Genomic DNA, 114668 nt, shown 5'->3' on the forward strand with positions numbered 1-114668 from the left:
CGGAAATGCCGCCCCCCGACGAACCGGCGCATGACCCAGTGCACGACCCCGAACCCCAAACGTCCCCAATCGAACTGCCCCCCGGCGAGCTACCGCCGGAAATCCCGCCCCAGCATTAGCGCGGCGCAACATCCCATCTGTTAGAATCGCGGCCTCCCAGGCAACCGGAGGCCGCGCGTTTTTGGTATGCCTGGGCAGCCTGCACCTCTGCATTTCTGCCCATAGCTCAGTTGGATAGAGCATCGGCCTTCTAAGCCGACGGTCGGGGGTTCGAATCCCTCTGGGCAGGCCAGCAAAAACAAAGGGTTGCGAACATTTTTCCAGCAACCCTTTTTCGCGTAGGCCATGCGTGTAGGCATCTTGTAGGCATTTTGCATGGATACAATGCCATGCCTATCCATCTGTGCGCAGACATACCAAACCTCGTTGCCCCCCCGGCGCCGTGACATTAAACGACGCACCTGAGAACACGAGGAAGACACCCATTCACGACCGAGGCCGTTTCCCCTCCCTCAGATTGGAGCTCGTATCCAAAGCCCGGTCCTCGTGCACTTCTCGGGACATGAAAGACTCAGACAAGTAAAGCCTCATGCTCAAGGCCCGCGACGTAATGCTGCATGAGGCCGACGACGCGTCGCACGTACCTTCAGGCTCGGGCTTTTTGTAGAAGGCGGTGACCCGGGCAGCCAGTGCGTGCGTTTTCTCCTTCACGACGTCGAGGTAGTGGGTGTTGTGCCCAAAGCTCAGATAGAAACCAGCCACCAGCCACAAGAAGATCATCAACACCAGCGCGTGGGCCAGCAGACGCAGCAGGCGAAAGCGGAACTCCCAACGCAGGTTCGGGCGCACCAGGTGTGCCTCGGGGAAGACGCCTCGCTTGAAGAGGTCCTGCAAGAAGTAGCTGTCGGAGGTTGCCGTGGCGTTGGCATCTTGTTCCTCGTCGAGCGCCTTGGCGTCCAGCACCTGCAACGTCACTGTGTCGTCGGCGGCATTGACCGATGCACCGGTCTGCGCCGCACTGGTGAAATGCACGCCTCGCAGCATCGCGTTGTGTTGCGTGTTGTCGTAGCGGGAGTTTTCAAAGATCTGGTCAACCAGATCGGCCAGCGGGTTGGTCAGGGCATCGAACTCTTCGGCCAGGCCCAGCAGTGCTTTCTTGCGGCCAGCGTCGAACTCTTCGTTGAAGCGATCGGTCTCGCCGGCGATGAGACGTGCTTCCAACGCGGCCATCTCGGTGCGGCATAGTGCGCCGATGGCGTGGGCGGTCTCGCCACGCTTGGGGCGATGCGCCGCCGGTAGGCCAAAGCCCCACGACTGCGCCCGCCCCTCGCTTCCCAGGTATTGGAAGTACTGGGCAAAGCCAGGCAACAGGTCGAGCTTGGTTACCACGACATAGATCGGGAACTGGATGCCCAGCTCTTGGCGCAACTCGATCAGACGGTGGCGGATCTTGAGCGCTTCGTCGGCACGTTCCTGTGCGGTCTGGCGGACCAGATCCGCCACGCTGACGGTGACCACCGCGCCGTTGATGGGCGCGCGGCCTCGATACTTGCGCAGCAGATCGAGGAAGCGGCCCCACTCGGCTTTGACAGCCGCGGGCTTGCGGTCTTGGCTGGTGTAGTTGCCGACTGGGTCGATCAGCACGGCTTCATTGCTGAAACGCCAGACGGGTGCCTTGCGGTCTTCCTCCGCGCGACCGGGCGAACCGGCGCCGCTTGCCAGCGGGAAGCGCAGGCCGGCATTGCTCAGTACGCTGGTCTTGCCGGTGCCGGCAATACCCAGGGTCAGGAACCACGGCAGTTCGTACAGATAGCGTCGCCCCTCGAACAGCCGACCCAGGCCGCTGCGGGTGCGCAGTGCCTTCAACTGGCGAATGGCGGCATCCACGCTACTGGTGACGGCTTTGACATCAGACTCGGGGGCCACCTCTTCTTCGTCGTCGGTCTTGGCATCCAGCCATTTCCGGACCACGCCACCTGAACGAATACTGCGCCAGAGCAACGCAAACAGGTAGACAACCGACACGAGAACGATGACGGCAATGAGCAGGAGACGGGGTGTTGTATCTTGCAGCGGACGGTGTGCGTTCAAGGCCAGCAACGGGCCAGCGTGCCAGATCAGCAGGCACAGGGCCGTCGCTGCCAGAAAGAACACGGGCCACCCGCAGACCACAAAGACATAGAGCGCCAGCAGCAAGGCAATCACCGCCACGCGTACGCCGACACCCGCCAGGGGCACGATGCCATCAAAGCTCAGCAGCGGGCCAATCCACCAGACGGCCGCCGCGACCAGCAGGATCGCCAGCAGGAGCAGCATCTGCCAGCTAAAGAGCGCGTTGCGCAGTCGTTTCAAGAATTCCATACCTAGATCCAATTACTGCGTGACGTCGATCTGCACGCGGCGGTTCGCTGCCCGGCCATTCCAAGTCGAGTTATCGGCCACGGGTTCGGTGTCGCCCTTGCCCACGGCTTCGAGCCGGCCCTGTGCCACGCCACGCGAGGCGAGGTATTCAGAGACGTGCACGGCACGCTCTTCCGAGAGCACCTGGTTGGAAGGGAACTTAGCCGTCTTGATGGGCTGGTTGTCACTGTGGCCGGTGACGGTTACCTTGCCGGGTACCTTGGTGATTTCCGAGGCGATCTTGTCCAGCAGGGGCTGGACCTTGGCGTTCACGTCCGCGCGACCGCCGGCAAACATGTCGTCGCCACGGAAGGTGACGGCGCTGTGGGTGGCATCTTCCTCCACCTTGACCTGGCCACGAGCGATTTCGTCCTTGAGCAGTTCGGCCAGACGCAGGACCACCTTTGGCGGTGGCGGCGGCGTGATCTGCCCGATGGCCTGGATCTGTTGTTCCAGATCGTGCGTGCGCAGCGAGAGCTGGTACTTGTACCAGCCAAACAAGCCGAAGGCGGCCATGCCCAGCACGGTGGCGCTGAACCAGATCGGGACGGTGCGAATCATGGAGAAGCGCCCTGCCGGTGTCACGGGCAGATTCGGGGACAGTTCCCTGGGCACGGCGCCGCGATGCTTGCGGATCAGGGTATGCAGGCTCTGCCGAATCGCCAGGTGTTGCCGCTCGCCCTCAGCGGGGCCACGATAGCGGCCCTGGAAATCGAGCGAGAGCAGGTAGTAGATCAGCTCGATGACGTCGATGTGCTCTTCAGGGCTGTTGACCAGCCGGCCGAGCACTTGGAAGACCTTGGTGCCGCCGTCAGTGCCGCCATGGTGTTTGACGAGCAGGCTGTCCTTCGCCCAGGAACCATTGCTGCCCCATGGTGTGCCTAAAGCCGCTTCATCCAAGGCGGTGCACAGGCTGTAGTGTGCGGCAAGGGTATGCTCGGACCGAATGCCCACCCGTTCGCAGACGGTCTGGAAGTCGTGCAGCTCTTGTTCAAGCACGTCTTTCAGAAGCGCGGCCTGATCGACGCGCAGTGTGCTCGGCATATCCGCCAGGGCGCGCAGCAAGGGCCGCGCGGCGGACAGTACCGGGTTGACTGCCTGCTTGGCTTTCTCGACACGTTGCTCGATCGGCTTGCGCTTGATCTGTCGTGGTTCGTTGGCAGCTCGGGTGGAGGCAGAGCGTACCGGCTCGGGGCTAGGCTGCGCTGCTGGCTCTTGCATCAGATTGCTAGTCGCTGCGCCTGCTGATGATGGTCCCATTAACGCACCCCCCACAGTTCAAGCCGCAGCTCGGGGAAGTTCCCTGCCACATGCAAGGCCAAGCCGCCGTAGCGCTGGACTTGCGCCCACAGAGGATGGTCTTGCGGCAGTTCGAAATAGACCTGGCCCGCATTGAACGGAATCTGGCGCGGCGGTACGGGCATCGCCTGCAGCGGGATGCCGGGCAGGTGCGAACGGATGAGTTCGGCCAGCCGCTCGGCCGGGCCGACCTTGGCTTGCGCGGGGAACTGCTGCTGCAGCACGTCACTGGGCAGTTGTGCGCCCACGGCCAGCACGAAGGTGTTGAACCGCTCGAACTCGGCCGGGTCCAGCACCGCCAGACGGATGCCGTGTTGCTGGTCGCGCAATTCGATGCGCTGGGCGCCGCGCTCCAGTACCACGTTGAGCAGGAAGCGCAGGTCATCCACCACCGGCTTGATGCAGGTGTGGGGCTCGTCGTGCCGGTACCGGCCTGAAGGACATGCTCAAGGAGCAGGCCGCTATGGGCCTGCCCGCGCCCAGCTACCTGGCCTACGACGCCGCCCATGCCAAGGAGCGCATGCAGGACTACTGGGTCAAGCTGCACAAGAAGCCCGACACCGGCAAGACCGTGCGCGGCCTGCGTGTTGATGAGGGCATGATCGTCGGCGAAACCACCTTCTCGCTGGATGCGGCCTGGCGGCTGGTCTTCGATAAGGTGGCCCGTGCCGCCGAAGCCAAAAGCATGGAAGACAATCCCACCGGCAAGCTCCCCCAAGTGGTGCTCAAGGCTGGTGATGAAACCGTGGGCTTCTACGATCTGCAAGAAGCGCTGGCGTTCCTGGCCGAGCACCCCAACAAGCTGGTGTGGGTGTGGAACCTGGATGCCCCCAACTACCCCATGGGCCAGCAGACCAACGAAAACACCGCCATCCTGATCCTGGGCCACCCCAGCGCCAACTGGGGTTACACGCCCTTGGCCTCCATCTACACACCGCAGCACCATGAAGGTGGCATCGACGCCCGTGCACCCAACCCCGGCGGCGCCTGGAGCCCGATGATGCAGGCGCTCCAGGCGCAAGCCCCAGACAACCATCCAGTCGAGCGTCTGTACCACGACGTACACAAGCACAGCGCCAACATCAACACCCTCATGCGGCCCGTGCACGCTGCCGTGCACCAGCAATGGCCGGACCTGGATCAAGTTGGCAACTTCTATAGCGTGTCCCAAGTGATGGAAGGCCCGGCGCGCGCGGCCAGCTTTGCGGTCAACGCCGCGTTTGCCGCGGCCTATGCCAACCAGAGCGGCAAGAGCGCCGTCGTCACCAGCGTGGTCGATGCCAAAGATAGCTGGGCCGTGCTGATTGGCCCGCCGCCGGGCTGGCAGCCCTCGCCACCGGTCAGGCGGTGGGATCGCGCACGGGGCGAGGGGCGGGCCTATTGGCCGTGGTTTGGGGAGCCTGTTGAGAAAAAATAACTCATATGTCTGAACATCGCCCTCCCATCCGCCCCAACGCACAACTGCTGCCGACACTCTTTGACCGGTTGCGCGACGCTGCACCACAGCGGCAAACGGAAGCCGCCAACGAATACACGGTCACGCGCACGCAGATGCGCGAGATCCTCCAGCGCGATCTGACGTACCTGCTCAACACCACGAATCGCGAAGACGAGATCGATCGGACACGCTACCCAGAGGCGGCAAGTTCCACCATCAACTATGGGGTACCGCCGGTGGCCGGCAGCTATCTGTCGGAACACAAGTGGACCGACATCGTCAAGATCGTGCGCCGCGCGATTCTGGATTTCGAGCCACGGCTGATTCCTGGCTCGCTGGAAGTCAAGCCGTTGCTCAAGGAAGACGCGCCAACTCGCTACAACGTGCTGCTGTTCGAGATCAGCGGGCTGATCCACATGGACCCGTACCCGATGGCCTTTACCGCGCAGAGCTCGCTCGATCTGGAAACTGGCCACATGAACGTTCGCTCACTTCACGCCCACTGAGACCATGGACCCGCAACTGCTGGATTACTACAACCGGGAACTGGTCTACATGCGAGAGCTGGCCGGTGAATTCGCCCGGCAGCACCCGAAGGTGGCCAAGCGCCTTGGCATGCACGGCATCGAGGTGGCGGACCCATATGTGGAACGCCTGATCGAGGCGTTCTGCCTGTTGTCGGCACGCACCCAGATCAAGCTGGATGCGGAGTTCCCGCGCTTCACGCAACGGTTGCTGGAGGTGGTCTACCCGAACTACGTAGCGCCGACGCCGGCCATTGCGGTGGCGCAGTTCCACCCTAGCCGCACCGAAGGCGATCTGGTGCGCGGGGTTCCGATACCGCGGGACACGGCTTTGCTCGCAAAGGCACCACCTGGCGAATCCACCGAGTGTGAATTCCGCACCACCCAACCGCTGACATTGTGGCCAATCGAGATTGCGGAAGCGCGACTCACCGGCATTCCACCGGACATTCAGGGCTTGGAGCGCTACGTGCCGGCTCAGGTGAGCGTCCAAGGCGCACTGCGCCTGCGGTTACGGCTCACACACGATGTCAAGTTCAGCCAGTTGGCCGGTCTGGATCGCCTGCCCATCTACCTGAGTGGCAATGATCAGATTGCCTCGCACTTGTTCGAGCTGCTACACAGCGCAGGCTGCGCGACACTCATTGGCAAGCCTGGCGCTATGGGTGAACGTCCATCCGCCGTCATGGACAACGCCGTCAGCCATGTCGGCATGGCGCCAGATGAGAGCGCGCTTCCATTGGCCTGGAACAAGTTCCACGGACACAACCTCGTGCATGAGTACTTTGCGTGCCCGCAGCGCTTTTACTTCTTTGGGCTCAATGGGCTTGCGCGCGGGCTCTCCAAGAATGATGGCCGCGAAGCGGAGATTGTGGTGCTGCTCTCCAAAGCGCCGAGTGTTCTGGCCAGCCAGGTCGATGCCAGCCAGTTCGCGCTGTTCTGCACACCGGTCATCAACCTCTTCCCGATGCGAACCGATCGGATGGAGGTGAGCCCGGGCCGTACGGAATTTCACCTGGTGGCCGACCGGAGGCGCCCGCTTGATTTCGAGGTGTTCTCGGTACAGAAGCTCTCGGGCCAAGTGAACGAGCACAGTACGCCGATCGACTTCCGGCCGCTGTTTGCCACGCTCAACAGCGATGAGGGCAACCATGGCCGGTACTTCTCTGCGCGACGGGAGCCGCGGCTGTTCTCGGATCAGGCACGCAAGTACGGCACCCGCACGGCCTATACGGGCACGGAGGTGTTTCTCTCGCTGGTGGACCAGAACGAAGCGCCCTACCCGAACGACCTGCGTTATCTGTCGGTCGAGGCAATGGTGACCAATCGGGATTTGCCGAATCTGGTGCCGCGCAATGGATTCAGTGATCTGAGCTCACCCGCTTCGATTCCGGTGGAAGGGGTTGGGTTGATCCGTCCGCCATCGGCACCACATGCACCGTTTGCTGAAGGGGAGATGGCCTGGCGGCTGATACGCCAGTTGGGCTTCAACTACCTGTCGCTGATGGATCTCGACCATCGACAGGGTGGCCAGGGGCTGCGCGACATGCTTCGGCTGTTTGTGTCGGCCAGCGATACCGCCCAGCAGCGGCAGATCGAGAGCCTGATCGGTTCCAAGCTCAAGCCCGTCACACGGCGCATGCCGGGGGCGGGTCCGATTCTGTACGGCCGTGGCGTGCAGTGTCACTTGACGGTGGATGAGGCCGGCTTCTCTGGCGTCAGTCCGTACCTGTTTGGCGTGGTGCTGGAACACTTCTTGGCTCGCCATGTGTCGGTCAACGCTTTCACGGAAACCGAGCTGCACGCGATGGAACGCGGTCTGATTCACCGATGGTCGCCCCGTATGGGTGGCCGCAATGTCATTTAGCTATGTTCCACGGTCGAGATGATCTTGGGCCTCCGCCCGCGCCCACGCGGCACACCCACCGTCACTATGCTGATCTGCAGCCCTGGAAGCTGAGCTTTCTTGGGCTGTTGCGGGGGTTGTCTGCGCGCCATGCCACGCTGCCCCGGGTTGGCCGCGCACCCCGCCCGCAGGCGGAGCCCTTCCGCATCGGGCAAGTGGCTTCACTCACCTTTGCGCCACGCGAGATTGCGAAGCTGGAGCAGCGCGCCGATCGTCTGCGTATCCAATTGTTCGGCTTGGGCATGTTGGGCCCCAATGGCGCGCTACCGATCCACCTGACGGAAATCGTTCGGGAACGCACCGAAGCGCACCATGACAACACCACAGCCGCGTTTCTGGATATCTTCCACCATCGGTCGCTAACGCAGTTCTATCAGGCTTGGGCGGGTTCACAGGCTGCCGCTGGACTCGACCGGCGTGACGAGGAGGTCTTTTCGCGCTACATCGGCTGGCTGGCGGGGGCCGAGGCCGATGAAATTTCCGGCAGCGCGCTGCCGCCACATGCACGGCTGGCTGCTAGTGCCCATCACGTGCGCGAATCGCGTAGCCCAGACGGCATCGTGGCGGCCCTATCGCACTTCTTTGGGGTGCCGGTGCAGTTACAGGAGTTTGTGCTGCATTGGATCGCCGTGGATGCTGCCGAGTGCAGCCACCTGGCCCGCCCAGGCGCGGCCAGCGTGATGGGGCAAGGCGCCTTGCTCGGCGAGGCGGTGCCCGATCGCCAGCACAAGTTCCGGCTCATCATCGGGCCGCTCGATCTGCAGCAGTACCTGAACTTCACCCCGAAGGGGCGTGATCTGCCGGTGCTGGTGGAGTGGGTGCGCAGCTTTGTCAGCTTTGAGTTTGAGTGGGAAGTCGAGTTGCAGGTGCAACCGCATTCCGCGCCGCCGGCGGTGCTGGGCGCCGAGGAGCGGCTGGGCTGGTCGACCTGGCTTGGTCAACCGGACAGTAGCCGTGCCATTACAGGCATGGTTTTCCAACCTGAACACTATGTTGCTCAATAAGCTTATGAAGGCCGTCGCTCCACAATATGCCTCCTCGCCCGACATCCGTTTTGCGGATCTGGCGTTACCGGTCAGTGCGGATCAGCCATGTGGTCCTGATCTTGAATACGACACGGACTTTGTGGTGCTGCAAGCCCGTGCGACCCAGTGTGAGGCGGCCCAGTATGGCGACTTTGTTGCGCCGACCGAGGTGCTGAATTGGCCTGAACTGGAGCGCGATTGTCAGCGGCTGTTGTTGCGCACCAAGGACATCCGGCTACTGACGCTTTTTCTGCGATGCCGCACTCGGCTGGACCAAGCCGAGGGCCTGCGCGATGGCCTCGCGCTAATGCATACGGTGCTGACGGCCTTCCCCGAGCAAGTCCATCCTCGGCTTGAGATCGACGGGGACGTTGACCCTGGCGTTCGGGCCAATGCGCTCGCAACGCTGGTCGATCCGCAAGGGCTGTTAGCCGACGTGCGTGAAATTGCCCTGGGCAACAATGCCATGCGTCTTCAGATACGCGATATCGAGCGTGCGCTGGGCAAGTCACGCCCAGCCGATGCGCTTGCACCGGCATCAGTGCATCGGCAACTAGAAGCCCTACATAGCCAAGGAGCCCCTGAGATTGAGGCCATGCAGGAAGCCTGCGCGCTGGCGCAGTCCATTCAGCTGTGGTCCGAAACTTCACTGCCCAATCACGCGCCAGATCTAAAGCCGTTGATACGGCTGCTGCAATTGGCCGGGCGTCCTGAGCCGGCACAGCCTGTGGCCATTGAGTACGCGCCGGCAAGTGAAATACCCCCTGCTGCTGCACAGGCCCCTGCCCCCTCACGCGCCAACAATGCCCCGTTGCCGCCAGCAGACGCGCAACATGCCCCCTCCCAGAATGCCAACACTATGCCAACCAGCCGTCACGACGCTCTGACGCAAATCCGCTTCGCACGCACTTGGTTTGAAGCGCACGAGCCAAGCAGTCCGGTGGCGCTGTTGCTTCGGCAGGCAGAGTCGCTGGTGGGAAAACCGTTTGCGGAGGTATTTCAGGCGATTCCCGCGGATATGGTTGAAAGGTGGGCGCAGAACGAATAGTGGTGCCGTGCCCAGCACGTACAACACCGAACAGCAACTACCGTCTTCCCCGGCGTTCCTGCGCACGTTACGCCACCGGTGACACTTATTGCAAAGAAGCGCCTGAAGAGACGCTCAAACCTGCCGATATGCAGAGGTTGTGGTGAATGCTCAGCACCCGAGCCTGGCCGCTTCCGAAGGCTTACACAAGTCGCGGGCCTAGGGCCTGCCTATCAGGTTGGGCTCGGTTGCCGAATGCGCGCTTGTCTTGTTCCAATTCTTGTCACCTGTCCTATCTGATGCTCAGCCCGCACGCTCTGATAGGTATCGTGATGGTGTCCTGCTTGATGAGCGTCGCCATCCTTGGCTCACTGCTGCGGACCGCCGTGCCGGGGATAGGCAGCTGGTGCGTAGCCCATGCGCTGTTGGCCACGGCTTCGGCGTGTGTGCTGATCGCGGGGAGTCTGCAAGCACGGTTCGTCACCCTGGCGGCTGCGCTCATCACGCTGACGGCCGTCCTGCTGCTCATACAGGGGATGCGCCAGTTTTTTGGCGAGGCTTGGGCGGTGCCTCAAGAGACTGGGGCGTTCGCTGTCGCGTTCGCCGCGTTGGTGTACTTCACGCTTGTATCGCCCAACGTCAGCGCAAAGATTGGGATCGTGTCGGTGTTCTTTGCCTATGCCCGCATTGCAGTCGGGACATTGGCGCTGCGTCACGCGCCGCATGATGGCACCCGCTATCCCTATCGATTTGTTGCCGCGGCCGCATACCTGGGCGCGTTGTTCCATGTCACCCGGGCCATCGCCGTTGCGTTCGGTATGCCGCAAACGGCTTTTCTGGAACCGTCGGCGTGGAACGTACTGTTTCTTGGGCTGGCGATCGTCACGTTCCCGTGCATGTCGACCGGCATGGTGATGCTCGCGCACGATCAACTCGCCAGGAGGATGGACCAGCTCGCGAATATTGACGAACTCACGGGCGTACTGATGCGACGGGCATTCATGGCGAGGGCAAGCGTTCTGCTTCACGACGCGGTGGCGAGCGGCAAACCGCTGTCGATTGCCGTTCTGGCCATCGATCAGTTCAAAGCCGTCAACGACGGTTTCGGCCACGCGGTGGGCGATCGCATCCTCAAGCACGTCACGTCGGTGGTCTCCACGCGGCTGAAGCCGGGCGACCTGATCGGCCGCCTCGGTGGCGAGGAGTTTGCGATTGTGGTGGTCGATGCGGACAAGGCCGCCGCTGCGGCCGTGATGGATGAACTCCGGCTTGCGGTCGAGCATTCGCCAAGACAAGGCGTGCGCTGCACCTTCAGCGCGGGAGTCGAGTGCGTCATGCCCGGAGACACATTGGCAGCCACGCTCGCTCGCGCGGATGCAGCGCTCTATCTGGCGAAAGAGAAAGGGCGCAACCGGGTCATCATCGCCTCAAAGGCTCACGAAGGCGACGTCGAAACGCATGGCGCGACTGCCACGTCAAAACTGGCCTGCTGATGCTGGAATGGCCGCCACAAAGCCCCCATACAGTTCAGCCGCAAAAACTCCCTCAATCCCCCTGCCCAACGTCCCGCACCGGCAGCGCGGTCGAATACTTGATCTGCTCCATCGAGAACGATGAACTCACATCCGACAGCGGCACGGACTTGATGAGGTGTTTGTACACGCGGTCGTAGTCTTCGATGCCCGCCACCGCAACGCGCAGCAGATAATCCATCTCGCCGCTCATCCGGTAGACCTCCACCACCTCGGGCATATCGCGCACCACTTGCGTAAAACGCTGCGCCCACTTTTCGGTGTGCTGGTCGGTGCGTACGGCCACGAACACCGTGGTGCCGACCCCCAGCTTACGTGCGTCGCACAGCGCTACCTGGGCACGGATGACACCCGTGTCCTTGAGCCGCTGCACCCGCTTCCAGCACGGCGTTTGGGAGAGGTTCACGCGCTGCGCAAGTTCAGCGATGGGCAGCGTCGCATCGGTCTGCAGGAGCCTCAGTAGTTCGCGGTCAATGGCGTCCATTTCGGTGTAAAAATTATCTTCTATAGATTCTTAATTTTAGGGAATATTTTCTGCCACATCGAGCAACTCACAGGAAACTTTGAATTATTTTTCTGGGCTGTCCGCCGTATCATTTTCCCTGCCTCCACCGCAGCACAGAAACGAAATGAGCGACAGCAACACCCTCCACTACCTCGACTACGCAGCCACCACGCCGGCCGACCCACGTGTGATTGCAGCCATGACCGCCTGCCTCGGCATGGAAGGCGCGTTCGGGAACCCTGCGTCCAATTCCCATGCGACGGGCCGCGCGGCGCGGAACAAGGTCGAGCAAGCGCGCGAGCAAGTCGCCGCGCTCATTGGCGCCGATGCCGACGAGATCATCTGGACGTCGGGCGCAACCGAGTCCAACAACCTCGCGCTGAAGGGCTACGCAGAGGCCGCCACCGGCAAGCGCCACCTCGTCACCAGCCGCATCGAACACAAGGCCATTCTCGACACGATGGCGAACCTGGCGGCGCGCGGATGTTCGGTGACGTACCTGTCGCCAACACGCGACGGCGAAATTACGCCGGAGGCTGTCGCCGCTGCGATGACGCCCGACACCGGACTCGTCTCGCTCATGCTGGTGAACAACGAGCTGGGCACGCTGACCGACGTTGGGGCGATCGCACAGATCGTGCATGCCGCTGGCGCGCTGTTCCACGTCGACGCCGCACAGGCACTCGGCAAGACGCCGATCGATGTGCGTGCGCTCGGCATCGACATGCTGTCGATGTCCGCCCACAAGGTGTATGGCCCCAAGGGTATTGGGGCGCTGTATGTGCGCCGCGACATTGCCTCGCGCCTCGCGCCGCAAATTCACGGTGGCGGACACGAGCGCGGTCTGCGTTCGGGCACGTTGGCGACGCATCAGATTGTCGGCATGGGCGTCGCGTGCGAATTGGCGGCGGAAGAACTGGAACACGAGACCGCCCGCATTGCCGCGCTGAGCCAGCGGCTGAAGGCAGCGGTGCTTGCCCTCGGCGACGTGGTGCAGAACGCCGACGTGGCCCAACGCATTCCCCACACCCTCAGCCTGACGGTCAACGCCCCCGGCTTCATGCCGATGATGCTGGGCGACGACCTCGCCGTGTCGTCCACATCGGCGTGCAACTCCGCCGCAGGCACGCCGTCGCACGTGCTGAAGGCGATCGGCCTGGATGCCGATGCTGCAGGCCGCACTGTGCGGATCAGCCTGGGCCGCTTTGCGACCGAGCACGACGTCGATTTTGCCGCCGCATGTTTCCAGCGCGCGATCGAGCAATGCCGCGCCACGGCATCCAGCGGGTTGACGGCGACGCGACAGATCATGCCTGCGGAACTGAAGGCCATCCGCAATGCAGGTTTCCGCTCGGTCATCTGCAACCGCCCGGATGGCGAGAGCAGCGACCAGCCCGCCTTTGAAGACATTGCCGCTGCCGCCCGCGCACTGGGCCTGGAAGCACGCTATCTGCCGGTCGAGCCGAATCGCATTGGCGATGCAGAGGTTGCCGCCTTCGGCCAACTCGTCGACACATTGCCCAAGCCGATCCTCGCGTATTGCAGAAGCGGCAACCGGGCCAGCATGCTGTGGAACCGCCTGAAGGATCAACGCAAGGGCTGAGCAGCCCCCTCCCTCGGTCAAGCCACCGGCAGTTCCGTCGTCGACAGCACCTGCTTGAGCACCATGAACGTCCGGATCTGCCGTACGCCTGGCAGATACAGCAACTGCTCGGCGTGGAGCCGGTTGTAGATTTCGTTGTCTTTCGTGCGCACGAGCATGAAGTAATCGAACTCGCCGGTTACGACGTGGCATTCAAGGCAACCGGGCACCTTCTGCACCGCTTTCTCAAATGCCGTGAACGATTCCGGCGTCGAGCGATCCAGCACGACGCCAATCATCACCAACGACCCCAGATCCAGCGCACGCGGATCGAGCAGCGCAACAATCCCCTTGATCAGCCCCAGCTCCTTGAGCCGTTCCACGCGGCGCAGGCAGGCCGGCGGGCTGAGGTTTACCTTGGCCGCGAGGGCCACGTTGGAGATAGACGCATCGCGCTGGAGCGCCCTGAGAATCGCGCGATCAGTGCGATCCAAGGCGTGGCGCGCAGAAGCCGCCGACGCGTCAGGGCGCTCCTGCAATTTTGTTTCGCTCTTTTTCATTTTCAAGAAATAAAGAGATTATTAATCCGATCTACGATCAGCTAAATTCTGGATAGTAGACGCTCTTTGCAACCTCATTTCGCAGCGCTCTGCGTACCATAGGCTTCCGGTCATCCCGCCGCGTGCGGCACTGAAGGAGCCAGCTCATGAACCTGCAAAGATTCCCCCGCTATCCGCTGACGTTCGGGCCGACGCCCATCCAGCCGCTGAAACGGCTGAGCGCGCATCTAGGCGGCAAGGTAGAGCTGTTTGCCAAGCGCGAGGACTGCAACAGCGGCCTGGCCTTCGGCGGCAACAAGACGCGCAAGCTGGAATACCTGATCCCGGAAGCGCTGGAAGGCGGGTATGACACGCTGGTGTCCATTGGCGGGATTCAGTCGAACCAGACGCGCCAGGTGGCCGCCGTGGCGGCGCACCTCGGCCTCAAGTGCGTGCTGGTGCAGGAAAACTGGGTGAACTACTCCGACGCCGTATACGACCGCGTCGGCAATATCGAGATGTCGCGCATCATGGGCGCCGATGTGCGCCTCGATGCTGCGGGCTTCGACATCGGCATCCGGCCCAGTTGGGAACAGGCCATGGAAGACGTGCGCAAGCGCGGTGGCAAGCCGTTCCCGATTCCGGCCGGCTGCTCCGAACACCCGCTCGGCGGCTTAGGCTTTGTGGGCTTTGCTGAAGAAGTGCGCCAGCAGGAAGCGGAGCTGGGCTTCAAGTTCGACTACATCGTCGTGTGCTCGGTCACGGGCAGCACGCAGGCCGGGATGGTCGTCGGCTTTGCGGCGGATGGCCGGGCCGACAAGGTGATCGGCATCGACGCCTCGGCCAAGCCGGAACAGACGCGCGCGCAGATCCTCCGCATCGCGCAGCACACCGCCGAACTGGTCGATCTTGGCAGAAACATCACGGAAAAAGACGTGGTGCTCGACACGCGCTACGGCGGCCCGGAATACGGCCTGCCCAATGAAGGCACGCTGGAAGCCATTCGCCTGTGCGCACGCCAGGAAGCCATGCTGACCGACCCCGTGTACGAAGGGAAATCCATGCACGGCATGATCGACATGGTGCGCAACGGTGAATTTCCTGCGGGCTCGCGCGTGCTCTACGCACATTTAGGCGGTGTGCCGGCACTCAACGCGTACAGCTTCATCTTCCGCAACGGTTGAAATTTGGCTCAACTCAACGAGATGGAAGCTCGACGTTCGAGGCCTTTTGCTCGACTGCCGAACCTTTTTCCTCGGACGTCGCGCTTTGCGGCCGGCGCGTGCCGCACTGAAGATCGGCCGCCAGTGCCGTCGATGTGTGGGCACAGCGAAATGGGCCGGGGGGGGGGGCGGTCTTCTGAAATCGCGCTTGCGGCCGGGTAAGCCAAGCGCGTTGCGTCAGCGCCCTTTTTCGTTTCGAAATGTTACGGCGTGCATCGAGGTCGACTTGGCCTAGCGCAAGCAGCGAGGCCGTGCAGTACAGTCCATGCCATGAAAAACGCCCTCACCTGCCCGTCTCTCGTCCTGCTGGCCTTGCTCGGTGCATGCGCATCGCACCCGCAGCAGCAGCCCGTTGATTCCACCACCGCCGCGGCGGCGGCCACAGATGCCAGCGCCGACAACGGCTGGCAGACGCTGCGTGCCAACTACATGGCGTGCGTCCAGCGCCAGGCCGACAGCGGCGTGTCGGGCGCCACGCAGACGAAGGACGTGGTCGCCTCCGCGCTCGACGCCTGCGAAGGTGCCCTGCGCACCATGCACGACGGTTTCCGCGATCACCTCAGCGCGTCGATGTCGTCGTCCGGCGCGCGCAAGGCAGCCGACCGCGTCACCAAAGACACCCGCGAGAAAGCCCGCGTCTACCTGATGGGCTACGTCGACCACGCGCGCTACCTGGCAAAGTCGCGCTGAGCGCTTCGCGCGCTTAGAACGCTTAGAGCATCTCCAGCGCGCGCGGCCCCTTGGGCGGCGGGAAGATGCTATCCAGCGTCGCAAGCTGCTCAGCCGTGAGCGTGTGCGACAGCGCCCCGATGTTCTCGCGCAAGCGGTCGCGGTGGCCGGTCTTGGGAATCGCGATGATGTCGTCATTCGCCAGCAGCCACGCGAGCGCCACCTGCGCAGGCGTCATGCCGCACGCCTGCGCGAAGCGCACCAGCTTCGGATGCCGAACGAGCCGCGCCTGCTCGATGGGTGAATAGGCCATCACCGGCACGCGGCGCTCACGCAGCCAGGGCAGCACATCCCATTCGATGCCGCGCCGGCTAAGGTTGTAGAGCAGTTGGTTGACGGCGGTCTGATCGCCGCCGGGCGCGTCCCACCATTCCTCCATGTCTGACAGGTCGAGGTTGCTCACGCCGTACTGGCGGATCTTGCCCTCGCGCTGCAGGGCCTGCAGGCCTTCCAGCGTCTCTTCGAACGGCACATCGCCGCGCCAGTGCAGCAGGTACAGATCGAGCCGGTCGGTGCCGAGGCGGCGCAGGCTGCGCTCGCACGCCGCGGCGATACCGCGCCGGCTGGCGTTGTGCGGATAGACCTTGCTGACGAGGAAGACGTCATCGCGCCGCCCGGCAATGGCCTCGCCTATCAGCGATTCAGAGAGGCCTTCGCCGTACATCTCGGCCGTGTCGATCAGCCGCAAACCCAGGTCGAGGCCCAGGCGCAGCGTGGCGATTTCTTCGGCGCGGGTGGCACGGTCGTCGCCCATGTTCCAGGTGCCCATGCCGAGTGCAGGGACGCGTTCGCCGTTGGGCAGAGTGACGTGTTTCATGTCGTACTTTCCGATCGGAGGCAAAACATGAATCTACAAGAGACGCGGCGCATCGGTAAGGCTGCGCCGGTCCGGTCAGAAAATATGCGCTAGCGCGCCTGACGTTGCGCCGTCCATCGACGATAGCGCCGCGACTGGCACGCTGCGGCCAGTTGCTGCTGAATCAGCGCCCGCAGCGGCGACACGCGCGGGTCCGTCGTGCGCCCCTCGCTCAGCCGGTTGAGCTGAAACTTGACGACCGCCATGTTGGCCAGTGCCCCCAGCGCCTTGTTCTTCCACGTAACGGGCTGCAGCGCGGGCGCGTTGTTCTTGCCGCCAGCCCAGTCGCGCGGCAGGTTTGGATCGATGGACAGCGCAGTCGCAATGCCCACCATATCGACACCGCTGTCGACCACCTGCTCCGCCACGGCCCGGCGCCGGATGCCGCCCGTGACCATCAGCGGCATGCGGGCAACGGTGGCGATGTCCCGTGCGAATTCCAGGAAATACGCTTCGCGGGCGAGCGTGCGGCCGTCGCGCGCGTGCCCTTGCATGGCAGGCACTTCGTAGCTGCCGCCGGACAGTTCCACCAGATCGACGCCCAGCGGGTTGAGCAGCTCGACCACCTGCTTCGCATCGTCAGGGCTGAAGCCGCCGCGCTGGAAATCGGCCGAGTTCAGCTTGACCGCCACCACGAACTGCGGCGACACGGCGGCACGCACGCTGCGCACGATATCGAGCAGCAGGCGCGCGCGGTTTTCGATCGGACCGCCCCACTGGTCCTGCCGCCGGTTGGAAATGGGCGACAGAAACTGGCTCAGCAGATAGCCATGGGCGGCGTGGATCTGCACGCCGGTGAAGCCGCTCTGCTCGGCCAGTTGCGCGCTGCGCGTGAAGCGCTGCTGGACTTCGCCGATATCCGCCTCGGTCATCTCGCGCGGCACCGGAAACTGCTTGGACAGCGCGCCCAGCGCCAGCGGAACGGCCGACGGCGCCAGCGTCGGCTGCCCGAGCGAGGCCGGCATCTGGCGCCCCGGATGGTTGATCTGCACCCACGCATGCGCGCCGTGCGCACGCGCCACCTGGGCCCAGCGGCGGAAGCGCTCGAGATGCGCGCCGTCTTCGAGGACGACGCCGTTCGGGCCGGTCATGGCGCGGTGGTCGATCATCACGTTGCCGGTCAGGATCAAGCCCGCGCCACCTGCCGCCCACGCCTCATACAGGCGCAGCAACGCGTCGGACGGCGCGTGATCGGCATCGGCCATGTTTTCTTCCATGGCGGCTTTGGCAAGGCGATTTGGGATCACCGCGCCGTTGGGCAGAACGAGGGGCGTGAAGAGCTTCATGGTGGCATCCGCGTGGGATTTGACATTTGACGAGACCTCAACCCTAAGCTTAAAGTCAACTTGAATGTCAAGTCTGCGGAGCACGCACATGAAGATTGGTGAACTGGCGCGCCTGAGCGGCGTGGCCGCCTCGCGCATCCGGTTCTATGAAGCCAGCGGCCTGTTGCAGCCGGCGGAGCGGCAGTCCAATGGCTATCGGGAGTACGCGCCGGAATCCGTCACGCGGCTGCAGATCATCCTGCGCGCGCAAAGCGCGGGGTTCTCGCTGGAAGAGATTCGCGCCCTCTTGCCCGGACACCAGGGCGCGTGGCCACGCGAAGAACTTCTGCAGGCGCTGCACAGCAAGGTCGCGGAAATCGGCGTGCTTGAGCAGCGCCTGGCGCAAAACAAGCGCGACTTGCTTGCGCTCATTCGCGAAGTCGACCACGAGCCCGACGGCGAAGACTGCGCCGACCGCGCCCGCCGCGTGTTCGACAAGATGAACCTCCGGCCGCTCGAGCAACCTGCCGTCGAACCGCAGATGCGCCATGCACGAAAGCGCGGCTGAGGCACCTGCCTGGTCCGAGACACGCGCGAACGTGTCGGCGTGGGCCATCACCGGGTGACTTCGCCGCTTGTGGCCCGGTCCGACAGAACGTGCCAGACGGCTTCCGACCTGCCCGCACGCAGCACGCCGGTGAATGCGCACACCATGTCGCCCTTGGGCGTGGCACCGGCGAAGGCGAAGGCGATGCACTGGTTCTGCTGTGCGGCGACTCGCAACCACGTGACCTGGATACGCTGGATATGGAAACGCTGCTGGCGCTCCAGCTCATTACGCTGGAACGCCTGAGCCCCGGCGTGAGCGCGCCGCGCGTCACGCTGCAGGGGTATGCGCTGTTGAAGTCGGTGGGGGTCCTCCGCGCGCGCAAGGGCGTGCTGGCGGCGGTGGCGTAACGGCTAGCGGAATCGAATCAAAACCCGCGCAGGACGTGACGCAGCAGCAAGGCAGACAGCACCAGCATCGTCACGCCAATCAACCCATCCAATACCTGCCACGCCTTGGGCCGGGCAAACCACGGTGCGAGCCAGCGCGCGCCGAACCCCAGCGACACAAACCAGAACAGGCTGGCCGACCCTGCACCCGCCACAAACCAGCCGCGCAATGCCGAGGCTTGCTGAGCACCAATGCTGCCCACGAGCAGAACCGTATCCAGATAGACGTGCGGATTGAGCAGCGTAAATGCCGCCGCCTGCGCCAGCGCCGCGCGCCGGCTGAGGCCGTCCCCGCCCGCGGCGGCCCGTAACTGGTTGGAATACCGCGCCCGCCGGAGCGCCTGCACGCCATACAGCAACAGGAATGCCGCGCCCGCCAACGCGAGGAATCGCGCGAGGCTGGGTCGTTCACCCAACGCCTGCGCCATACCGAGCACGCCCGCCAGAATCAGCAGCGCATCGGTCATCGCACAGAACAGCACCACGCTGCCCACGTGTTCGCGGCGCAGCCCCTGACGCAGCACAAAAGCGTTCTGCGCGCCAATGGCCACGATCTGACCAAGGCTCAGCGCCACGCCCTGCAGGAAGACGGATGAGGAAGTTGCAAGCGATGTGGCCATGCGCGCAGCTTGCCAGCCCGATTGAATGAAGACAAACTATCTTTCCTTCATTCAATTCAGTTTTCCTAACTTACGTGCTGGATTATTCTGCACTGGCAGCTTTGGCTGCCGTCATTCGAGAAGGCAGTTTCGAGCGCGCGGCGCGCGCACTGCATGTCACGCCGTCGGCCATTTCGCAACGCATCCGGTTGCTGGAAGAACGCGTCGGCTGCGCGCTGGTCGTGCGCGATCAGCCGTGCCGCCCCACCGAGACCGGCCTGCGGCTTTGCCAGCACGTCGACCGCGTGCGCCTGCTCGAACAGGAACTGCAAGGCGCGCTTCCGACGCTGGGGCCAGACGGCGCGGCGCGCGTTGCGCTGCCCATTGCCGTGAACGCCGACAGCCTGGCGACGTGGCTCGCACCTGCAATCGCCACGTTCGCAGCAGCCCACCCGGTGTTGATGGAAGTGGCTGTGGATGACCAGGATCACACCGGTGAATGGCTGCGCAGCGGTGCCGTGCTGGCGGCCGTTACGGCCACCGCGCGGCCGGCTGCGGGTTGCAACAGCCGCCCCCTCGGGTCCATGCGTTATCTGGCAGCAGCCAGCCCTGCATTCGTCCAGCGACATTTCGCAGACGGCGTCGGCGCAGGAGAACTGTCGAAAGCGCCCTGCCTCGTGTTCAACACCAAGGATGCATTGCAGGCCACCTGGGCACGGCGCCTGTGCCATCGCCATGTGGAATTGCCGCGCCATCTGCTGCCGTCGTCGCAGGCGTTTGTGACTGCGGCCGTGGCCGGCATGGGTTGGGGGCTGCATCCGCATGCGCTGATTGCGCAGCATCTTGAAGACGGCTCACTGGTCGAGCTGGTGCCTAACACGCCGTTGGATGTTCCGCTGCATTGGCAGCATGCGCGGGCAGCATCCTCGCTGCTCGATGAACTCAGCCGTCAAGTGCTGACTGCCGCGCGTGCCGCGCTGCTCGCTCCCTGAGCCGTTACAGCGCGTTCAGCGGAATCTTGAGGTACTGCACGCCGTTCGGCTCGGCCGGAGGCAACATGCCCGCACGAATGTTCACCTGAATGGCCGGCAGCATCAGCGTCGGCATGCCGAGCGTGGCATCGCGCTTCGTGCGCATCTGCACGAACTCGGCCTCGGTCACGCCATCGCGCACATGGATGTTGGCGCGGCGCTGCTCGGCCACCGTTGTGTGGCACACGGCTTCGCGCCCACCGGGCGGATAGTCGTGGCACATGTAGAGGCGCGTGTCCGGCGGCAGATCCAGCAAGCGGCGGATCGACTGGTACAGCGTGCCCGCATTTCCTCCCGGAAAATCGCAGCGCGCGGTGCCCACGTCCGGCATGAACAGCGTGTCGCCCACAAACACCGCATCGCCCACCTGATACGCCATGTCTGCCGGCGTGTGGCCCGGCACGGCCAGCGCCTTTGCTTCGAGATTACCGATATGGAACACCTCGTCCGGCGCAAACAGGTGGTCAAACTGTGAGCCATCAAGCAGGAACGCGCGCTCGAGATTGAAGATCGGCTTGAACACGCCCTGCACGACCCGAATGCGCTCACCGATGGCGATACGCCCGCCGAAACGCCCACGCAGATACGGCGCAGCCGACAGGTGATCGGCATGCGCGTGGGTCTCCAGTAGCCATTCGATGCGCAAGCCCTGCGCTTCGATGAACGCCGCAACGCGGTCGGCCGAGCGGGTCGTCGTGCGGCCCGATTTGGGGTCGTAGTCGAGTACCGAATCGATCACGGCACAGGGCGAGCCGGGCCCCGCGTGCACGACGTAGGTCATGGTGCAGGTATCGGGGTCGAAGAAGGATTCGATCTGGGCGTGCATGGTGGACTTTCCCGAACAATCTATATTTTTATAGAATATCGTCTGACATTCTGTCTGCCAATAGCGCAAAAGGCGCGAATAGCCCCTGCATCACACCGCGATGAGCCATTCCACTACCAGTCCCAACGTCGTGCCGCTGCCCGATGCGGCCATCTCCATGCTGCGCGCGTCTGCATCGCAAGCGTGCGCCGTGCTCAAGGCCATGGCGCACGAAGACCGTCTGCTGCTGCTCTGCCAGCTCACGCAGGGCGAGCGCAATGTCGGCGAGCTGGAGGCGCTGGTCGGCCTGCATCAACCCAGCCTGTCGCAGCAATTGGGCGTGTTGCGCGACGAGGGCCTTGTCGCCACGCGGCGCGAAGGCAAATACATCTACTACCGGCTCGCCAGCTTCGAGGTCATCCAGATCATGCAGACGCTGTCCGAGCTTTACTGCGGCAAGGTCATGAAGAAGATGGCGGGACGCTGACCATGTCGCCGATGGAAGCGGGTTGGATCATCAGTGCGGGACTGGGCTCCGTGGTTGGCCTGATCCTGGCGCTGACGGGCGCAGGCGGCGCCATTGTCGCGGTGCCGCTGCTGATTTTTGGGTTGCATCTGTCGGTGCCGGAAGCTGCGCCCATTGCACTACTGGCGGTGGGACTGTCCGCCGGGCTGGGTGCGACGCTCGGCTTGCGCGAAGGCAAGGTCCGCTACAAGGCCGCTGGGCTGATGGCGCTGTGCGGCGTGGTGATCTCGCCGTTTGGCATCTGGGTTGCGCACCGCGTACCGAACACGCCGCTCACGCTGCTGTTTGCGGTGGTGCTCGCCTACGTGGCGGTGCGCATGTTCCGGCAAGCGCGCGCAGCACCGTCCACCGAGCCGCGCCCGAGGCGCACGGCACCGCCGTGCCACCTTGACAGCACCACGGCCAAGCTCGTCTGGACGCTGCCGTGCGCGCGCGCATTGGCTGCGTCGGGCGTGGGCGCAGGCTTCCTGTCCGGGTTGCTGGGCGTGGGCGGCGGCTTTGTCATCGTGCCCGCATTGCGCCGCGCGACCGATCTGCCGATGCAAACCATCGTCGCCACCTCGTTGGCAGTGATTGCGCTGGTGTCCGCTGGCGGTGTGGCCGCCTCGGCCATCGGCGGGCATGTCGATTGGCATATCGCGCTGCCGTTTGCCGCCGGCGCCTTGACCGGCATGCTGGTGGGACGGCGCTTTGCGCAGCATTTGGCAGGGCCGGCCCTCCAGCAAGGATTTGCCGCGTTTGCGGGCGTCGTGGCGCTCGGGATGATCGTCCGAACACTGATTTGACCAGCTTGTTGCGAAAGCGGTACAATCGCGGTCTTCGGGGCGTAGCGTAGTCTGGTAACGCGTCCGGTTTGGGACCGGAAGACCGCGGGTTCAAATCCTGCCGCCCCGACCAGCATTGAGCAGCAAACAAAACGGCTTACGTTCACCACGTAAGCCGTTTTGCTTTGGCGCGTTGCGTTGCGGCGCATGGTGTCATCTGACGATGCTATAAAGACAGCATCCGCATCATGCAATGCCGCCCCCCTTCTCCATGAACCTCATCCTGTGGCGCCACGCTGAAGCCGAAGACGTGGCCGCATCCTTGCGCATCCAGCGCAACACCGATCTCCAGCGAGAACTCACCAAGCGCGGTCACAAGCAGGCCGAGAAGATGGCCAATTGGCTGCGCCCTCGCCTGCCGGCAGACACGCTCGTGCTCGCGAGCCCCGCGGTCCGCACACAGCAGACCGCACGCGCCCTCACCGAACATTTCCAGACGCTGCCCGCGCTCGCGCCTGGCGCAGATGTGAGCGCGATCCTCGATGCATTGGACTGGCCGTCGAATACGAACCTGCTGCTGGTCGGCCATCAGCCGTGGCTCGGGCGCCTTGCCAGCCTGCTCATCGCGGGCACGGAAATGGACTGGAGCGTGAAGAAAGCCGGCGTGTGGTGGCTCTGCCGCCGCATGCGTGAAGACGAAGCACAGACCGTGCTGCGCGCGGTGGTGAACCCCGATCTCGCGTGACACATCACGTTGGTCACAGCATCGCCACGCAAAATTCACGTAACGGTCACGGTTGACACGCTTTTGTCGCGGATCTGTCACGTAGCGCCTCTAGAATCGCTTCGAAATCCACCCTTGGGGATGCACGAATGCGAGACCTGCCGACGCCCACCCAGCCATTGATCGACGCACTGCCGAGCCTGAACCTGGGCAACGCACGGAGGGGCCTTCCTCGCTCACCCGACGCTCTTCCGGCGCGTGACAAGCCTGTTCTGGCCGTTTCGTGGGCGCGCCATCAGGATGAAGTGACCGAAGCGCAGCGCCTGCGCTACAAGGTGTTTGCCGAAGAGATGGGCGCCCGCCTGCCCTCGGCCCACACGGAACTGGACGTCGACATGTTCGACGCCGTGTGCGACCACCTGATCGTGCGCGACCAGAAAACGCTCCGCGTGGTCGGCACCTACCGTGTGCTGCGCCCGGACGCTGCCAAGCAGATTGGTTGCCTGTACTCCGAATCCGAATTCGACCTCGTGCGCCTGGCGCACTTGCGTCCGAAGATGGTCGAGCTTGGCCGCTCGTGCGTGCACCGCGACTACCGCTCGGGCAGCGTCATCATGGCGCTGTGGGCCGGCCTGGGCGAATACATGCAGCGCTACGGTTTCGAATCGATGCTGGGCTGCGCAAGCGTGTCGATGGGCGATGGCGGTCACTTTGCAGCCAGCCTGTATCGCAGCTTCGTTGAAGATGGCTCGCTCGCACCGATCGAGTACCACGCCTTCCCACGCGTGGCACTGCCGGTGGACGAACTGAACCAGGATCTCGAAGTCGAGCCGCCTGCGCTCGTGAAGGGTTATCTGCGCTTGGGCGCACGCATCTGCGGCGCACCGGCCTGGGACCCTGACTTCAACGTCGCCGACTTCCTCACGCTGCTGCGCCTGTCGGACATCAACCCGCGCTACGCACGCCACTTCCTGCGCGGCTGATATCGCTCAGAACAGCGCCACACCAAATAAAACGGCCCGGGTCACTCCGGGCCGTTTTGCTTGGGAGGCTGCGCTACGCTTTACACGTACACCACCTTGTAGCGGCGGCCGATGCGCTGCCATTCATCGGCTTCCTTCGTCAGGCTGTATTCCACCAGCGGATTCTGCTCGATCCAGTTCTTGGGCAGCTCGACTTCGAAACCACCTTCGTTCAGTTCGCCTTCGCTATGGCGCACGCGCAAGCCCGGCAACTGGATCGCTCCGCGCCTGCGGCACAGCACAAACGCCAGACGCAGGCTGAACAGCATCCGCCAATCCAGGAACTTGCCGCCGCCCGAAAGCTTGCCCAGCTTGCCGGCGTGGCCCAGCAGCAGCGTCGCCAGGCGCGCCTGGTCTGTCCTGGAAAAACCCGGCATATCGGCATGGCTGGCGATGTACGCCGAGTGCTTGTGGTACCCGCTGTGCGAGATGCTCATGCCGATCTCGTGCAGGTTTGCCGCCCAACCCAGCAGCGCGAGGTTGTCTTCGCGGCGCTCATCGGGCGGATCGGGAAACTGCGACAGCAGCGCGGTCGCCGCATCGCGAACGCGGCTCGCCTGCGCTCGATCGACGTTGTAGCGGCGCATGAACTGCTCAATCGTCACCGTGCGCATGTCTTCGTGGTGCGTACGGCCGAGCAGGTCGTACAGCACGCCCAGGCGCAAGGCGCCATCGGTCACGTCCATGCGGTCGACGTCGAGTTCCGCAAACACGCCGAGCATGATCGACAGCCCGCCCGGCAGCACCGGAATCCGGTCCGCCTTCAGGCCGTTGAGCTTCAGGCGGTTGGTGTTCTCCGACTTGACGAGCGCGCGCTTCAGGCGCTCCAGCCCTTCACGCGTAATACCGTGTTCGTTGCTCTTGTCATTGAAGCCGTTCAGCTCGATCAGCTCGGCCAGCGCACGCGCCGTCCCCGATGACCCGACGGCCTGCGTCCAGCCAGCCGTGCGGTACTGCTGCACGAGCACCTGGATCTCGCGACGCGCGGCCAGCTCGGCCTGCTTCATCGCGTATTCATCAACGTTGCCGTTGGGGAAGAAATGCCGGCTGTGCGAAACGCAACCGATATACAGCGACTCCATCAGCTTGGGCTTGTAGCCGTTGCCGATAATGAACTCGGTGGAGCCGCCGCCGATGTCGACAACGAGCCGGTTGCCCTGGCACGCCGGTGCGTCATGCGATGCACCGAGATAGATCAGCCGTGCCTCTTCGCGGCCCGCAATCACCTCGATGGGAAACCCCAGCGCGGCTTCCGCCTCGATCAGGAATTCCTGCGCGTTCTTGGCTACACGCAAGGTGTTGGTGGCCACGGCGCGCACATGCTCAGGGGCAAAATCACGCAAGCGATCGCCAAAGCGGCGCAAGGCGTCGACGCCGCGCCGGCGCGCGGGCTGATCCAGGTACTTATCTTGCGTAAGCCCGGCAGCCAAACGCACCGGTTCGCGCAGCGCATCGACCTGGAAGATCTGGGTACTGCTGGCACCGTTGGCACCAAGGGTTTCGTCGACGCGGCCGATCATCAGCCGGAAGCTGTTGGAGCCCATGTCGACAGCAGCCAGCAGACGGGGGGTGGGACTCATGAATGAAAACGGGTGAGGAGCAGAATCAGGGGCGCGGGGTATTGTCGTTCGAAACAATGCGCAACAAAATATGTCTTTATTGTGTCCCGAACGTGACAAATTCAATGTGTCACAAATTTGACACTGAACTATGAAAAAGTGGCCGGATCGTCATCCGTCAGAACACAACATGTCGACATTGCCCGCGGGCGATCTGCTCAATCGCGAACTGGGCATCCTGGAATTCAACGCCCGTGTGCTCGCCCAGGCCGCTGACCCGGGTGTGCCGCTGATGGAGCGGCTGAAATTCATCTGCATCGTGTCGAGCAATCTCGATGAGTTCTTTGAAATCCGCATTGCCGGATTGAAGGAGCAGATGCGCGACAACCCTTCGTCGGTCACGCCCGACGGGCTGTCGGTGCAGCAGGCATTTGGCGTGGTCTCGGAGCGGGTGCGGCAGCTGGTCGCGCAACAGTATGCCATGTTGCAGGAGGAGATCCTGCCCTTGCTGGAGAAGGAAGGCGTCTTCTTCCACATGACCACCAATTGGAATGAAGCCCAGCGCGCCTGGTGTCGCAGTTTCTTCCAGCGCGAGCTGGTACCCATTTTGACGCCAATGGCTCTTGACCCTGCGCACCCGTTCCCACGCGTGCTCAACAAGAGCCTGAACTTCATCATCGAGCTGTCGGGCAAGGACGCATTCGGCCGTGAGGCAGAGCTGGCCATCGTGCAGGCCCCGCGCGCCCTGCCCCGGCTGGTGCAGATGCCGCCGGAACTGTCGGGCTACCCGTATGGGTTCGTGCTGCTGTCGTCGTTCATGCAGGGCTTTGTGCATGAGCTGTTCCCGCAGATCGACGTACATGGCTGCTACCAATTCCGAGTGACACGCAACTCCGACCTGTTTGTATCGGAAGATGAAATCACGGACTTGCGCGAAGCGCTGCAGGGTGAATTGTCTACGCGCCACTTTGGCGACGCAGTACGCCTGGAAATCGCACACGACACGTCGCCCGCGCTGGTGGTGCGACTGCTGCAGGAGTTCGGCCTGACCGACGCGGACTGCTACCGCGTCAAAGGGCCTGTGAACCTGGTGCGCCTGCTGCAGGTGCCCGACATGGTCGACAAACCGGTGCTGAAATACCCGCCGCACGTGCCGGCAACGGTCAGGCAGGTGGCCAACAGTTCCAACGTGTTTGACGCCATCCGCCAGGGCGACATCCTGCTGCACCATCCATACGAAAGCTTCACGCCAGTGCTAGAGCTGCTGCAGCAGGCAGCGCGCGACCCCGACGTGGTCGCAATCAAGCAGACCGTCTACCGCACCGGCAACGAATCCACGGTGATGGAAGCGCTCATCAAAGCTGCGCACAACGGTAAGGAGGTGACCGTCGTCGTCGAACTGCTCGCGCGCTTTGACGAAGAGACGAACATCAACTGGGCGGACCAGCTTGAATCGGCCGGCGCTCATGTCGTGTATGGCGTGGTCGGTCACAAGTGCCACGCGAAGATGCTGCTGGTGGTGCGCCGCGAAGTATCCGGCAAGGGCAAGGCCGTCAGGCTGCGCCGCTACGCGCATCTGGGCACGGGCAACTACCACCCCAAGACCGCCCGCCTCTACACCGACTTCGGCCTGATGACGGCGAACGAGCAGATCTGCGAAGACGTGCATCACGTGTTCCAGTTGCTCACGGGCACGGGCGCACAGGTCAAGCTGCATCATCTGTGGCACTCGCCATTCACGATGCACGACAACCTGATCGAGCACATTCGAGCTGAAGCACGCGCCGCTCGAGCAGGCAAACGTGCGCGCATCATCGGCAAGATGAATGCGCTGCTGGAGCCGGCCATCATCGACGAGCTGTACAAGGCGTCGCGGGCGGGCGTGAAGGTCGACTTGATTGTGCGCGGTGTCTGCGCCCTCAAGCCGGGCGTGCCGGGGCTGTCGGAGAACATCAGCGTTCGCTCCATCGTCGGGCGTTTCCTGGAGCATCACCGCGTCTACTACTTCCATGCCGGTGGCGAGGAGGTCGTCTACCTCTCCAGCGCCGACTGGATGGACCGCAACCTGTTCCGTCGCGTGGAAGTGGCCTTCCCCGTGCTTGATCGCAAGCTCAAGGCGCGCGTCATCAAGGAAAGCCTCCAGGTGCATCTGCGCGACAATGCGTCGGCGTGGGTCATGCAGCAGGATGGCCGTTACGTGCAGCGCCAGACGCGGGGCAAGCATGTGCGCGTCAGCCAGTTGGAACTGCTGAACCACTTCTCGCCGCAGGCTGCTGCTGCGGCGGAAACGGCGGCCGCAGTGGCAGCGGCAACGGCCGCGGAACCGACGGTTCGCGCGCCGGTGGAGATCTCCGCGGGCTGATCGCCAGCTTGCTTGCAAACAGAAACGCACGCTCAACAGCGTGCGTTTTTCATTGGCGCATTGGCGAAGGCTGCGATCAGGCGACGCGCTCGTCGGTCATGGTGGCGCTGCGCACGATCGTGCGCTCTGGCGGGAAGACGGCGCGGAAAGTGCTGCCCTTGCCGTGCTCGCTAGTCACCTGCAGCTCCCCACCGTGGCGCGACAGCACGTGCTTCACGATGGCCAAGCCCAGCCCGGTGCCGCCGGTATCGCGTGAACGGCTGCGGTCAACACGATAGAAGCGCTCGGTCAGACGCGGAATATGCTCTGGCGCAATCCCAATCCCCGTGTCAGTGACGGAGTACACCGCGTGCCCGTCGCGTACACCCCAATCGAGTCGGATACTGCCGCCATCCGGCGTGTAGCGCACGGCGTTGGACGCCAGGTTGCTGAACGCGGACAGCAACTCAAGCTCGGCGCCGCACACACTCACGGCCGGGTCGCATGTCATGCTGACGGTGTGCCGGCCCGCAGACAGCGCTTCGATATCGTGCTGGAGCTGGAGCATCATGCGCTGCATCGGCACCGGCGCCAGAGACGGCGGCTCGGGATTGCCTTCGAGCGTGGCGAGCGCCAGCAAGTCTTCTACCAGATGCTGCATGCGCATGGCCTGCGTGTGCATCATGTCCAGGTAGCGCCGCTTGTCTTCTTCCGGCAGCGGGATATCGCGCACCGTCTCGAGAAAGCCAGAGAGCACGGTCAGCGGTGTCTTCAGCTCGTGCGAAACGTTGGCCACGAAATCGCGGCGCATCGCTTCGGTGTTCTCCAGCTTGGTGATGTCCTGCGACACCAGCAGCTTGCGGTCTTCGCCATACGGCAAGATCTGGGCGGAGATGATGCTTTGCTTGTGCGGGCCCACGTCATGCATGGTGAGCGGCTCCTCGAACTCGCCGCGCGCCAGGTAGCGCACGAACTCCGGTCGGCGGATCAGATGGGTAATGCGTTGGCGCAGGTCACGCTTGGCAGAGAGGCCGAAATGCTCTTCAGCTACCGCGTTGCACCATTCGATCTGGTCTTCACCATCAAGCATCAGCACGCCGTTGGGCGATGCCTGAATGGCCTGAATGAAGCGGCTGTGCTGTTGCTCGACCTGCAACACCTGCGTGCGCCATCCCTTCATCAACCGGTGCAGGCGATAGTAGACCTCGCCCCACAGGCCAAGCGCGCTCGGAATCTCGCCATAGGCCGGCGAGTCCAGCACACGCCACAGGCGCTGGATCTGGTAGATGTAATACAGGAGCATCGCCAACAGCATGGCGCTGAGCACCGCCAGCGCAGCGACGTGGTCGACGAAGATATACAGGCATGCCGTGACGATGCCCATGAGGGTGGCAAAGACGGCAAAGCGGGTCCAGAAGACGTTCATGAAGGCATTCTAAGCGCTGGACCGCGACGGGCGTGTGAACGCGCGATGGAAAAAAAACCGGCTCGCGCGTTCGCCTGACGGATGCGTTATTGCGTTACTGCCCCGGATTGCGCGCGAGGCGATAGCCGCTGCCGCGCACGGTTTCGATCATGTTGCTGTAGCCGCCCGGAGCGAGCGCTGCACGCAGGCGTTTGATGTGCACGTCCACCGTACGCTCTTCCACGAACACGTGGTCGCCCCACACCTGATCCAGCAACTGCGAGCGGCTGTGCACGCGCTCCGGATGCGTCATCAGGAAATGCAGCAGGCGGAACTCCGTCGGTCCGAGGTCCAGCTTGATCGGGTTTTCGGCCTCGACGTTCGTGGCCGTCACGCGGTGCGTGGCCGGGTCCAGCTTCAGGCCGTTGATCGCCACCACGTCGTCGGTCAGCTGCGGTGCGCGGCGGCGCAGCACTGCCTTGATGCGGGCCAGCAATTCCTTGGGCGAGAACGGCTTGGTAACGTAATCGTCCGCGCCGCTGTCCAGACCCATGATCTTGTCCTGCTCTTCGCTGCGAGCCGTCAGCATGATGATCGGGATCTGGCGCGTGCGCTCGTTAGCACGTAGCTCCTTGGCGAACATCACCCCCGATTTGCCCGGCAGCATCCAATCGAGCAGGACGAGGTCGGGCAACACGTCGCTCATCAGCGACAGCGCCTGCTCGGCGTTGTACGCGCGGATCGGGTAGTGCCCTGCGTGCTGCAGGTTCACGGCGATCAGCTCGGCGATCGCCGGTTCGTCTTCTACGACGAGAATACTGCTCGGCATGCTCACGTCTCCAGTCCTGCCTTCTTATTCGCCTTCGCCCAGGATCTCGCGCTCCAGCGCCTCGCGCCCGGCATGCCGGACGTCGGTTCCCTTGACGATATAGATAATAAACTCGGCGATGTTCTTGGCATGATCGCCGATACGTTCAATGGCCTTCGCAATGAACAGCAGATCCAGCGCCACCGAAATCGTGCGCGGGTTCTCCATCATGTACGTGATGAGTTCGCGCATGAAGCCGCGGAATTCCTCATCGATGGCCTTGTCTTCCTGCAGGATCGACACGGCGGCAGTGGTGTCCAGGCGCGCGAAGGCGTCGAGCGCGTGGCGCAGGATGGTTGCGGCCATCTCGCCCGAGCGATCCACGCCTGCGTAGTTCAGCGCGTGTGCGGACGGGTCCTGCATGAGACGTTTGGTGCGCTTCGCAATCTTTGCGGCCTCGTCACCGGCGCGCTCCAGATTGGTAATGGTCTTCGAGATAGCCATGACCAGACGCAAGTCGCGGGCGGTCGGCTGGCGGCGCGCAATGATGTTGTTGCAGTCGCCGTCGATCTCGATCTCGAGCGCATTGATCTCCTGCTCCACCGCGAGCACCTGATCGCACATCGCGGTGTCGAAGTTGGCCAGCGCGCGCATCGCGCGGGCAATCTGCGCTTCCACCAGACCGCCCATCTGCAGCACCTTGGTGCTGATGGTGGTCAGGTCGGTGTCAAACTGCGATGACAGATGCTTTTCAGACATCGGTTTCTCCTTGTCGCTTCAGCTTCAGCGTTGTTGCAGGTCAGCCGAAGCGGCCGGTAATGTAGTCTTCCGTTTCTTTGCGTTGAGGCTTGATGAAGATCTTTTCGGTATCACCGAACTCGATCAGCTCGCCCAGGTACATGTACGCCGTGTAGTCGGAGCAACGCGCCGCCTGCTGCATGTTATGCGTGACGATGACGACGGTGTAGTCGTCCTTCAGCTCGGCGATCAGCTCTTCGATCTTGCCCGTGGAGATCGGGTCCAGCGCCGAGCACGGCTCGTCCAGCAGCAGCACTTCGGGGCGGATGGCAATGCCGCGCGCGATGCACAGACGCTGCTGCTGACCGCCCGACAGGCCGTAGCCGGACTGGTTGAGCTTGTCCTTCACTTCGTTCCACAGTGCGGCCTTGGTCAGCGCCCATTCCACGCGGTCGTCCATCTCGGAGCGAGACAGACGCTCGAACAGCTTCACGCCGAAAGCAATGTTGTCGTAGATCGACATCGGAAACGGCGTTGGCTTCTGGAACACCATGCCAACCTTGGCGCGCAGCAGGGCGATATCCATGCGCGAGGTCAGCAGGTTTTCGCCGTCCATGTTGATCTGGCCTTCGGCACGTTGCTCCGGATACAGCGCGTACATCCTGTTGAACGTACGCAGCAGTGTCGACTTGCCGCAGCCCGACGGGCCGATGAAGGCTGTCACCTGCTTCTCCGGAATCTGCAGCGAGATATTCTTCAGTGCGTGGAACTTGCCGTAGTAGAAGTTCAGGTCGCGAACATCGATCTTCGGGCTTTGCGTGCGCACTTCGAGGGACGTAGCGGTCATGGTCATTTCTTGGTGAACAAGGCACGCGCGAGGACGTTCAGCCCCAGCACACCCAGCGTAATCAGGAACACCCCGGCCCAGGCCAATTGCTGCCACTCGGGGAACGGGCTCATCGCAAACTTGAAGATCACGGTCGGCAGCGTGGCCACCGGCTGATTCAGATCCAGGCTCCAGAACTGGTTATTCAACGCGGTGAAGAGCAGCGGCGCGGTTTCGCCGGCAATGCGGGCCACAGCCAGCAGCACACCGGTAATCACGCCGGCGTACGACGCCTTGAGCGTAATCGACAGGACCATCTTCCACTTGGGCGTGCCGAGCGCCATGGCGGCTTCACGCATCGCGTTGGGCACCAGGTTGAGCATGTTCTCGGTCGTGCGCACCACGATCGGAATCTGCAGCAGCGCCAGCGCGATCACACCGGCAATGCCCGAGAAGTGATGTACACGCGCCACCACGACGGCATACACGAACAGGCCGATCACGATGGACGGCGCCGACAGCAGAATGTCGTTGATGAAACGCGTGGCGCTCGCCAGCATCGACGTCTTGCCGTACTCGGCCAGATAGATGCCGGCCAGGATGCCCAGCGGCGTGCCGATCAGGGTGGCCATACCTACCAGCAGCAACGAACCTGCGATGGCGTTGGCGAGGCCGCCCCCCGCCGTGTTGGGCGCCGGCGTCATCTCCGTGAAGAGCGACATCGACAGGCCGCCCACACCCAGCGAGAGCGTGGTCCAGAGAATCCAAGCCAGCCACACCAGGCCGAAAGCCATAGCGGCAAGCGACAGTGCCAGCGCAATCCCGTTGACATTGCGGCGGCGGGCCTGCAGGCGGGCCTTGATCTTTTCAGAGTCGGCGCGAACGGCAGGGATGGAAGGCATACGCATGGTATTGGGTCTCATAGCGTCAGGCAGATCGTGTTGGTTCACTTCTGACCCTCGCTCTTCTGCAGGCGCAGAAGGAGCAGCTTGGAGGCCGCCAGCACGATGAACGTGATGACGAACAGGATCAAGCCCAGCTCCATGAGCGCCGCGGTATGCAGGCCCTGGCCCGCTTCCGCAAATTCATTGGCCAGCGCCGAGGTAATGCTGTTACCCGGCGAGAACAACGAGGCGTCGGACAGCAGGTTGGTGTTGCCGATCACGAACGTCACGGCCATGGTCTCGCCAAGGGCGCGGCCCAGGCCCAGCATCACACCGCCGATCACGCCCGCCTTGGTGTACGGCAGCACCACGTTCCACATGACTTCCCACGTCGTGCAGCCCACCCCGTAGGCGGATTCCTTGAGCAGCGTCGGCGTGACCTCGAACACGTCGCGCATCACCGCAGAGATGTACGGAATGATCATGATCGCCAGGATCACCCCGGCACATAGCAGGCCGATGCCGATCGGCGCGCCCTGAAACAGCGCCCCGACGACAGGGATCTTGCCGACGGTCGCGGCCAGCGGCTTTTGAAAGTATTCGCCAAAAATCGGCGCAAACACGAGCAGCCCCCACATGCCGTACACGATGGATGGCACTGCGGCGAGCAGCTCAATGGCGGTACCCAGCGGTCGGCGCAGCCAGGCCGGCGACAACTCGGTCAAGAACAGGGCAATGCCGAAGCTCACAGGCACGGCAATGATGAGCGCGATCAGCGATGTGACCAGGGTGCCGTAGATGGGCACCAGCGCGCCATAGATGTCAGAGGGCGGATCCCACTCCGAATTCCACAGGAACGACAGGCCGAAATTCTGAATCGTGGGCCAGGAGCTGATGATGAGCGAGATGATGATGCCGCCCAGGAGCAACAGCGTAACGATTGCGGCAAGGCGGGTCAGACCGCCGAACATCAGGTCGCCAAGGCGGCTGGGTGCCCGCAGACGGGAAGCGCCGGAGGAATCAGAGAACGTGGCCATGAGGGAAACCGGTCAGCCGTGAAAGAAGCTTTTGAAATGGTGCGGGCGGCCGATTCGTACCGACCTCCCGCACCTTGTGCTGCATCTAGTTACGAACCGTTATGCAGCTAGCAGCGGTCATTAGTTGTAGACAACCTTGCCCGATGCATCCTTCACGCTCGACTTCCACGTTGCGCGGATCTGGTTCTTCACAGCGTCCGGCAGCGGCACGTAGTCCAGGCTCTTGGCGGCGTCGTCACCACCCTTGTAGGCCCAGTCGAAGAACTTCATGACTTCAGCGCCCTGCTCCGGCTTGGCTTGCGTCTTGTGCAGCAGGATGAACGTGGCACCAGCGATCGGCCATGCGTCCTTACCCGGTTCGTCCGTGAGGATCTGGTAGTACGACTTGCTCCACTCGGCGCCGGCGGCTGCGGCCTTGAAGGCTTCTGCGGTCGGTTTCACCACGGCACCCGACTTATTCTGCAGGTTCACATACGTCATCTTGTTCTGCTTGGCGTAGGCGTACTCGACGTAGCCCACTGCGCCACCCAGACGCTGCACGAAAGCGGCCACGCCTTCGTTGCCCTTGCCACCCGTACCCGTCGGCCAGTTCACGGTCGTGCCTTCGCCGACCTTGCTCTTCCACTCGGCATTCACCTTCGACAGGTAGTTCGTGAAGATGAATGAAGTGCCCGAACCGTCAGCACGACGCACCACCAGGATGTCCTGGTCCGGCAGCTTGGCCTTCGGATTCAGCTTGGCGATGGCCGGATCGTTCCACTTCTTGATCTTGCCCAGGTAGATATCACCCAGCAATTGGCCATTCAGCGTCAGCTCGCCCGGCTTCACGCCCGGCAGGTTGATCACGGGCACCACGCCGCCGATCACCGTCGGGAACTGGATCAGGCCATCCTTGGCCAGCTCTTCGTCCTTCAACGGCATGTCCGATGCGCCGAAGTCGACGGTCTTGGCGGTGATCTGCTTGATGCCGCCCGACGAACCGATACCTTGGTAGTTCACCTTGGTGTTGGTCGCCTTGTTGTAGTCGGCCGCCCACTTGTTGTAGACGGGTGCCGGGAACGTTGCGCCTGCGCCAGTGATGTCAACAGCAAATGCGGCACCGGCGAAAGCCAGTGCAGCCACGCCAGCGATTGCGGTTTTGACCAGTTTCATGAGTTCTCCAGAGGAGCGGTTGAGCGATGACAGATTTTTGACATCCGAACTTTAGGCCGCTCAAATGACAGTTCTGTGACAACACGAAAACTTCTCATAACCGCTCTGCAGGGCAGGAAAGTCGACCCACGCGCATAAAAAAAGCGGCCCGGAGGCCGCTTTTCCATATGTTTGCTTGATTGGGCAACCACTTACTGCAACGTCGCGGCAAGACGCTCCGCATATTGGTTGGCCAGCTCAGCGTCCTGCGCTTCCACCATGACGCGCACGACCGGCTCCGTACCCGACGGGCGAATCAGCACACGCCCCTTGCCATTCAACTCGGCCTCGCTCGTCTTGAGAGCCGCCTGCAAGGCCGCGTGCGATTTCCAATCGAAACCCTTTTCGACCCGCACGTTGATAAGCTTTTGAGGGAACAGGCGCACGCCGTCGAGCATCTCGTCCAGCGTCTGGCCGCTGCGACGCAATGCCGCAAGCACCTGCAGCGCCGAAATGATGCCGTCGCCCGTGCTGTGCTTGTCCAGACAGAGCAAGTGGCCCGAACCTTCGCCGCCGAGCAGCCAACCATTCTTCTTCAGCTCCTCCAGCACATAGCGATCGCCCACCTTGGCGCGCACGAACTCCACGCCCTGCGCCTTGAGTGCGAGTTCCACGGCAAGATTGGTCATGAGCGTACCAACCGCACCCGGCACCGTCTGGCCCGCCGCACGGCGCGCCTGCACCATCACATAGAGCAGCTCATCGCCGTTGTAAAGGCGCCCATTGCGGTCCACCACCTGCAGGCGGTCGGCATCGCCATCAAAGGCCAGGCCGATGTCAGCCTGATGCTCGCGCGTAGCCTCAACCAACTTACCCGGCGCCGTCGCGCCATAGCCGTCGTTGATGTTGCGGCCATTCGGCTGGTTGCCGATCGATACTACGTCCGCACCCAGCTCGTGGAAGACGTGCGGTGCAATGTGATAGGCCGCGCCATGCGCGCTGTCCAGCACGACCTTCATTCCGAACAGGTTCAGGTCGCTCGGGAACGTGCTCTTGCAGAATTCGATGTAGCGTCCAGCGGCATCCTCGATACGACGGGCACGGCCCAGCGCATCAGAGGCAGCGTACGCCATCGGCTTTTCCAGTTCGGCTTCGATCTGCAGCTCGATTTCATCCGGCAGCTTGTCGCCGGTGGCCGAGAAGAACTTGATGCCGTTATCGTAATACGGGTTATGTGAGGCAGAAATCACCACGCCCGCCGACAACCGCAGCGCACGCGTGAGATACGCCACGCCAGGTGTGGGCAGCGGGCCACTCATCAGCACGTCCACGCCGGCTGCTGTAAAGCCCGCTTCCAACGCGGCTTCCAGCATGTAGCCCGACAGGCGCGTGTCCTTACCGATCAGCACGGTGGGACGGCCGTGGCCATGCGCTTCCCCACCGTGGGCCAACACACGGCCGGCTGCATAACCAAGGCGCAACACAAAATCCGGCGTGATCGGGCTTTCACCGACACGCCCACGGATGCCGTCGGTGCCGAAATACTTCCTGGACATTGGGAGTCTCTCCTGGAGAAATGTTTCTCTCTTTGTTTGTAAGACGCCGGCCATCGCTGGGCAATCCTCTGTTCGCTTGACCCCCAGCCGCGTGAGGCTGGGGCGGCTATCAAGCCATTGGCGGATTTACGCGTTCATGACGCATGGCCCACCAGAGTTGAATTGCCTCCACGGTCGGCTGCACGTCGTGCACACGCACGATGAACGCGCCCCGCTCCGCCGCCAGTAGCGCTGCCGCCACACTGACGGTCACACGTTCGGCTGGCGGTTTGCCGCCCAACACCGCGCCAAGCGTCGACTTGCGCGACAAACCGGCGAGCAACGGCAAACCGATGCGCTGAAACTCCGCCAAGCGATTGAGCATGGTGAGGTTGTGATCCGGCGTCTTGCCAAAACCAAACCCCGGATCAAGGGAGACACGCTCGGCCGCCACGCCGGCAGCCATCAGCGCCTCCGTCTGCGTGCACAGGAAGGCCTCCACCTCGCCCATCAGGTCTACATAGCTGGGCGCTTCCTGCATCGTTTCGGGATCGCGCTGCATATGCATGACACACAGGCCCGCGTTGCCCTTTGCCACCACCTCGATCGCGCCGGGCCGGCGAAAGCCCCAGATATCGTTGATCAGATCGGCGCCCGCATCCAGCGTGGCCCGCATCACCTCGGGCTTGTAGGTATCGATCGACAGCGGCTTGCCGCATTCGCGTAGCGCCTCGACGATAGGCATCACGCGGTCCAATTCGGCTTGCAGGCTCAACGGCTCGGCGCCCGGCCGGCTCGACTCTCCACCGATGTCGATCATATCGACGCCTTCGGCGATCAGCTGCTCGGCGTGGCGCAACGCTGCATCACGCGTGGCGTGCTGCCCGCCATCGGAGAACGAATCGGGCGTGACGTTGAGAATGCCCATGATGAGGGGACGGCGATCACGTGGGTAACGGAAGCGTCCGCACTGGAAGTGCGTTGTGGTGGGAATGGAAGCGGACAAGATAGATCGATGGAAATGCTGTGCAGGACCGGAATCCTACGCCAGGCACGCCAGAATGCGCCAACAAAAAAAAGCCGGTGCACTTGCACCGGCTCTTTTGCGTCGCCGCCCGGGCGACAAACTAACGGCCCATCAACACATCAGGCCGTGGCAGGCACGTTGCCCGGGTTCACCCCAGCCGGCGTGCCTCCACCCGGCGGGGTGCTGCCACCGCCGGTCGAGCCGTAGCGCGGCGGGCGCGGCGGCTTGCCGTCCATGATGTCATTGACCTGATCGGCGTCGATGGTTTCCCACTCGAGCAGCGCCGCAGTCATGGCTTCCACCTTATCGCGATTCGCTTCCAGCAGCCCCTTGGCCAGGGCGTACTGCTCGTCCACGATGCGGCGGATTTCCGAATCCACCTTCTGCTGCGTCGCCTCGGACACCGTCTTCGATGCCATGCGACCGAAGAAGCCATCCTGTTCCGTATCGACGTAAACCATGGTGCCAAGCGCGTCGCTCATGCCATAGCGCGTCACCATATCGCGGGCCATCTTGGTGGCGCGCTCGAAGTCGTTAGAGGCACCGGTACTCATCGCACCCAGGAACACCTCTTCTGCGGCACGGCCACCAAACAGGATCGCGACCTCTTCGAGCATCGTGTCCTTGTAGGCGTAGTGCTTGTCGTGCTCCGGCAGCTGCCAGGTCAGACCGCCAGCCCAGCCGCGCGGCATGATCGTGACCTTGTGCACCGGATCAGCCTTCGGTAGCAGCTTCGCCACCACCGCATGGCCCGACTCGTGGTACGCCGTAGCGCGGCGCTCCTCTTCGCGGATCACGGCCGACTTGCGCTCCGGACCCATGTAGATCTTGTCCTTCGCGTCTTCGAAGTCTTGCATATCCACCACGCGCTTGTTGCGGCGTGCAGCAAACAGCGCAGCTTCGTTGACCAGGTTGGCGAGATCGGCACCCGAGAAGCCCGGCGTGCCACGCGCAAGCACCGATGCATCGACGTCGTTGCCGATCGGCACCTTGCGCATGTGCACCTTGAGAATCTGCTCGCGACCACGGATATCCGGCAGACCCACGTAGACCTGACGGTCGAAGCGGCCAGGACGCAGCAGCGCTTTGTCGAGCACGTCTGCACGGTTGGTTGCCGCGATCACGATGACGCCCGAGTTGGCCTCGAAGCCGTCCATCTCGACCAGCATCTGGTTCAGGGTCTGCTCGCGCTCGTCGTTGCCGCCGCCCATGCCGGCGCCACGATGGCGGCCAACCGCATCGATCTCATCGATGAACACGATACAGGGCGCCTGCTTCTTGGCGTTTTCAAACATGTCGCGCACGCGGGCTGCGCCCACGCCAACGAACATTTCAACGAAGTCCGAACCGGAAATACTAAAGAACGGCACCTTGGCCTCGCCGGCAATGGCGCGCGCCAGCAGCGTCTTGCCGGTACCCGGAGGCCCCACGAGCAGCACGCCGCGCGGGATACGCCCGCCCAGCTTCTGGAATTTCTGCGGATCTTTCAGGAAGTCAACCAGTTCGACGACTTCTTCCTTCGATTCATCGCAGCCCGCCACGTCAGCAAACGTGACGCTGTTGTTGTTCTCGTCGATCAACCGTGCCCTGGACTTGCCGAACGAGAAGGCACCGCCTTTCCCGCCGCCCTGCATCTGCCGCATCATGTAGAACCAGAACACGATGATCAGCAGCGTCGGGCCGAGGTAGTAAAGCGCGGTAAGGAGCACACCTTGCTCCTCTTCCGCCTTGCCGGTCACCTGCACGCCGTACTTCATCAGGTCGCCGACCATCCAGATGTCGCCCGGCGAGATGATCGAATACTTGTTGCCCTCGTTCGGTGTGACCAACAACGTACGGCCCTGGACCTCGACGCGCTTGACCTTGCCGGCCTTTGCATCGTCCATGAATTGCGAGTACGTCACACCTTCTTGGGCGCGGGGCTTGTCGAACTGCTTGAAGACGGTGAACAGCACCAAGGCAATCACCAGCCAGATGGCCGCCTTCTGAAACCAGTTGTTATTCAAGGCGAGACTCCTTTAGAAATGCCTTGACGGGATGCTTGGCATTGTAATGCACGGACACCGCCGCGGGTTGATTGCCCGCAAGACCGACGGACCGCCGTGCCAGCCGGGGGCCCCTTCCTGAGTATCGTCTGTCAGCCGGAATGCTTGAGCTGGCGGCCCAACAGGAATGTTTCGGACGATTTGTCGCGGGAGGCTTTAGGCTTGCGCGGCGCCACGATCTTGAAATGACGCTTGAACATCTCGACGATCTGACTATAGCCGCTGCCATGGAAACATTTGATCAGCAGCGCGCCCTCAGGTTTCAGGTGCGCCATGGCAAATTCCACAGCCAGCTCGGCGATGTGCTCCATGCGCGCGGCGTCTGCCGACGCCACACCAGAGAGATTGGGGGCCATATCGGACAAAACAAGGTCCACTTTGCCCCCGCCGGTGGCTTCCAGCACGATTTCTTCCAGTTGCCGGAAAACGTCGTCCTCCCGGAAGTCTCCCTGAATGAAGGTGACGTCAGCGATGGCTTCCATCGGCAGGATGTCGATGGCGACGATGGCCCCGTCGATCCGGCCGTCTTTGGCGCGCGGCGAGGCGGCCAGCTTGTTGCGCACGTACTGGCTCCAGCTTCCCGGCGCGGCGCCAAGGTCGACGATAACCTGACCCGGCTTGATGAGCTTGTCCTGCTCGTCGATCTCTTTCAGCTTATAGGCCGCACGCGCGCGATAGCCTTCGCGCTGCGCCAGCTTTACGTACGGATCATTGATGTGGTCGTGCAGCCACGACTGGTTGAACTTGTTCTTTGCCATCGAATTGGTTGCAATTTCGCCCGGATGTAGCGCCAAACATGGCGGCCAGGACCGGTTTTGGCGGATAATACGCGCCGTTTGTCTTTTTGCGCGATCTCGCCCCTATTTATGCCCGCCCTTATCCTCACCCCTGCCCAACGATCGGAACTGCGCTCAGAAGCGCACGCGTTGAACCCGGTCGTCATCATCGGTGCGGAGGGTCTGACGAAGGCCGTTCTGGCCGAAATCGACCGCTCGCTGGCGGCCCACGGGCTGATCAAGATTCGCGTCTTCGGTGATGATCGCGAAGCCCGCATCGAACTCTATGACACCATCTGCGCCCGCCTACAGGCTGCCCCGGTACAGCACATCGGCAAGCTGCTGGTGATTTGGCGCGAGGGTCCGGCGTACCTGAAGGAAAACCAGCCGCGGGACCTCAAGCCGCCTCGCAAGACGACCGTTGGTGCCGGTCCGCGCTCGGTCACCGTGCGCAAGCCGAACCCGAACAGCGCACGCCGCCCGAAACCGGTCCGCCTCAGCGTGTTGGGTAACGAACGGGTCACGGCCGGCGGTAACGTCAAGCGTGCCAAACCGCGTCAAACCAGCCAGAAGAAGAAAGCGCTGTCCTGAACCTGCTTGGGAGCCCGCACAGAAAACGACCGGCTTTCCAGCCGGTCTTTTTTTGGAGGCCTCAGGCGGCTTGCCGAACGCCGGCCGCCTTCCAGATCAGGGCCAACCCGAGAAGGCTCTGCACCAGATAAAACACGCTCGATATGCCGTGCAACATGCCGAACTGTGCGCGGTAAGGCGAATCCCCCACCGCCACGCCAAGCGCATCGGCCTGTTCGCGCAGCGAAGCCATGAACGGCTGCAAGCCGAAATAGCCCACCAGCACACACAGCAGCATCGCCAGCACGAGCCAGCGCAGCCGCCGGTATCCGGCCTCACCGCGGCGCACTAGCGCCGTGGCAGCCAGCAGCAGCAAACACCCAGTCGCCAGGCCGATCCACGCTTCCGCATGAAACAACCGACCGGCAATGGAGCCGGCCAGCTGACGATCGTCCAGCATCGCGAACAGCGTCGGCGCGACGATGTAACCGATGGTCCAGAGCGAACCACACCATACCGTGGCAAGCAACTGGAAGAAGCGCTGCGGCATGGTGGTTGTCCCGAATCAGGTTAGAGGTACTTGACGGCCAGCACTTCGTACTCGCGCTCGCCGCCCGGGGCGACCACGGTAGCGACATCGCCTTCGAACTTGCCGATCAACGCACGAGCGATCGGCGAGCTGATCGAAATCTTGCCAGTTTCCAGGTCAGCCTCATCATCGCCGACGATCTGATACGTAACGGGCTTGCCCGAATCGAGATCTTCCAGATCGATGGTGGCGCCAAAAACCACGCGGCCGTCGGCATCCAGCGAGGCCGGATCGATGATCTGCGCAGCGGACAGCTTGCTCTCGATTTCCTGGATGCGGCCTTCGATGAAGCCTTGGCGCTCCTTGGCAGCATCGTAGTCGGCGTTTTCGGAAAGATCGCCCTGGGCACGTGCCTCGGCGATGGCATTGACGACGGCCGGACGCTCCTTGGTCTTCAGACGGTGAAGCTCTTCTTTCAGCATCTCGGCACCGCGCTTGGTAATCGGAATGGTGCTCATCGTAAGTAATTCGGAATCGCAAAAAAATCAGCCGCTGCGAAGCGGGAGGGCGCGTAGCGCACACCCGCCTGACGGCGGCTGTCGTTGTTTTGACACGGACGCTCTAGTTTAGGCGAACCGTCCGGAGGCGGCAACTGCTCCTCTCCGGCCGGCTCACCGCGACGCTATGCCGCGCCGCGGGCCCTGGCGATGGGCTTACAGGGTGGCGTGCAGGCCCTGCAGGTCATACACATCCAGGTGCTGCATGTGCTTCAGACCTTCCACCGCGGCGCGAGCACCGGCGATGGTCGTGTAGTACGTGACGCGCTGCGCCAATGCTGCCTGCCGGATCGAGCGCGAGTCAGCGATTGCTGCACGCGTCTCATCGACAGTCGTGAAGACGAGCGCGATCTCGCTGTTCTTGATCATGTCGACAATGTGCGGACGGCCGTCCTTCACCTTGTTGACTACGCGCACCGGAATGCCGGCAGCTTCAATGGCAGAAGCCGTGCCACGCGTCGCCACGATCGGGTAGCCCAACGTATGCAGCGCGCGGGCGACTTCCACGGCTTGCGGCTTGTCGCTGTCCTTGACGGTCATCAGCACGGTGCCCTTCTCGGGCAGGCGCGAACCGGCGGCGAGCTGGCTCTTGAAGAGCGCTTCGCCAAACGTCTTGCCGACGCCCATGACTTCGCCAGTCGAGCGCATTTCCGGTCCGAGCACCGGATCGACGCCCGGGAACTTGTTGAACGGGAACACTGCTTCCTTGACGCTGTAGTACGCCGGCACGACTTCTGTCTCGACGCCTTGCGACTCCAGCGACTGACCCGCCATGCAGCGAGCGGCAACCTTGGCCAGCGGCACACCGGTCGCCTTCGACACGTACGGCACCGTACGCGAAGCACGCGGGTTCACTTCCAGGACGTAGACGATGTCTTCGCCGCCCTTCTGCTGAATGGCGAACTGCACGTTCATCAGACCGACCACGTTCAGCGCCTTGGCCATCGCGGCGGTCTGGCGCTTCAGTTCGTCGACGGTCGCCTGCGACAGCGAATACGGCGGCAGCGAGCAAGCCGAGTCGCCCGAGTGCACGCCAGCCTGCTCGATGTGCTCCATCACGCCGCCGATGAACACGCGCTTGCCGTCGGACAGGCAATCCACGTCGCATTCGATCGCGTCGTTCAGGAAGCGGTCGAGCAGCACGGGGCTGTCGTTCGACACCTTCACGGCCTCGCGCATATAGCGCTCGAGATCGCGCGGCTCATGCACGATTTCCATCGCGCGGCCGCCCAGCACATACGACGGACGCACCACCAGCGGGTAACCGATTTCTTCGGCCAGCTTGAGCGCTTCGTCTTCAGCACGCGCGGTGCGGTTGGGCGGCTGGCGCAGGCCCAGCGAGTGCAGCAGCTTCTGGAAGCGTTCACGGTCTTCGGCGGCGTCGATCATGTCCGGCGACGTGCCGATGATGGGCACGCCGTTGGCTTCCAGGTCCAGCGCGAGCTTCAGCGGTGTCTGGCCGCCGTATTGCACGATCACGCCAACCGGTTTTTCCTTGTCGACGATTTCCAGCACGTCTTCCAGCGTCACCGGCTCGAAGTACAGGCGATCGGACGTGTCGTAGTCGGTCGAGACGGTCTCCGGGTTGCAGTTGACCATGATGGTCTCGTACCCGTCCTCGCGCAGTGCCAGCGCGGCGTGCACGCAGCAGTAGTCGAACTCGATACCTTGGCCGATCCGGTTCGGGCCACCGCCCAGGACCATGATCTTCTTGTTGCCCGTCGGCTCGGCTTCGCACTCGCCATGCTCGGCTTCGTACGTCGAGTACAGGTAGGCCGTGTTGGTCGCGAATTCGGCGGCGCAGGTGTCGACGCGCTTGTAGACCGGCCGCACCTTCTCGGCGATACGCTTTTCGCGCACGGCCTTGGCTGTCGTCTTGGTCAGCTTGGCAAGGCGGCGGTCGGAGAAACCCTTCTGCTTGAGCAGACGCAGCTCGGCAGCCGAGAGGCTTTCCAGGGTGCGGGACTTCACCAATGCTTCCGTCTTGACGATGTCTTCGATCTGCGCCAGGAACCACGGATCCACGGACGTCTCGGCATAAACCTCGTCGATCGACAGGCCGAGGCGGAATGCGTCGCCCAGATACCAGATCCGATCCGGACCGGCTTCGCCGATCTCTTCGATGATCTCGTCGCGGTCGGTGGACTTTTCGTCCAGGCCGTCCACGCCGACTTCCAGGCCCCGCAGCGCCTTCTGGAACGACTCCTGGAACGTCCGGCCCATGGCCATCACCTCGCCGACCGACTTCATCTGCGTGGTCAGGTGGCTGTCGGCCTGCGGGAATTTCTCGAACGCAAAGCGCGGCACCTTGGTGACCACGTAGTCGATCGACGGCTCGAACGACGCCGGCGTCGCGCCACCGGTGATCTCGTTCTTCAGCTCGTCCAGCGTGTAACCGACGGCCAGCTTGGCAGCGACCTTGGCGATCGGGAAACCGGTGGCCTTCGAGGCCAGTGCCGACGATCGCGACACACGCGGGTTCATCTCGATCACGATCATCCGGCCATCCTTCGGATTGATCGAGAACTGCACGTTTGAGCCGCCGGTATCCACGCCGATCTCGCGCAGCACGGCCAGCGAGGCGTTACGCAGGATCTGGTATTCCTTGTCGGTCAGCGTCTGTGCCGGCGCCACGGTGATGGAGTCACCGGTGTGGATGCCCATCGGATCCAGGTTTTCGATCGAGCAGACGATGATGCAGTTGTCGGCCCTGTCGCGCACGACTTCCATCTCGTATTCCTTCCAGCCGAGCAGCGACTCTTCGATCAGCAGCTCGTTGGTCGGCGAGAGGTCGAGACCGCGCTTGCAGATCTCTTCGAATTCTTCGCGGTTGTAGGCGATGCCGCCGCCCGTGCCGCCCAGCGTGAACGACGGACGGATCACGATCGGGTAGCCGCTCGTGCCGGTTTCCTTGGCGATCTGCGACTGCACGGCCACGGCTTCGTCCATCGAATGTGCGATGCCCGACTTGGCCGACCCGAGACCGATCTTGGTCATCGCGTCCTTGAACTTCTGGCGGTCTTCGGCCTTGTCGATGGCCTCGGGCGATGCGCCGATCAGCTCGACGTTGTACTTCTTCAGCACGCCGTGGCGATGCAGGTCCAGCGCGCAGTTCAGCGCGGTCTGGCCGCCCATCGTCGGCAGGATCGCGTCGGGGCGCTCCTTGGCGATGATGCGCTCGACGACTTCCCAGGTGATCGGCTCGATGTAGGTCACGTCGGCCGTGTTGGGGTCGGTCATGATCGTGGCCGGGTTGCTGTTGACCAGGACCACCTTGAAGCCTTCTTCACGGAGCGCCTTGCAAGCCTGCGCGCCGGAGTAATCGAATTCACACGCCTGGCCGATGATGATCGGACCCGCGCCGATGATCAGGATGGTTTTGATATCTGTACGTTTTGGCATAACCCGCTCGATTCGATTAATTCAGTGTGGCCGTCGCCAGCTTGGCGGAAAAGCCGATAAACATGGCGCCGACGCCGCTGCTCATACCGGCAGACAAACGTCGTCGCGCGCGGAACGCCGCGGCCAGCCGCGCGCCCACGAAGATGATGGTGGTCAGGTACAGGAAGCTGCAGATCTGGCAGACCAGCCCAAGCACGACGAACGACACGACCGGCAACGCGTAGTGCGGATCGACGAACTGGATGAAGAACGAGATGAAGAACAGGATCGCCTTCGGGTTCAGCAGACTGATGATCAGCGCCTTCTTGAACGGGTGCGATTCATCGGCCGGAGCCGCGTCTTGTGCGACGGACTCGCCGGCCTTGCGCACACGCCAGTTGCGAACCGCGCCACGCAGCATCTGCAGGCCGATCCACGCCAGATACGCCGCGCCGATGTACTTCACGACGTAGAACAGCGCCGGACTCGCCTTCAACAGCGAAGCCACGCCCGCTGCCGACAACACCATCAGGATGGCATCACCCAGAAACACGCCGCACGCGCCCTGGTAGCCCGCGCGCACACCGCGGCGGGCCGCCACCGACAGCACGTACATCGAATTCGGCCCCGGCAGCAGCACGATGAAAATCGTGCCGAGCAGAAAGGTCCAGAACTCGGTGATGCCGAAGTGGGCGAGCATGAAGGCGTTCATGGGGGATGCGCTCTCGTTGCTTTACTGTTTGGCTGCGTCCATCGCCGCGGTGAAGCGGTCAAACAGATACGCGATGTCGTGCGGACCGGGCGACGCTTCCGGGTGGCCCTGGAAGCAGAACGCCGGACGGTCGGTCAGCTCGAAGCCCTGCAGCGTGCCGTCGAACAGCGAGACGTGCGTCACGCGCGCGTTGGCCGGCAGCGATTCCGGGTCCACTGCAAAACCGTGGTTCTGCGAGGTGATGACCACGCGGCCGTCCTGCAAATCCTTGACCGGGTGATTCGCGCCGTGGTGGCCGGTCTTCATCTTGAGCGTCTTGGCACCGACAGCCAGGCCCATGATCTGGTGGCCCAGACAGATGCCGAACGTCGGCAGGCGACGCTCCAGGAACTCCTTGGTGGCAGCGATAGCGTAGTCGCACGGCTCCGGATCGCCGGGGCCGTTGGAAAGGAAGACGCCATCCGGGTTATGCGCCAGCACGTCGGCTGCGCTGGTTTGTGCCGGCACCACCGTCACGCGGCAGCCACGCTCGGCGAGCATGCGCAGGATGTTGAACTTGACGCCGAAGTCATACGCGACCACGTGGTACTTCGGGGCTTCCTGCTTGCCGTAGCCGCGGCCCAGCGCCCATTCGGTTTGAGTCCACTCGTACGGCTCGGTTACGGACACGACTTTCGCCAGATCCATGCCCGACAGGCCCGGGAACGAGCGCGAGAGGTCGATAGCCTTCTGCACGTTGTCTTCGCCGGCGAGAATGCAACCGTTCTGGGCGCCCTTCTCGCGCAGGATTCGGGTCAGCTTGCGCGTATCGATCCCGGCAATGGCGACAACTTTCTCGCCCTTGAGGTAATGCGAAAGCGTGTGCTCCTTGCGGAAGTTCGACGCCAGGATCGGGAGATCCTTGATGATGAGACCGGCGGCATGGACTTTCGTAGCTTCGACATCCTCACGGTTCACGCCAACGTTACCGATATGCGGATACGTGAGCGTGACGATCTGGCGCGAGTAGCTCGGATCGGTAAGGATTTCCTGATAGCCGGTGATTGCGGTGTTGAACACCACTTCGCCGATCGTATGACCGGCCGCACCGATGGAATAGCCACGAAAGACCGTGCCGTCTGCAAGCGCGAGAATGGCGGGCGGGAAAGACGGCAACACGGGTAGCTCCTGCTGGATTCACCCTGTGCCGACCTGATCACCTTGGCGCCGAAGCGGAATTCCGGCTATGCGGAATCCGGGCCGTTTGCGCGCCGAGAGTCGGGGCTGGGACAGAACTCACCAGAAATCACCGAGAAACGAGGCAGACGGGGCGGTAGGCGGGAGGTAGGAAGCGGTTGGCGCTAGGGTGATGGGTTTCTGAACTCAAACCCAACAAGTATACCCGGACACCGCAAAAAACTCAATGAAAGGAAGGACTTAACGGCGCGTGCCGCCCGATTTGTGACGTCCCGCCGTGCCCACGAGCCCGTGATCGAGCTGGCGAGAACGTCACTTTCTCATCGTCTAGTCACCTCGCACGGCAGCCTGCACCTGAGCCAGCGCCGTGGGGTCTTCAATGGTCGTCAGATCTCCCGGGTCACGCCCTTCCGCCACGGCCTGCATCGCCCGGCGCAGCAGCTTTCCGGAGCGCGTCTTGGGCAGCGCCCCGACAAAGAACACGCGCGAGGGCCGTGCCACTGCCCCGAGCTGCATCTCGACTGTGCGCATCAACTCACCTTCGAGGGCCAGGCGCCCCGTCGGCTCGGCAATGCGCGAAGCGTCACGCACGATGGCAAACCCCATCGCCACCTGCCCTTTGAGCTGATCGGCCACGCCCACCACCGCCACCTCGGCGATGGCGGGATGCGACGACAGGCTTTCTTCGATCTCGCGCGTACCAAGGCGGTGGCCCGCCACGTTGATGACGTCGTCGGTGCGGCCGAGGATGGTCAGGTAGCCCTCCTCGTCACGCACGCCCCAGTCGAAGCTCGAATAGATGTGCCGGCCCGGGAACGCAGACCAGTATGTCTGCAGAAAGCGGGCATCGTCACCCCAGACGGTCGTCATGCAGCCCGGCGGCAGCGGCGCGGCAACGGCGAGGAGCCCCTTCTCGCCGGGGGCGCAGGGTTCGCCGGTGGCCTCGTCCAGGATGTCGAGCTTGTAGCCATAGACCGGGAAACCCGGCGAGCCGAGCTTTTGCATGGAAGGCTCAACCCCTTGCGGAATGGCCAGCATCGGCCAGCCGGTCTCGGTCTGCCAGTAGTTGTCGACGATGGGCTTGTGCAGTGCCTCGCCGATCCAGCTTGCGGTGGGCTCGTCCAGCGGCTCGCCGGCAAGGAAGAGGCGGCGCAGGCTCGACAGATCATGTCGCTGCAGCAGCGCCGGATCCTGCTTTTTGAGTACGCGAATGGCGGTCGGTGCGGTGAACATCACGTTCACCCGATATTGCTCGACGATGCGCCACCAGACCGCACCGTCGGGACGGATTGGCGTGCCTTCGTACATGACCGTCGTCAGGCCCGCGAGCAGCGGCGCGTAGACGATGTAGCTGTGTCCCACCACCCAGCCCACGTCCGAAGCGGTGAACATCGTGTCGCCGGGCTGCGTACCGAAAATGAGCGGCATCGACGCCGCGAGCGCCACCGCATAGCCGCCGGTATCACGCTGCACGCCTTTTGGTTTGCCGGTGGTACCGGAGGTGTAGAGGATGTACGAGGGCTCGCTCGATTCCATCCATTCGCACGGCACCTCGGCGTTCGCGTGCTGGGCGGCGAGCGTTGCGTAGTCGACATCGCGCGGGTTGCGCTGCATGGGCGCGAGTTGGCGATTGACGAGCAGCACGCGCTCGGGCTTGTGGGCCGCCAGCTCGATTGCAGCGTCGAGCAACGGCTTGTACTCGACCACCTTGCCCGCGCGCGAGCCCGCATCCGCACTGACGATCACGCGCGGCCTGGCGTCATCGATGCGCGTGGCGAGACTGTTGGAGGCAAAGCCGCCGAACACGACCGAATGGATCGCGCCGATGCGTGCACAGGCCAGCATGGCGAACGCGGCTTCCGGAATCATCGGTAGGTAAATCAGCACGCGGTCGCCCCGTCTGACGCCCAGCGCCTGCAGGCTCGCCGCCATGCGGTTGACCTCGCGATGGAGCTGGCGATACGTGTACGTGATCTCCAGGCCGGTTTCGGTGGAGACGTACACCAGCGCCGCTTGCTCACCGCGGGTGGCGAGATGCCTGTCGACGGCGTTGTGGCAGAGGTTGGTGCGTCCGCCCACGAACCACTTTGCGAATGGCAAGCGCGAATCGTCCAGGACGGCAGAATACGGCGCCTGCCATTCGATGCGCTGGGCCTGTTCGCCCCAGAAGCCAGCGGGGTCATCAATGGAGCGCTGATACAGCGCGCGGTACGCGGCGGACATGGGCATGATGTTGTCTCCTGGCCATCGTACGCGATGGCCCAATCTTGGTTGTGCTTGATGCACCTACTTTGCGATCGCCAACTTACGCGGGTCTTACCGCCACCCCAAAACAAAACGGCGCCCCGCAGGACGCCGTTTCTGTTGCCAGTCTCAGCGCCTCTTGCGCTTGACCGAACTGGATGAAGTTGCCACCGGCTTCGCCTTGACCACCGGCTTGCCGGCCACCTTCGCGGTCGGCACGCGCGGGGTTGCCGTTGCGGCGCGCGACGTTGTGGCCGATACGCGCATGACACGCACGTGCCCGCCACGACTGCCACCGCGCGCCTGCGGCAGCATCAGCACGACGCTGTGCCCTTTCGGGATGGCGTCGCCAGGCAACTGGTTCCACGCACGAATCTGGGCAACCGATACGCCGTAGCGCCGCGACAGACCCGCCACCGTGTCGCGCTTGCCCGCGCGCACCACCACCTTCCTGAGGTCGGGCATGTCCGGCTCGACCGCCATGGTGGCGTTCTCGGCCAGCTCGGGGCTGATGTCGGGTGCGTTCTCCTGCGCGCCGTCCACTCGCGGTACCACCACGGTGGAGCCCGCCTTCAGGCGCATGCCCTTCGGAATGCGGTTGATCTCGCGAATGGTGTCGGGGTCAACTTTCAGCCGGGCCGCCAATGCCTCAACGCGCTCGCGGTTGCCGACCGTCACGGCCGTCCAGCTCGAGAGGCCGCCGCGACAGGTGTTGAGGTTGTATTGGAACGTTTCCGCGTTGTCATACGGCAGAAGAATCTGCGGGTTCGACGCGCCGAGGATCACCGGCCGGTTGAACGACGGGTTCAGCGCCTTGAACTCATCCATCGGCAGATTCGCCAGCTTGGCTGCCAGCGTCACATCAATATCGCGTGACGTGGTGACGGTGACGAAATATGGATGGTTCGGAATCTCGGGCAGCGTGACCCCGTAGCGCTCTGGGTTGGCGATGATGTTCTTCACCGCCTGGAGCTTGGGCACGTACATGCGCGTCTCGGCGGGCATGTTCAGGTTGACGTAATCGGTCGACAGGCCGGCTGCCTGGTTGCGCGCAATTGCCCGCGCCACCGCACCTTCGCCCCAGTTGTAGGCGGCCAGCGCGAGTTGCCAGTCGCCAAACTGGTCGTGCAGCTTGGAAAGATAGTCGAGCGCGGCGTCGGTCGAGGCCAGCACATCGCGGCGCTCGTCCTGGAAGACGTTCTGCTTGAGGTTGTAGGTTCGGCCAGTGCTCGGGATGAACTGCCACATTCCGGCAGCCTTGGCGCTCGACACCGCCTGCGGGTTGAACGCGCTTTCCACGAACGGCAGCAGCGCCAGCTCGGTGGGCATGTTGCGCCGCTCCAGCTCTTCGACGATGTGATACAGGTAGCGGTTCGAGCGATCCACCATGCGGCGGAAGGCTTCCGGGCGCTGCGCATACCAGTCGGTACGATCATCCACGGCCGAGCTTTGCAGATCGGGCATGGAAAACCCTTGGCGAATGCGCGCCCAGAGATCCTTGGCCGGCCCTTTCAGGGACGCGACGGGCTGCTGATCGATATTGACGACCGGCGCAGACGCTTGGCCGGCGGCGGTGGAGGCGCTGGTGCTGGCCGTGTCGGCGTTCGGCCCGGGGGCCGTTGCACAGGCCGCGAGGAGCAGACTGAGCACAGTTGCCGCAAGGAGTCGCACGGATCGCATCAAGTTCTGAGGGGTTAGGGCTAAAAATTGCCCCAGATAGTAAGAAACGCATCCGACCGCGTCAACCCGCGTTCACCCGGCGTGCCGCTTGCCCAATGCATCACATCTGGCCGCCTTATCGCCGCGCGCCGAGCGTTCTCAACGGAAATCGTTCTTCCACTGGCGCAACGCGGCGAATACTGCAACGGGGTCATCCGCGTCGATGCCTGCGTGGCGTGCCACGGCCTGCGTCACATTGGCGTCATCCGATCGTATGAAGGGATTGGTCGCCCGCTCGTGGCCAATGGTCGTGGGCACAGTCGAGCGGCCCTCGGCCCGCAACGCCGTTACCTCATCCTCCCAGGCTGCCAAGTCGGCGTTACCAGGTTCGACTGCGCGCGCAAAACGCACATTCGATGCCGTGTATTCATGCGCGCAATAGACACGCGTATCGGGCGCCAACGCCGCCAGCTTGGCCAGCGACGCGCGCATCTGCGCGGGCGTCCCCTCAAAAAGCCGGCCGCAGCCGGTGGCGAAGAGTGTATCGCCACAAAACAGACTCGCCGATGCGGCATTACCCTGAAGGTGCCCCACATAGGCGACGTGACCGCTGGTATGACCGGGTACATCGATCACCCGGAATGTGGCGGCTGGCTGCGTGAGCGTCACGACGTCGCCTTCGCGCACGGCCTGCGTGCGGCACGGGATCGATTCGTGGGCTGGACCGATGACCGGCAGCGGCGCGCCCTCGGGATTCTGCGGATACGCGTCAAGCAGTTCGCGCACCCCGCCGACGTGATCGCCATGATGATGTGTGATTACAATGGCACCGAGCGCGAGCCCGCGTTCCTTCAAGAAGCGCAGCACCGGTTGCGCGTCGCCCGGGTCGACGACAGCAGCCACGCGGCCATCGTGCAGTGCCCAAATATAATTGTCGGTAAACGCAGCGATCGCCTCGACCTCAAGCGCTACACCGCGCGGCACACCACCCTGGACCATGTCCGACTCCTCTAACGATCGTCGCATTATAGATTGGCACCACTGGCTCGCTTCGCCGCCCGGGCAATATGTCCTGCGGTGGGAGCAGGCCCAGTTCGATCGCACGGTGGCCGACATGTTCGGCTATCACGCGCTGCAGCTAGGCCACCCTGGCTTTGGGGCGCTGCGCGAGAACCGCATCCCGCTGATTGCCCGCGTGGTGGACGACATCGACCCGACGGCCCCCACCGAAACGCTCGACCCGATGGATGGCGACCCCGCTGAATCCGCCGATGCGGCCGACGGAGAACCCGACACCAGCACGCCACCACGCCAAGCCACGCCCCGCGTCATCTGCCGCTATGACGAACTGCCCTTTGCTTCGCAGAGCATCGACCTCGTCGCCTTGCCCCACGTGCTGGAGTTCACTGACGATCCGCACGAAGTGCTGCGCGAAGTGGCGCGCGTGCTGATGCCCGAGGGGCGCCTGATCATCACCGGCTTCAACCCGCTCAGCCTGTGGGGCATGCGCCAGGGCATGCGGCGCTTGGGCACGGAATCGTTTCTGCCTGCGCAGAGCCAGATGATTGCGTTCACGCGCCTGAAGGACTGGCTGAAGCTGCTCGGATTTGATATCGTGCGCGGCCGTTTCGGCTGCTACTGCCCGCCCAATCGCTCGGACAAATGGCTGCAGCGCACCGCCTTCATGGAGAAGGCCGGCGACCGCTGGTGGCCGATCTTCGGCGCGGTTTACATGCTGCAGGCTGTCAAGCGCGTGCGCGCCATGCGCCTGGTCGGTCCGGCTTGGAAGACGCGTAAATCGCCGTCGCTGGTGCCGGCCGGCACGCCGGTCGCGACACCTTCGGGCTCGCATTCGACCAAGGCACCGTCGGCTACTGCGCGCGACGGCAAATCGGGCGTCTGAGCGCGCCCGTTCCACTCACTGATCACCCATCGTTTCTCAATGCAGGAAGTCACCGTTTATTCCGATGGCGCGTGCAAGGGCAACCCCGGCCTCGGCGGCTGGGGCACCGTGCTCGTCTCGGGCAGCCACGAAAAAGAACTCTTTGGCGGCGAAGCGCTGACCACCAACAACCGCATGGAATTGATGGCCGTGATCGAGGCATTCCGCGCGCTGAAGCGGCCGTGCCGGGTGCAGGTTTACACCGATTCGCAGTATGTTCAAAAAGGCATCAGCGAATGGTTGGCCGGCTGGAAGGCGCGCGGCTGGAAGACAGCCGACAAGAAGCCCGTCAAGAACGACGACCTCTGGCGCACGCTGGACGAACTCGTCGCCGGGCATGAGGTGAGCTGGCATTGGGTCAAGGGCCATGCCGGCCACCCCGGCAACGAGCGCGCCGATGCGCTGGCCAACAAGGGCGTCGAAATGGCGCGCCAGGCAAAGGCCTGACGCGGCGGCCGCACGCCCGTTCACCTGCCCGCGCAGCGCTGCGTCGGGATCCGCGGCGCATTTTCGGCGGTGGTCGTGACGTACTGCGGTTTGCCGTCCTGCGTATAGATGAGCCGCAGCGGGCCACGCTTGGAAAGACCATCGTCGATGTCCGCCTGCAGCAGGCCGGTCTGCGCCCATGCATCACCACCGATGCTGCGCTTCTGCATCATGACGGGGCGATTCGCGCCCGGCTCCCAGTTGGCCTGGCGCTCGGGCACGTAGCGGTTGGGCAGCGTGCCGTATGCGTAGAGCTGGCTCAACGCGTCGGCGAGGTAACGCCCAGCTTGGTCATTGAAAATCGGCAGGTCCTGGTTTCCGAGTTCGCCCCGGATACGCTGCGCCTCGGCAGTGCACGTTGGGGCGGCATTGTCGGCGGCGCGGGCGTAGGACATGCCGATCGCAACGGCCGCGGCGACAAGCCACGTCAATACGCGATACAGGCGGCGTGGGCGGGTGGTGGGAATCACGGACATCGGTTCGGTATGCATGCGAGCTTCTCCGTTGAACATTGAAGTAACGTGGTGGTGAATCAGGACAGGAACAGCTTGCGTTCGGCCTGACGACGCTTCGTCAGCCCTTTGAGCGGCTTGCCGCCGGCCTTGTCCCACAGCAGGAACTGGTTGGCTGCGCCGGCGTAATCGCCCGCGTTGAGCTTGCGCAGCAGCGTCGACGAGCGAAGCCGCCCCGCCCCCAGGTTGAATACAAAGGACGCCAGTGCGTCGAATTGACCTTGCGTAATCGACACGCGCACGGCCTTGGCAATGCCCTGCTCGGTGTCGGCGAGGTCTTTGCGCAGCAGCGCTTCGGCCTGTTGCTGCGAGATCGGCCCATTAAAGGTCTCGCCGGGCCGAATCAGGTGGCCGTAGCCGATGGTCGGTTTGCCGACCGCATCCAGATACGTCGACAGACGCAGCCCTTCCGATTCCTTGATCAGCGCGAGGCCTCGCTCGCCGGTGGCGCGCGGGTTGTGCTCAGTGCTCATCGCTCTTCTCCTGGGGCGTGCTGGGGTTGGCGCGGCCGTCTGGAGCCTCGGCATTTGGCTGCACAGGCCGTGGCACCAGCCGATTCGTGTATTCGTCGATGACGCGCATTACGGCTTCCGGCGCCTGCAACGCGGTGAACTTCATCTCGATGTCGATGTGCTCGCTGTCGCGGCCGGTGTCACGCTTGGAATGCGGCGCGAGCGAGACGTAGAACCGGCCAACACCGCCGGTGGCAGCGCCGTGCACGGGCAAGGTCTCGGCAATGTCGCTGCGTACGGTCATGTTCACCGTCATTTCATCGAGCGCGAGGCCACGCGGCATCGCAAGCGACACCAGCGGCAGCGCCAGCCGGTGCTGACTGTCGAGCGCAAGTTCGACCTCCCGCGCCACCAGCGTGCCGGCCTCGTCGGCATCGAAAAACTGATCGAGTAGCGCGGTGTACTGCTGCGCAAGCATCTGGTTGGCGGACGCGGCGGCGTGCTGCATGCCACGCGTGATGTCGTCCAGCGTCAGGCCATTCAAGCCCGGATGACCGTGGCTGTTACTGCCACCACCACCGCCAGGGGGCGATGAACCCGGAGGCGACGGCGGAGGCGCATCGGACGCTGCCTCGGAAAACGGCGCGGCACCGGAAGACCCAGGTGGCGCCGGCGGCGAACTGGTGGGCAGTGCCGACGGTGTGGCGGGCGCTGACGATGCACGGTCATCGTCACGCCCGCGGCGGCTGAAGAGTTTGAACATGGTGTCGGGTCGGTCGAATCGATCAGGTCAATGGGCGGCGCGCGGCAGGCGCGCACCGATCAGGACGCCGACCGTGGGGAGGCCGGCCGGCGTCCGTCGCCGGGGCGGCTTACGGAGTTGCCGGAGCCGGGGCCGGCGCGTTACCGCCAGCCGGCACCTTTTCGCCGATCATCGTGCCGTCGGTCGGCGTGGCGGGCAGCGGCTTGACGTCGTTCTCCTTGCCCTTGACGACCACCGGCTTGGTTGCAGCGTCAGTCAAGAACTCCATCACGCGCATCAGCGCTTCCGGCGGGTTCTGGCGCTTGACCTGGGTGTGGAAGGAGTACTTGGCGCGCGTATCCGTGCTACGCGTCTGCTCCGACTTGTGCGAGGCGCGGCCCGACACCGATACGCTGAACGGGCCCCAGCCGAATTTGGCCTGGAAGGACCCTTCTGCCTCGGTGGTGGACGACGATTTCTCCGACTGCGTAATCTCCAGTTCGAAATCGATCGTGCCCTCCTCGATGGCGATCACCGGATGCACGACCGCGCACAGCAGTGGAATACGCATCGTCTTCTGGATCGTGCCCTGCGCCACGCCCTTCTCGTCGACGATGGTTTCGTCGTAATCAAATTGCACCGCAACGGCTTTGCCGTTCTGAATACAGACCTGCAGCAGAAAATCCGCATAGGATTTTGCCGCCGAGGTTTGCGCTGCGATCATGGCCTGCAGCGGCGCAGAGATCATCTTGTCGATTGGCAGCGCATTGATAACCGACCCGATAAGTCCGTTGTCCATTTAAAACTCCTCACATTGAATTATTTGGGCGCACAGGTTTGTGTGCCCGAATCCAAAGTAAGAGTTTTTCCTGCGGGGTTCGATGCCTCGAAAGTCCCAGTCATGGCCACGGAACAGCGACCCAGTACATGACGAATGGCAGCCCGTGACTTTCGGCACTGCACTTCCGTTTCAATGCATCCGGATCGATCCCGCTCTACAAAATAATCGGTTTCGCCGAAAACAATTAACTGAAGTACGAGGGGTCGATGAATATTCTGGTAATCGACAGCTTGCCGCTTTTTGCGGCAGGTGTGTCCAATGTATTGAATGCACTCGACGCGCAGGGTGTGTTTATCGATACGCACTACACCGCGCAAATCGGACCGGCTTGCAGGCAAGCCGAACCCACAGCCGTCGTGATGGAATGGAGCGCAGAGGACGACGACGCGCGACAACGTTTATCGGAGTTGAAAGCGGTGCTGCCAGAAGTGCCTGTGTTGCTGACGGTTCAAGCGGTGGGCCGGCACGTGGTGGGCGACGCGCTGCGCTTCGGCGCAGCCGGCGTGGTCGACCGGCAGGCCACGGCCGATGTCCTGCTGGAGGCCCTGCAGCGCATTACCTCGGGCGCGGTCTACTTGCCGCCCATCAGCAATCTCTACCCCGATGATCCGCGCCACACCCCTGGAGAGAGCCCGGCCGAACTCTGGCGCCGCCTCACGCCGCGGCAGCATGAGGTGCTGCAACTGCTTGCAGAAGGCAAATCCAACAAGCAGATCTGTCGCGTGCTCAACGTGGCTGAGGGCACGATCAAGAACCATCTGTACGCGCTGTTCCGGCAGATTGGCGTCAACAACCGGACCGAGGCCGCGCTCTGGCTCTCGCGCTGCAAGGCAAGCCTCGTCCGCCTGCAGATGTGTGCGATGTAGCACCGCACGCCACCACTCGCCCGTGGCCTCCGGCAGCCTTGCCGGACGTTACGGGCCAGCGAGGTCGCCACCCATGAAAACACTGAGCCGGTCATTGCATTCACGCAACCACGCCATACACTGGTTGCAAGGCGGCGCACGGTGCATCGCCGTTTTTTCATGGAGGCCGCCCATGGAAAGCATCGAATTCCACACCAGCCCGCCACGCTACTGCGCCGCGGATCTCACCCTCACCTGCACCGCCAGCGTCGACGGCATGCCGGCCTGCTATGCGGTGACGGCGGAAGCGCTCGAGGAGCATTTCGGCGCCCGCTCGTGGCGGCAGGAAGATCTGCTCCAAGCCATGGAATCGCACCGCGGCACCATTGAAGACATGGCGCGCTCACTCTTCAAGCTGACGGACTCGCACAACATCGTGCTGCGCAGCGGCCATTTCCGGTTCGGCATGTAGCTGTCCCGAGAGCAGCATGGCCGACATCTGCGCCTGCGGTGGATATGAAGAAAGCCAGCGCAAGGCTGGCCTTGTGGAAACGGAAGGGTGCTAGTCAGGCCTGCACTCGTGCTTCATCTCGCGGCGCCCATCTTCGTAGACCACCTCCAGCCGGCACGTGAAGCCCCACAGGCGTACGACGTGGCGCAGCATCTCTTCGTAGTTCGACCCGAGCGGGCGACGGCTGCTCTGCAAGTGGCGCAGCGTCAATGAGCGATCTCCACCCACGTCGACGTTGGTCACCTGGATATTCGGCTCGATGTTCGACAAGTCGTACTGTCCTGCCAACAACTCTCGGATCTTGCGATAGCCATCCTCGTCGTGGATGGCGGTGACGCGCAGCTTGGCATCGCGGTCGTCATCGAGCACGGAGAACAGCTTCAACTCACGGATCACGCGCGGCGAGAGGAATTGCAAGAGGAAGCTCTCGTCCTTGAAGTTGCGCATGGCGAAGTCGAGCGTCTTCTGCCATTCGCTGCCGGCAATCTCGGGCGCCCAGCGGTAGTCTTCCTCTTCCGGCGATTCACAGATGCGCCGAATGTCCTGGAACATCAGAAAGCCCAGCGTGTACGGGTTCAGGCCGCTGTAATACGGGCTGTTGAATGGCGGCTGATAGATCACGTTGGTGTGGGCCTGCAGCAGCTCGAGCATGAAGGCGTCGTTGACGAGTTTTTCGTCGTACAGCTTGTGCAGGATGGTGTAGTGCCAGAAGGTGGCCCAGCCTTCGTTCATCACCTTGGTCTGCCGCTGCGGATAGAAGTACTGCGCGATCTTGCGCACGATGCGCACGATTTCTCGTTGCCAGGGCTGCAACTTGGGCGCGTTCTTCTCGATGAAGTACAGCAGGTTCTCTTCCGGTTCCGGCGGGAATTGCGGATCGGGTTCCGGTATGTCGTCCGCCGTTGCGAGCGCGCGAGCGCGGTGCGTCGGCAGCGTGCGCCACAGGTCGTTCACCTGCGCTTCCAGGTATTTCTCGCGCTCCGCCTGGCGCGCCTGCTCTTCGTTGATCGACAGCTTCTTCGGCCGCCGATAACGATCGACCCCGTAGTTCTGCAATGCGTGGCAGGAGTCGAGCAGCAGTTCCACCTCCTGTTCGCCGTAGCGCTGCTCGCATTCGGCCACGTAGTTCTTGGCGAAAAGCAGGTAATCGACGATCGCGTCGGCGTTCGTCCACGTGCGGAACAGGTAATTGCCCTTGAAGAAGGAGTTGTGGCCATAGCAGGCATGCGCGATCGTCAGCGCCTGCATCGGCATCGTGTTCTCCTCCATCAGATAGGCGATGCAGGGATTCGAGTTGATGACGATCTCGTAGGCCAACCCCATGAGCCCGCGCTGGTAGCCGCGCTCCGATGCAAGGAAATGCTTGCCGTATGACCAGTGGTTGTAGCCCAGCGGCAAGCCGGACGACGCGTAGGCATCGAGCATCTGCTCAGCGGTAATGATCTCGATCTGGTTCGGATAGGTGTCCAGGCCGAAGTCTGCGGCAATCTGGGCGATGCTTTGGTCGTAGCGCCTGATCAGCTCGAAAGTCCACTCCGAGCCCGTAGATAGATAGGCCATGCTCGTTCCCGTTGGTCCATCACACTGGGTCACAGATAGTGTGCTCGCCATGGCACACACCGCCACTGCACGGCGACAGTGCCAAGCTGGAGCAACCTGGCGCCGCCCGATCGGCGATCAGGCAGCGCGCTTCTGAAACAACTCGTGCAGTACCGGATAGATTTCGTCCGCCTTGAGAATGCGCTGCATCGCGAAGTTGTCGTGCCCCGCCTTCAACGTAAGATACTCCTCCCACAGGTTCTGGGGCTCCGTGGAAACCACCTCAACATAGGCGTAATACTGCGTCAGCGGCAGGATCGTTTCGCGCAGCAGCTTTGCGCATAGCTCAGAATCGCCCGCCCAGTTGTCGCCATCCGAAGCTTGCGCGCAATAGATGTTCCATTGGCTCGGCGAATAGCGCTCCTGCATCACTTCCGCCATCAGCTTGAGTGCGCTCGACACGACAGTGCCACCCGACTCGCGCGAGTGGAAGAAATCCTCCTCATCCACCTCCTTGGCCACGGTGTGGTGGCGGATGAAGACGACGTCGATACGCTCGTAGTTCCGCTTCAGGAACAGATACAGCAGCATGAAGAAACGCTTGGCCAGGTCCTTGCGCGATTCGTCCATCGAGCCGGATACGTCCATTACGCAGAACATCACCGCCTGCGCCTGTGGGCGCTTGCGCAGCACGCGATTGTTGTAGCGTAGATCAAGCTTTTCGATAAACGGTACGCGATCCAGGCACGAGCGCAGATGGCGCATCTCCTTCATCAGCTCTTGCGCACGTACGCTGTAGGGGCCGTCGTTTTCCAGCTCCTCGTTGTACTCGCGCTCCAGCTCGTGCAGGCGGCGCTGATACGGGCTGGACAACGCGATACGGCGACCGATCGAACTGCGCATCGTGCGCAGAATCGACAGGTTGGACGGCGTGCCGTCGAGCGAGAAGCCCGCGCGCACCTTGCGCACCTCGGCGATCTTGGCCAGGCTGCGCTTGGCAAGATCGGGCAACGCCATGTCTTCGAAAAAGAAGTTGAGGAAGTCTTCGCGCGAGAGCGTGAAGATGAAATCGTCTTCGCCCTCGCCCGAGTCGCTGGCTTGCGAACCGGTACCGCCGCTGCCCTGCTGCGGACGGTCGAAGCTGTCGCCGCGAATGAACTCCTTGTTGCCCGGGTGGACGCCCTCGCGGCGCCCGCCCGAGCCGTGGTGGAACATGGGCTCCGAGATGTCCTTGACGGGAATGGACACCTGCCCGCTCTGCTCGATGTCCATGATCTTGCGGCCCGTCACGGCCTTGGCCACCGCGCGGCGGATCTGGTCTCGGTAACGCTTGATGAAGCGTTGCTTGTTGACGGTGCTCTTGCCGCCACCGTTCTCCCGCCGATCAATGATCGTGCCCATGTAACTGCCCTCGATTGGAAGTTCGCTGGGGTGTCCTTGCCCTCTCCTGACCTCCTTAAGATGATTTCCTGACGCGCAGGTACCACTCCACCAGCAAGCGGACCTGCTTCTGGGTATAGCCTTTCTCCACCATGCGGTTGACGAAGTTTTCGTGCTTCTCCTTGTCGTCATGCGACGACTTGGCATTGAACGAGATGACCGGCAGGAGGTCCTCCGTGGTCGAGAACATCCGCTTCTCGATCACCGCACGCAACTTCTCGTAGCTGGTCCAGACCGGGTTCTTGCCTCCGTTCTTGGCCCGCGCACGCAGCACGAAATTGACGATCTCGTTGCGGAAGTCCTTCGGGTTGGAAATGCCCGCGGGCTTTTCCACCTTCTCCAACTCGTCATTCAACGCGCTGCGATCGAGAATTTCGCCAGTGTTCGGGTCGCGATATTCCTGATCCTGGATCCACAGGTCGGCGAACACCACGTAGCGATCGAAGATGTTTTGCCCGTACTCCGAATACGACTCCAGATACGACGTTTGGATCTCCTTGCCGATGAACTCCACGTACGGCGACGTGAGGTATTCCTTGATGTAGGACATCAGCTTGGATTCCGTCTCCGGCGGGAACTGCTCGCGCTCGATCTGCTGCTCGAGCACGTACAGCAGGTGCACCGGATTGGCCGCCACCTCCGTCCCGTCGAAGTTGAACACCTTCGAGAGCACCTTGAAGGCAAAGCGCGTCGACAAGCCCGTCATGCCCTCGTCGATGCCGGCAAAGTCGCGGTACTCCTGGTACGACTTCGCTTTCGGGTCGACGTCCTTCAGGCTCTCGCCGTCGTACACGCGCATCTTCGAGAAGATGTTGGAGTTCTCGGGCTCCTTGATGCGCGTGAGCACCGCGAACTGCGCCATCATCTTCAGCGTGTTCGGCGCGCACGGCGCAGCGGCCAGCGAGCTGTTGCGCAGCAACTTGTCGTAGATCTTCACCTCGTCCGACACGCGCAGGCAGTACGGCACCTTGACGATGTAGATCCGATCCAGGAAGGCCTCGTTGTTGCGATCGGACTTGAAGCTTTGCCACTCCGCCTCGTTCGAGTGCGCCAGGATGACGCCATCGAACGGGATTGCGCCAAAGCCCTCCGTGCCCTTGTAGTTGCCTTCCTGCGTGGCCGTCAGCAGCGGGTGCAAGACCTTGATCGGCGCCTTGAACATCTCGACGAACTCGAGCAGCCCGCGGTTGGCCAGGCACAGCCCGCCCGAATACGAATACGCATCCGGATCGTCCTGCGGATAGTCCTCCAGCTTGCGGATGTCGACCTTGCCGACCAGCGACGAAATATCCTGATTGTTTTCGTCGCCGGGCTCGGTCTTGGAGATCGCAATCTGCGACAGCACCGACGGGTGCAGCTTCACCACGCGGAAGCGCGTGATATCACCATTGAACTCGTGCAGCCGTTTCACCGCCCACGGCGAGGCAATCGAGTTCAGATAGCGCCTCGGGATGCCGTAGTCTTCCTCCAGAATCTTGCCGTCCTCCTCAGGCGAAAACAGCCCGAGCGGGGACTCGTGAATCGGCGAGCCCTTCAGTGCGTAGATGGGGATCTGCTCCATCAACGACTTCAACTTCTCGGCAAGCGAGGATTTGCCCCCGCCCGGTGGCCCGAGCAGGTAAAGAATCTGTTTGCGCTCTTCAAGACCCTGCGCGGCATGCTTGAAGAAGGAGACGATCTGCTCGATCGTATCTTCCATGCCGTAGAACTCCCGGAAGGCCGGGTAGATCTTGATGACTTTGTTGAAGAACAACCGCGACAGCCGCGGATCGTGGTGAGTGTCCACCAGTTCGGGCTGTCCGATTGCGGTGAGCATGCGCTCAGCGGCGGTCGCGTAGGCGGTCGAGTCTTTTTTGCAGATATCCAGATACTCCTGGATGCTGTACTCGTCCTCTTTGCGTGCTTCAAAACGCGTTGCGTAGTGGCGGAAAATATCCATATCTCCCCCGTAGATTTCTTCCCTACTCCACACCAACAAGCGAGAGCCAGGCTAGTTCTTGCGTGCGTTGCTGATTCCACTGTAGACGAATCACCGATGATCACAAGAACGGTTGATGGCGCCGAACGGTGCACAACCAATCGCGATTGCGTTAGCGCTCGGCAGCATCAAGTGCTAAATGGACCTTGCTCGATGCATCAGCACACGCACCCCACGACGATCGGCTACCCCGAGCGCAGCAGAAAGCGTACCCATGCCGCCTTCCCGCGCTCGCAGGTTGGTACGTAACCGATCTGCGCGAGTTCCCGCGCGCACGCTGAATACAGGAGGGGGATATCCCTGCATTTCAGTGCGCCGCCAACTGTGATAGCACCGTACTGCGCATGGCGCGCGCCTGCGGCGTTACGTTTGTAGCGGCAGCCTTTCTTGCGGTGATGCAACAACCCAGTGTGCAAAGCACGGGACGATATGCGTTTTATCGCCCGGCAGGCGCCCACAGCTCCTGTCGGAACGACCGAAACAGATCGACCGAAGGTGTCTCTTTTTTGCCCCAGAGGCAAGTTTTGCCGGACGCGATGAAGACGCTGTCCGAAAAGCCCGCACGGAGAACGCGGACAAAGAAGCGACTTCTCGTCAGTTTGGTGCGTGGTGCAGGGATCGAACCCTGTAACTCAGTCGTGTGAAACGAAAATCAGCGCTTCCTAACGCCGCCTCGCCTAGACGGCGCCTCGATCCTATCTCTCAGTCGCGAGTACCGATCCCGCCACTTTTCCGCCGACGGAAGCGACCGAACACATGGCTCACGATGCATCATTTCTGCCGGAGCACGCCCCCGTAGCCGAATGCGCCGCGCATCGGCCCCCACTGCGCTACGCCATCCCCGAAACGCGCTTGATTTCTTCGGTCACGATTGCAATCAACGCCTCGGTCGCCGTGCTTAACGGCCGCTGAGGATGGCTGACGCAGACCAGATGCCGCACGATGCGCGGCGCGACAATGGTATGCATGCGCAGCCGTCCCTCTTCCACGGCACGCTGCACCACGATGCGCGGCAACACAGTGGCGAAACGCGTAGCTTCAACGAACTGCACGATGGTCCCAAGGATGTCGATTTCGAACTTTGGCGCCAGCGTGACGTCATGCGCCTGCGTGGCAGTATCCAATACCACGCGCAGGCCGTGCGACTTCGTCGGTAACACAAGCTCCAGTCCAGGCAGTTTCGCCATTTCCACCGATTCCGGTAATTCAGGGCCATTTGCGACACTCGTCACTAGCACCATCTCTTCGTCATGCAGGGACTGCACCTGCAGCGCCAGCCGACCACGTTGGCGATGGACCACCGCTGCATCGAGCTGGCCAGCGGAAACAAGGTTGATCAGTGCCGTGCTGAAGCCATCTGCCACAGACACCTCTACGTTCGGATAGCTCGCGTTAAAGCGGGCCAGGGCTCCGACCAGCACGCTCTCTGTCTCGGAAGCCACCATGCCGATCGTGATGCGGCCGGCCATATGCTCCTCGCGCTGCATCATCTGCTGCCGGGCACTCGCGAGATCGCGCACGATGGGTAGAAAAAGTCGGTGCATCATCCGGCCGGCGGCAGTTGGCGCCATACCGTGCGGGATGCGTTCAAAAAGCTTCTGTCCGAACTCATCCTCGAGCTTGGCTATCTGCATGCTCAGGGCCGGCTGCACGATATTCATCCGCTTGGCTGCCCGCGTGACAGAGCCTTCTTCGAAAAGCGCGATGAAGTACTGAATTTGCTTGAGATCCATATTCGGATGGGTATGAACGGTACCGCGTGCGGCATCAATCTTTGCGGTCCCTGCGACGATGGTCATGGCACCCCATGCCATCAATTATGAGACACAGCGGTTCCATCCCCGTCGGCGCCCGTGCTGGAAGTGCGCGAAAGCAGGTATCAGAATAAATTATTTTGTTGATCATAAAATAGTATTAGAAGTTATATCTTGCTCTCACTAATCTGCGATGCACGTTACGCGGTCGCGCCGATCCTCCGGCGCAATCCCGACGCGTACAACGGAGTCGCAAATGAAGAGATTCGATGCTGGCGAGACGACCGGCACGGCGCAGGAGACACAGCAGACAACGGGGCAGCCCTACGTCGGCCGCCCGATGCAGCGCGTCGAAGATGCAGCCATCCTTACGGGCCGCGGTCGCTATGCCGACGACCTCGGCGTAAAACCCGGCACCCTCCACGCCGCCATACTTCGCTCGCCACACGCGCACGCCGAACTCGGTCTGATTGACTTCGCCGCCGCGCTGAAGGCGCCGGGGGTTCGCGCGGTGCTGACCGGGGCCGACCTGCCAGCCTGGTCCAAGCCCTTCGTGGTGGGGGTCAAAGCGCCGATGGAGCAATGGGCACTGGCAATGGACCGCGTGCGATACGTCGGTGAGCCAGTCGCCGTGGTCGTGGCTGAGAGCCGTGCCTTGGCCGAAGACGCACTCGACCTTGTGCGGGTGGATTACCGTGTGCTGCCACCCGTGGTGTCAATCGAAGCCGCAATAGCCGACGCCGCGCCCCAACTGCACAGTGGCCTGGGTAGCAACGTCGCCAGCGATCGTCATTTCCGCTACGGTGACCCGGAGGCGGCGTTTGCCACCGCACCGCATCGCGTTTCGCTGACTGTGCACTACCCGCGCAACACATGCACGCCCATCGAGTGCGGCGTGGTCATTGCCGAGCATCTGCCGGGTAACGAGGGCTACCAGGTCACCTCGAACTTCATGGGGCCGTTCTCGCTGCACGCCGTGATGGCGATGGCCCTGCAGGTGTCGGCCAACCATCTGCGCCACATCGCTCCCCGCGATTCCGGGGGCAGCTTCGGCGTGAAGCAGGCCGTATTCCCCTACGTGGTCTTGATGTGCCTCGCCTCGCGCAAGGCCGGCGCGCCAGTGAAATGGGTCGAGGACAGACTCGAACACCTGAGTGCAGCGACCTCGGCCACCGCGCGTCTGTCCACCATCGAAGCTGCCGTCGAAGCGGATGGCCGGATCGTCGCTCTTGATTACGATCAGCTCGAAGACTGCGGTGGCTACCTGCGCGCGCCGGAGCCCGCGACCTTCTACCGGATGCACGGTGTACTGACGGGCGCTTACGCAATTCCCAACCTGCGCGTGCGCAACCGCGTTGTGCTAACCAACAAGACGCCTACCGGCCTCGTACGCGGTTTCGGCGGACCGCAGGTGTATTTCGCGCTTGAGCGGCTCGTGCAGCGGATCTCGATCGAACTCAACCTCGATCCGCTCGACGTCTACCGACGTAACTTCGTTCCGTCCAACGCCTTTCCCTACCGCGCTGCAGCCGGCGCGCTGCTCGATTCCGGCAACTACCAACTGGCGATGTCTCGCGCGCTCGAAACAGGCGCCTACGACGAACTGAAGCGCCGCCGAGACATCGCGCGGGCCGAAGGGCGGCTCTATGGCATCGGCTTTGCGGCGATTGTCGAGCCCTCGGTGTCGAACATGGGCTACATCACGACTGCCACGCCGGCCGAGGCACGCCGCAAGGCCGGCCCGAAGAACGGCGCCATTGCAAGCGCCACGGTCAGCGTCGACCTGCTGGGCGGTGTGGTGGTGACGATTGCGTCCACGCCCGCCGGGCAGGGCCACATGACTGTCTGCGCGCAGGTCGTGGCCGACGTGCTTGGCATCGACCCGGCCGAGGTCATCGTCAATGTCGAATTCGATACCCACAAAGACGCATGGTCGGTGGCCGCCGGCAATTATTCCAGCCGGTTTGCGGGAGCCGTGGCAGGCACGGTCCATCTGGCCGCAACACGCGTTCGCGACAAGCTGGCCCGCATCGTGGCCTCGCAACTCGACTGCGACCCAGCCGAACTGATCTTCGCCGAGGGGCGCATTACGCGCAGAGATGCCCCCGAGACCGCCGTGGTGTTTGCCCGCGCTGCGAGCAATGCGCCGCACTGGTCGCCGCAATTGCTGCCTGCCGGTGAGGAACCGGGCCTGCGCGAAACCGTGTTCTGGTCACCGCCAAACCTTGACGCACCGGACGAGCAGGACCGTATCAACACGTCCGCATGCTATGGCTTCGCGTTCGACCTGTGCGGCCTGGAAATCGACCGTGCCACCGGGCGCGTCCGCATTGACCGCTACGTGACAGCGCACGACGCCGGCAAGCTGCTCAACCCTGCGCTCGCCGACGGCCAGATTCGCGGCGCGTTCGCACAAGGGCTGGGCGCAGCGCTGATGGAGGAGTTCCGCTACGGCCCCGATGGCAGCTTCCAGTCCGGCACGTTGGCGGACTACCTGTTGCCCACAACCTGCGAGGTGCCCGATCCGATGATCGTGCATCTGGAGACACCGAGTCCGTTCACGCCGCTCGGGGCCAAGGGGCTCGGCGAAGGCAACAACATGAGCACGCCGCCATGCATCGCCAATGCTGTAGCCGACGCCCTCGGAGTGCGGGATATCCGGTTGCCTCTGACGCCCGCCAAGGTCATGGCGATGATCGGTCTCGAAGACCCCCCGCCATCGCGCCTCGAACTGGCGGAAACGGCAACGGCTGCCGCCACCGGAGGCAAAGAAAGGTCCAAGGGCGCAAAGGCTCTGAGTGCACGCGGAACGGTTGATTTGGATGCACCGCCCGAGGCCGTATTCGCTGTTCTACTCGACCCGCAAGCTCTGGCCCAGGTCGTACCTGGTTGCCACGTGTTGGAGCCGATCGGAGACAACCGCTACCGCGCCGACGTGACCGTAGGGGTGGGCATGATCAAAGCGCGCTACGAAGCCGAGATTGCGCTGTCCGACCTCGAACCCCCGCACCGGCTGCGACTGTCGGGGGCCGGCCTGTCGTCGCTTGGCAGCGCACGTGGCTCGGGCATGGTCGAGCTGGCGCCGCACGAGGGTGGCACTCGTCTCACGTACGACTATGAGGCCGAGGTATCCGGTAAGGTCGCAGCGGTCGGCGGCCGCATGCTTGAAGGCGCGGCCAAGGTGGTGCTGCGCCAGTTGTTTGAATCCCTGGGCCGGCAAGCGGGCGGCAAGCCAGTACGCAAACCAGGTTGGATCGCGCGGCTGCTCGCGCTTTTTGGAGCCCGGCGATGAAACCCCCCGCCTTTGACTATCTGCGCGCAGAGTCCACGCAGCATGCGCTGGAAGCGCTCGCCCATGCAGGTGAAGACGCCCGTGTACTTGCCGGAGGCCAGTCGCTGATGGCCGTGCTGAACATGCGCCTCGCGCAGCCGCAACTGCTGGTCGATATCTCTCGCACGCATGATCTGAACGCCGTGCGAGTCGAAGACGGCTACCTGGAAGTAAGCGCTGCGGCCACACAGGGCAACGTGGAGTGGCGTCCGTCGCTCGCCAACGAGGTGCCGCTGCTGGCGCTGGCTTTCCCGCACATCTCGCATTTCCAGATTCGCAACCGCGGCACGGTGTGCGGCTCCATTGCCCACGCCGACCCGAGCGCCGAGCTGCCACTGGTGCTCACTGCGCTCGACGGACAAGTGGTGCTGCGTTCGCTGCGCCGCCGCCGCGTGATGCAGGCCACCGATTTCTTTCAGGGAATGCTGATGACCGCGCGCGAGCCTGACGAGCTGGTTGAAGCCGTGCGCTTCCCGTTGCGGCAGCCCGGTGCGCGCTACGGCTTCACTGAGTTCTCGGCCCGCCATGGCGACTTTGCCCTGGTGGCGTGCGCGGCCATCGTCACCGACGATGCCATCGCCCTTGCCGTGGGCGGAGTAGCAGACCGGCCGGTGCTCGAGCGTTGGCCGCGCCTGCAAGGCAAGGCACTTACGGAGGCCATCAACGATTTCAGTTGGAAATTGGGCGCGCAAGACGACGCCCATGTCAGCGCGCAGTACCGCCGCCACCTCGTGCGGCAACTGGGCATGCGCGCAATCGAGGAGGCAAGATGAGTAAAACCAAGAAAGGCGGCGCGCCATCCAATGCGCTTTCTGTGATGCGGCGACAGGAGCACCACCGCATCGCCCTGACATTGAACGGCAGCGCGCGTACCGGCCTGTGTGCGCCGCGCGAGTTGCTATCCGACTTCCTGCGCCATGAGCTCGGCGCCACCGGCACCCACGTTGGTTGTGAGCATGGCGTATGCGGTGCGTGCACGGTGCGTGTGGACGGCGTGGCTTCCCGCTCCTGCCTGATGCTGGCCGTGCAGGCGGACGGTCGTGCAGTCGACACCGTCGAAGGCCTCGCCACGCACGAAGGTTTGAGCGATTTACAGGAGGCTTTCCGCCGCCATCACGCCCTGCAATGCGGCTTCTGCACGGCAGGCATCCTGATGTCGTGCGCAGACTATCTGGAGCGCGTGCCCGAGCCGACTGAGGCGCAAGTGCGCGAGATGTTGTCCGGTCATCTGTGCCGCTGTACCGGCTACACACCGATCGTTGCCGCCGTCCTTGACGTCGCCGCCAGCCGCGCAGGGGCACGCCCGATTTCAGCGCCGGTTTCCGAGGAGACCAGCAATGCTTGATCTCGGCCGCACATTCCTGCAGAGCGTGGAGCGCAGCCCCAACGCTCTCGCCATAGTCGACGGGGACCTGAAACTCTCCTATGCGCAATGGCTGACGCGCATCCAGAGCGTGGCCGCAGGCCTGCTTGACCTTGGCCTGCGCCCTGGCGAACGCCTGCTTGCCATCCTGCAGAACCGCTGGGAGATGGCGACCCTTCACTGGGCTTGCCAGTTCACCGGGATCGTCATCGTCCCGCTGAATTGGCGCGCCAAGCCGGACGAGCTCGACTATTGCGTATGTGACGCAGACGCAAAAGCACTGGTCTTCGAGCCAGTCAGTGCAGACGCCGTTCTCGGCAGTCCTGCCGCGATGAAAATCCTCCGCATCGCACTGGACGGCGCACCACACTCTTCGCTGTCATTTGACACCCTGCTGGGCGCCGCGCCACGGCCAGACAGCGTCCTGCCCGAAGCTGATGACGTCTCGCTCATGTTGTACACCTCGGGCACAACTGGACGGCCAAAGGGCGTGCCCCGCCGCCACAGGCAAGAGCGCGCAGCTGCGTTGGCGCACGTCGCTCAGAACCTGTACCGGCGAGGCGAGCGTACGCTCGGGGTGATGCCGCTGTATCACACGATGGGCGTGCGCTCCTTGCTGGCGATGGCACTGGTGGACGGTCTTTTCGTCTGCGTGCGGCGCTGGAGTCCGTCTCAGACGCTGCAAGCGATCGCTGATCATCGCGTGAGCTGTCTCTACCTCGTCCCCACGCTCTACCACGACCTGCTGGCCGATCCGGGCTTTGACGCGTTACGGGTGCGCTCAGTCACCAAGCTCGGCTTCGCCGGTGCCGCCATGAATGACGGTCTGCTGAAGCGGCTGGAGCAGGCGTTCCACCCAGAGCTGTTCGTTAACCACTACGGCTCGTCCGAGGTCTACACGTTCAGTGTCGAACAGCGCGCGGCGGGCAAGCCCGGCAGCGCGGGTCGCGCTGGGTTCAATACACGACTGCGCCTAGTCCGCTTGGACACCAACTCGCCGGATGCGGTGGTGGCCCCTGGCGAAGAAGGGCAGATCATCGTCGAACTGCGCGGCGACGAAGCCTTTGAGGGGTACTGGAATCGCGACGATGCCAACGCGAAGTCCCTGCGCCAGGGCTGGTACTTCACCGGTGACACCGGCTACTTCGACGCAGAGGGGGATCTATTCGTCAGTGGCCGCGTGGACGACATGATCATCAGCGGAGGCGAGAACATCTCGCCTGCCGATATCGAATCGGTCCTCTCCCTGCACCCTGCCGTGGATGAGGTCGCCGTAGCCGGTTTGCCGGACCCGCGCTGGGGCCAAAAAGTCGTCGCTTTCGTCAAGCCGCACGACGACGTAGATGCCAACACACTGGATGCCTATTGCCGCGACTCCGAACTGGCCAATTTCAAGCGCCCGCGCGACTACGTATTCGTAGCCGATATCCCAAAGTCACCGGTCGGCAAGATCCTGCGCCGCAAGCTGTCGGAGGGTGAATACACCGCTCTCCCCAGCCCTTCTTCCCACGATCTGAACAAGGAGTAACCACATGGATATGACCCAGGCCTTTGCATTGGCCCATCCCGATCAGCAACGACTTCAGGATCTTGACGGCTTTTTCGTTGAGATCGACCCGGCACGCGAACGCGCGGACATCGTGTTGCACCGCCCGCCATACAACGTGATTTCAATGGCCGCCCGCGACCAGCTGCGCGCAGTGTTTGAGGCACTGGACGCCGACGACCGCGTGCGCGTCATCGTCGTGCGTGCGTTGGGCGCGCATTTTTCCAGCGGCGGCGATATCAAGGGCTTCCTGGAAGCCTCGCCCGAGCATGTTTCCAAGCTGGCGTGGAACGTGGCCGCACCGGCACGCTGCAGCAAACCCGTCATCGCAGCAAACCAAGGTTACTGCTTTGGCGTGGGCTTTGAACTGTCGCTGGCGTGCGACTTCCGCATTGCCACCCATACAACCGAATACGCGCTACCGGAGCAGAAGCTCGGGCAGATTCCGGGCTCTGGTGGCTCAGCGCGGCTGCAAAAGATGGTGGGCGTGGGCCGCACCAAAGACATCGTAATGCGCTCGCGCCGTATTCCTGGCCTCCAAGCGTACGACTGGGGTATCGCCGTGGACTGCGTCGCCGACGGCGACCTGACAGCCGCGACTGACGCGCTGGTCGACGAGTTGCGCGCCTTCTCCCCTTTGGCTCAGCGCACCGCGAAAAAGCTGCTGAACGACACAGAGGACGCTCCTCTGTCGATCGCTATCGAGCTGGAGGGGCACTGCTATAGCCGCCTTCGCAGCTCAGACGATTTCCGCGAGGGCGTAGAGGCATTCCATGGAAAGCGTAAGCCCGTATTTCGCGGCAGCTGACCGGATGGGCGGGCGGATCTGAACCGTCCGCCAAGCAAAGTGAGAAGAACGGATCGCGATGCTCATCGAGGCTTCTTAGGGCACCGCAGGTTCAGAAAACAATAGGAGACGACAATGGAAATGCTAGCTAACGATAAAGCGCCGCCCGATGGCGTGGGGAGCATCGAACCACCGACTGTGAGCAACCGGCAGGTGCTGGGGGCAGTCACGGCTTCATGCATGGGATGGGCACTCGATCTGTTCGACCTGTTCATCCTGCTGTTCGTAGCGCCGGTGATTGGCAAACTCTTCTTCCCGTCCGAGCATGCCATGCTGTCGCTGGCAGCGGTCTATGCATCGTTTGCGGTAACGTTACTGATGCGACCGCTAGGGTCGGCAATCTTCGGTTCCTATGCGGACCAGCGAGGGCGCAAGGGCGCAATGGTGGTGGCCGTAACCGGCGTCGGCATGTCGACGGCTGCCTTTGGGCTACTGCCGACGGTCGGCCAGGTCGGCCTTTTTGCTCCGGCACTGTTTATCTTGCTACGGCTGATACAGGGGGTCTTCGTTGGCGGCGTGGTGGCGTCGACGCACACCATTGGCACGGAGTCTGTCCCGCCTTCGTGGCGCGGCGCGGTGTCCGGGCTGGTGGGCGGTGGCGGTGCAGGCATCGGCGCACTGCTGGCATCAATCACGTATATGACTGTCACCATGCTGTTTCCCGGCGACGCTTTTGAGACCTGGGGGTGGCGCTGCATGTTCTTTGCCGGCATCGTCAGCTCTGTGCTCGGGCTAGTCATTTTCAACTCGCTGGAAGAGTCTCCACTGTGGAAACAACTCCAGGCTACCAAGACACACGCGAAACTTGAGGCACATCCGATACGGACGCTCTTCTCACAGGAGTATCGCGGAATCCTGCTGGTCAACATACTGCTGACCATAGGCGGCGGCAGTGCTTACTATTTGACGTCCGGCTATCTACCGACATTCCTGAAGGTCGTGATGAAAGTCCCGGCCGGAGAGTCCGCCGCATTGCTCATGGTCAGCAGTCTGGCCGTGATCGTTGCCTCGGTAGCGGCCGGCCACCTCAGCTCGCTGGTAGGGCGCAAGCGCTCGTTCCTGCTGATTGGCGCGACCGCACTGGTACTCCTGCCTCTGCTCTACCAATGGTTACCCGCCGCCTCGACCATGACGGCGAGGTTCGTTTATACCGCCTCGCTCAGCATGCTGGGATGCGCAGGATTTGCTCCGATCCTAATCTTCCTGAACGAGCGATTTCCCACAAGCATTCGTGCCTCTGGAACAGGACTCTCGTGGAATATCGGTTTCGCAATCGGCGGCATGATGCCGACACTGGCATCGCTGATCGCGCGAACACCAGCAGATCTTCCGCATGTTCTTGGCGTCACCATCGGCGCAGTGACATTGCTGTATCTGGCCGGCGCACTCATCGTGCCAGAGACCACCGGTCGGCTTGGTGACAGCTAGCAGTAGTCTCGGCCGCATTCAGCATGCGGCATGGCTGTCAGCGGGTTTTTCTTCGCATCGCCAGCCAAATGGCGATCTCGATATAGAGCAATGCTCCGACCACTCAGCGCGAAGACTTTCAGCGCAGCGTTCAGGTCGGAGCGCAGCCTCCAAATAAGGAGGACATCGAGCACAGCGCCCTTCTTGCGAGGAGAGGCCTTATCGTTGTAACGGAGGAGCGAATCGACGAAGGCGTTGCGTTCGGCCTCGCTCCGTTTTTGGTGTCGTGCAACTGGACAATTCCGTCGGCAAGATGAACATCGGGCCACCGCAGGGAAAGCAGCTTGCCACGGCGCATTGCGGTTTCGATGACGAAGACGTCGAGCGGGCGGACGTGCTCATTGCGCCAGTCCCCTCCCACGAAGAACCCCTCGGCCACCCCGGTCCATTTCGGACTCAACTTACCGCGCCCAAGCTTCGGCATCGGCATCGGCATCGGCTTTGGTGTCAAAGGTTCGACTTTGGTTTGGGTAACCCGCTGGACGGATCTCGCCCCGTCAGTAGCGACCGTGCTTCCAGATTTCGGCCATTCCTGCTGCAGACGATTCTTGGTTCTCGTGACGTCTGGGTTGAGTTTCGACTCCGCCTGTTCTCCGCGACATGGCGAAGTTCGAGGAAATGGCGAAGCTCGAGGAATTCCGCACAAAGAAAAAGGCCCTCGGCGATTGCCTGAGGGCCTTGTTTCATGCGATTTCTCGCCAGTTTGGTGGTGGTACAGCTACCAAACAGTTTCCGAAAAACCACACCACTACGCCATCTAGTCTTTACGGATTCGGAAAGTACCCCCAAAAATACCCCCAGACCTGCCCTGCTACCCCGCTTTTCTGCTGGCTTGGTACGGCCGCGCCACCTCAGGAGAGGGTGCAAGTAATGCCGTAAAGTGCTGTAGCGTTCTCTAGCTCCTTTATGCAATGTCGCTACGCTCTGCCAGCACGTTCTTCTCCAGCCTGATTCCCTCCATCATTTCGGACCTGCGCCGCATTGCCAACCGCACCCGCGGGGAAACAACCGTTGAGGATCTGCAGACAGAAGCTTGGCTCGTTGCCGAGGAGTTGAGCCGGAACCGCGAGCCGCCTCCCGATGTCGGTGACAAAAGCTTCCACCAGCAAATACTCGGCCGCCTCTACAACCGCTTCGTGAAATTCGCCGACAAGCGCCTGCGTGGTGCCGTGCGTATCGACGAACAGCACTCAGATGATGATGGTGCGATACGGGAAAACTCGATTGCAGCAACGCTGGCGGCCCAGGATGACTCCGATCCGTCGAAGGCCATGGAGGCGCGGGAGAGCGAACACGAGCAAGAATTGGCGGTGCTTGGACACTTCGCCGAAGCCGTTGCATACCTGCGCATCCTTGCTTCGATGAAAAACGATCGATGTGCCGTCGCCGCTCACCTAGCGATAGCAGTGAGCACTCTACACAGCAGGATGAAGCGTGCCGAGTGGGTGGTAAGACTTCAGCCCTCTCTATTCGACGGCATCACCGCTATCCCCAGCGACTTTATGCCTCCGCGCCATAGTGGGCGCCTACCGGCCGTGGCTACCACATCCGAGAAGCATCGACCGCCCGCCTTCCTCACTCAACTCAAGCTATTCGTCCGTGCCTACATCCCAATACGCCAGCTCTAGTAGCGCCTCTTCGACAACAATTCCCCGCAAGCGATGGACAACAAATGACAACAATTCCGCTGAATCGCAGGTTCTACGAGTGGCGCGATAGCGCTGCGGAGATTGCTGATTCCCGACGACTTCTTGGTCTATCGGGCGGGACTCTCGGCTGGAGCGACTTGCTTACACGTCGGCGTGTTGTCATCTTGGCTGAGGCCGGAAGCGGAAAAACTGAAGAACTGTCTGAGCAGACACGGCAACTGAAGGCTGCTGGCAAATTTGCGTTCTACATGACGGTGCAGGATGTTGGGCGTGGAGGACTAGAAAAAGCCATTCGTGTGCCTGACCGCGGACGCTTGCAGGCATGGCGCGAGAGTAATCAGGCCGGCTGGTTTTTTGTCGACTCCATCGACGAAGCAAAGCTCGACCACATCAACCTAGATTGGGCCTTACGCAATTTGGCAGAGGGTATCGCCGAAGCAGAGGGGCGCGCGCATGTAGTGCTGTCCGGCCGCTACACCGATTGGGAATTCGCGCGGGACGCTCGTCGGTTGCAGGATGAGTTACCGTTACCACCGGATGATTTGGCTGAACCGCTGCCAACCCTCAGAACACTAGTCCGCCGTGTACTCCGTCATGAGGAACGTCCTAAGCCGAAGGCTCCGGAAACACCACTGATCGTTGTGATGGCGCCGCTTGATACCGTCCAGGTGCGCACCTACGCGCAAGCCAAGAACACTCCCAATGTCGAGGCACTCTTGGCCGCTATCGAAACAGGAGATTTGCACGAATTTGCGCGCAGGCCACTCGACTTGGAGTGGATCGTACGCTATTGGCACACTCAAGGCCGACTCGGAAATTTTTCCACGATGATCGCGGAAAGCCTGCGTGAACGGTTACAAGAGCAGGACCCGGACCGCAGCCGCCGCGATGGTCTCAATACAGAGCGCGCCATGCATGGCTTGGAGCGCATTGGAGCAACGTTAGTGTTTGGTCGGAAGACGACCATCGCGATACCAGACAAAGACGCCCGCTCTCAAGACGATCCAGCGGCGATCACGATTGATAAGGTACTGCCGGACTGGTCAAGCGAAGAACGCCTACAACTGCTCAGTCGGCCGGCTTTTGATCCTGCGACTTTCGGACTCGCTAGGTTGCATAGCGACAACGAGGGCGTTGTTCGCGCCTATCTGACAGCACAATGGCTGCTGCGCCTCCGCCAAGCCAATCTTCCTCTGCGCCGGCTACACAGCCTGCTGTTCGCACGCAACTACGAAATCGACCTCATCCGGCCATCCATGTTGGAGACTGCGGCCTGGCTCAGCCTTTGGGACGAAAGCGTTGCAGCCGAGGTAGTACGACGTGCTCCGTTCCTGCTCTTTACCGCTGGTGATCCCGCGTGCCTTCCTTTGAAAACGCGCGAAACGGTACTTCGTGCGCTTGTAGCGCAGATGCTCCAGGGAGAGGAAATACCCATGCTCGATTTGAGCAGCGTAACCCGCTTCGCACAGCCCGACATCGCGGCTGCCCTGCGGGCGATTTGGGAGTCTAGCCAACAGCACAAGGAGGTACGAACCTTCGTGCTGCGCCTCATTTGGTTAGGCTCAATCAAAGACTGCGCCGACTTAGCTGCCGATGCGGCGTTGCAGCCAATTCAAGACAATCGCACCTCGCTTATGGCAGGGCGCGCACTGCTTGCAGCAGGTGATGATGTTTTGCGGCAAACATACGCGACTCACATCAAACGAGACTGCACATCCTTACCGTCGTCAGTCGTCTGGGAAGGTGTTGAAGGACTGTTTCCACAGTACATCGGCGTCGACGATCTGGCAGAGATGCTCACTGTTGTGCATCAGCGCGATGAGATGAGCTATGGACTCAGTTCATGGGCCATTGAAAAGCTCGTCGAGAATCTGTCAAGTCCTGACGATCTAACACGGCTGATCGGCCTCCTCCTGCAGCAGTTGCGTATGGGATCAGAGGATGCGGAGGGTGGGGAGACAGAAAAGAAAATCGCCGTCGCAGAGTTGCTTGCATCAGCGGCAGAACGAATCCTTGAGCTGTTGCCGCCCGATAGTGCCCCTGCAGCGGCAATTGACGCGGTTCTGTACCTCGGCGACCGGCGCAACCATCTTGGGCTTCGTGGAACAGGTGAGATTAAAGGCGCCGTCGAAGGATTGCACCAAACGCCTGAGCGGCGGCGGGCTACATTCTGGCGCGCGGCCGACTATTTTGGATCGAGCGAGGACCTTCATGGTCGGGGATTGGTAGACCCTCTGCAGATGCAGTTCCTCGGGTGGTCACCAGGACTCGGCCTGGGCGACATCGATTGGCTGCTCATTGACGGCCCAGCGCGCAGTGTGCCGAACGAGCGACGCTTGGCGATCAACGCTGTGCTGAGACTGTGGGATCAGGCCGCACGCCCTGAAGAACTCCGGGCGCGTATCGCATCCGTCGCCGCATCGACCCCCGAGACGAACGAGGCCTACGAGCAATGGATGCAACCACCAACCAAATCGCCAGACTTGCTCCGTAGCGAGGCAGAGCTTGCTGAGGCCACACGCGAGAACGAGAGGCAGCGGGCCGAACAAGAACAATCGTGGGTCGATTTCGTTGAAAACCTGCGCGACGATCCCGATCAACTGCTCCGCCCCAAGTTAACGCCGGCAACCAGCGTTGACAGCCGGCTGTACTACCTATGGCAACTCCTACAGGCAGCGACCCGAAGCGATTCCCACTATGCGATCAACAACGTCGCACCAATTATCGAGATCGCTGGAGCATCCGTTGCCGCACGGTTTATCGATGGACTCTCCGCCATGTGGCGCACATGGACGCCGACGCTGCGTAGCGCACGGCCGCCAATGGAGCGCAACCAGATCAACATGTTGGATTGCATGGGCATTGCCGCAGTATCCATTGATGCAGCCACGCACCCGGACTGGACTTCTCGTCTAACAGCCGTACAAGCCGTTAGAGCAGCCGAGTATGCAACCCTCGAACTCAACGGCCTACCCAAATGGATCACAAGCTTGGCTGAGACATGGCCAATCGCTGTCCAGGACGTACTAACTGGGCAAGCGATCGCTGACTTAGATAACCCCGAGCCTGGGATTTACTATCAGTCTCTTGACTCCATCGAACGTGCCGATGATGTCGTGGCCCGCGTGATGGCCGAGACGCTATGGCGCGAGCTCAGGGCTAGAGAAAATATGAATCCGCGTGCTCTGCAGCCTATCCTGTCTGTGCTGCGACGTGGTTTGCCCGCAGCGCGACAGCAAGAACTATATGACCTGGCGCTCGTCAGATTCTCCGCCACAGCAGAACCGCGGACTGCCGCTTTGTATATCGGCGTGGCCTATGCGATTGATGCAAAGGGAGCCACCGATGCCCTGGTGGTCAAACTCGACCAAATCGGTGATGCCGAGAAAACGGCATTGGTTGAACGGGTTCTGCCACAAATTTTTGGTTCGCGTATCTCCCTGACCATGCGGGAGCACGTAGAGCTTGATCTGCCAACTCTGGAGCGCCTTGTTGTCCTAGCCTATCGGACGGTGCGGGTCGAAGATGATCACGATCGCATGAACCAAGGAGCCTATTCGCCGGACGAACGAGACGATGCACAGGATGCGCGTTCCGCTGCGTTTGGCCTGCTCGCCAAGAGGCCGGGACGCGCAACCGTCGATGCGCTGCTGCGATTGATCGAAGTACCCGGTTTCCCCATCTCGGCAGCGCGGTTGCGCGCGTTGGCACTACAACGCGCCAGCGAGGATGCAGAAGCAAGCCCGTGGGATTCGGCGGAGGCCCAACATTTTGAAGCGCAGTTCGAGCGCCCCCCTGTATCGGGTCGTGACTTGCAGCTCGTAGCATTGAATCGGCTTGAAGACTTGCAACATGACCTGGTGCACGGCGACTTCCAGCAAGGAACGACTCTAAGCTCGCTACCGGACGAACCAGCAGTCCAAGCATGGTTAGCCGACCGACTACGTCTCGCGCAGGGAATCTCATACTCGATCGAGCGCGAGCCCGAGACCGTCCAGAGAAAAAAACCCGACCTGGTCTTTACTGCAAGAGCGGGCAACGCGAAGGTCCCCGCAGAAATTAAGGTTGCAGGCAGTTGGACGGTTGCGCAGTTGGAAAATGCACTGGAAAACCAGCTCTGCGGGCAGTATCTGCGAGCCCAAGATTGCCGTGAAGGCATCTTCGTGCTCGTACAGCAGGTGCAGCGCACAAGGGGCTGGGAGTTGGCAGACGGAACCCTCATCACGTTTGAACGTCTCGTGCAGCGTCTCCAAGACCTCGCAGCACACATTCGGCAGCGTGAATCACCCGCAGGCCCTCAGCCAGAGATCGCCGTTATTGACGTCGCGAGCTGTTCCAGCACCTCATTAGGAGTCCAGCGCGCAAATGGAAAGCGCCGTGGAGCACGGAAATGATGGGCTCTCTCGCAGAGCGGAGCCTATCACTCACTACATTGGGAGGTACCGCGCATGTTATACAAGGCAGATATTCGAGAGGTAACGATCAAGGACTTGGAGGCATTGAAGGACAACCAGATACCGGAGTCACACACCCTCGATTACAAGCGCGAATTCCCGACGGACAGGGACGGCCGCCTCAGCCTTGCTGCCGACGTTGTCGCATTTGCCAACACGCGAGGAGGCGACCTCATTATCGGCGTCGACGAGAGTGAAGGCTGCATTCGAAACTTCGTACCCATCTCTCTCAACGACCGCGATGCCGCCCTTCTCGGTTTGCAATCTGCGCTGACCGATCTAGTCGAACCTAAGATTCCCGGGATCCATTTGGCCGCAATTTCTATGGGCTCGGGTTTCATAGTAGTCGTCCGCACTCCGGCGAGCTTCCAGGCGCCACATCGGGTCAGGAAAAGCAGCATCTTCTATGCGAGAACCTCGACCGGCATTGATCCAATGGACATCACGACACTTCGCAGCGCATTTCTTCAAAACTCAACTGCTATTGAAAAGGCGAAAGCGTTTCGTGCGAAGCGGATCGAGGAAATGCACTTGCGACCGCTTCCTGTACCACTTCCCAAACGCGCCCTTGGTGTTCTCCACGTTCTACCAATGGCATCGATCTTTGGAACTACTTCCTTCGAGATCGAAGCTCTCCATTCAATCGCGCAAAGCGTCCGACCACCGCTGGCTCATGGATACGGACAAAGGGTGAACCTAGATGGAGTCATGAGCTACTGTGGGGTGGATGAACTGGTGTCTTACACACAAGTATTCAGAGACGGCTCACTTGAAAGCATCATGCCTGTGCAATCGGATAGAGATGACATCGCATGGGTTGGCGAATTCGAAAATGCCTTGCGGCAAGGGCACCACGTTCATCTAACGACCGCGCTGCAAAACCTCGGCTTGGATGGTCCGACATTTTTGATGCTGTCGTTCGTGAACATCGGCGGCAAGCCCCTGGAACCCCCAAATAGCACGATAGCGGCGATCACCGGCGGTACTGCCACGGTTCCCGGCTACTACAAGGATCTGCTTCTACCGGAAATGCTCATCGAATCGTTCGTCTCGTCTTCTCCTGAGATTTATGGGCCGCTATTCGATCTCGTGTGGAACGCCGCTGGACGCAAGAGCCGGCCTAAAAGACCATAGGCACCCCACTCCACTGGAGCGGTCGATCAACCCTCTCGCTCGTTGAAATTTGCCTCCGGCTCACCAAGCTGGGCGATTTGCTTGTGGACGTGCTCGGTCAGGGCCTCTGTCAACCGGTCGGCCTCGACGCCAAGTTCGGCTGCCAACAGCGGCGCCACCCTGGTCGGCCAGTTGAGCCACGCGTCACGCTGTGCCCTGAACTCTTCAAACAGGATGTCGCTGGCGAGGTCCAGCTCGATGAGCGCCCCACACTTCCGCTCAAAATCGAGCCGATTGAGCAAAGCGAGATAGACCTCCTTAATACGGCGTGCCTCGTCGAACGACATCTCCAGATCGATCTCGCCAACCAGCCGGCTGGCAGCCTCGTCAACAGACTCGCCCGGCTTGATCTCGATCCCTGTAGTGCTGACCGGCTGCCTTAAACGCCCCGCCGACTGATCGCTCTTCCGCCCTTGGGCATGTGGTGCGTCGGCGCTGAGGGCCGGGGGCGTGGTTGACAGTTTGCGCCCGCCTTTGTCAACTTCCCCCGCTTTTGTCAACCGCATGTCAACCGCGTCAACAGCCTGGCGCCGCAACGGCGAGCCACCTTCGTGGTACTTCTGCATATGCTCGTCCGTCGCCTCAACGTCGACCAGATTTCCTTGCAGGACAAGCCGTCCAGCGAGTTTCCACTTCATAACCGCTTGGCGTGAAACGCCGCACATGCGGGCGAACTCGGACTGCGACACGCAAGTCATAGATTTCTCCTATCGTGAAAATCCGCGTACTTTGTCAACCAAGTTTCAAGGCTCACAGCTGGAGGGAAATCGGGGTGCGCAATTGCCCTCACTGCATTCGGGAGGGGGAAGGACCCGCGACGTGCCAATGGCATCACCCATTTGCCGTCACCACCTCCCGTGCAGCGCTGCGCCGAGCTGACGCCTGAACGATGAGCCGAGCAGCTTGCGAGCCAGATCCTGGTACACAAGCCGCTGTTTTGCCTCGTGCATGTCTTGGAACTTCACCAGCAACTTGAGCCCAGCCATCTTGCCGCGCGTCGCCTTCGACCTCTCCATCAGAGCATCCGCTTCGCCAGCATTGGTCTTGACCTTGCCGACGAAGACATTATTCTTGGCCGCCAACCGCTTCACCGTGGTGCGCGGCAGGTTGAGCGAGGATGACGTCACCGTACTGCACTCCCACGATGTCCTCAGGTATATCGGAACTGAAGGACCGTATGCGCCGGCTTGAGCGCGCTCATCTCGCATTCAAGGACGGCGTTATTCCAGCTTCCGAGCGGCTCCCCTGCGGAGGATTGGCCGGCGGCGAAGCGGACTACCGTGCTCGATGGCGAGTTGATGGACCAGGTAAAGAACCAGTCGGCATTTCCTAGCGCTTGCCCGCACGAGCTCTGCCCGCAGCGGAACGGGGCAAAATTGGTGATCGTGATCCCGTATCCAAGCTTGGCCGCAAACCCGATGTAGTAGGCCGCCGATTGGCCACCACCGCTGGCGAGCCGCGCCACAACCTGCGCCCGCCTTTGCTGGACAGTTGGCGACTCTCCGGCACACGGATCGGGAAGACCGAGAGTTGACTCCCATTCCGGGAGCAATTCGTACGTCGTGCCGGGAAACGAATCAGCGAGCAGATAGTTCGAACGCCCAGTCTGCCGGCTGTAGATCTGGGTCAACCCAGAAAGAACTTGTGTCTGGATTGCATCTTGATCACGCGGCCAGACGCGGCCGCGCGGCATCAATGCCTGGAACGCGCGGAGGTAGTCAGCGGAAGTGAGGTTAGGTGCGAGCATTGTTTTTCCTCATTGGCTCCACGGTGCCGTATTCCGTCGAATTATTCATTGCAGAAGCTCCCGCAAGTTGCGGCTGTGATACTCATGTCACATTGGCTATTGGGATTACTGTCGCCTGCCGCAGAATGAACCGGGAGGTCACCGGAAAAGGCATCTGCTTCCATAAGCATCGACAGCTGCCGGTGTTATTGCCCACCGCCGGCTGGGGCCTCGCTCGAACACTATTTGCCGGTTAGATGGCACATTGTGTTTCTGCATCGTCAGTCGACGTGCGAAGCATCCACAAGCTGGGCCGCGATGTTTAGGTCTGTACCCGTATGGAAGTCTCGGCCGCGCCAGTCCTGCGCCTTTTTCTGGTAAGGCTTGGCAAGCGCCTCCTCGATGGTCATTCGCGGCGCTTCGGGTTCTGGGGGCTCGCTCTCGTTCGGGCGATCAACGCGCCCGCCGGGGCCGTCGTAGGTGCCCTTACGAACGTAGGGCTTCGGGCGCTTCGCGAGGGGCACATACGCTGAGTGTCGACCGAGGGCGGCCAGCGCTTCATTGACTGGCTTCATTACCTCTACGACCGGATTCGGCATACCCGATTCGCCGCGCAACAGATTGACGCCCACGTTGCCGTTTTGGAATTTGTAGTTGATGGCGGACAGCATGAACGTCTCAGGGTCGGGTAGGTATGCGGCCACGCAGAAATCATTGAGCTGCGGCCCCATCGCTCGAGCCCGTTCCATGATGGGCAGCAGCGCCTTTGCTGCTTCGCGCATCTCTTGGGCAACGAGAGACTTGAAGCTCGCCACTAGCATGCTGACTTCGAGATTGAGCACGCCGCCCGCCGTGTCGATTGCGGCGTCGACTTCCGGCGCGCGAGCCTCTAGGGCTTCGATCCGCGCCTTGGTGCGGCGCAACTCCGTTTCCTTAGTCACCAGTTCCGATTCGAGTTTCTTGATGGCCCGCTCGATTCCCGCCAGATCAGCATCTGCGCATAGGGCTGTGTCGGCCTCGCGGCCCGCAATCTCGCCGCGCAGGCGATTGATTTCCTGCTCCAGCCCCGCTATCTGCACCGGGGCCGCATTGGCGGCTTCGTCCAGCAGCTTGCGGCGCGCCAAGGCATCGTGGACCTCTTGAATTGCGGCCTTCACTTCAGGCGTCAGTGCGTATCCGCCCTTCTCGTTTGCTTCCTGCTTGTGTTTGTTCGTCATAGAGCCTCTGTTTAGTGCGTTAGGGATGGCATGTGTGTCAGGCTCCGAGAGATCGGCGCAGATCCCCGACCACCCACGTCAGGACGCCGCCGATCTTCTCGGGTGGTGGAATGTCGCCAGAGACGACACGATTTCGAACAGTGCGTGGGCTGCAGGCGTATAGCGCCGCGACCACGGGTATGCGCACACGCGCAAGGTCTGGCAGTTCATCGAAATGCGAAAGAACGTGGTTGCATGCTGCTTCAATGGTTTGCATCACCTTTCCTCAAACTGCAAAGCGGTACCTGCACACTAGTCGCAGCAGAAGCACCGCGATATGCCGCTAACGCGTTGACGGGGTATGCAGACGCGTTGAGATACCATTCCCCAGCTCATCGCGATCGCCAATGCCAATGCTCGGCGACGCCCTCCGCACGATTGGCTCTCTCTGCAACGCCATTGCCAAGCCATCAACAAAGGAGAGAACGTGACTTCAGGTCTTACCCCTTCAGAGAAATTTGTTGCCGGCCTGTGCGAGCGCGCATTTCTCCGCCTTTGGACACATCCAAACCCGAAGGGAAAGAAGGGCAAGGAGCTGTGTGATTGCCTTATCGTGTGCGGCCCACACGTTGTGATCATTTCCGTGAAGGACAACGAGTACCGCGAGACCGGCGATAAGACGGGATGGGAAAGGTGGACTAAGGTTGCTATCGACAAGTCGATAGCGCAGATATGGGGAGCCGAAAGGTGGCTCGACACCGTGGAAACGGTCGAGCGCACGGACGGCCGTACTGTGGCCCTTCCCCCCAAGAATCAGAGGCGGTATCACCGCATCGCGGTTGCGCTTGGCTCGCGTGGGGAAGTTCCTCTCACTTGGGGTGACTCTGGTACGGGCTTTGTCCACGTCTGCGATGAGTTCAGTGTCGGCGCCCTGTTCCTGGCGCTCGATACGATCACGGATTTTGTGGAGTTTCTCCAGGCTGCGGAAGAACTCGTGACCGGCGGGATGCGTCCTCTCTTTTCCGGAGGAGGCTTAGAGGACCTTGTTGCCCTCTATCTACTCCGCGACCGTTCCTTCAACTTTGACAGTCGGAAGCAAGACAAAACGGACGCGATGCTTATCTTGCACAATGACATACGGAAGGGAATGGTCGAATCCGACGAGTTCAAGCGCATGAGGAAAGACTTGGAGAACTCGTACGTTTGGGACCGTCTGATTGACCTCTACACCAAGGACCTTCTGACAGGCGGCATGTTTGACATGCATAGCCAACAGGCTACTGATAACGAGCTCGCTTTGGTCACAATGGCCATCCAGCCTCGAGTGCACCGCTCGTTTCTCGCCGAGGCCTTTCTCCAGTTCCTCAACAGTGGTGCATTGAAGTCTGCAGCGAGGGTGGCCCAGGGCTATGCGGATACCGCCTTTGTATTCACCACCGGCAGTAGCAGCGACCGAGAACAGCGCAGCAAGGAACTGTTCCTAAGGTGTTTGGTGGTACGAGGAAAAATGCCAGGCGTGAGGACAGTTGTGGGAATCGCTACAGACCGCCCCGGAACCTCGTCCATTGGATACTCGTCCGACATCGTCTATATCTGTTTGAAGGAGTGGAGCGACAAGCAAGCGGCGGATGTCGACGGAATTCAGCGTGATCTCGGATATTTCCAGAATGTGTCATGGACAGGGCGATGAGGCACGCCCTTTCTATGTCCCTAACTTGACCTCTCCAACATGGGTTCTATTCGAGCTTGGGATCTGACTCCTCCTTCCTTCTGGCGTTAGGGACATAACCAAGCTCCTTGAGCCAACCCTCAACCGTCCTCTGCGCTTGGTCCGGCATCAGGGCTCGACCGATCGTCGTGAGCTGAAATTCAGATACTCGGTCCTTGATGCCGATGGCTGCACTCCTCCTGCTTCGGTAGTTCCCTTCATTCGCCAGTTTCAGCGCGTACTCTTTCACAGGCTGCAGTTTCTTTTGCTTAGCAGCCGCTGCATTCTTGCCGCCGTCCGATTTGACCGCAACTACGCCTGCCTGCCGCGCCGTAAGCACCCGGTGAACCCGTCTTGCCAGCTAGGTGGCGCTGGGCGTCCAGCGATGCGGGAGCAGTTCGGCGATGTCGGCCGCCTTGTGGGTCGGCAGTCGCGTGAGGACGTCTTTCAGATAGGCGTAGGGATCGTGCCCGTTGAGCTTGGCCGATTGGATCAGGCTCATGACGGCAGCCGCGCGTTGACCGGCGCGCAGTGAGCCTGCAAACAACCAATTGGAGCGACCCAGGGCAACCGGCCGGATCTGTCGCTCGACGTGGTTGTTGTCGATGGGCACCGTCGGGTCGTCGAGGTAACGCACGAGAGCCGGCCACCGCTTGAGGCTGTAGTCAATGGCCCGCGCGATCGCCGAGCCGTCTGGGACGCGGCGTCGCTGTTCCTCGAGCCAGGCGTGCAGCCGCTCTAGAATCGGGCCAGCCCTTTGTTGCCGCGCTGCCAGGCGCTGGTCTGGCTCAGCATCCCGCACTTGCGCCTCGATCTCGTACAAGCTCACCATGTAGCGCAGTGCCTGGCCCGCCAATTCGCTCTTGTGCTTGTCGTGCAGTTCAAAGAACTTGCGCCGCGAATGGGCCATGCAACCGATCTCAGTGACGCCACCGTCGAAGCTGGCCTTGTAGCCGGCGAAGTCATCACATACCAGCTTGCCTTGCCACTGCCCCAGGAACGCGCGAGCGTGCTCGCCGCTGCGGCTGGGCGCAAACTGGTAAATCACCGCGCGCATCTTCTCGAACTCGCTCGGCGCATAGGCCCACAGGTAGGCGCGGTGCGTCTTGCCATTGCCGGGCGCGAGCATCTGCACTGGCGTTTCGTCGGCGTGCAGAACACCGTGGCTCAGAACCTCTTCTTGCAGGGCGTCCACCAGCGGTTGCAGACGCACGCCACAGATGCCCACCCACGCGCCCAGTGTCGATTGCGGGATGGCCAGACCGGCGCGCGCATAGATGCGCTCCTGCCGATACAGGGGAAGGTGGTCGCCGAACTTGGACACCAGCGTATGTGCCAGCAGTCCGGCCGTCGGGATGCCTTTGTCGATGACGTGGGGTGGCACCGGCGTCTGCACCAGCGTCTCACACTGATCGCACACCCATTTGCCGCGGATGTGACGCTCCACGGTGAACGTGCCCGGCGTGTAGTCCAGCTTCTCGCTGATGTCTTCGCCAATGCGCTTGAGCGCACACCCACAGGTGCAGGTCTCTGCGTCCGGCTCGTGGTGGATGTCGGTGCGCGGCAACTGCGGCGGCAATGCCTGGCGCTTGGGCTTGCTCTTGGCTTCAGATTTGGACGACGGCAGGAGCGCTTCCAGTTCGGTCTCAATCGCCTCGAGGTCTGCGTCAATGGCTTCGTCCAGCAGACTCGCCTGTTCAGATGTCAGTTGCTCGCTGCGCTTGCCGAACTTCCAGCGCTTGTGGATGGCCAGCTCGTGTGTGAGCTGGTCGATCTTGGCTTGCCGGTACCGCAACTCCCGGTCCTTCTCGCCGACCTGGGCCATCAACTGCGCAGCCAGTGTGCGCAGTTCGTCCGGGCTCAGGGCATCGAGGTTGGTGGGTAGGTTCATGCGGCGAGTCTGCCAGAACCCCAAGTCCTCTGGAAGGAAGCCAGTTTACGGCTTTGGGGGTATTACACGACCGTGATCGCGTGGTCGTGGGTGAGCGTCTGCCAAGGCAGCCCCGTCACCAGCGCACGCAATTGCTCGGGATTGAGCGCCGTGGCGATCGCCTGGTCGCCGTTCGTCCAGATGAAGCGCCCCTTGTTGAGGCGCCGCGCGGCCAGCCAGATGCCGAAGCCGTCGTAGACCAGCACCTTCATGCGCGTCGAACTCTTATTGGCAAACAGGTAGGCGTGGTGGGGGCGTGCCGCGCCGAACACCTTGACGACCCGCGCGAGGATCGTTTCGGTACCGGCGCGCATGTCCAGCGGCTCCACGGCCAACCAGATCGCGTCCACCCGAATCAACGCAACCACCCTTGCAGCCACTGGGCGCACTGCGCTGCGGCCGATCCCGGCCAGCGAAGACTGATCGTCGTCGCGCCACGGCGGACTTCGATCTGGATGTCCGGCACGGCAGTGGTCGGCTCGCCGATCCGCAACGGGATGAACTCGCCTTGCGGCACCCTCATCAACTCGCGGTCCTCAGGCGCGCCATTCTTTGCTTCCTGCTCGGCGACCCAGCGCCGCAGCAGATTCGCATTGAGGCGATGGTGCAGGGCTATCGCCGCGATCGAAACACCCGGCTGCATGCACTCCTGCACTGCCTTGGCCTTGAACTCGGCGCTATGCCGACGTCGGCGCCGTATTGGCGCGCTCTCTTCGATAGTGTCCACGTGTCCACCTAGAACTAGATGGACACGATGCTCCTTGCTACGCGGGTCCCCTTCAAGACGGGTTCACCGGGTGCTTACGCCGCGCCTGCTCGAATCGCACAGGAAGAGCAGCAAGGAAGTCGATGAATGCCAGCACGTTGCCGGCCTCAATCGACCAGGATAGCTCCTGGGCGTGGAGTTCGAGTTCTGCAGTAGGAATTTGCCGGTTGGCGAGCGTCTCTTCGCACTTCGCTATCGTCGCGAAACAAGTCAAAAATAGGGTAGCTGCAAGATCCTTGAGCCCCTCCAGGGGAAGCGCCCTCTTGTCCAGCATTGATCGAAATGATTGCCGAAGGCGGTCGAGCTCGTCTGATTCCATGGCGCCTCTATGCGCACCCTATCGAGAGAGGAGCCGCGCCGGCGAGAGGATAGAGTGACTCTCGTATTCGCCCTGTTGAGCTAAGCGCAGCGGTGGCATTTTTGACAGCATAACGGCGGTGTTGAAGCGCTCGCGGAAATACGCCAGGTCGTCAGCTAAGGTGGAAACGGGCTGACGAGCTACCAAACCCAGCAGGCGCGTGAGGCAATCAGCTGGCCAGCCCTCGATGTCGGCCACCTTGCTAACAGTCGCCTTGAGGTCGTCTAACAATGCCGCAGCGCGGTCGGGCGACATGGGCGCACACCACGGCATGAACGGACCATCTGCCATCGGGTAGCGAGATAAGTCCGCAACGCAAGCAACCATTGCCGCCTTGTTCTCGGCGAGCAGCGGTAGCACGGCTTTGACTGCATCCTCGGGGCCCTTGTACCGCAGACGGTCGCCGTGGACCGTCAGGCGTACGGAGAGACGCCGACACTCACACCACAATTCGAAGGGGCTCATAGCTCACCTCCAGCCTCGTCATCGCCGGAAACCGGCTTGGATTGCGAAGAATCCGCCGAAGGCGTCAGTCCCTCAGCGTTGGCGCCTTCGGGAAACGCGCTTGAATTGACCGCCCGCAAACCCTTGTCGGCGCTGAAGGCGCCAACTGATGCCGAAGGCGCCAAGCTACGGAGAGCGGGAATCTTCGTGGCACCTTCGGGAGTTGGCGCCTTCGGAAGTGCCCATTCCCACCCCTCTTTCACGCCGAGCTTTCGCTTTTCGACTCCGAGATTGGAACTGGCGCGCTGCATCGTTCTCCACGCAAACCCGGCTCCATCTGCGTCGGCCTTTATCTCCTTTGCTCGCACGGGGCCATCAGCAAGAAGACCTGCTAGGAATTCGGCAGCTTCGTCCGAGGTTGTTCGTTCCTGGTCGTCTTCCTGCTCAATATCACCCAGGATCTCGCGCGCGGTGCCCTGGATAAGCTCACCCCACACAATCCGGCTGGCGGTAATGCCGATGCCTGCCTCCACCTGCTCGATGGAGTAGCTCACGCCGCCATCATCAGGGGAGATATTGGACTTGGCACGGGCAAGGATGCGGCGCTCGGCGGCTTCATCTTTGCCAGCCACCAGCACCATGCGGGCCAGTGCAACAAACGCCTGGGAGCCTATAACCCGCTCGGCTGGACTCGTCCCCTTCGTGCCCTTGGCAAAGTGCGAGATTCCCAGGACGGCACACCGATGTGCCGCTGCCACATCGACAAGGGACTGCAGGTTGCGACGCACATCGTTGACGCGGTGCGCATCACCAGATACCGCGCTTACGATTGGATCGACAATGAGCAGATCAGCGCCGCCCATTTCAGTCAGCCGCTCAGACAACAGATGCATGTCCCTGGCCGGGTCGAACGGCTGCAGCTCGCCGTGCTCATCTGCCACAGCTTGGGCGAAATGGATACGGTGCAGATCGGCGCCGGCCGCCATCAGGCGAGGGACCAGCGTGTCGGCCGGGTCATCCTCGCTCGACCAGATGAGCACTCGGCCGGCGGCGCGAGCCTTTACCCCGTCCGGCCAGATACCTCCCTGGGAGACGATGGCACTGATTGCAAGCGCGAGCGTCGTCTTGCCCGCGCCCGGTGACCCGGCGAGGAGGCTAATCTTCCCTGCCGGCAACCACCCGGGCCACAGCCAGGTGATTGCTTCGGGCGCGATGTCAGCCGCACAGGCCAGCATCAATCGGGGGCGGCTAGCGATTGCCTGTGTGGTGGACGTAATGCCCGCTTCCTGGGCATTTTCCGCGCCAGCGTCACGCCCTCCTGTCTCGGCGGCCTCAATGCTCGCCAGCACGGCACCGCCGCCGCAAGCAACGTGCAGATCGTTGAAGTCGGTGGCGCCGTCCGGGCGCTCCGGTCCGAAATCCGGTACCGCCAACAGCGCGCCGATGGCCTGGGCGGCCTCCCTCGCCTTGGTCAAACCCGGGTTGCCGGCCGTCTCGATGTCGTCGTCTGCGCAGACGATCATCAGCACGTCGGGCAACTTGGCCCGCAGCGCCTGCGCCACGGCCAGCAGGTTGCCGGCGTTCATCGCAGCTGCCACCGGGTAACCGGTTGTCTCGTACAAGCTGCACGCCGTCGCCCAGCCCTCGCAGACGAGCAGAGGAGTATCCAACCCAGGCTTGCCGCCCAGGGCACAGTAGCAGCCCGCCACCGTGCCGCCCGTCTTGAAGCGCTTGGATCCATCCGGCTGGATGAACTGCAGGCTGCGCAACTCGCCACCAGCGTCGCGCAGCGGAATCAGCAAAGCGTTGCGCAACTGCTTCGCGCCGGCCGGCTTGATGCCCTTGCGCTCGATATAGGCGTGTCCGCCGTCAACGTTCGCCGCGATGTTCCACAGCTCCGCACACTTCACAGCGGCTTCCTCCGCCACCTTGGCGCGCTCGGCAACCGCATCAACCTTGGCCTGCTCGACGCGCTGGCGATGCGCTTGGCGCTCGGCATCCGTCATGGTGCGATCGGCCTTAGCGCACCACGTCTCGCACAGACCCGTGCGCCAGTCGCCAAAGCTACCGGCCGGCAAGCCATCACCATGCAGCACATACCAGGCACTGCACTTGCCTCGCTTCTCATCAGGGCCGTCGAAGCGGTGCAGCTTGCCATCGTCCACAATCTCTCGGGGCTGCAGGCCACACTCCGCCATCGCGCCGGCGAATTGCTCGATGTAGTTTGTGGGAGCGTTCATTGCTGCGCCTCCCATTGCCGCCATACCGCAGCGTCGGCGCGGGACAGTTCACCTAAGGCAAACGCGTGGCGAGCAGCAGTGGTAATGCGGTATAGCCCGCGTGCGTCTATCTTGTCGGCCAATGCCAGTGCACCGGCTAGCGACAAGCTCACAACCGTGCCATTAGGCGCTTGCACAGCGATGGATATGTCGTCACCGGCCCCGACGATGTTGTCGCCAATCCAGCGCAACGACGAAGCGTAGGCATGAGCGCCCCCGCCCGACTGCCCTTGCAGTCGGTTCAGATTCGGATTCATAGGTATCAGGCTCCTCGGCCGTACTCGGCGATCACGCCATCAACTACGGGCATTGCCGCTTCGAAGGCGATCACAGCGGACTCCAGGTCGTACTGGTATTGCGCCAGCAACTCGGCCGTCGAGTCTGCCCGCGAACGCGCGAGCCGCTTGGCGGCCATCAGGAGATCAACCGCGTAGCTCGGAATCGGATTTGGCTTCACGCAGTCTCGGAACATCTCGAAGAGACTAGCCTCGGGCGATCCCGGCTGGAATGGATTGACCTTGGCCCCCCGAGCCTTTCGCGCTTCCTTGGCGAGCATCGCGAGCCCCATTTCAGGCGAGAGCTCGTGAAACTCCTTGCGTTTCCGAACGTCGCAAAGGGAAAGCAAACCCTTCGGGCGCCGGCCAGGGGACTGCCGAACCCGTTTGGTCACTGCCGTAGGCAGCGTGATGACGCTGGATTGGCTTCGTACGGTGCTGCAGGCATGCTGAGCACGGGCGGAGGCATTACCCATGACGCACCCCTTCTGCGATTTCACGGAGTTCAAGCACGGCATGCTCGGCGTTGGTACCGCCGTTCTCCACCAAGTACTCAGCCAGTTCAATCAGGTCGCGCAAAGCGAATATACGTGCCGCTTCCGGCGTCTTCGTGTCGACATTCAGACGGGCGATCGAGCCAACCACCGCGCCGAGACTTTTCAGGAAGAAATGGGCGACCTCGACTTCGTCTGCGCCTTGGTGGGCAATGGCCGAGACTTGCTCCGGAACTGTCTGGGTCTGAGCGCTGGGCTTACGCATGACTCACCTCCACGGCGATGATCACCACGCCGACGATGGCGTCAGCAACGCCCTGCGCGAACGCTTCGTCAAACGCTTGGCGGCGCTCGATCAGGTCGTTGAAGCCCACGCCACAGGCGTGCGTGGAAAAGCGGTAGTCGCGCCATGTTGCAAGCGACATGACCGGGTTTTCCAGCCACAGTGCGGCTGCATCACGGCCGGCTGCGACAGACAAGGGGTAGCTGGTTTGCTCAGGACGAGCGAGGGCTTTAGGCATGGAGGCCTCCAACGTTAAGAGTGGAGCCCGCCGCTCATCGCCAAATGAGGGAGGCGGGCACATGCAGGGTTGGCGAACCGGAACGTTGGCACCGGCCAGCCCGAAGGCTGCCCCGCAAGGCCCGCCATGGATAGACGTGCGCAAGCGCAACGGACGAAAAAATACCGCCAAGATCGGCGGTTCGTCCGCCAACATTATCAGGTCGCCAAACCCGGTGACTGTTGTTTCAGCCACGGAAGAAGTATACGCGCCGCTGTTTACGGGACGCAAGGGCTTTTTGCTGAAGCTCATCAGGACGCCCCCGTCGGGTCCGCCGCCTGGCTAGCGAGCAGGAGACCCTGCGCCACTTCGACTACGTGGCCAGGCTTGAGCATCACGCCTTTGGAGCTGGGCACATATTCGCCGTCTTCAGCAACGAACCAAACCCGAAGGTCAACATACGTTAGGCCCTTGTATTCCTTGACGTGAATGCGCAGGCGCTCCCGGGCATTCTTCTGAAGGTCCAGAAACTTGGGTGGGATAGAGGCGGCCATTGTCATACCGCCTCCGGTGCCCGATAGCCAGCCGGATCCGCCAGCCAACGATGCAGCTCACGGTTCGGCCATGCTGCACAGCGTTGCGAGAGGTGAATCCGCTTTGGAAAACGACCGGCTTTCTCGCGCAGGCGCACCGCCTCACGACTGAGGGGTACGAATGCCTTGAGATCTTTCCAGCGTGTGAACCCGTCGGCTGGCAGTGCCTCCGGGCTGGGAAGAGATACGGCACCGACGGGATGCCCGGTTGCTGCTTTGGTCGCCATGAGTCAAACCTCGCGGAAGGTCGTTGAACATGGCAGTAGCTTGCGTGGACTCTGAAATTTTGAAACGGGAAGAAATCTATCGATTCCTGCTCGAAATCTTCCCGGGGATTTTCAGATACTGGCGGATCGTGTCTCTTGTCAGAGGCTCTGGCAGGTCTAGCGTGGCGGAGACAAGCAGCGCCACAGTATCGTCCAAAGGTTGACCGTATATGCGCCTCATCACGCTGGACAAACTCCGAATCAGGAACGGCTGTAGCCCACCGTCTGGCCTCCCGGGCTGCGGGATTTCGGGCTGCTCCTGGGCTAGATTGGTTAGTCCATCTCGGTAAAAGGTCAGCAGTTCTGGCATCCCCGTTACGGATATTTCGTCATGAAGCCACTCGTATTTTTCGGAGACTGGCCATTGCCCCCAAGGCTTGAGGCTGTGAGGCGAGTCGTCCATGAACTCCGTATGCAGAGGTTCAAAGATGGTCCGATTAAATGCCCAAGAAGGATCGCGGGCTTCACGACCACTGATCACCTCTCCGCTGTCCGAACGCATCCTTAGGTTTTGGCTGACCAAGTACTCAATCAGCGCACCCTCAAAAAAGTACTGAGCCTCGCTGTCCGATTCGACTGCCTTGAGCAGATCGTCGACAGCCTTTGCGACACGAAGAAGCGATTTCTTGCGTTGAGCAGGAAGTCTCTTGGGAATCTGAGCAAATCGCCCCAGCGTGAACGAAATTTGATCGCAGATGGTGAATGCTGGATCTTCACAGCCTTGGGCCGGCATGGTTGAGATTGTCCGCCAAACCTTCTGCATTTCATTGCTATAGGTACACAGACGCACGAGGCACGCAATCTCAGCCTTTGCATACGTGTGCTGCTCCGCATGGTACCTCTGGAGCTCCACATAGATTGACGGGGTGTCGTCATCGAACGTGTCAGCATTTCTCCTCGCTCTACGCGCACCACTCAGGGTCGAAAGTGCCGAGATGAAACTCAGCCTAACCCCTGCAGGCGCCCATTTCGGCAGATGCCGTTCAGCTATCCTGCGATAGCGTCTGTACTGCCGGGATATAGCAGAAGCGAGTCCCATATCGTCAGGGCACGACTCTTCAGCATTGCTCGATTGCGATGGCTCCATGTCTACAAACCCCTCACATGCTCGCCGGCATCGGAATCACCTTGGCCCCGGCCTTAATCTCGTCCAAGTAATCCGCCCAAGCCTGCATCATCTGCTTGCGTACAGCGAGGAAGGCCACCCGGTCATAGGCTTGGCCGTTTGGATCCTTCTTCCGGTGCGCTAGCTGTAGCTCGATCACCTCCGCCTCGAAGCCCAGCACCTCGCGCAGGATGGTGCGCGCAATGGGGCGCACTCCATGGCCGGTGAACTCCTTCTGCGTGTCGATGCCCATGCGCTTCAGCGCTGCGTTGATGGCGACTTCCGACATGGGTTTAGCCTTGTCCCGGGCTCCAGGGAATAGGTAGCGCCCGTGGCCGGTCAGCGCGTGCAGGTCGCGCAGGATTGCGACGGCCTGGGTGGCAAGCGGCACGATGTGGGGCACGTCTCGCTTGGACGACACGAAACGCCATTCACCAGCATCGAGGTCAACATCCACCCATTCCGCCTGACGAAGCTCACCAGGCCGAACGAAAAGCATCGGGGCCAGCAAGAGCGCGCACTTCACGACAAACGTGCCGGTAAAGCCGTCAAACATCCGCAGCAACCCGGCCACTTCCTTAGGATCGGTCGGCGCGGCGTAGTGCTTCCCCTTGGCCGGCGGCAAGGCTCCCCGCAGATCGCCGGACGGATCGCGCTCTGCCCGCCCGGTGGCGACGGCGTAGCGAAAGATCTGGCCGCAGGTCTGCAGCACGCGGTGTGCAGTATCCAGGGCGCCGCGAGACTCGACGCGGCGACACACGGTCAGCAGATCGGGCGCCTTCAACTCGGCAATCGGCCGGCCACCAAGCCAGGGAAACACATCGTTCTCCAGGCGGGCCAGTACCTTCTTGGAGTTGCTATCGGACCAGCCCGGCGCGTACTTTCCGTGCCACTCCCGGGCCACGGCCTCGAAGCTGTTTGCCGCCCGCTCGACCGTCGCCACTTTCTGCACCTTGCGCTCAACTGAAGGGTCAATGCCTTCGCCGAGCAGCCGCTTGGCCTCCTCGCGCCGGTCTCGTGCCTCTTTCAGGCCAACGTCCGGGTAGACGCCAAGGGCCAGCAGCTTCTCCTTGCCGGCAAACCGGTACTTCAGCCGCCAGTAGCGCTGCCCGGCAGGCGTGATGTGGAGAAACAGGCCGCCGCCGTCGAACAGCTTGATCGGCTTGTCGGCAGGCTTGGTGTTGCGGATTGCTGTGTCGGTTAGAGGCATGACGTCTCCGCGTGGGCTACCGTGCGAGTCGCGTCAAGAAAAGCGCGAAGGTCTGCTGTCTCGGCTGGCGAAAGAGAGAAGTGCCTGCCCCCGAGACGGACAGCTAGCGCCCCATCATTGCCAAGCATGAAACGCGTTGCAGCTGCTTGCTGTGCCCGCTCGCCTTCGCTCGCGGCACGCTCCAGCTTGCGATGTTCGCTAGGGCTGATTCCCTCGGCCAACATCCGCCTGGCGGCATCACGGCGCTCCCTAGCTTCTTCCAAGCTGGTTGCGGGGTAGACGCCACATGACATGGTGTTCTGCCTTCCAGCCCATCGGAAACGGAAGCGCCAGTAACGCGCGCCGTTCGGCAAGATCAGCAGATATAGGCCTTTGCTGTCCGTTGCCTTGTAGGGAGAAGCTCTTGGCGTTAAAGCCTCTATTGCCGCAGGGTTCAGGGCCATGTGGGGGTATGTATGTCCGTGAAGAGCCTCTTGAGAGGATCCATACCCCCAAAAATACCCCCACACATCCCCTGCTGCCAATGGGCAAACATGGGCATTGCGGGCAACAAAAAACCCGCGAAGCCTTGAGCTATCGCGGGTTTCTTGGCATTGCTGGGCAATGCTTGCTGCTAATTTGGTGGGTGGTACAGGGATTGAACCTGTGACCCCTGCCGTGTGAAGGCAGTGCTCTACCGCTGAGCTAACCACCCGAATGCGGTGAAAGCGAGATTATGGCGAAAAGGTGCAGCCGTGTAAATACCCTGACCGCACATTTTTTTGATCAGGCAGCCGGCTGCGCAGATTCCACGGGTTCACGCGTCCAGACGGTCTTGCCGCCGCTGGCCTTGTCGATTTCCTTCAGCACGCCGGCGTGCGCTTCGGCCTCCGCTTCGGTTGCCAGCAGCACGGGCAATTGCAGCGCGCTCAGGTCGACGGCAACGGCTTCGGCCGATGCGCCCTCGCCCGACTCCAGCATGTCGATCACCAGCGTGTTCTGGCCGCGCGTCATGGCCAGGTAGACCTCGGCCAGCAGTTCCGCATCGAGCAATGCGCCGTGCAGCGTACGGTGCGCGTTGCTGATGCCTAGGCGGTCGCACAGCGCATCCAGGGAATTGCGCTTGCCAGGGAACATCTGGCGCGCCTCGCGCAGCGTGTCGATGTGGCCCGACAGGTGCTCGCGGAATGGCGGCAGGCCCAGGCGCTGGAATTCCATGTCCAGGAAGCCCAAGTCGAACGCGGCGTTGTGAATGATCGCCTCGGCGCCCTGCACGTAGTCGCGGATCTCGTTGACGATCTCGGCGAACTTCGGCTTGTCAGCCACGAACTCGTTGGTGATGCCGTGCACAGCCATCGCGCCCGCGTCGATCTCACGCTCGGGGTTGATGTAGAAGTGCAGGTTCCGGCCGGTCAGGCGGCGGTTGACCATCTCCACGCAGCCGATTTCGATCACGCGGTCGCCGGTGGCGGCATTCAGGCCGGTGGTTTCGGTATCGAGAATGATCTGTCGCATCGCGCGCTCCCCTACTCTGACTGGATTACTTGAAGACGACGGTCTTGTGGCCGTTGAGCAGGATGCGGTGTTCCGCATGCCACTTCACGGCGCGGGCCAGCGCCACGCACTCCACGTCGCGGCCGACGGCGGTGAGCTGCTCCGGGTCCATGCTGTGGTCCACGCGCTCGATTTCCTGTTCGATGATCGGGCCTTCGTCCAGGTCGGCCGTCACGTAATGGGCCGTTGCGCCGATCAGCTTCACGCCGCGCTCATGCGCCTGGTAATACGGCTTGGCACCCTTGAAGCTCGGCAGGAACGAGTGGTGAATGTTGATGGCGCGGCCTTCGAGCTTGCGGCACAGGTCGTCGGAAAGAATCTGCATATAGCGCGCGAGCACGACCAGGTCGATCTGCTGCTCCTGCGCGATTTCCCAGATGCGGGCTTCCTGCTGGGCCTTCTGCGCGTCCGTCGCCTGCAGCAAGGGCAGGTGCATGAACGGCACGTCGTACGACGCCGCCAGTTGGTAGAAATCGCGGTGGTTCGAGACGATGGCCGCAATCTCGATCGGAAGTTGGCCGGCGCGGGCACGGAACAGCAGGTCGTTCAGGCAGTGGCCGATCTTCGAGACGAGAATCATCACGCGCGGCTTGGCTGCGGCGTCGAACATGCCCCACTGCATGGAGAAACGTTCGCCGATGGGCGCAAAGCAGTCGCGCAGCGTAGCGAGATCAAGCGGTTGCCCCTGCGGCACAAAATGCACGCGCATGAAGAAACGGCCGGTGAATTCGTCGCCGAACTGGTCCGAATCGAGAATGTTGCAGCCTTGCTCAAACAGCAGGCCCGACACCGCGTGGACGATGCCAGGCTGGTCCGGGCACGACAGGGTAAGGATGAAACCGGAGTGACTCATGAAGCGTTTTATATAGTGTTGCCGGGCGCAAACCCCTGTGGTGCAAGGGCCGAACTCAGGCGCGCCAAGGCGTCGAGTGTAACGAGCGTGGCGTCGACCGTCATCGCGAAGTCCGCCATGATATCAAGCGCTGTGTCGGGACTGGCGCGCAGGTGACCGGCGACCTCCCCGTCCTGATTGACGGGGATGAAGCTGTCCGGCAGCGTCAGGTCGAAGGTGAACAGCGTTTCGCACTGGATGCCCTCGGGCACTTCGCGCAGCACATCCAGCGTGCCGCGCGGCACCAGTTGCGCTACGAGATCGGCGCCGATGCCCGCCTCTTCCCAGCATTCCTTCTCCAGCGCACCACGTGCATCGAAGTCATGGCCGATACCGCCGGCGACGAGGTTGTCCCACATGCCGGGGTCGATCGGTTTAGTTTCGGCGCGGCGGGCCAGCCAGAGCACCGGCCCGGCGTTGTCCGCGCCGGCAATCAGGCCGTTCATGTGTGCAGCATAGGTGCGAATGCCGAAAAATCGCGCGGCGGCGCGTTCGATCAGCGCCAGCGTGGGCGTGCCCCAGCCGGTGTTGACGGCGAAACGCTCGTCGCGCCAGCCCCGCACGTGGCCTTCTTCGGCCAGGCGCATGATGACTTCGGCCAGTGCCGCGGTGCGTTGCGCCTCGGTGGCGACGGTTTCCCGCAGATCGACCCGCTGCGTCGACACATCGAACCAGTGCGGCCAGCGCGCAAGCAACAATGCGCGCTCTCGACTCAACCAGCCGACACGTTGCCCCGCAACAATCCACGGGATCAGCGCATCGGCATCGAACGCCTGCCGGGCGGCCAGCCCGTCCCGAATGCGCTGAATGCGCGGTTCCGTCATGTCGGCACCCCACAATGTCGGGCGTGCATTGTGCTTTCCGTGCAGCACGGGTCGCGCGATAATGCGCCGTTAATACAAGCCGTCATCAGACTGGAGAAACAAGGATGGATGAAATCGACGAGCTGTCGGATCTGCCGACCCCTCGCTTTATTTGGGGCTTCGCCATTGCCGTCACACCGTCCGGCGAAGTGTCGCACGATGAATTCGAATATCTGACGCACACCCGCACACCGCGCTTCACCTGCCGCGTGGTCGAACTCGAAGACGCGCCCGCCGAGCCCGAGGACGAAGGCGACATCGACGGCCGCATCGTCCACTTCGACAATCCGAAGCGGATGTTCTACATCACCGATCTGGGCCTGGCCCTAATGAATTTCACCCTGTTCGACAAGGTGGATAACAAGGCGAAGCTGAAGGACGCCTGCGATCAAGCCATCGCGGACTGGCTCACCCGCCGCGAGTTTCTCGACTCCGAACCGGACGACGACGAGGACGATTGAGCCTCATCGCTTGATCGCGCGAGATCATTCAGCCCTGACCGGCAGCGCCGTCTTCGGCAAAGCGCAGGTCGGCCAGGCGCACATCGGTGTAGGAACGCCCGGCATCGAGCAAGGCCGAAACCTGCGCCTTCACCCGCTCCTTCTGGGCGCGCAACGCACGTGGCGGCACGGTCGAATCCTGACCGGTGTGGTGCAGATACAGCATCTTGTAGGTGAGTTGGCTCACCATCCACTGCCGCAGCACGCGGCGCCGGCCGGCATGGTCGGCCTCGAATCCATCGAGTTGTCCGAGCAGCACAGAAAACGCCCGCGCGAGGCTCGCCGGCTCCGCGGTCTCGCCGGCGATGCAACGTTCGGCCAGGGCCCGCGCCTCCGCGGGTGACATGGTGTGGTCCGTTTCGACGAAGCGCTCGGTGGCAGGGTCTGGCCGCGGCATCGGTGGCCGATTTGCCAGCCGCGCCGACACCGCAGACAGCGCTTCCTGCGCACGGCGCATGGACGCTTCCAGCGATTGCGCATCGCCCGGCTCCACGCCGATAGTGGTCGGCATATCGCTGGATTCTCCGTCGCGTTTGTTGACGTCCATCGCTCCCTCCGGTGATCGTCCGCGACCAGATGCCGCCGGACGAGAACGGAATTGTAGAACGCGGCGCACATTTCGCGACAAATCGACACCGACGTTCCACATTACGAAGTGCGCGCAAACGATAACGTGGGGTCACAAAACCACGGTGCATTGTTGGCCGAAGTCAACGCGGCGCAGCGCGGCCCCGGGTAAAATGGCGGTTTGCGCCAACAGCGCATGCACTCAATTGCTGACCGCCCTGTGCGGCAAGGAAATCGCCTTGATCAAGTGGATTATCGTGGCCCTCTATCTGGGCTCCATTCTGTACGTGCACTTTCGCGGCAAGGTGCGCCTGAAGTTCTGGCGCCAGATGTTCGACCACTCGGCCGTGGTCGCGCCGGTCAACTGCTTCATGTACGCCTTTTCGGGCGTGCCGCAGACGCCGTATGTGCCGGTCGAGCGCTTTCCGGATCTGGAAAAACTGCAGGCCGCGTGGCCGCAGATTCGCGACGAAGGCCTGGCGCTCATCAACCTGCGCAAGATCAAAGCCGCCGAAAAGAACGACGATGCCGGCTTCAACTCGTTCTTCAAAAATGGCTGGAAGCGTTTCTATCTGAAGTGGTATGAAGCGCATCACCCCTCTGCCGAACAGCTCTGCCCGCAGACCGTCGCGCTGCTGCGCGATCTGCCCAGCGTGAAGGCGGCGATGTTTGCCGAGCTGCCGCCGGGCGGCAAGCTGAACCCGCACCGTGATCCGTTTGCCGGCTCGCTGCGCTATCACCTGGGCCTGGCCACGCCCAACGATGACCGATGCTTCATCGAAGTCGACGGCCAGCGCCACAGCTGGCGTGACGGCCAGGGCGTGGTCTTTGACGAGACCTATCTGCACTGGGCAGAAAACGCCTCCGACAAGGACCGCCTGATCCTCTTCTGCGATATCGAACGCCCGATGAAGTTCGGCTGGGCGCAGCGCATCAATAAATGGCTGGGCCGCAAGGTCATGACCGCCGCCAGCTCGCCCAACGATGAGGGCGACCAGACCGGCGGCATCAACAAGCTGTTCCGCTATGTGTGGGTGATGGGCCAGTACCGCCGTCGCTTCAAGGCGTGGAACCGCAAGGTCTACTACGTGGTGAAGTTCGGCCTGATCATTGGCGTGGCGGCGTTGATCATCTGGATCTGACCGCTGATCCTGCCCGTCTCCTGCATTGCACAAAGAACCGGCCTGAAGCGCCGGTTTTTTGTTGCGCATGAAAAAGCTACCCGCATTGCAGTCGGCTTGCGTTTTTACAAAGCTGTGAAGCAAAAGCGCCACATGGGGCACAAATCTCGCCTAATGTCAGGAATTGAGCGCTCCGGCGCTTATGCGATATGGCGGGCACGCCGCTTGCTTTTCCTTGGCTGACACCCATGCTGATTGCACGGGACCGAGTCAGAGCGGGGACGCGTGTGCCTGTGTCCCTCGTCAACAACAAAGACAGTGAGATCGATCGCCATGAAAAAGAACCTCATTAGCCGCCAGACCATCGTCACCCGCGCCGCCGCGCTTGCTGCTGTCGCACTGCTCGGTACCCAGCTCGCCGCGTGTACCACGACCAGCCCGAATGCGCAGGGCTCCGACGTGATGTCGTCCACCAACAAGCACGCCACCACCAACTCGCAAGCCGATTCCGTGCTGTCGCGCCTGTACACCACGGCCAGCGGTTCGCGTGAGCTGGTGGCACGCGCCAAGGGCGTCCTGGTGTTCCCGTCGGTGCTGAACGCCGGCTTCGTGGTAGGCGGCCAGTACGGCGAAGGCGTGCTGCGCACCGGCGGCGGCCGTCCGCTGGGCTACTACAACATCGCCTCGGCGTCGGTAGGCTTCCAGGCCGGCGCGCAGTCGCGTGCGCTGATCATCCTGTTCATGACGGACGAAGCGCTGCAGAAATTCCAGGCGAGCCAAGGCTGGACAGCCGGCGTGGATGCCACCGTGGCCCTGGCAAAGATCGGCGTGAACGGCGCGGTCGATACCAACACCGCGCAGCAACCGATCATCGGCTTCAACCTGACCAACGCAGGTCTGATGGCCGGCGCGTCGATCGAAGGCACGAAGATCACGAAGCAGAACAACTGATCTGCACTTCGCGCAACGCGCCAATGCCGCCGTCTCGTACGGCGGTTTTTTTTGGGCAGAACCCGGCAGGAAGCGGTGCGGCAAGTTTGCAGTCCTGGGGAAATGCAAAAGTCGCTGACACGCGCCGGCTGTGTCGCAGGACTGGAATCAGCCGGCACGATTGACCTCGGTGGGTTGGACATTCGCTACGGCCCCAACCTGCGCAAAGGACCGAACGATGTCGAGTCGACGGTGATCGGCCCGAACGGCACGTTCGTCAGATAAAGTGTGGGCGCTGCTGCGCGGGCCTGCCTGGGCAGTTGCTGTACCGCAAGACATAGCGGTTGCCAGCGCAAAACGCATGAGTACATAAGAAAATACTATTTGGAATTCGCATATTGCCTCTACCAGGATGCATGAACCACATGCATGACTGGGATCAAACAGGCGGATGGAACTCCGACAACTCGAAGCCTTTGCCGCGGTCATGTCGACCGGCAGTGTCACTGCGGCGGGCAAGCTGCTGGGACGCTCGCAGCCCGCCATCAGCCGGCTCATCCAGGATCTGGAAGCCGAGATCGGCTACGCCCTGTTCACACGCGCGGGGCCGCGCGTCTCGCCCACCGAGCAGGGTTTCCTGCTGTACGAAGACGTTGAGCACACGCTGATCAGCTTACGTCAGATCCGCACCCGTGCCGAAGAAATCGCGCGCGGCGAGGCACGCCCGCTGCGCCTGGCAGCCACGTCCGCATTGGCGGCCGGCTTGCTGCCCGCTGCCTTGGCCGATGAACCGGGGCTCGGGCAGCACATCCAGATTCGCAGCGCCTCGCCCGAGCAGGTTGTGCATGCCGTACTCACCGGCGCTGCCGACCTTGGCCTCAGCAGCCTGCCGCTGGAGCATCGCGGCGTAACCGTGCATTGGATCGGCGAAGCCGCGTGCGTGGCTGCCGTGCAGACACACGACCCGCTGGCCGCCGGCAAGCGCGTGGCATTGGCCGATTGCGCCGGACAGCGCATCATCACGATGCACAACCCGTATCGCCTGCGCCGCCGTCTGGACCAGGCGCTGGCGAAGGCCGGCGTAGAGCCCACCGCCCTCATCGAGACCAACGCCTCGCTGAATGCGCTGACCGCCGTGCGCGCGGGCCTGGGCGTCGCGTTGCTGGAGCCTGTGACGGCATACGGCGTGCCGATCGACGGCGTGACCGTGCGCCCGATCGACGCCGACATCCCCTTCTTCTTTGGCGTGATCACCCCCGAGGCCAGGCGGCCGTCGGCGGCGGTGACCTCATTGACCGACGCCCTCGCGCGCGCGGCGCAGCGTCTGCTGCCGGACTGCAAGCTGCACGATCCGGCACGCCATGCCAGCATGCTGCAGGTGCTGTATGGCGAATCCATCAACGAAACCGAAGGCGCGTCCGCATGACCGCTGCACAAGAAGACAATGCGCTGCAAGTGACCGGGCTCGCAGCGCTCGAAGCGCGTTTGCACCAGGACCTCTCCTGGCTCGAACTCCCCGCAAAAAACTGGACGCTGCCCCACACGTTAGAAGGGCAACCCGTACTGGACGTGGCCGTCATCGGGGGCGGCATGGCAGGCCTGGCTGCCTCGGCATCGCTCAAGCATCTCGGTATCGGCGTGGTGGTGTTCGACCGCTCGCCCGCCGGCTTCGAAGGCCCGTGGGCGACGACGGCGCGCATGGAAACGCTGCGTTCGCCAAAGCAGTTGACCGGCCCTGCGCTTGGCCTGCCGACCTTGACGTTTCGCGCATGGTTTGAAGCGCAGTTCGGCACCGATGCGTGGGAGGTGCTCGACAAGATCCCGCGCCTGCAATGGATGGACTACCTGCGCTGGTACCGCCGCGTCCTGCAGCTCGACGTGCGCAACGAACACCACGTGAAGGCGATCCACCCGCGCGTGGATGGCGCCGTTGAATTGCTGATCGACGCGCCGGGTCAACCGACGCAGCGCGTGTTTGCGCGCCGCGTGGTGCTGGCCACCGGCCGGGACGGGCTTGGCGGCCCATCCGTGCCGGACTTTGCGCGCCGGCTGCCGCGCCGCTGGTGGGCGCATTCGTCTGACGAGATGGATTACGGCACGCTGGCGGGCAAGCGCGTAGGCGTGATCGGCGCAGGCGCATCCGCGATGGATTCGGCCGCAACGGCGCTGGAAGCCGGTGCCGCCAGCGTCGACATGCTGATCCGTCGCCCCGACCTGCCGCGCGTGAACAAGGGCAAGGGGGCCGGCAGCCCGGGGCTCGTGCACGGCCACCTGTATCTGCCCGACGCATGGAAATGGCGCATCCGCCATTACATCAATGTCGAGCAGGTGCCCCCGCCGCGCGGCAGCACGCTGCGTGTGTCGCGGCATCCGAATGCGCGCTTCAACCTGGGCTGCGGCATCCTGGGCGTCGACGAGCACGACGGCGTGCTGCACGTGGCCACAACCAAGGGCGTATTCCAGTTGGACTTCCTGATCTTCTCGACGGGCTTTCGCACGGACTGGGCCTCGCGCCCGGAGTTCAGCGCACTGGCACCGCACATTCGCCAATGGCGCGACCGCTACACACCGCGCCCCGGCGAGGAAGATGCAGAACTCGCCGATTCACCCGACCTCGGGCACGCGTTCGAATTTCGCGAGAAAACGCCCGGCACGCTGCCTGGCCTGTCGCGCGTGCATTGCTTCTGCTATCCCGCGTCCGTCACGCACGGCAGCGTCTCGGGCGACATCCCGGCCATCAGCGAAGGTGCGAAGCGGCTGGCGCAGGGCATCGCCGGGTTGCTGTACCAGGAAGACATCGACGCGCACTACGCCGCCATCCAGGCCTACGCCGAGCCGGAAATCTTTGGCGATGAATGGACGCCCGCCCCGCCGCCCGGCGTGGAAGCAAATGCTACTTCCGGCCAGGAGGCTGCGCGATGACAGGTTGGTTACTCCGCCGCATCGGCCAGGCGCTGCTGGTCGTGCTGGTGATGACGGTGATCGTCTTCATCGGCTTGCACGCCATCGGCAACCCGGTCGACATTCTGATCGGCCAGGACGTAGACCAGATCGACCGCGCCCGCATCATTGCCGAGCTGGGTCTCGACAAGCCGCTGTGGGAGCAGTACCTCGCCTTCCTGAACGGCGCGCTGCACGGCAATCTGGGCAAGAGCTTCGTCTACAACGAACCGGCCATCCAGCTGATCCTGCAACGCCTGCCGGCCACGCTGGAGCTGGCGTTTTCTGCGCTGATCATCGCGGTGGTGATCGGCGTGCCGCTTGGGCTGTTCGCGGGGCTGTATCCGCGCCATCCGGTATCGCGCCTGCTGATGACGGGCAGCGTGGTGGGCTTTTCGCTGCCGACGTTCTGGGTGGGGCTGATGCTGATCATGGCGTTCAGCGTGAGCCTCGGCTGGCTGCCCGCGAGCGGGCGCGGCGAAACGGCGCGCCTGTTCGGCATCGAATGGTCGTGGCTGACGGTCGATGGGCTGCGGCACCTCGTGCTGCCGGCGGTCAACCTGTCGCTGTTCAAGCTCTCGCTGGTGCTGCGGCTGACTTCTGCCGGCGTGCGCGAGGTGCTGCCGCTGGATTTCGTGAAGTTCGCGCGTGCCAAGGGCCTGTCACCGCTGCGCGTGGTGCTGGCGCACGTGCTGCGCAACACGCTGATCCCGCTGGTGACGGTGCTGGGCCTGGAGCTGGGCTCGACCATCGCCTTTGCGGTGGTGACGGAAAGCATCTTTGCGTGGCCCGGCGCGGGCAAGCTCATTCTGGATAGCATCAACTCGCTGGACCGGCCGGTCATCGTGTCGTACCTCATCGTCGTGGTGTGCCTGTTCGTGTCGCTCAACCTGATCGTCGACATCCTGTATCGGCTGCTGGACCCGCGCGTGCGTGCGGCGGACAGCGCGGAGGCTGCATGATGAATACAACTCCGCAACCCACCACCGCAGCGACGGTGGTCGCCCCGCGCAAGCAATCGCCGTGGCGGCGTGTGGTGTCCGATTTTCTGGCATCCAAGACCGCCGTCTTTGGGCTCGCCGTGGTCGTGATCCTGATGCTGGCCGCGCTGGCCGCACCGTGGATCACGCCGCAGAACCCATACGACCTGATGCAGCTCGACGTGCTGGACTCGCGTCTGCCACCGGGTTCGCCGAATGGCTTGGGGACGTTCACGTACTGGCTCGGGACGGATGGCCAGGGGCGTGACCTCTACTCCGGCATCCTCTATGGCTTGCGCATCAGCCTGGGCGTGGGGATCGGTTCGGCGGCCGTAGCGGCGGTGATCGGCACGCTGCTCGGGCTGATCGCGGCGTATGCCGGTGGCCGCGTCGACAGCATCATCATGCGCACGGTCGACCTGCTGCTGTCGTTCCCGTCGGTGCTGGTGGCGATGATGATCCTCGCCTATCTCGGCAAGAGCATCACCAATGTCGTGTTGACGCTCGTACTGCTGGAGTGGGCGTATTACGCGCGCACGGTGCGCGGCCAGGCCCTCGTCGAGCGTCGGCGCGAATACGTGGAAGCCGCACGCTCGCTCGCCCTGCCCGGCTGGCGCATTGCGCTCAGGCACATCCTGCCGAACTGCCTGCCGCCGCTGATCGTCGTGGGCACGCTGCAGGTCGCGCGCGCGATCACGCTGGAGGCAACGCTGTCCTTCCTGGGCCTGGGCGTGCCGATTACCGAGCCGTCTCTGGGCCTGCTGATTTCCAACGGATACCAATACATGCTTTCAGGCCAGTACTGGATCAGTTTCTATCCGGGCATCGCGCTGTTGCTGGCGCTGGTGGCTATCAACCTGGTGGGCGACCGCCTGCGGGAAGTGCTGAACCCGAGGACGCAGCGATGATGGCGCCCACCAACGCGACCACCCTCGAAGTCCGCAACCTGCGCACGCATTTCTTCACGCGTGAAGGCGTGCTGCCGGCGGTGGACGATGTGTCGTTCTCGCTCGCGCGCGGGCGCATCCTCGGGCTGGTCGGCGAGTCCGGCTCAGGCAAGTCCGTCACCGGTTTCTCCATCATGGGTCTGGTGGACCCGCCCGGCCGCGTGGTCGGCGGCGAGATTCTCTACCAGGGCCGCGACCTCACCAAGCTCGCCCCGCGCGAATTGCGCAAGCTGCAGGGCAATCGCATCGCCATGGTCTTCCAGGACCCGATGATGACGCTCAACCCCGTGCTGCGCATCGATGCCCAGATGATCGAGGCCGTGCGCGCGCACAGCAGCATGAGCCACAAGCAGGCGTGGGACCATGCACGCGACACGCTCGGCCTGATGGGCATTCCGAGTCCCGAAGAGCGGCTGCGGGCGTATCCGCATCAGCTTTCCGGCGGGATGCGCCAGCGCGTGGCGATTGCCATTGCGATGCTGCATCGGCCCGACCTGATCATTGCCGACGAACCGACCACGGCGCTGGACGTGACCATCCAGGCGCAGATCCTGTCGGAAGTGCAGAAGCTCGCGCGCATGCACGGCACGGCGCTGATCTGGATCACGCACGACCTGTCTGTCGTGGCCGGCCTGGCTGACGAGGTGGCTGTGATGTACGCCGGGCGCATCGTCGAACACGGTCCCGTCGATGCCGTGCTCGATGCCCCGCTGCACCCCTACACCATGGGCCTGATCGACAGCCTGCCCAGCGAGAACCGCCGCGGCCAGCGCCTGCGCCAGATTCCCGGGATGACGCCGAACCTGCTGTCGCTGCCGGCAGGCTGCGCGTTTGCAGCACGCTGCCCGCGCGCCACCGAGGTCTGCGGCGTCGCGCCGGAAATCACGCAACCGCTGCCGGGGCGCCTCGTCCGCTGCTTCCATCCCGGCGCGCAGCACGCGTCCTCGCGGGAGGTCGCGTGAGCACGCCGCTCGTTGAACTCAAGCAGGTCAGCAAACGCTTTGGCGATCGCAAGGTCGGTGCGGGTGATCGCGTCTTGCAACGCTTTGGCCTGGCGCATCCGCCTGCAATCGTTCGTGCTGTTGATGGCGTCGACCTTGCGATCCAACCAGGTGAAGTTGTCGGCCTCGTCGGCGAATCGGGCTGCGGCAAATCCACCCTCGGCCGCATTGCTGCGGGCCTGATGCCGCCCTCGGCCGGCGAGGTGCGCGTGGACGGCAAGGCTATCGACATGCTCACGGCAGACGAAGCCCGCGCGGCCCGCCTGAAGATCCAGATGATCTTCCAGGACCCATACGCCAGCCTCAACCCCCGCCTGCGCGTGGAAGAAATCGTTGGCGAAGCGGCGCGCGTGCATGGCCTGACCGACCGCGCCAACTTTGCCGATTATGTGGCCGCGCAGATGCAACGCGCCGGCCTGGACCCAGCCCTGCGCGACCGCTACCCGCATCAGTTCAGCGGCGGCCAGCGCCAGCGCATCGGCATTGCGCGTGCGCTGGCGGTGCAGCCTTCGATGCTGGTTTGCGACGAAGCGGTGGCAGCGTTGGACGTGTCGATCCAGGCGCAGATCCTGAACCTGTTCATGGATCTGCGCGAGCAGCTCAACCTGACCTACCTGTTCATCAGCCACGACCTGGGCGTGGTGGAACACCTGTCCGACCGGGTGGTGATCATGTACCTCGGCCGCGTGGTGGAATCGGCTCCGGCGGAGGAAGTCTTCCGCCGCCCGAACCATCCTTACACGCAGACCTTGCTGGCGGAGATTCCGCGCCTGTCGGCCCGTCACAAGACGTTCACCGCCATTCAGGGCGAGATGCCGAGCCCGCTGCATCCGCCAACGGGCTGCCATTTCCACCCGCGCTGCCCGCACGCCATGCCCCGCTGCAAGACCGAGACGCCGACGCTGCGCGGCATTGCGGTCAACCACATCAGCGCGTGCCACCTGAACGACGCTACCTGAACGACATTCAATAAGCCAACGATTCCAAAAACAGGAAAAAGGGAACCCACGTGAAACGCCTCCTTGCCTCGTCGCTTGCTGTTGCACTGTTTGCAGCTGCCGGCGCTGTCAGCGCGCAAACCCTGAACATCGCCTTTGCCGATCCGCTCTCATCGCTCGACCCGCAGTTGAACAACCACGCTGGCGACCGCTCAGTCGACGTGCACTTCTGGGATTTGCTGGTCGAGAACAAGTGGAACAAGCTGCAGCCCGGCCTGGCCTTGTCATGGAGGACGCTGGATCCGAAGACGTGGGAATTCAAGCTGCGCCCGAACGTGAAATGGCACGACGGCCAGCCGTTCACGGCGGATGACGTCATCTTCTCGTACCAGCGCGCGCGCAGCGTGCCGGGCAGCGTGGCAACGTTCGCGGGCTATCTGCGCACCGTGGAGTCCGTCACGGCCAAAGACCCGCTCACGCTCATCATCAAGACGACCATCCCGAGCCCGGACTTGCCGCTGAACCTGGCATCCGTACACATCGTCAGCAAGCACGTGGGTGAGAAGTCTTCCACCGAGGATTACAACGCCGGCCGTGCCGTGGTGGGTACGGGCCCCTACAAGTTCGTCTCGTATGTGCCCGGCGATCGCGTGGTGATGGCGCGCAACGACAACTACTGGGGCGACAAGCAGCTCTGGGAGAAGGTCAACTACCGCTACATCAACAACGCTGCCGCTCGCACGGCCAACCTGCTTTCAGGCGAAGTCGATGTCATCGACAAGGTGTCGGTGTCTGACCTGGCGCGCCTGCGTCAGTCGCCCAACGTGAAGGTGTTCGCCTATCCGGGCCTGCGCGTGATGCTGCTGCAACCAAGCTTCCGCAAGGGGCCGAACGACTACATCACCGGCAACGACGGCAAGCCGCTGCCGAACAATCCGCTGCTGGATGTGCGCGTACGCCGCGCTCTGTCGCTCGCGATCGACCGGAAAGCGATCGTCGACCGCATCCTGCAGGGCGCCGCCACCGTCGCCAACCAATGGATGCCGTCCGACACGTACGGCTACAACCCCGATGTGAAGGACATCGCTTACGACCCCGCGCAGGCCAAGAAGCTGCTGGCTGACGCTGGCTTTCCGCAGGGCTTCAACCTGGTGATCCACGTGCCGAACGACCGCTATCCGCAAGGCCCGGAAACGGCGCAGGCGGTGGCGCAGTTCTGGACGCGCATCGGCGTGAAGGCGCGCGTGGAAGTGGTGCCCTGGTCGGTCTACTCTGGCCGCGCCAACAAGAATGAATATGCGATGAGCATGCTGGCGTGGGGCAACGGCACGGGCGAAGCAAGCTACGCGCTGGTCAACGTGCTGGCCACCGTCGATACCAAGAAGGGCTTGGGCGCATCCAACTGGGGCCATTACAGCAACGCGGCTGTCGACAACGCACTGAACGCCTCCACCGAGGAATTCAACGTGGAAAAGCGCGCGGCCATTCTTCGCCATTCGGTCAAGCTGGTCTCGGATGACGTGGGCGTGATGCCGCTGTACCACTACCAGAACGTGTGGGCCGCCAAGAAGGGCCTGAAGGTGACGCCGATGACGAGCGATCGCACAGCAGCCCAAATGGTCACCAAGGACGGCAAGTAAGCGCCATGGGAACGTTCGCGCTCGGCGTCACGCCAACAGACGACCTGATCGACGTATCGCGCAGCATCGTCGTGACGGGGCTTGCGCCCGGCGCGCAGGTCGGCATCGTGGCGCAAACGCGTCGCAGCAATGGCGTGTTGTGGCACAGCCGTGCCGCATTCGTTGCGGATGCGCAAGGCACCGTCAACCTCACGCGCGACGCGCCTGTCTCGGGTGACTACACCGGCGTCAGCGCGATGGGCGTCATCTGGAGCCAGCGGCCGGAAGACGGCAAGGCGCGCGAGGTGTTTCCGCTGGCTGTCACTGAGCCGTTGACGACCACGCTCACGGCCACGGCCAACGGCGAGTCGATCCATGCGAGCTTCGTCCAACGGCTGGCCGCACCTGGCGTGACGCGCCACGATGTGCGCGCACCGGAGAATGAGTACGGTCTGGTCGGTACGCTGTACCTGCCCGATCCGTATGCGCACCCGGGCCCGCGCCCGGCCGTGCTCATCCTCAACGGCTCGGGTGGGGGCATCAACGAGCCACGCGCGGCGCTGTATGCCTCGCACGGCTATGCGGCATTCGCGCTGGCGTACTTCAAGGCACCGGGGCTGTCGGACTACATCTCGAATACGCCGTTGGAATATTTCGAGCGTGCGCTTGCCTGGCTGCGCAAACGCGTGGAGCCGCTACACGACTTCGTTGCCGTGAGCGGCCAGTCGCGCGGGGGTGAACTGGCATTGCTGCTGGGCGCGACGTTCCCGGAAGCCGTGTCTGCGGTCATCGGTTACGTGCCGGGCGCCGTCGTGCACAGCGGGCAGAACGCCGCCGACCCCGCTGTGGGCCGCGAAGGCCCGACGTGGCTGTATCGCGGTCAGCCGCTGCCGCATCTGTGGGAAGGCAACCGCACCGCGACCTGGGCGCCGTTTGACGAAGGCCCTGCGCCGCATCGGCATGAACGCGCCATCCGCACCGCGCTGCAGGATGCAGACGCGGTGGCGCGCGCGCGCATTCGCATCGAACGTGCGCGGGGGCCGGTGCTGCTGCTTTCCGCCACCGATGACGGCTCGTGGCCTTCGAGCGACTACTCGCGCATGGTGACGACCAAACTGGCCGAGGTACGCCACCCCTACCCCGTCCAACATTTCGATTACGAAGGCGCGGGTCACGCCATCGTCTTTCCGTATGTGCCGACCACGCAGCTCGTCTATGCGCATCCGGTATCGGGCCGCATCAGCACCGCCGGCGGCGAGCCGCGTGCCAACGCCCGCGCCGACGCCCAGTCGTGGGCAGCAGTGCTTCGCTTCCTCGCCAGCGCGGTGGCCGCGCGCGGCGCGTCCGTACCCGATTCTCGGAGTCTTTCATCGATGGATTTCTCGCCCGCACACGATGTGGTCGACCAGGTTGCCGGCCTGGACGACGGCAGCGCCACGCATGCGCTGCGCCATGCCCGCGAAAAGGTCGCCACGGCCACGCAGGGCAGCTATGACGCATTGTTCGACGCAGACGTGCCCGGCCTGACGTTGGGCGAACGCCTGCTCGTCGCGCTGTACGCCTGCCGCCTCACCCCGGCGCCCGAACTGGCCGAACACTACCGCGCGCGCCTCGCGAATACGCCGGTCGACGCAGATGCGTTGCAAGCCGTCGACCACGGCGATATCGACACGCTGACCGACGCCCGCCTGCGTGCCATCCTCGCCTTCACGCGCACGCTCGTCGAACGCCCCATCGAGGGCGACCGCGATGCGCTGTTGCGCTTGCCCGCAGCGGGCCTGGCCACGGCCGACGTCGTGACGCTCGCGCAGCTCATCGCCTTTATGTCGTATCAGACGCGGCTCGTCGCTGGCTTGCGCGCCCTTCGCGAAGCCGCCGGCAGCGGCAGCGCCACCGCCTCCACGGAGACCGCAGCATGACCGAGATCATCCGCGCCCACGGCTTCACCAACGAATCGCTCGAGTGGCAAGCGTGGCTCGATGTGGTCGACCTCGACCGTGCCACGCCCGAGCAGATCGCCGTGCTCGAAGAAAGCCACCCGAAGGCGAAAACGTCCGACTACTACCGGTTTCTCGTTCACCAGCCCGAAATCCTGCGTCAGCGCTCGGCGGCGTTCAACGCGATCATGTATGCGCCGGGCGGCCTGTCGCGCGCTGAACGCGAACTCGCCAGCGCGGTGGTGTCGCGCGTCAACGGCTGCGTGTATTGCGCATCTGTCCACGCACAGCGCTTCGAGCAGCTTGCCAAGCGCAACGACGTGATCAAGCAGGTCTTTGAAGACCCGCACATCGCGGGCACGAACGCGCGCGAGCGTGCCATCGTGCTGCTCTCGATCGACCTGACGATGCGCCCGGGCGACGTACGTGGCGAAGACCTGCAGCCGCTCAAAGACGCTGGCCTGACCGACGCAGAAATTCTCGACTTGATACACGCCGTGGCCATCTTTGCATGGGCGAATCGGCTGATGCTGAATCTGGGCGAACCGGTGTCTCCGGGCGCGGCCTGAGCCAGGCGGCATCGCTCCAAAAAGAAAGCCGCAGGTTTGCGCCTGCGGCTTTTTCGTTCAGTGCAGCAGCATCACACCATTGGCAACTGCCGCACCGGCTTACCGGTCAACTGCGCCATGGCGTGCGCCACGGCCGGCGCGATGGGTGGGACTCCCACCTCACCCATGCCGCTGGGCTCCGCCGTGCTCGGCACGATGTGCGTTTCGATGACGGGTGTCTCGACCATCTTGAGCGCCGGGTAATCGGGGAAGTTCGACTGCACGACCTGGCCGTCCTTGATGTCGATCCGGCCATACAGCGCCGCCGTCAGGCCAAAGATGACCGCGCTTTCCATCTGCTGCGCAACGATGCCCGGGTTGACCACCGTGCCGCAATCGACTGCGCACACAACGCGATGCACGCGTGGCTTGCCGTCTTTCATCGACACCTCCACCACCTGCGCGACCACGGAGCCGAAGCTCGGGTGCAGCGCAATGCCGCGCGCACGCGGTGCGCCGTCAGCGGCTGGTGCCAGCGGCTGCCCCCAGCCGGCGGCCTGCGCTGCCGTGTCCAGCACCTTCAGCTCGCGCGGATGGTCCTTCAGCAAGTTACGCCGCATCGCCAACGGGTCAAGCTTGGCCGCGGCCGCCACCTCGTTGAGAAAGCCCTCCATGAAGAACCCGTTGTACGAATGCCCCACGCTGCGCCAGAAGCCTACGGGAACCGGCAGATCGACTGCCAGGTGCGCGATGTGCTCGTGCTCGATTTCGTACGGCAGGTCGAACAGGCCTTCAGCGGTGTAGCGATCGATGCCCACTGACGGCGCACCGAACAGACGGTCCAGCTCACCCGCGAGAATCGATTGGCCGGCGCTGCGCGAGGCAATCGCGGTGACCTTGCCGCTCTCGACACGCGCCTTGAGCCGGGCGATGGCTTGCGGGCGATAGAAGTCGTGGCGGACGTCTTCCTCGCGCGACCAGATCACCTGCACGGGCTTGCCTTCGGTCTTGGTGGCGATGGTCACGGCCTGGCTGATGAAATCCGATTCCAGCCGCCGCCCGAAACCGCCGCCGATGAGCGGGATATCGATCTGCACCTTGTCGCCGCTCACGCCGGCCGCACGCGCCGCCACCAGCTGCGCCAGCGTGGCGACCTGCGTCGGTGCCCAGAGATGCACGCCGTCTGCCGTTACCTGCGCGGTGCAGTTGATCGGCTCCATCGTCGCGTGCGCGAGATAGGGTGCGCTGTATTCGGCCTCGACGATGGTGGCGCCATCGGCCCTGTCGAAGGCTTTCAGGCCATCGCCCATCGACCGGTACGTGAAGCCGCCCTTGTCGCTGTCGAGCGCGCTGACGAGCTGCTGCCGGATGCCTGCCGAATCGAGCTTGGCATGCGGGCCGTTGTCCCACACGGGTTCGAGCGTTGCGAGCGCCTGCCGGGCCTGCCAGTAATGGTCTGCCACCACCGCCACGCCGGGAGCGCCGCCGCCTGCGCCCTCGAACGGCACCACGTAACGCACGCCCGGCATGCCAAGCGCCGCTTTCGACTGGAACGTCTTGAGCTTGCCGCCAAACACCGGACACATCACGACCGCGGCATACAGCATGCCGGGCAGGCGCGTGTCGATGGAGAAACGCGCGCTGCCATCCGTCTTCGCAGCGAGATCGTTGCGCGGCGCCGGTTTGCCGATCAACCGGAATTGCGAAGCCGGCTTGAGCGTCACGTTGGACGGCGCAGAAATACCGCGCGCCGACTTGGCCATCTCGCCGAACGTAGACTGTTTGCCGCCGGGCCCGATCAACTGGCCTTCACGGATGCTGACGTCTGCAGCCGGCACGTTCCATTCGCGCGCGGCGGCTTGCACCAACGCTGCACGCGCCGTGGCGGCGGCCTCGCGCACGGGCTGCCAGCCATCGGCGGTGCTGCTGCTACCGCCGGTGATGATGAGCCCGATCTCACGCGCGCTCTTGGCCATGATCCAGTGCAGTGCGCGTGCCCAGGTCTTGTCCGCGCTATCGGGATGCAGCGGCAATGAGCTGTCGCCCATGGCGACGACGTTGCCGTAGATGCGCTCCACGGGCGCGCTTTCGATGCGCACGCGCGAGAGCGGAATGTCCAGCTCTTCCGCCGCCAGCATCGACAGTGCGGTGTGGATGCCCTGGCCCATCTCCACACGCGGCATGGCGAGCACGACGTCGCCTTCGGGTGTGATCTTGATCCAGCCGTTCAGGGCAATCTCGCCGTTGTGCTCGGGGAAGATGCCCGGATCGCCCACGCGGCTGCGCGGCGGCATCACACCCCAACCGACTACCAGTGCGCCACCGATGCCGAGTGCGCCGAGCAGGAAACGGCGCCGTCCGCTGCGCGGTTTT

Annotated in this window: 106 protein-coding genes, 3 tRNA genes and 2 pseudogenes (2 of these 111 only partly in view); 48 read left to right on the forward strand and 63 right to left on the reverse strand. The window is 62.7% G+C overall.

The annotated features are described in order from the left end of the window. A protein-coding gene (locus RP6297_RS08250) for a hypothetical protein (protein ID WP_009240862.1) crosses the window boundary here: on the forward strand, positions 1 to 119 show its 3' portion. It extends 79 nt beyond the left edge of the window; 119 of the gene's 198 nt are visible here — the last part of the coding sequence; its start codon lies beyond the left edge, outside the window; its stop codon occupies positions 117 to 119. 96 nt (positions 120 to 215) lie between these two features. Then, positions 216 to 292 (forward strand) — tRNA-Arg (locus RP6297_RS08255). 194 nt (positions 293 to 486) lie between these two features. Here RP6297_RS08255 and tssM read toward each other — a convergent pair. From tssM to tssK, 3 genes and pseudogenes are all read right to left on the reverse strand, one after another. Then, positions 487 to 2361 (reverse strand): type VI secretion system membrane subunit TssM, encoded by a 1875-nt coding sequence (tssM, locus tag RP6297_RS08260; RefSeq protein WP_009240863.1) that lies wholly within the window; start codon positions 2359 to 2361, stop codon positions 487 to 489. Between the two features lie 12 nt (positions 2362 to 2373). Next, positions 2374 to 3621 carry a type VI secretion system protein TssL, long form gene (tssL, locus tag RP6297_RS08265; RefSeq protein ID WP_009240864.1) on the reverse strand — a complete coding sequence of 416 codons (1248 nt, stop codon included), beginning with the start codon at positions 3619 to 3621 and terminating at the stop codon, positions 2374 to 2376. Between the two features lie 38 nt (positions 3622 to 3659). Continuing rightward, positions 3660 to 4127: pseudogene (gene tssK / locus RP6297_RS08270) on the reverse strand (type VI secretion system baseplate subunit TssK); the annotation flags it as partial. Here tssK and RP6297_RS08275 point away from each other — a divergent pair. From RP6297_RS08275 to RP6297_RS08300, 6 genes and pseudogenes are all read left to right on the forward strand, one after another. After that, positions 4127 to 5116: pseudogene (locus tag RP6297_RS08275) on the forward strand (hypothetical protein); the annotation flags it as partial. The pseudogenes tssK and RP6297_RS08275 sit on opposite strands and share 1 nt — an antisense overlap. 5 nt (positions 5117 to 5121) lie before the next feature. Next, positions 5122 to 5643 (forward strand): type VI secretion system baseplate subunit TssE, encoded by a 522-nt coding sequence (gene tssE, locus RP6297_RS08280; protein WP_009240867.1) that lies wholly within the window; start codon positions 5122 to 5124, stop codon positions 5641 to 5643. 4 nt (positions 5644 to 5647) lie between these two features. Next, the gene (gene tssF / locus RP6297_RS08285; RefSeq protein WP_009240868.1) at positions 5648 to 7528 is read left to right on the forward strand and encodes a type VI secretion system baseplate subunit TssF; all 1881 of its coding nucleotides are present in this window, start codon (positions 5648 to 5650) and stop codon (positions 7526 to 7528) included. A gap of 2 nt (positions 7529 to 7530) precedes the next feature. After that, on the forward strand, positions 7531 to 8571 hold the full coding sequence (gene tssG, locus RP6297_RS08290) for a type VI secretion system baseplate subunit TssG (RefSeq protein ID WP_009240869.1): 1041 nt from the start codon (positions 7531 to 7533) through the stop codon (positions 8569 to 8571). A gap of 4 nt (positions 8572 to 8575) precedes the next feature. Next, positions 8576 to 9640 (forward strand): type VI secretion system protein TssA, encoded by a 1065-nt coding sequence (tssA, locus tag RP6297_RS08295; protein ID WP_009277582.1) that lies wholly within the window; start codon positions 8576 to 8578, stop codon positions 9638 to 9640. Between the two features lie 326 nt (positions 9641 to 9966). Beyond that, positions 9967 to 11112, forward strand: coding sequence for a GGDEF domain-containing protein (locus tag RP6297_RS08300; protein ID WP_223293222.1), 1146 nt, complete (start codon positions 9967 to 9969; stop codon positions 11110 to 11112). Positions 11113 to 11164: 52 nt separating this feature from the next. On the opposite strand, the gene RP6297_RS08305 is transcribed toward RP6297_RS08300, so the two are convergent. Beyond that, on the reverse strand, positions 11165 to 11635 hold the full coding sequence (locus tag RP6297_RS08305; protein ID WP_009240872.1) for an Lrp/AsnC family transcriptional regulator: 471 nt from the start codon (positions 11633 to 11635) through the stop codon (positions 11165 to 11167). Positions 11636 to 11780: 145 nt separating this feature from the next. Between RP6297_RS08305 and RP6297_RS08310 the strand changes: the two genes are divergently transcribed. Further along, the gene (locus RP6297_RS08310) at positions 11781 to 13259 is read left to right on the forward strand and encodes an aminotransferase class V-fold PLP-dependent enzyme (protein ID WP_009240873.1); all 1479 of its coding nucleotides are present in this window, start codon (positions 11781 to 11783) and stop codon (positions 13257 to 13259) included. A gap of 17 nt (positions 13260 to 13276) precedes the next feature. Here RP6297_RS08310 and RP6297_RS08315 read toward each other — a convergent pair whose 3' ends face one another. Next, a complete protein-coding gene (locus RP6297_RS08315; RefSeq protein ID WP_009240874.1) occupies positions 13277 to 13798 on the reverse strand; it encodes an Lrp/AsnC family transcriptional regulator in 522 nt (173 codons plus the stop codon). Between the two features lie 146 nt (positions 13799 to 13944). Between RP6297_RS08315 and RP6297_RS08320 the strand changes: the two genes are divergently transcribed. Further along, the gene (locus RP6297_RS08320) at positions 13945 to 14961 is read left to right on the forward strand and encodes a 1-aminocyclopropane-1-carboxylate deaminase (RefSeq protein ID WP_009240875.1); all 1017 of its coding nucleotides are present in this window, start codon (positions 13945 to 13947) and stop codon (positions 14959 to 14961) included. Between the two features lie 309 nt (positions 14962 to 15270). Then, entirely contained in the window at positions 15271 to 15690 is a 420-nt protein-coding gene (locus RP6297_RS08325) for a hypothetical protein (protein ID WP_009240876.1), read from the forward strand. A 22-nt stretch (positions 15691 to 15712) separates the two neighbouring features. On the opposite strand, the gene RP6297_RS08330 is transcribed toward RP6297_RS08325, so the two are convergent. After that, a complete protein-coding gene (locus RP6297_RS08330; RefSeq protein WP_009240877.1) occupies positions 15713 to 16546 on the reverse strand; it encodes an aldo/keto reductase in 834 nt (277 codons plus the stop codon). A gap of 89 nt (positions 16547 to 16635) precedes the next feature. After that, positions 16636 to 17871 carry an NADH:flavin oxidoreductase/NADH oxidase family protein gene (locus RP6297_RS08335; RefSeq protein ID WP_009240878.1) on the reverse strand — a complete coding sequence of 412 codons (1236 nt, stop codon included), beginning with the start codon at positions 17869 to 17871 and terminating at the stop codon, positions 16636 to 16638. An 88-nt stretch (positions 17872 to 17959) separates the two neighbouring features. Here RP6297_RS08335 and RP6297_RS08340 point away from each other — a divergent pair, with 88 nt between their 5' ends. Both RP6297_RS08340 and RP6297_RS08345 read left to right on the forward strand, forming a co-directional pair. Beyond that, positions 17960 to 18418 carry a MerR family transcriptional regulator gene (locus RP6297_RS08340; RefSeq protein ID WP_009240879.1) on the forward strand — a complete coding sequence of 153 codons (459 nt, stop codon included), beginning with the start codon at positions 17960 to 17962 and terminating at the stop codon, positions 18416 to 18418. Positions 18419 to 18507: 89 nt separating this feature from the next. Beyond that, positions 18508 to 18807 carry a hypothetical protein gene (locus tag RP6297_RS08345; protein WP_009277580.1) on the forward strand — a complete coding sequence of 100 codons (300 nt, stop codon included), beginning with the start codon at positions 18508 to 18510 and terminating at the stop codon, positions 18805 to 18807. Between the two features lie 17 nt (positions 18808 to 18824). On the opposite strand, the gene RP6297_RS08350 is transcribed toward RP6297_RS08345, so the two are convergent. After that, positions 18825 to 19466 carry a LysE/ArgO family amino acid transporter gene (locus RP6297_RS08350; RefSeq protein ID WP_009240881.1) on the reverse strand — a complete coding sequence of 214 codons (642 nt, stop codon included), beginning with the start codon at positions 19464 to 19466 and terminating at the stop codon, positions 18825 to 18827. Positions 19467 to 19540: 74 nt separating this feature from the next. Here RP6297_RS08350 and RP6297_RS08355 point away from each other — a divergent pair, with 74 nt between their 5' ends. Next, a complete protein-coding gene (locus RP6297_RS08355) occupies positions 19541 to 20437 on the forward strand; it encodes a LysR family transcriptional regulator ArgP (protein WP_009240882.1) in 897 nt (298 codons plus the stop codon). Positions 20438 to 20441: 4 nt separating this feature from the next. Here RP6297_RS08355 and RP6297_RS08360 read toward each other — a convergent pair whose 3' ends face one another. After that, positions 20442 to 21302 (reverse strand): MBL fold metallo-hydrolase, encoded by an 861-nt coding sequence (locus tag RP6297_RS08360; protein ID WP_009240883.1) that lies wholly within the window; start codon positions 21300 to 21302, stop codon positions 20442 to 20444. 100 nt (positions 21303 to 21402) lie between these two features. Between RP6297_RS08360 and RP6297_RS08365 the strand changes: the two genes are divergently transcribed. The 5 genes from RP6297_RS08365 to RP6297_RS08385 all read left to right on the forward strand — a co-directional run bounded on the left by RP6297_RS08365 (position 21403) and on the right by RP6297_RS08385 (position 24278). Next, on the forward strand, positions 21403 to 21768 hold the full coding sequence (locus tag RP6297_RS08365; RefSeq protein ID WP_009240884.1) for an ArsR/SmtB family transcription factor: 366 nt from the start codon (positions 21403 to 21405) through the stop codon (positions 21766 to 21768). A gap of 2 nt (positions 21769 to 21770) precedes the next feature. After that, positions 21771 to 22592: a sulfite exporter TauE/SafE family protein gene (locus RP6297_RS08370; protein ID WP_009240885.1), complete on the forward strand. Its 822-nt coding sequence runs from the start codon at positions 21771 to 21773 to the stop codon at positions 22590 to 22592. A gap of 35 nt (positions 22593 to 22627) precedes the next feature. After that, positions 22628 to 22704, forward strand: a tRNA-Pro gene (locus tag RP6297_RS08375). Between the two features lie 138 nt (positions 22705 to 22842). Continuing rightward, positions 22843 to 23316: a phosphohistidine phosphatase SixA gene (gene sixA / locus RP6297_RS08380; protein ID WP_004634229.1), complete on the forward strand. Its 474-nt coding sequence runs from the start codon at positions 22843 to 22845 to the stop codon at positions 23314 to 23316. Positions 23317 to 23444: 128 nt separating this feature from the next. Next, positions 23445 to 24278, forward strand: coding sequence for a GNAT family N-acetyltransferase (locus RP6297_RS08385; RefSeq protein ID WP_009240886.1), 834 nt, complete (start codon positions 23445 to 23447; stop codon positions 24276 to 24278). A gap of 80 nt (positions 24279 to 24358) precedes the next feature. Here RP6297_RS08385 and ppx read toward each other — a convergent pair whose 3' ends face one another. Continuing rightward, positions 24359 to 25897 carry an exopolyphosphatase gene (ppx, locus tag RP6297_RS08390; protein ID WP_012762178.1) on the reverse strand — a complete coding sequence of 513 codons (1539 nt, stop codon included), beginning with the start codon at positions 25895 to 25897 and terminating at the stop codon, positions 24359 to 24361. A 169-nt stretch (positions 25898 to 26066) separates the two neighbouring features. On the opposite strand from ppx, the gene ppk1 reads away from it, so the two are divergent. After that, entirely contained in the window at positions 26067 to 28238 is a 2172-nt protein-coding gene (gene ppk1 / locus RP6297_RS08395; protein WP_009240887.1) for a polyphosphate kinase 1, read from the forward strand. Between the two features lie 76 nt (positions 28239 to 28314). Here ppk1 and phoR read toward each other — a convergent pair whose 3' ends face one another. The 11 genes from phoR to RP6297_RS08450 form a co-directional block, all read right to left on the reverse strand. Continuing rightward, entirely contained in the window at positions 28315 to 29643 is a 1329-nt protein-coding gene (gene phoR / locus RP6297_RS08400; protein WP_009240888.1) for a phosphate regulon sensor histidine kinase PhoR, read from the reverse strand. A gap of 94 nt (positions 29644 to 29737) precedes the next feature. After that, positions 29738 to 30451 carry a phosphate regulon transcriptional regulator PhoB gene (gene phoB, locus RP6297_RS08405; RefSeq protein WP_004634238.1) on the reverse strand — a complete coding sequence of 238 codons (714 nt, stop codon included), beginning with the start codon at positions 30449 to 30451 and terminating at the stop codon, positions 29738 to 29740. A 24-nt stretch (positions 30452 to 30475) separates the two neighbouring features. Then, complete coding sequence (gene phoU / locus RP6297_RS08410; RefSeq protein WP_009240889.1) at positions 30476 to 31189, reverse strand: phosphate signaling complex protein PhoU; 714 nt, start codon at positions 31187 to 31189, stop codon at positions 30476 to 30478. A 40-nt stretch (positions 31190 to 31229) separates the two neighbouring features. Next, positions 31230 to 32021, reverse strand: a complete 792-nt coding sequence (pstB, locus tag RP6297_RS08415) for a phosphate ABC transporter ATP-binding protein PstB (RefSeq protein WP_009240890.1) — start codon at positions 32019 to 32021, stop codon at positions 31230 to 31232. Continuing rightward, entirely contained in the window at positions 32018 to 32902 is an 885-nt protein-coding gene (gene pstA, locus RP6297_RS08420; protein WP_037028546.1) for a phosphate ABC transporter permease PstA, read from the reverse strand. Before pstA ends, pstB begins: the two co-directional genes overlap by 4 nt. Before the next feature lie 38 nt (positions 32903 to 32940). After that, the gene (gene pstC, locus RP6297_RS08425) at positions 32941 to 33915 is read right to left on the reverse strand and encodes a phosphate ABC transporter permease PstC (RefSeq protein ID WP_037028544.1); all 975 of its coding nucleotides are present in this window, start codon (positions 33913 to 33915) and stop codon (positions 32941 to 32943) included. Between the two features lie 120 nt (positions 33916 to 34035). After that, positions 34036 to 35067, reverse strand: a complete 1032-nt coding sequence (pstS, locus tag RP6297_RS08430; protein WP_012762183.1) for a phosphate ABC transporter substrate-binding protein PstS — start codon at positions 35065 to 35067, stop codon at positions 34036 to 34038. A 191-nt stretch (positions 35068 to 35258) separates the two neighbouring features. Beyond that, entirely contained in the window at positions 35259 to 36602 is a 1344-nt protein-coding gene (gene glmM / locus RP6297_RS08435; RefSeq protein WP_037028542.1) for a phosphoglucosamine mutase, read from the reverse strand. A gap of 109 nt (positions 36603 to 36711) precedes the next feature. Further along, the gene (folP, locus tag RP6297_RS08440; protein ID WP_144244010.1) at positions 36712 to 37575 is read right to left on the reverse strand and encodes a dihydropteroate synthase; all 864 of its coding nucleotides are present in this window, start codon (positions 37573 to 37575) and stop codon (positions 36712 to 36714) included. 152 nt (positions 37576 to 37727) lie between these two features. Then, positions 37728 to 39614, reverse strand: coding sequence for an ATP-dependent zinc metalloprotease FtsH (gene ftsH / locus RP6297_RS08445; RefSeq protein ID WP_009240894.1), 1887 nt, complete (start codon positions 39612 to 39614; stop codon positions 37728 to 37730). A 131-nt stretch (positions 39615 to 39745) separates the two neighbouring features. Continuing rightward, entirely contained in the window at positions 39746 to 40411 is a 666-nt protein-coding gene (locus RP6297_RS08450) for an RlmE family RNA methyltransferase (RefSeq protein ID WP_009240895.1), read from the reverse strand. A gap of 108 nt (positions 40412 to 40519) precedes the next feature. Between RP6297_RS08450 and RP6297_RS08455 the strand changes: the two genes are divergently transcribed. After that, positions 40520 to 41020, forward strand: coding sequence for a YhbY family RNA-binding protein (locus RP6297_RS08455; protein WP_004634261.1), 501 nt, complete (start codon positions 40520 to 40522; stop codon positions 41018 to 41020). Positions 41021 to 41081: 61 nt separating this feature from the next. On the opposite strand, the gene RP6297_RS08460 is transcribed toward RP6297_RS08455, so the two are convergent. The 8 genes from RP6297_RS08460 to gloB form a co-directional block, all read right to left on the reverse strand. Next, positions 41082 to 41549: a DUF4149 domain-containing protein gene (locus tag RP6297_RS08460; RefSeq protein WP_009240896.1), complete on the reverse strand. Its 468-nt coding sequence runs from the start codon at positions 41547 to 41549 to the stop codon at positions 41082 to 41084. Between the two features lie 20 nt (positions 41550 to 41569). Next, the gene (greA, locus tag RP6297_RS08465; protein WP_009240897.1) at positions 41570 to 42046 is read right to left on the reverse strand and encodes a transcription elongation factor GreA; all 477 of its coding nucleotides are present in this window, start codon (positions 42044 to 42046) and stop codon (positions 41570 to 41572) included. Positions 42047 to 42241: 195 nt separating this feature from the next. Continuing rightward, positions 42242 to 45487: a carbamoyl-phosphate synthase large subunit gene (gene carB, locus RP6297_RS08470; RefSeq protein WP_009240898.1), complete on the reverse strand. Its 3246-nt coding sequence runs from the start codon at positions 45485 to 45487 to the stop codon at positions 42242 to 42244. A 16-nt stretch (positions 45488 to 45503) separates the two neighbouring features. Beyond that, complete coding sequence (gene leuE, locus RP6297_RS08475) at positions 45504 to 46178, reverse strand: leucine efflux protein LeuE (protein ID WP_004634267.1); 675 nt, start codon at positions 46176 to 46178, stop codon at positions 45504 to 45506. Between the two features lie 21 nt (positions 46179 to 46199). Next, positions 46200 to 47336 carry a glutamine-hydrolyzing carbamoyl-phosphate synthase small subunit gene (gene carA, locus RP6297_RS08480; protein WP_009240899.1) on the reverse strand — a complete coding sequence of 379 codons (1137 nt, stop codon included), beginning with the start codon at positions 47334 to 47336 and terminating at the stop codon, positions 46200 to 46202. Positions 47337 to 47681: 345 nt separating this feature from the next. Then, positions 47682 to 49583, reverse strand: coding sequence for a propionate--CoA ligase (gene prpE, locus RP6297_RS08485; protein ID WP_009240900.1), 1902 nt, complete (start codon positions 49581 to 49583; stop codon positions 47682 to 47684). 144 nt (positions 49584 to 49727) lie between these two features. After that, positions 49728 to 51278, reverse strand: coding sequence for a transglycosylase SLT domain-containing protein (locus RP6297_RS08490; protein WP_009240901.1), 1551 nt, complete (start codon positions 51276 to 51278; stop codon positions 49728 to 49730). Positions 51279 to 51416: 138 nt separating this feature from the next. After that, positions 51417 to 52256, reverse strand: coding sequence for a hydroxyacylglutathione hydrolase (gloB, locus tag RP6297_RS08495; RefSeq protein ID WP_009240902.1), 840 nt, complete (start codon positions 52254 to 52256; stop codon positions 51417 to 51419). Between gloB and RP6297_RS08500 the strand changes: the two genes are divergently transcribed. Both RP6297_RS08500 and rnhA read left to right on the forward strand, forming a co-directional pair. Further along, positions 52255 to 53160: a class I SAM-dependent methyltransferase gene (locus RP6297_RS08500; RefSeq protein WP_169743514.1), complete on the forward strand. Its 906-nt coding sequence runs from the start codon at positions 52255 to 52257 to the stop codon at positions 53158 to 53160. The two genes, gloB and RP6297_RS08500, sit on opposite strands and share 2 nt — an antisense overlap. 39 nt (positions 53161 to 53199) lie before the next feature. Continuing rightward, the gene (rnhA, locus tag RP6297_RS08505) at positions 53200 to 53646 is read left to right on the forward strand and encodes a ribonuclease HI (RefSeq protein ID WP_009240904.1); all 447 of its coding nucleotides are present in this window, start codon (positions 53200 to 53202) and stop codon (positions 53644 to 53646) included. A 20-nt stretch (positions 53647 to 53666) separates the two neighbouring features. Here the strand turns inward: rnhA and RP6297_RS08510 are convergent, their stop codons facing one another. From RP6297_RS08510 to RP6297_RS08525, 4 genes are all read right to left on the reverse strand, one after another. Then, positions 53667 to 54176: a hypothetical protein gene (locus RP6297_RS08510; protein WP_009240905.1), complete on the reverse strand. Its 510-nt coding sequence runs from the start codon at positions 54174 to 54176 to the stop codon at positions 53667 to 53669. A gap of 41 nt (positions 54177 to 54217) precedes the next feature. Next, complete coding sequence (locus RP6297_RS08515) at positions 54218 to 54670, reverse strand: lysozyme (RefSeq protein WP_009240906.1); 453 nt, start codon at positions 54668 to 54670, stop codon at positions 54218 to 54220. Beyond that, the gene (locus RP6297_RS08520; protein WP_009240907.1) at positions 54660 to 55412 is read right to left on the reverse strand and encodes a DUF2589 domain-containing protein; all 753 of its coding nucleotides are present in this window, start codon (positions 55410 to 55412) and stop codon (positions 54660 to 54662) included. The genes RP6297_RS08515 and RP6297_RS08520 overlap by 11 nt, the downstream gene beginning before the upstream one ends. 109 nt (positions 55413 to 55521) lie before the next feature. Next, the gene (locus tag RP6297_RS08525; protein WP_009240908.1) at positions 55522 to 56190 is read right to left on the reverse strand and encodes a DUF2589 domain-containing protein; all 669 of its coding nucleotides are present in this window, start codon (positions 56188 to 56190) and stop codon (positions 55522 to 55524) included. A gap of 248 nt (positions 56191 to 56438) precedes the next feature. Between RP6297_RS08525 and RP6297_RS08530 the strand changes: the two genes are divergently transcribed. Beyond that, a complete protein-coding gene (locus RP6297_RS08530; protein ID WP_009240909.1) occupies positions 56439 to 57098 on the forward strand; it encodes a response regulator transcription factor in 660 nt (219 codons plus the stop codon). 172 nt (positions 57099 to 57270) lie between these two features. Further along, entirely contained in the window at positions 57271 to 57549 is a 279-nt protein-coding gene (locus RP6297_RS08535; protein WP_009240910.1) for a DUF1488 family protein, read from the forward strand. Between the two features lie 90 nt (positions 57550 to 57639). On the opposite strand, the gene RP6297_RS08540 is transcribed toward RP6297_RS08535, so the two are convergent. The 4 genes from RP6297_RS08540 to RP6297_RS08555 form a co-directional block, all read right to left on the reverse strand. Then, positions 57640 to 59148, reverse strand: coding sequence for a SpoVR family protein (locus RP6297_RS08540; RefSeq protein ID WP_009240911.1), 1509 nt, complete (start codon positions 59146 to 59148; stop codon positions 57640 to 57642). Positions 59149 to 59265: 117 nt separating this feature from the next. Beyond that, positions 59266 to 60528, reverse strand: coding sequence for a YeaH/YhbH family protein (locus RP6297_RS08545; RefSeq protein WP_009240912.1), 1263 nt, complete (start codon positions 60526 to 60528; stop codon positions 59266 to 59268). A gap of 55 nt (positions 60529 to 60583) precedes the next feature. Beyond that, complete coding sequence (locus RP6297_RS08550) at positions 60584 to 62506, reverse strand: PrkA family serine protein kinase (protein WP_004634293.1); 1923 nt, start codon at positions 62504 to 62506, stop codon at positions 60584 to 60586. An 869-nt stretch (positions 62507 to 63375) separates the two neighbouring features. Next, positions 63376 to 64278: a LysR family transcriptional regulator gene (locus RP6297_RS08555; protein WP_037028845.1), complete on the reverse strand. Its 903-nt coding sequence runs from the start codon at positions 64276 to 64278 to the stop codon at positions 63376 to 63378. Positions 64279 to 64555: 277 nt separating this feature from the next. On the opposite strand from RP6297_RS08555, the gene RP6297_RS08560 reads away from it, so the two are divergent. The 9 genes from RP6297_RS08560 (at position 64556) to RP6297_RS08600 (ending at position 80090) form a co-directional block, all read left to right on the forward strand. Further along, complete coding sequence (locus RP6297_RS08560; RefSeq protein ID WP_009240914.1) at positions 64556 to 67591, forward strand: xanthine dehydrogenase family protein molybdopterin-binding subunit; 3036 nt, start codon at positions 64556 to 64558, stop codon at positions 67589 to 67591. Then, entirely contained in the window at positions 67588 to 68403 is an 816-nt protein-coding gene (locus tag RP6297_RS08565) for an FAD binding domain-containing protein (protein ID WP_009240915.1), read from the forward strand. The genes RP6297_RS08560 and RP6297_RS08565 overlap by 4 nt, the downstream gene beginning before the upstream one ends. Further along, the gene (locus RP6297_RS08570) at positions 68400 to 68975 is read left to right on the forward strand and encodes a (2Fe-2S)-binding protein (RefSeq protein WP_009240916.1); all 576 of its coding nucleotides are present in this window, start codon (positions 68400 to 68402) and stop codon (positions 68973 to 68975) included. The genes RP6297_RS08565 and RP6297_RS08570 overlap by 4 nt, the downstream gene beginning before the upstream one ends. After that, positions 68968 to 70521: an AMP-binding protein gene (locus tag RP6297_RS08575; RefSeq protein WP_009240917.1), complete on the forward strand. Its 1554-nt coding sequence runs from the start codon at positions 68968 to 68970 to the stop codon at positions 70519 to 70521. Before RP6297_RS08570 ends, RP6297_RS08575 begins: the two co-directional genes overlap by 8 nt. A 10-nt stretch (positions 70522 to 70531) precedes the next feature. Continuing rightward, on the forward strand, positions 70532 to 71347 hold the full coding sequence (locus RP6297_RS08580) for an enoyl-CoA hydratase/isomerase family protein (RefSeq protein ID WP_037028844.1): 816 nt from the start codon (positions 70532 to 70534) through the stop codon (positions 71345 to 71347). 114 nt (positions 71348 to 71461) lie between these two features. Next, the gene (locus tag RP6297_RS08585) at positions 71462 to 72814 is read left to right on the forward strand and encodes an MFS transporter (protein WP_009240919.1); all 1353 of its coding nucleotides are present in this window, start codon (positions 71462 to 71464) and stop codon (positions 72812 to 72814) included. Between the two features lie 950 nt (positions 72815 to 73764). Further along, positions 73765 to 74481: a hypothetical protein gene (locus tag RP6297_RS08590; protein ID WP_009240920.1), complete on the forward strand. Its 717-nt coding sequence runs from the start codon at positions 73765 to 73767 to the stop codon at positions 74479 to 74481. Between the two features lie 44 nt (positions 74482 to 74525). Further along, positions 74526 to 78896, forward strand: coding sequence for an NACHT domain-containing protein (locus tag RP6297_RS08595; RefSeq protein ID WP_009240921.1), 4371 nt, complete (start codon positions 74526 to 74528; stop codon positions 78894 to 78896). Positions 78897 to 78950: 54 nt separating this feature from the next. After that, entirely contained in the window at positions 78951 to 80090 is a 1140-nt protein-coding gene (locus RP6297_RS08600; RefSeq protein WP_009240922.1) for an AlbA family DNA-binding domain-containing protein, read from the forward strand. Positions 80091 to 80116: 26 nt separating this feature from the next. Here RP6297_RS08600 and RP6297_RS08605 read toward each other — a convergent pair whose 3' ends face one another. From RP6297_RS08605 to RP6297_RS08625, 5 genes are all read right to left on the reverse strand, one after another. Next, positions 80117 to 80827, reverse strand: coding sequence for a hypothetical protein (locus tag RP6297_RS08605; RefSeq protein WP_009240923.1), 711 nt, complete (start codon positions 80825 to 80827; stop codon positions 80117 to 80119). 147 nt (positions 80828 to 80974) lie between these two features. Then, complete coding sequence (locus RP6297_RS08610) at positions 80975 to 81256, reverse strand: hypothetical protein (protein WP_009240924.1); 282 nt, start codon at positions 81254 to 81256, stop codon at positions 80975 to 80977. Positions 81257 to 81279: 23 nt separating this feature from the next. Beyond that, positions 81280 to 81876 (reverse strand): YmfQ family protein, encoded by a 597-nt coding sequence (locus RP6297_RS08615; protein ID WP_009240925.1) that lies wholly within the window; start codon positions 81874 to 81876, stop codon positions 81280 to 81282. A 260-nt stretch (positions 81877 to 82136) separates the two neighbouring features. Further along, complete coding sequence (locus tag RP6297_RS08620; RefSeq protein ID WP_009240926.1) at positions 82137 to 83072, reverse strand: hypothetical protein; 936 nt, start codon at positions 83070 to 83072, stop codon at positions 82137 to 82139. A gap of 37 nt (positions 83073 to 83109) precedes the next feature. Next, on the reverse strand, positions 83110 to 83328 hold the full coding sequence (locus RP6297_RS08625) for a helix-turn-helix transcriptional regulator (RefSeq protein WP_009277574.1): 219 nt from the start codon (positions 83326 to 83328) through the stop codon (positions 83110 to 83112). A gap of 210 nt (positions 83329 to 83538) precedes the next feature. On the opposite strand from RP6297_RS08625, the gene RP6297_RS08630 reads away from it, so the two are divergent. Next, the gene (locus tag RP6297_RS08630) at positions 83539 to 84741 is read left to right on the forward strand and encodes a hypothetical protein (RefSeq protein ID WP_009240927.1); all 1203 of its coding nucleotides are present in this window, start codon (positions 83539 to 83541) and stop codon (positions 84739 to 84741) included. A gap of 379 nt (positions 84742 to 85120) precedes the next feature. Here RP6297_RS08630 and tnpC read toward each other — a convergent pair whose 3' ends face one another. From tnpC to RP6297_RS08730, 19 genes are all read right to left on the reverse strand, one after another. Then, positions 85121 to 86650 carry an IS66 family transposase gene (gene tnpC / locus RP6297_RS08635; protein WP_009238807.1) on the reverse strand — a complete coding sequence of 510 codons (1530 nt, stop codon included), beginning with the start codon at positions 86648 to 86650 and terminating at the stop codon, positions 85121 to 85123. A 62-nt stretch (positions 86651 to 86712) separates the two neighbouring features. After that, complete coding sequence (tnpB, locus tag RP6297_RS08640) at positions 86713 to 87003, reverse strand: IS66 family insertion sequence element accessory protein TnpB (protein WP_004633551.1); 291 nt, start codon at positions 87001 to 87003, stop codon at positions 86713 to 86715. Between the two features lie 41 nt (positions 87004 to 87044). Then, on the reverse strand, positions 87045 to 87332 hold the full coding sequence (locus RP6297_RS08645; RefSeq protein ID WP_012435592.1) for a helix-turn-helix domain-containing protein: 288 nt from the start codon (positions 87330 to 87332) through the stop codon (positions 87045 to 87047). Between the two features lie 136 nt (positions 87333 to 87468). Further along, a complete protein-coding gene (locus RP6297_RS08650) occupies positions 87469 to 87774 on the reverse strand; it encodes a hypothetical protein (RefSeq protein ID WP_223293223.1) in 306 nt (101 codons plus the stop codon). A gap of 18 nt (positions 87775 to 87792) precedes the next feature. Then, a complete protein-coding gene (locus RP6297_RS08655; protein WP_009240929.1) occupies positions 87793 to 88278 on the reverse strand; it encodes a hypothetical protein in 486 nt (161 codons plus the stop codon). Next, the gene (locus tag RP6297_RS08660) at positions 88275 to 90497 is read right to left on the reverse strand and encodes an AAA family ATPase (protein WP_009240930.1); all 2223 of its coding nucleotides are present in this window, start codon (positions 90495 to 90497) and stop codon (positions 88275 to 88277) included. Before RP6297_RS08660 ends, RP6297_RS08655 begins: the two co-directional genes overlap by 4 nt. Next, entirely contained in the window at positions 90494 to 90793 is a 300-nt protein-coding gene (locus tag RP6297_RS08665; protein ID WP_009240931.1) for a hypothetical protein, read from the reverse strand. The genes RP6297_RS08660 and RP6297_RS08665 overlap by 4 nt, the downstream gene beginning before the upstream one ends. 5 nt (positions 90794 to 90798) lie before the next feature. After that, a complete protein-coding gene (locus RP6297_RS08670) occupies positions 90799 to 91287 on the reverse strand; it encodes a hypothetical protein (RefSeq protein WP_223293224.1) in 489 nt (162 codons plus the stop codon). Further along, positions 91280 to 91570 (reverse strand): hypothetical protein, encoded by a 291-nt coding sequence (locus RP6297_RS08675; RefSeq protein WP_009240933.1) that lies wholly within the window; start codon positions 91568 to 91570, stop codon positions 91280 to 91282. Before RP6297_RS08675 ends, RP6297_RS08670 begins: the two co-directional genes overlap by 8 nt. Next, positions 91563 to 91826 (reverse strand): hypothetical protein, encoded by a 264-nt coding sequence (locus tag RP6297_RS08680; protein WP_009240934.1) that lies wholly within the window; start codon positions 91824 to 91826, stop codon positions 91563 to 91565. The genes RP6297_RS08675 and RP6297_RS08680 overlap by 8 nt, the downstream gene beginning before the upstream one ends. 290 nt (positions 91827 to 92116) lie before the next feature. Further along, a complete protein-coding gene (locus RP6297_RS08690; protein WP_009240936.1) occupies positions 92117 to 92365 on the reverse strand; it encodes a transcriptional coactivator p15/PC4 family protein in 249 nt (82 codons plus the stop codon). After that, entirely contained in the window at positions 92362 to 92625 is a 264-nt protein-coding gene (locus RP6297_RS08695) for a helix-turn-helix transcriptional regulator (protein WP_009240937.1), read from the reverse strand. The genes RP6297_RS08690 and RP6297_RS08695 overlap by 4 nt, the downstream gene beginning before the upstream one ends. Positions 92626 to 92701: 76 nt before the next feature. Continuing rightward, positions 92702 to 93397, reverse strand: coding sequence for a hypothetical protein (locus tag RP6297_RS08700; protein ID WP_009277571.1), 696 nt, complete (start codon positions 93395 to 93397; stop codon positions 92702 to 92704). Between the two features lie 367 nt (positions 93398 to 93764). Continuing rightward, the gene (locus RP6297_RS08705; protein ID WP_009240939.1) at positions 93765 to 94979 is read right to left on the reverse strand and encodes a tyrosine-type recombinase/integrase; all 1215 of its coding nucleotides are present in this window, start codon (positions 94977 to 94979) and stop codon (positions 93765 to 93767) included. Beyond that, complete coding sequence (locus tag RP6297_RS22810; protein WP_037028522.1) at positions 94970 to 95422, reverse strand: Arm DNA-binding domain-containing protein; 453 nt, start codon at positions 95420 to 95422, stop codon at positions 94970 to 94972. Before RP6297_RS22810 ends, RP6297_RS08705 begins: the two co-directional genes overlap by 10 nt. A 176-nt stretch (positions 95423 to 95598) precedes the next feature. Beyond that, positions 95599 to 95673, reverse strand: a tRNA-Val gene (locus tag RP6297_RS08715). A 71-nt stretch (positions 95674 to 95744) separates the two neighbouring features. Then, positions 95745 to 96473 (reverse strand): DNA polymerase III subunit epsilon, encoded by a 729-nt coding sequence (dnaQ, locus tag RP6297_RS08720; RefSeq protein ID WP_009240940.1) that lies wholly within the window; start codon positions 96471 to 96473, stop codon positions 95745 to 95747. Between the two features lie 25 nt (positions 96474 to 96498). Continuing rightward, positions 96499 to 97365 carry a formyltetrahydrofolate deformylase gene (gene purU / locus RP6297_RS08725; protein WP_009240941.1) on the reverse strand — a complete coding sequence of 289 codons (867 nt, stop codon included), beginning with the start codon at positions 97363 to 97365 and terminating at the stop codon, positions 96499 to 96501. An 8-nt stretch (positions 97366 to 97373) separates the two neighbouring features. After that, positions 97374 to 98228, reverse strand: a complete 855-nt coding sequence (locus RP6297_RS08730; RefSeq protein WP_009240942.1) for an NUDIX hydrolase — start codon at positions 98226 to 98228, stop codon at positions 97374 to 97376. 104 nt (positions 98229 to 98332) lie between these two features. Here RP6297_RS08730 and RP6297_RS08735 point away from each other — a divergent pair, with 104 nt between their 5' ends. Further along, on the forward strand, positions 98333 to 98728 hold the full coding sequence (locus RP6297_RS08735) for a hypothetical protein (RefSeq protein WP_009240943.1): 396 nt from the start codon (positions 98333 to 98335) through the stop codon (positions 98726 to 98728). Between the two features lie 28 nt (positions 98729 to 98756). Here RP6297_RS08735 and RP6297_RS08740 read toward each other — a convergent pair whose 3' ends face one another. Beyond that, positions 98757 to 99314 (reverse strand): hypothetical protein, encoded by a 558-nt coding sequence (locus RP6297_RS08740; RefSeq protein ID WP_009240944.1) that lies wholly within the window; start codon positions 99312 to 99314, stop codon positions 98757 to 98759. Positions 99315 to 99573: 259 nt separating this feature from the next. Between RP6297_RS08740 and lpxO the strand changes: the two genes are divergently transcribed. The 12 genes from lpxO to RP6297_RS08800 all read left to right on the forward strand — a co-directional run bounded on the left by lpxO (position 99574) and on the right by RP6297_RS08800 (position 112316). After that, on the forward strand, positions 99574 to 100476 hold the full coding sequence (gene lpxO, locus RP6297_RS08745) for a lipid A hydroxylase LpxO (protein ID WP_009277570.1): 903 nt from the start codon (positions 99574 to 99576) through the stop codon (positions 100474 to 100476). Positions 100477 to 100788: 312 nt separating this feature from the next. Continuing rightward, entirely contained in the window at positions 100789 to 101406 is a 618-nt protein-coding gene (locus tag RP6297_RS08750) for a BPSL1445 family SYLF domain-containing lipoprotein (RefSeq protein WP_009240946.1), read from the forward strand. Positions 101407 to 101508: 102 nt separating this feature from the next. Beyond that, positions 101509 to 101670 (forward strand): amino acid transporter, encoded by a 162-nt coding sequence (locus RP6297_RS08755; RefSeq protein WP_009240947.1) that lies wholly within the window; start codon positions 101509 to 101511, stop codon positions 101668 to 101670. A gap of 166 nt (positions 101671 to 101836) precedes the next feature. Beyond that, positions 101837 to 102811 (forward strand): LysR family transcriptional regulator, encoded by a 975-nt coding sequence (locus RP6297_RS08760; RefSeq protein WP_009240948.1) that lies wholly within the window; start codon positions 101837 to 101839, stop codon positions 102809 to 102811. Beyond that, positions 102808 to 104307 (forward strand): NAD(P)-binding domain-containing protein, encoded by a 1500-nt coding sequence (locus tag RP6297_RS08765; protein WP_009240949.1) that lies wholly within the window; start codon positions 102808 to 102810, stop codon positions 104305 to 104307. Before RP6297_RS08760 ends, RP6297_RS08765 begins: the two co-directional genes overlap by 4 nt. Next, positions 104304 to 105287, forward strand: a complete 984-nt coding sequence (locus tag RP6297_RS08770; protein WP_009240950.1) for an ABC transporter permease — start codon at positions 104304 to 104306, stop codon at positions 105285 to 105287. The genes RP6297_RS08765 and RP6297_RS08770 overlap by 4 nt, the downstream gene beginning before the upstream one ends. Further along, entirely contained in the window at positions 105284 to 106213 is a 930-nt protein-coding gene (locus RP6297_RS08775) for an ABC transporter permease (RefSeq protein WP_009240951.1), read from the forward strand. The genes RP6297_RS08770 and RP6297_RS08775 overlap by 4 nt, the downstream gene beginning before the upstream one ends. Beyond that, positions 106210 to 107214 carry an ABC transporter ATP-binding protein gene (locus RP6297_RS08780; protein ID WP_009240952.1) on the forward strand — a complete coding sequence of 335 codons (1005 nt, stop codon included), beginning with the start codon at positions 106210 to 106212 and terminating at the stop codon, positions 107212 to 107214. The genes RP6297_RS08775 and RP6297_RS08780 overlap by 4 nt, the downstream gene beginning before the upstream one ends. Next, the gene (locus RP6297_RS08785) at positions 107211 to 108212 is read left to right on the forward strand and encodes an ABC transporter ATP-binding protein (protein ID WP_009240953.1); all 1002 of its coding nucleotides are present in this window, start codon (positions 107211 to 107213) and stop codon (positions 108210 to 108212) included. The genes RP6297_RS08780 and RP6297_RS08785 overlap by 4 nt, the downstream gene beginning before the upstream one ends. Before the next feature lie 50 nt (positions 108213 to 108262). Continuing rightward, positions 108263 to 109831, forward strand: a complete 1569-nt coding sequence (locus tag RP6297_RS08790; RefSeq protein ID WP_009240954.1) for an ABC transporter substrate-binding protein — start codon at positions 108263 to 108265, stop codon at positions 109829 to 109831. 5 nt (positions 109832 to 109836) lie between these two features. Next, the gene (locus RP6297_RS08795) at positions 109837 to 111729 is read left to right on the forward strand and encodes an acyl-CoA thioester hydrolase/BAAT C-terminal domain-containing protein (protein ID WP_009240955.1); all 1893 of its coding nucleotides are present in this window, start codon (positions 109837 to 109839) and stop codon (positions 111727 to 111729) included. After that, positions 111726 to 112316, forward strand: coding sequence for a peroxidase-related enzyme (locus RP6297_RS08800; protein WP_009240956.1), 591 nt, complete (start codon positions 111726 to 111728; stop codon positions 112314 to 112316). The genes RP6297_RS08795 and RP6297_RS08800 overlap by 4 nt, the downstream gene beginning before the upstream one ends. 71 nt (positions 112317 to 112387) lie before the next feature. Here the strand turns inward: RP6297_RS08800 and RP6297_RS08805 are convergent, their stop codons facing one another. After that, positions 112388 to 114668: the 3' portion of a xanthine dehydrogenase family protein molybdopterin-binding subunit gene (locus tag RP6297_RS08805; protein WP_009240957.1), read on the reverse strand. Its footprint extends 17 nt past the window's final position; the window shows 2281 of its 2298 coding nt (coding positions 18–2298); its start codon lies off the right edge, out of view — the gene reads right to left on this strand; the stop codon is at positions 112388 to 112390.

The sequence above is a fragment of the Ralstonia pickettii genome (assembly GCF_016466415.2).
GTDB lineage: Bacteria > Pseudomonadota > Gammaproteobacteria > Burkholderiales > Burkholderiaceae > Ralstonia > Ralstonia pickettii.

Coding starts and splice junctions, on each gene's coding strand:
- tssM (WP_009240863.1), bottom strand. CDS start 2,361: ATGGAATTCTTGAAACGACTGCGCAACGCGCTCTTTAGCTGGCAGATG.
- tssL (WP_009240864.1), bottom strand. CDS start 3,621: ATGCAAGAGCCAGCAGCGCAGCCTAGCCCCGAGCCGGTACGCTCTGCC.
- tssE (WP_009240867.1), top strand. CDS start 5,122: ATGTCTGAACATCGCCCTCCCATCCGCCCCAACGCACAACTGCTGCCG.
- tssF (WP_009240868.1), top strand. CDS start 5,648: ATGGACCCGCAACTGCTGGATTACTACAACCGGGAACTGGTCTACATG.
- tssG (WP_009240869.1), top strand. CDS start 7,531: ATGTTCCACGGTCGAGATGATCTTGGGCCTCCGCCCGCGCCCACGCGG.
- tssA (WP_009277582.1), top strand. CDS start 8,576: ATGAAGGCCGTCGCTCCACAATATGCCTCCTCGCCCGACATCCGTTTT.
- RP6297_RS08300 (WP_223293222.1), top strand. CDS start 9,967: ATGAGCGTCGCCATCCTTGGCTCACTGCTGCGGACCGCCGTGCCGGGG.
- RP6297_RS08305 (WP_009240872.1), bottom strand. CDS start 11,635: ATGGACGCCATTGACCGCGAACTACTGAGGCTCCTGCAGACCGATGCG.
- RP6297_RS08310 (WP_009240873.1), top strand. CDS start 11,781: ATGAGCGACAGCAACACCCTCCACTACCTCGACTACGCAGCCACCACG.
- RP6297_RS08315 (WP_009240874.1), bottom strand. CDS start 13,798: ATGAAAAAGAGCGAAACAAAATTGCAGGAGCGCCCTGACGCGTCGGCG.
- RP6297_RS08320 (WP_009240875.1), top strand. CDS start 13,945: ATGAACCTGCAAAGATTCCCCCGCTATCCGCTGACGTTCGGGCCGACG.
- RP6297_RS08325 (WP_009240876.1), top strand. CDS start 15,271: ATGAAAAACGCCCTCACCTGCCCGTCTCTCGTCCTGCTGGCCTTGCTC.
- RP6297_RS08330 (WP_009240877.1), bottom strand. CDS start 16,546: ATGAAACACGTCACTCTGCCCAACGGCGAACGCGTCCCTGCACTCGGC.
- RP6297_RS08335 (WP_009240878.1), bottom strand. CDS start 17,871: ATGAAGCTCTTCACGCCCCTCGTTCTGCCCAACGGCGCGGTGATCCCA.
- RP6297_RS08340 (WP_009240879.1), top strand. CDS start 17,960: ATGAAGATTGGTGAACTGGCGCGCCTGAGCGGCGTGGCCGCCTCGCGC.
- RP6297_RS08350 (WP_009240881.1), bottom strand. CDS start 19,466: ATGGCCACATCGCTTGCAACTTCCTCATCCGTCTTCCTGCAGGGCGTG.
- RP6297_RS08360 (WP_009240883.1), bottom strand. CDS start 21,302: ATGCACGCCCAGATCGAATCCTTCTTCGACCCCGATACCTGCACCATG.
- RP6297_RS08365 (WP_009240884.1), top strand. CDS start 21,403: ATGAGCCATTCCACTACCAGTCCCAACGTCGTGCCGCTGCCCGATGCG.
- RP6297_RS08370 (WP_009240885.1), top strand. CDS start 21,771: ATGTCGCCGATGGAAGCGGGTTGGATCATCAGTGCGGGACTGGGCTCC.
- sixA (WP_004634229.1), top strand. CDS start 22,843: ATGAACCTCATCCTGTGGCGCCACGCTGAAGCCGAAGACGTGGCCGCA.
- RP6297_RS08385 (WP_009240886.1), top strand. CDS start 23,445: ATGCGAGACCTGCCGACGCCCACCCAGCCATTGATCGACGCACTGCCG.
- ppx (WP_012762178.1), bottom strand. CDS start 25,897: ATGAGTCCCACCCCCCGTCTGCTGGCTGCTGTCGACATGGGCTCCAAC.
- ppk1 (WP_009240887.1), top strand. CDS start 26,067: ATGTCGACATTGCCCGCGGGCGATCTGCTCAATCGCGAACTGGGCATC.
- phoR (WP_009240888.1), bottom strand. CDS start 29,643: ATGAACGTCTTCTGGACCCGCTTTGCCGTCTTTGCCACCCTCATGGGC.
- phoB (WP_004634238.1), bottom strand. CDS start 30,451: ATGCCGAGCAGTATTCTCGTCGTAGAAGACGAACCGGCGATCGCCGAG.
- phoU (WP_009240889.1), bottom strand. CDS start 31,189: ATGTCTGAAAAGCATCTGTCATCGCAGTTTGACACCGACCTGACCACC.
- pstB (WP_009240890.1), bottom strand. CDS start 32,021: ATGACCATGACCGCTACGTCCCTCGAAGTGCGCACGCAAAGCCCGAAG.
- pstA (WP_037028546.1), bottom strand. CDS start 32,902: ATGCGTATGCCTTCCATCCCTGCCGTTCGCGCCGACTCTGAAAAGATC.
- pstC (WP_037028544.1), bottom strand. CDS start 33,915: ATGGCCACGTTCTCTGATTCCTCCGGCGCTTCCCGTCTGCGGGCACCC.
- pstS (WP_012762183.1), bottom strand. CDS start 35,067: ATGAAACTGGTCAAAACCGCAATCGCTGGCGTGGCTGCACTGGCTTTC.
- glmM (WP_037028542.1), bottom strand. CDS start 36,602: ATGTCCAGGAAGTATTTCGGCACCGACGGCATCCGTGGGCGTGTCGGT.
- RP6297_RS08450 (WP_009240895.1), bottom strand. CDS start 40,411: ATGGCAAAGAACAAGTTCAACCAGTCGTGGCTGCACGACCACATCAAT.
- RP6297_RS08455 (WP_004634261.1), top strand. CDS start 40,520: ATGCCCGCCCTTATCCTCACCCCTGCCCAACGATCGGAACTGCGCTCA.
- RP6297_RS08460 (WP_009240896.1), bottom strand. CDS start 41,549: ATGCCGCAGCGCTTCTTCCAGTTGCTTGCCACGGTATGGTGTGGTTCG.
- greA (WP_009240897.1), bottom strand. CDS start 42,046: ATGAGCACCATTCCGATTACCAAGCGCGGTGCCGAGATGCTGAAAGAA.
- carB (WP_009240898.1), bottom strand. CDS start 45,487: ATGCCAAAACGTACAGATATCAAAACCATCCTGATCATCGGCGCGGGT.
- leuE (WP_004634267.1), bottom strand. CDS start 46,178: ATGAACGCCTTCATGCTCGCCCACTTCGGCATCACCGAGTTCTGGACC.
- prpE (WP_009240900.1), bottom strand. CDS start 49,583: ATGCCCATGTCCGCCGCGTACCGCGCGCTGTATCAGCGCTCCATTGAT.
- RP6297_RS08490 (WP_009240901.1), bottom strand. CDS start 51,278: ATGCGATCCGTGCGACTCCTTGCGGCAACTGTGCTCAGTCTGCTCCTC.
- RP6297_RS08500 (WP_169743514.1), top strand. CDS start 52,255: ATGTCCGACTCCTCTAACGATCGTCGCATTATAGATTGGCACCACTGG.
- gloB (WP_009240902.1), bottom strand. CDS start 52,256: ATGGTCCAGGGTGGTGTGCCGCGCGGTGTAGCGCTTGAGGTCGAGGCG.
- rnhA (WP_009240904.1), top strand. CDS start 53,200: ATGCAGGAAGTCACCGTTTATTCCGATGGCGCGTGCAAGGGCAACCCC.
- RP6297_RS08510 (WP_009240905.1), bottom strand. CDS start 54,176: ATGCATACCGAACCGATGTCCGTGATTCCCACCACCCGCCCACGCCGC.
- RP6297_RS08515 (WP_009240906.1), bottom strand. CDS start 54,670: ATGAGCACTGAGCACAACCCGCGCGCCACCGGCGAGCGAGGCCTCGCG.
- RP6297_RS08520 (WP_009240907.1), bottom strand. CDS start 55,412: ATGTTCAAACTCTTCAGCCGCCGCGGGCGTGACGATGACCGTGCATCG.
- RP6297_RS08525 (WP_009240908.1), bottom strand. CDS start 56,190: ATGGACAACGGACTTATCGGGTCGGTTATCAATGCGCTGCCAATCGAC.
- RP6297_RS08530 (WP_009240909.1), top strand. CDS start 56,439: ATGAATATTCTGGTAATCGACAGCTTGCCGCTTTTTGCGGCAGGTGTG.
- RP6297_RS08535 (WP_009240910.1), top strand. CDS start 57,271: ATGGAAAGCATCGAATTCCACACCAGCCCGCCACGCTACTGCGCCGCG.
- RP6297_RS08540 (WP_009240911.1), bottom strand. CDS start 59,148: ATGGCCTATCTATCTACGGGCTCGGAGTGGACTTTCGAGCTGATCAGG.
- RP6297_RS08545 (WP_009240912.1), bottom strand. CDS start 60,528: ATGGGCACGATCATTGATCGGCGGGAGAACGGTGGCGGCAAGAGCACC.
- RP6297_RS08550 (WP_004634293.1), bottom strand. CDS start 62,506: ATGGATATTTTCCGCCACTACGCAACGCGTTTTGAAGCACGCAAAGAG.
- RP6297_RS08555 (WP_037028845.1), bottom strand. CDS start 64,278: ATGGATCTCAAGCAAATTCAGTACTTCATCGCGCTTTTCGAAGAAGGC.
- RP6297_RS08560 (WP_009240914.1), top strand. CDS start 64,556: ATGAAGAGATTCGATGCTGGCGAGACGACCGGCACGGCGCAGGAGACA.
- RP6297_RS08565 (WP_009240915.1), top strand. CDS start 67,588: ATGAAACCCCCCGCCTTTGACTATCTGCGCGCAGAGTCCACGCAGCAT.
- RP6297_RS08570 (WP_009240916.1), top strand. CDS start 68,400: ATGAGTAAAACCAAGAAAGGCGGCGCGCCATCCAATGCGCTTTCTGTG.
- RP6297_RS08575 (WP_009240917.1), top strand. CDS start 68,968: ATGCTTGATCTCGGCCGCACATTCCTGCAGAGCGTGGAGCGCAGCCCC.
- RP6297_RS08580 (WP_037028844.1), top strand. CDS start 70,532: ATGACCCAGGCCTTTGCATTGGCCCATCCCGATCAGCAACGACTTCAG.
- RP6297_RS08585 (WP_009240919.1), top strand. CDS start 71,462: ATGGAAATGCTAGCTAACGATAAAGCGCCGCCCGATGGCGTGGGGAGC.
- RP6297_RS08590 (WP_009240920.1), top strand. CDS start 73,765: ATGTCGCTACGCTCTGCCAGCACGTTCTTCTCCAGCCTGATTCCCTCC.
- RP6297_RS08595 (WP_009240921.1), top strand. CDS start 74,526: ATGACAACAATTCCGCTGAATCGCAGGTTCTACGAGTGGCGCGATAGC.
- RP6297_RS08600 (WP_009240922.1), top strand. CDS start 78,951: ATGTTATACAAGGCAGATATTCGAGAGGTAACGATCAAGGACTTGGAG.
- RP6297_RS08605 (WP_009240923.1), bottom strand. CDS start 80,827: ATGACTTGCGTGTCGCAGTCCGAGTTCGCCCGCATGTGCGGCGTTTCA.
- RP6297_RS08615 (WP_009240925.1), bottom strand. CDS start 81,876: ATGCTCGCACCTAACCTCACTTCCGCTGACTACCTCCGCGCGTTCCAG.
- RP6297_RS08620 (WP_009240926.1), bottom strand. CDS start 83,072: ATGACGAACAAACACAAGCAGGAAGCAAACGAGAAGGGCGGATACGCA.
- RP6297_RS08625 (WP_009277574.1), bottom strand. CDS start 83,328: ATGCAAACCATTGAAGCAGCATGCAACCACGTTCTTTCGCATTTCGAT.
- tnpC (WP_009238807.1), bottom strand. CDS start 86,650: ATGAACCTACCCACCAACCTCGATGCCCTGAGCCCGGACGAACTGCGC.
- tnpB (WP_004633551.1), bottom strand. CDS start 87,003: ATGCGCGCCGGTACCGAAACGATCCTCGCGCGGGTCGTCAAGGTGTTC.
- RP6297_RS08645 (WP_012435592.1), bottom strand. CDS start 87,332: ATGCAGCCGGGTGTTTCGATCGCGGCGATAGCCCTGCACCATCGCCTC.
- RP6297_RS08650 (WP_223293223.1), bottom strand. CDS start 87,774: ATGGAATCAGACGAGCTCGACCGCCTTCGGCAATCATTTCGATCAATG.
- RP6297_RS08655 (WP_009240929.1), bottom strand. CDS start 88,278: ATGAGCCCCTTCGAATTGTGGTGTGAGTGTCGGCGTCTCTCCGTACGC.
- RP6297_RS08660 (WP_009240930.1), bottom strand. CDS start 90,497: ATGAACGCTCCCACAAACTACATCGAGCAATTCGCCGGCGCGATGGCG.
- RP6297_RS08665 (WP_009240931.1), bottom strand. CDS start 90,793: ATGAATCCGAATCTGAACCGACTGCAAGGGCAGTCGGGCGGGGGCGCT.
- RP6297_RS08670 (WP_223293224.1), bottom strand. CDS start 91,287: ATGGGTAATGCCTCCGCCCGTGCTCAGCATGCCTGCAGCACCGTACGA.
- RP6297_RS08675 (WP_009240933.1), bottom strand. CDS start 91,570: ATGCGTAAGCCCAGCGCTCAGACCCAGACAGTTCCGGAGCAAGTCTCG.
- RP6297_RS08680 (WP_009240934.1), bottom strand. CDS start 91,826: ATGCCTAAAGCCCTCGCTCGTCCTGAGCAAACCAGCTACCCCTTGTCT.
- RP6297_RS08690 (WP_009240936.1), bottom strand. CDS start 92,365: ATGACAATGGCCGCCTCTATCCCACCCAAGTTTCTGGACCTTCAGAAG.
- RP6297_RS08695 (WP_009240937.1), bottom strand. CDS start 92,625: ATGGCGACCAAAGCAGCAACCGGGCATCCCGTCGGTGCCGTATCTCTT.
- RP6297_RS08700 (WP_009277571.1), bottom strand. CDS start 93,397: ATGCCGGCCCAAGGCTGTGAAGATCCAGCATTCACCATCTGCGATCAA.
- RP6297_RS08705 (WP_009240939.1), bottom strand. CDS start 94,979: ATGCCTCTAACCGACACAGCAATCCGCAACACCAAGCCTGCCGACAAG.
- RP6297_RS22810 (WP_037028522.1), bottom strand. CDS start 95,422: ATGGCCCTGAACCCTGCGGCAATAGAGGCTTTAACGCCAAGAGCTTCT.
- dnaQ (WP_009240940.1), bottom strand. CDS start 96,473: ATGCGACAGATCATTCTCGATACCGAAACCACCGGCCTGAATGCCGCC.
- purU (WP_009240941.1), bottom strand. CDS start 97,365: ATGAGTCACTCCGGTTTCATCCTTACCCTGTCGTGCCCGGACCAGCCT.
- RP6297_RS08730 (WP_009240942.1), bottom strand. CDS start 98,228: ATGACGGAACCGCGCATTCAGCGCATTCGGGACGGGCTGGCCGCCCGG.
- RP6297_RS08735 (WP_009240943.1), top strand. CDS start 98,333: ATGGATGAAATCGACGAGCTGTCGGATCTGCCGACCCCTCGCTTTATT.
- RP6297_RS08740 (WP_009240944.1), bottom strand. CDS start 99,314: ATGGACGTCAACAAACGCGACGGAGAATCCAGCGATATGCCGACCACT.
- RP6297_RS08750 (WP_009240946.1), top strand. CDS start 100,789: ATGAAAAAGAACCTCATTAGCCGCCAGACCATCGTCACCCGCGCCGCC.
- RP6297_RS08755 (WP_009240947.1), top strand. CDS start 101,509: ATGCAAAAGTCGCTGACACGCGCCGGCTGTGTCGCAGGACTGGAATCA.
- RP6297_RS08760 (WP_009240948.1), top strand. CDS start 101,837: ATGGAACTCCGACAACTCGAAGCCTTTGCCGCGGTCATGTCGACCGGC.
- RP6297_RS08765 (WP_009240949.1), top strand. CDS start 102,808: ATGACCGCTGCACAAGAAGACAATGCGCTGCAAGTGACCGGGCTCGCA.
- RP6297_RS08770 (WP_009240950.1), top strand. CDS start 104,304: ATGACAGGTTGGTTACTCCGCCGCATCGGCCAGGCGCTGCTGGTCGTG.
- RP6297_RS08775 (WP_009240951.1), top strand. CDS start 105,284: ATGATGAATACAACTCCGCAACCCACCACCGCAGCGACGGTGGTCGCC.
- RP6297_RS08780 (WP_009240952.1), top strand. CDS start 106,210: ATGATGGCGCCCACCAACGCGACCACCCTCGAAGTCCGCAACCTGCGC.
- RP6297_RS08795 (WP_009240955.1), top strand. CDS start 109,837: ATGGGAACGTTCGCGCTCGGCGTCACGCCAACAGACGACCTGATCGAC.
- RP6297_RS08800 (WP_009240956.1), top strand. CDS start 111,726: ATGACCGAGATCATCCGCGCCCACGGCTTCACCAACGAATCGCTCGAG.